Here is a 113743-nt window from a genome sequence, read left to right as displayed (position 1 = left end):
GGCATCGTGCTGCGCCGCCGTCCGAGGCGACCGGGCCCGGAGTCACCGTGGCTCGGCGCGTCGAAGGCGACGACCCGGTAGCCGGCGGCCCGGAGGGGCTCGACGAACGCGCCGAGCTGGCCGCGCCACCCGCCCCAGCCGTGGGCCAGGTAGACGACGCCGGCCTCGGCGGGCGAGCCGGTCGTCCTCGGGTCGCCGTCACCGCTCGTCCGCTCCGCGCCGCCGGTCCGGTCCGCCGCCCACGTCTCGACGACGACGCGGGACCCGGCGGCGGTCGTCACCGTGGTGAGCGTGCCGGGTGCGGAGCGGTCGTCGCGGCGTCGCCCCGCGCCGTCGGGCGGGGTGCACCACAGGTCGAGCGCGAGGCGCGCCGCCCGGCGCGGGGAGACCGCCTGGAGGACGGCGAGACGCGTCCGGACGAGCGAGAGCTGCAGCGCGGCCTTGCGCCGGCGCGCCGCGCGACGACGGTCGGCACGAACGGTCGTGCTTTTCTTCGAGCCTGAGACGCCCACGGGAGGTTCCTCTCGGTCGGTGGTGCCGGTTGCGATCAGCGGACGGGGACCGGCGCAGGTGTGCGCGCCGCGTCGAGCAGGGCCTCGAACGCGCGCCGTGCGCGCTCCTCGGCGAGCGGGTCGGCCATGAGGACGTGCGCGTGGTTCACCCCGAGCATGACGCCGTAGAGGTCGGAGGCGAACTGCTCCGGGTCGGCGTCCTCGCGGAAGCCGCCCTCCGCGACGCACGTGCGGAAGACCTGCGCGACGGCGTCGCACAGGTCGCGGTGGTCGCGCACGAGCTGGTCACGGACGGGACCCTGCTGCGCGGAGAGCTCGGTCGCCGCCTTGACGAACAGGCACCCACCGGGGTCCTGACGAAGGTCGCACGCGAGCCACCCCTCGAACAGCGCCCGCATCCGGGGCTCGCCGCGCGGGGTGCGCAGCGCAGGGGCGACCACGGTCTCGATGAACTCGGCCCGCGCCTGGTCGAGGACCGCGAGCTGGAGCGACTCCTTGGAGCGGAAGTGCGCGTACAGGCCGGACTTCGACATGCCCGTGGCCGACGCGAGCTCGCCGATGGTGAGCCCGGTCAGCCCGACGCGGTACGCGGCCTCCACGCCACGGTGCAGGATCGCCTGCCGCGTCTCGTCGCCCTTGGTCACCCGGCGAACGTAGCACGATCGTGCGAAAACCGGGAGACCCTGTCTCTGCGGACAGGTCGACGCCGACGAGGTCGCACCCGTCGCGCGGTCCCCGGCCCGGGCGTCAACCGATCCAGTCGAGGACCGGCCCCTCGACCAGCCCCGCGAGCACCGCGTAGCCCGCCGCACCAGGGTGCGCGCCGTCGCCCGCGCGCACCTCACGCCGCCACGTCGCGTCGCGCGCCGTCCGGTCGAGCACGGAGACACAGGGCACGCCGAGCGCCGAGGACTCGTCGCGGAGCGCGGCGTCCAGCTCGGCCGAGCGCGCGTTGTGGTCGTCGTCGTCCACGGCGACGGGGCCGACCAGGAGCAGCGGGACCGGACCGACGTCCGTCGCGATGCGGCGCAGGGCCGCGAGGGTGCCTGCGACGTCGACACGCGGCCGGGCGTCGACGTCGAGCGCGGTGTCGTTGACGCCGAAGGAGACGACCACGCGCGGCTCCGCAGCCGGGGCGAGACGCGGGGCGACCTCGCGCGCCAGGCGGTCCGCGACCTGCTCCGACGTGTCGCGACGCACCCCGAGGTTGTACGCGGTCAGGGGCAGCGCCCGGGTCGCCGACGCGGCCACGACCCGCCCGACCCAGCCCAGCGCCGACCCGTCCCCCACCCCGGCGACGAACGAGTCACCCACGAAGCACACCCGCACGTCACGGTCCGAACGTCGCACCGGCGCAGTCTACGGTCGCGGCGTCCGACGCCCGTCTGCGCGTCGCGCCGCGGAACGACGAACGGCCCCACCCGTGCGGGTGAGGCCGTTCAACATGAGGTGCGCCCGAAGGGATTCGAACCCCCAACCTTCTGATCCGTAGTCAGATGCTCTATCCGTTGAGCTACGGGCGCCGGTCCTGCTGACCGCTGATCGCTCACCGGCCGTCGAGAACACTACCGTGTCCCCGCCCCGAACCCAAACCGATCCGCCCCCGGACGGCCCGAGGTGACGGACGCCACGCCGTCCGACCCTCGCCGCACACGGCGCGCCGGGCGGTCCCCCCAGGGTCGGACCTCCGCGGGACGACGTCCCGCCCCCAGCCCGACGCGACGGCGCCCGGCGCCGCCGGACGATCGGTCCATGACGTTCACCGGCCCCTCCTCCGTCCCCGGCGGCTCGCCCCTCGTCGCGAGCGCGCTCACCAAGGTCTACGGCTCCGCCCAGACCGCGACGCACGCCCTCGCGGGCGTGAACCTCACGGTCCACCCGGGCGAGTCGCTCGCGATCATGGGCCCGTCCGGGTCCGGCAAGACGACGCTCCTGCACGTCCTCGCGGGCATCATCACGCCGACCTCCGGCTCGGTGTCGTGGCGGGGCGAGGACGTGACGACGCTCTCCGAGGCGCGCCGCACGGTCCTGCGACGCCAGGACTTCGGCTTCGTCTTCCAGTCGGGCCAGCTCCTGCCGGAGCTGCCGGCGGTCGAGAACGCCGCCCTGCCGCTCATGCTCGCGGGCACGGCGCGCACGGAGGCCACGGCCGTCGCCGCCCGGTGGCTCGCGCACCTCGGCCTCGCCGGGATGGAGCAGCGCCGACCGGGCGAGCTCTCGGGCGGCCAGGCCCAGCGCGTCGCGATCGCCCGCGCGCTCGTCGGGTCGCCCGGCGTCGTGTTCGCCGACGAGCCGACCGGGGCGCTCGACCAGTCGACCGGCGCCGAGGTCCTCGACGTCCTCACGCGCGCCACCCGCGACTCCGGTGCCGCGCTCGTCGTCGTCACGCACGACGCGGGCGTCGCGCGCCACTGCACCCGCACCGTGACGATGCGCGACGGCCGCATCTCCGGCGAGTTCTTCGCGCCCGGGGCCCAGCCCGCCCCCGGCGAGGCGCAGCAGCAGCCCGTGGCGAGCCCCGCCGTCGGGCAGCCTGCTCCCCTGCCGCCGGCGCCGCCTGCCGCCCCGTACGACGCCGCCACCCAGGCCGCGATGGCCGCTCACCCGGCCGCGGGGTACGCGCCCGGCGCCCCGGCCGCCCCGAGCCAGGAGAGCGCACGATGAGGACCGTCGACCTCTGGTGGCTCCTGCGCCGTCGTAGCGCCGACGAGCGCGACCCGCAGGGCCTGACGAACGTGCTCGCGATCATCGCCTTCGCCGTGACGACGGCGATCCTGCTCGTCGTCATGGGCGGCTTTCACGCCTTCCTGGGCCGCGCCGGCGGGATCGAGGGCGTCCGCGAGGGCATGGAGGGCGTGACGCCCTACGACGCGCAGTACCCGTTCCTCGCGGGGATCGCGTCGCTCCTGCTGCTCATCCCGCTCGTGACCCTCGGTGCCGCGGCCGCGCGCCTCGCCGTCGCGCGGCGTGACGCCCGCCTCGCGGCGCTGCGCCTCGCGGGCGCGACGACGGGCCAGGTCACCACCCTCACCGCCCTCGACGCCGCCGCGCAGGCCGTGATCGGCGCCCTCGTGGGCCTGTTCGGCTACGGCGCCCTGCTGCCGCTGGTCGCGCAGCTGCGCTTCCAGGGCCGCACGTTCGACCTCGCGGAGCTGTGGGTCGGCGTTCCGGCGCTGCTCGGTGCGGTCGTGCTCGTGGTGGCCGTGGCGCTGGTGTCCGCGCTCGTGAGCCTGCGCCGCGTCGCGATCACGCCGCTCGGCGTCGCGGCCCGGGTGACGCCGCCCGGGCTCAAGGCCGTCCGGCTGCTGTCGATGGGCGTCGCGTTCGTCGCGCTGATCGTCGCGACGAACCTGTCGTTCGGGTCCGTGGCGGTCGTCGTCACCGTCCTCACCGTCATCCTGCTGGTCGGCTTCGCCACGGTGAACGTCGTGGGGCCGTTCGTCATCTGGCTCGTCGGCAAGATGACCGCCGGCGGCGCTCGGCGCGTGCCGACGCTGCTTGCGGGCCGGCGGATCGTCGACAACCCGAAGACTGCGTGGCGCTCCGTCGGCGGCGTCGCGCTCGCGACGTTCATCGCCGGGCTGACGAGCATCTTCGCGCTCCTGGAGCCGGGCATGGGCGCGGACCCGGACGAGGTGCAGTACCTCACCGACATGAAGACCGGCGGGTTCCTCACCCTCGCCATCGCGGGCGTCCTCGCCGCGGTCTCGACCGGCGTCATGCAGGCAGGCCGCGTCATCGACCAGCGCAACGAGTACCGCACGCTCGTCCTGTCCGGGACGGACCTGCGCACGCTCGACCAGGCGCGGTTCCGCGAGACGCTCGTCCCGCTCGTCGTGAGCGTCGGCGTGGCGACGTTCGCGGCGCTGCTGTTCATGGTCCCCGTGATCGGGCTCAACGCGTTCGCGAACGTCGGGGTCGTCGTGCAGTTCCTGCTGTGCGTCGCGGCCGCGTCGGCCCTCGTGCTCGCCGGGGCCGGGGCGTCCCGGTTCGTGGTGCGGTCCGCGCTCGCGACGTCGGGCAGCGCGTAACCTGCCCGGCGTCGTCGCCGCCCACGGATCCTGGGACCCGTGGGCGGCGACGGCACGGTGCCGGGCAACAGAAAAGGCCCCGGGCTCTTCGCAGCCGGGACCTTCCTGAGCGGAGACGGAGGGATTTGAACCCTCGAACGGATTGCTCCGTTACCACCTTAGCAGGGTGGCGCACTAGACCTGACTATGCGACGTCTCCTCGCAGGCTCGGCGGAGAGCCTGCGTCGCCCAGGGTACAAGGGCGTCGCCGCGAGACCAAACCGCCGGGCCCGACGGCGTCGCACACCCTCGACGACCTGGCCCGTCAGGCGGCGAGGTCGCTGAGATCGTCCAGCGTGGCCCCGACGACCGCGCGGAGATCCTCCGACTGGCCGCCCGCGAGCCACCGCGCGCACGCCACCTTGAACGCCGCCATCGCGGCCTGCGCCGCGAGCTCCGCCCTCTCCGGCGTCTCGCCGCGCCCCACCAGCGCCTCGGCGAGCGAGTCGGCGAGGGCCGCGTGCTTCGTGAGCTCCCGCTCGCGGAGGTCCGCGTGGCTCGTCACGATCGCGTCGCGCACGCGAAACCTCGCCGGGTCGACCTGCAGCACCTGCGCCCCCGCGACGAGCGCGGCACGGATGGCGTCGTACGCCGTGGCGGGAGCCGGCGCCTCGTCGACCGCGGCCGACATCGTGCGTCCCAACGCCTCGCCCCCCTGGAACAGCACGTCCCGCTTGTCGGCGAAGTACCGGAAGAAGGTGCGTTCGGTCAGCCCTGCGCGCGCGGCGATCTGGGCCGCCGTCACACCGTCGTATCCCGCCTCGGCGAACAGCTCCATCGCGGCGGCCATCAGGCGCCCGCGCGTGTCCGGTTCCCAGCGTGCCACGGCCCCAGCCTAGTCGATGTCAGCCGCTGACATCGCAGGGTGTAGGCTCATGTCTGTCACTGACATCACGTGGAGGAACCACCATGAAGGTCTTCGTCACGGGCGCGTCCGGCTTCGTCGGGACCGCCCTCCTGCCCAGGCTGGTCGCCGCGGGCCACGAGGTCGTCGGGCTCGCCCGCTCGGACGCCTCCGCCGCCGCGGTCGAGGCCGCGGGTGCCGCTCCCCTGCGGGGCGACCTGGACGACCTCGACACGCTGCGGGACGGCGCCGCCGCGAGCGACGGCGTCGTGCACCTCGCCTATCGGCACGACTTCGCCGACGTCGATGCCGCCGTGCGGACGGACCGCGCCGCGATCGACGCGATCGGGTCGGCGCTGGCGGGCTCGGGCAGGACGTTCGTCATCGCGTCCGGGACACCGATCGTGCCGGGGCGGCCGTCGGTCGAGGCGGACGACCCGGAGGACGGTCTCCTGGCCGCGCGCCTCGAGACCGCCCGCAGGTTCCTCGCACTGAGCGAGCGCGGCGTGCGGACGACGAGCGTCCGCCTGCCCCGCACCGTCCACGACGACCTGGGCCGCGGGGGCTTCGCGGGGATGCTCGTCCAGATCGCCCAGCAGGCCGGGGTGTCCGGCTACGTCGGCGACGGTGCGGCGCGCTGGCCCGCGGTGCACGTCGCGGACGCAGCGCGTCTGTTCCAGGTCGCCCTCGAGAAGGGCCCCGCGCGCGGCGTCCTGCACGCGGTGGACGAGGAGGGGATCACGCTCCTGGACACCGCAACGGCGATCGGCCGCGCCCTCGACCTGCCCGTCCGCGAGGTCGCCGCCGACTCGCTCGGCTTCCTCGGCGCTCTCGCCGCCGTCGACCAGCCCGCGTCGAGCGCGTGGACCCGCGAACAGCTCGGCTGGGCTCCGTCCGGCCGCGGGCTCCTGGATGCTCTCGGCCAGGCCCGCTCCGCCGTCTGAGCACGGCCCGCGCGGCACGTCGGACCCCGCACGCACGGTACCTAGCGCTCGAAGGTCCACTCCCGGTCGGTGAGCATGCGGGCCACGGCCAGCCCGATCGCGAGCGCGACGATCACCAGCCCGGCCTCGACGGCGTAGGCGAGCGCCTGCGCCGTCGCGCCGGTGTTGAACTCGTACACCGCCCGGTACGCCGTGACGCCCGGGACCATGATGACGACCGCCGGCACGGACACCGTGATGCGCGGGACGCGCAGCGCCGGGGCGACCGTCGCGGCGAGCAGGCCCACGAGCAGCGCGGCCGCCGCCGCGGCCGCCTGCGGGACGACGCCGCCGTCCACGAGGAGCAGCCGCCCCACGTTCGCGACCATGCCGATCGACGCGGCACCGAGCGCCATCGCCCACGGGCTGTTGAACATCAGGGCGAACCCGAGCACGCCGAGGAAGCTCGCGACGCTCCGCAGGCCGAGGAACAGCGGCTCCGCCAGTCCGGGCGGCGGCACCGGGTCCGGGGCGAGCCCCGCCGCGGCCGACACGCCCCACACGGCCAGCGCGGCCGAGGCGAGGATCATGAGCGCGTACGTCACGCGCGCGACCCCCGCCGAGAAGTCGAGCTTGGCGAGGTCGAGCGCGCCGGTGACGAGCGCGAACCCGGGCACGAGGAAGAGCACCGCGGAGACGTACCCGGCCTCGTGCCCGCCGTCGACGCCCGCGAGCGCCGACAGCGCCAGGACGAGGACCAGGTAGGCGATGCTCGCGACCGCCGCCGCGAGCATCGTCACGCCGAACTGGTTGATCCCCCGGTGCAGCATCGCCCGGCGCACGCCCTGCCCGAGCGCAGCCGCGACGAGCACCGCGCCGCACTCGACGAGGCCGCCGTTGTTGAGGAACGCGAAGGCCGCGCACGCGATCCCCGCCCAGAGGGCGTTGAGCAGCGCGCCGTACAGCGGCGGCCGCCGCGCGATCCGGTCGAGCTCCGCCTCGACGGTGCCGAGGTCGGCGCCCGCCGGCAGGGCCGCGGAGAACCGCTCGAGCTGCGCCAGTCGGTCGGCGTTGATCCCGATGGACCGGACCTCGGTGAGCTCGGTGCGGAAGATCGGGCCCCGGTACGACGTCGCCGTGATCTCCGTGAGCGTCACGTGGGCGGCGATGTGGTCGAGCCCCAGCGCCCTCGCCGCACGGGTCATGTGCGACTTCACGCGGTAGCTGCCGGTGCCCGCGGAGAGGGCGAGGCGGCCGATCCGCAGCACGGTGCCCGACCGGCGGATGAGGTCGACGGGCTCGAGACCGGCTTCGTCGGCCGGGGAGGGCTCAGGCGTCACGAGGCCATGATCCCGTAGGTCCGTCCGCGCGGCACTCGCCGAAGGTCCCGGTCCCGCGTGCCCAGGGGCCGGGCGGCAGGGACACCCGGTCGCCCGGACGCGACGCTCGTCAGGAGCGTCGCACCCGGCGGACGACGAGGAGCCCGCCTCCCGCGAGCAGGAGCAGCGCCGCCGCACCGAGCAGCCAGCCCGTGTCCGCGCCCGTCGCCGGGAGCGGGCGTTCCGACACGGGCGGCACGCTCGGCCCGGGTGCCGGGGGGCCCGGCGGCTGCGGAGGCGCCGGCGGCTCCGGTGCGGGCGCGCACGCGGCCGCCTCGGACTCGGTCGCGCCGTCCTCGCCGACCACCCCGACCGTGTTGAGGAAGCCGCCCGCCGTCGTCCCGGCCGGGTCGCACAGCAGCGCGTCCGGGACGACGTCGGCCGGCACCTGGGCGACGACCGTCACCCGGTAGCGGTGCGTGGCGCCCGCAGCGAGCGTCGCGCCTGACGTCACCGTCGGCTGGTCCACGCCGTCCCAGTCGGCCGCGACCGGGAGCCCGTCCAGGGACTCCACCGACGCGTCCCGCACCACGATGCCGCTGCCGAACACGAGCCGGTCCACGAGGTCGTACGTCCGCTCCACGCCCGCTGTGCTGCTCACCACGACCTCGTAGGCGATGCGGAACACGCCGGGCTCGACCAGGTCCGGCCCCTCGACCACGCTCTTGGCGACGTCGAGCGCGGTCGGCCGCTCGTTGGTGAACGTGCACAGCACCGTCTCGCCGGGCAGGACGTCCACGGTCGCGGTGGCGCCGTCGACCGTCGTCGACCCGCTGGACCCCACGCACACGAGGTCCGCGAGGGTCCAGCCCGGGGTCGCCGTCTCCGTCACGGTGTACGTCCCAGGCGCGAGCGGACCTGGCGAGAACGGCTCGTCGCCGTCAGTGAGGGTGAACGGGGTCGGCTCGCCGCCCTCCGGCGCCCACTCGAGCCCGAACTCCTGCTCCGACCCGGCGGGCTCGGTGACCTTGTCGACCACGAGGGTGCCCCACGGCGTGTTCGTGTAGGTGCACACGACCGTCTCACCCGGGTCGAGGGCGATCGTCCCGACGCCGGCCGACGCCTCGGACCCCGTCCCGTCGGGGTCGCCGTCGACGCACGTGAGCGCAGTGTTCTCGAACCCGTCCTGCGGGACCTCGGTCACGACGTACGACCCGGGGGCCACGTCCTCGAAGGTCGCGGTCCCGACCCCGCCCTCGGTGCCGATCGAGAACTCCTCCGGCTCCTGCCAGTCCCCGGTGAAGTCGAACTCGCCGTCGGCGCCGTCGACGACCTTCGTGACCACGATCGTCCCGTGGCGCGCGTTCTCGGCCGTGCACGCGGCCACGTCGCCCGGCCCGACGGAGAAGTCGGAGAGGTCTGCCAGGGGGAACGGCTCCCCTCCGCCCGCAGGGGTGACGACGCACGTCAGCGCGCCCTCGACCCAGCCGGGCCCGTCCGACTCCACGAACGAGTACCGCACGCCGGGGACGATCTGCGGGAGTCCGAGCGTCACCGTGCCGTCCACCGTCGTCACCGGCACCGTGATCGGGTCGACGGCGCCGTCGAGGTCGGTGAGCACGAACTCGAACGTCCCGTCCCCGCCCAGGGAGGTCTTCGTCAGCGTGCCGCTCCCCTGCACCGCCGTGTTGGTGAGCGTGCACGCCAGGTCCAGCCCCACCGGGGCGACGAACTGGATCCCGGGCGTGCCGGGTTCGGTGTCCACGACACCGGTGCACGCGACCTCGACCGCGGTCCAGCCCGGGACCTGCGCCTCGGTGATCGAGTACGCGGTGCCCGGGACGAGCCCGGACCACGTGACGAGACCCGCCGCCTGGCCGGTGCCCGAGGCAGTCTGCGGCGACGTCTCCCCCGCGGGCACGGGGTCGATCGCGACGTCGAACGACCACGGCAGGTCGCCACCGATCCCGGTGGCCACCTTCGCCACGGAGATGCTCGACGGGGCGACGGTGTTCTCCACGGCGCAGGCGACCGCCTGCCCGGGGGTCGCCTCGAGCTGGAACCCGGGCGTCGCGGGGTCCGCGTCCGTGAGGCCGTCGCACGTGACCTCGCCCCGCGTCCAGCCCGGCGGGGGCTCCCCGGCCTCGCGCACCGTGTAGAGCACGCCAGGGACGAGCTCGCCCCACGCGACCGTCGGCGCCGCCGTCGTCGCCGTACGGCCGTCCGCCGTGCCGTCGGGAGCCACGAGCTCGACGTCGACCGCCCACGCGAACGCCGGATCGGCACCCGCGACCGTCTTGGTCAGGGTCAGCGACGCCGGTGCCGCCACGTTCGTGAAGAAGCAGACGATCACGCCGCCGTCCGGGAGATCCACCGTGACCCCGCGCCCGTCCGCGGTCGGGGACCAGAAGTCCGCGTTGCACTCCAAGGACCCGCCCTGGAGCGACCAGCCCGGCACGTCCGCGGGCTCGGTGATCGTGTACGCGCCCTGGTCCAGACCCTCGAAGGACCGCAGCGCGACGTTCGGCGGCGTGGAGCTGCCGCTCAGGACGAACGGTGTCGGTGCGCCGTCCGCCGGGGCGAAGACGAAGTCGAAGTCCTGCTCGTACTCGACCGGGACGGTGCGCTTCACGACCGCGATCGACCCGGGTGTGACGTTCGTGAAGAAGCAGCGCACCGTCTCGCCCGGGAGCACGGTCAGGTCGATCGTGCGACCCTCCGGGTCGGCGGAGTGGTCCTCGCCGCCGTACGTGCACGCGAGGTCGGCCAGCAGGGTCGCGGGCAGCTCGTCGTCCGTCAGCTCCTCGATCGTGTACGTCCCCGCGGGCACGCCCTCGATCGTGTGCTCGTAGAGCGTCCCGTCGCCCTGCTCGACCGTGATCGCGAAGTTCTCGTTCCCCGGCAGGTCGCTCGTGAAGTCGAACGTGCGCCCGTCGACCCCGTGCGCCTCCTTGGAGACGATCACCGTGCCGAGCTGCGTGTTCGTGAACGTGCACTCGATGTTCTGCCCGGCCACCGGGGTGACCGTCACCGCCTGCTCGGTCGGCGTCGACGGGACGGAGCACGCGATCCCCGGGGGGAGCCATCCCGGCGTCGCCTGCTCGGCGACCGTGAACGGCACGCCCGCGGGCACGGAGAAGGACACGCTCTCGCCGTCGTGGAGCGTGAAGCCCGCCTGCCCCGTCGCCTCGAAGGAGAACGCCTGCGGCGACCCGTCGGGGTCCGTCTGCTTGGTCACCGTGACGACGGCGGCCGCGTTGGTGATGACGCAGTCGGTCGTGCCCAGGGGCCGCACCGGGAACCGGTCCGCCGGATCGTCGAGCACGAACTGCTCGGGCGGCCCGCCGCCCGCCGGGACCGCGGTGCACACGACGGACTGCAGGTCCCACGGGGGCGGGACGTCGGTCTCCGTCAGGGAGAAGCCGGAGCCGAAGAGGACGTCGTCGAACCGGACGGTCTCCCCGCTCGCGAGCGTCCCCGAGACCGTGGGCACGGGCGGCGGCCCCGGCTGCACCGGGCCCGTGTCGCTCGCCACCGCGAAGCCGAACCGGGCGCCGGTGTCCGCGCTCTGCGGGACCGTCGCCTTGGACACGGTCAGCGCACCACAGTTGGCGATGCGCATCCGGTCCGGAGCGTGGTCGGCGAAGTCCTGGATGTTCGCGCTCGGCGAGTTGCCCGTGCGCGTGAGCATCTCCGAGACCTCGTAGGTCGCGCACTCGGAGGGCGCGAGGACGCCCGCCGTGTTCAGGTCGATGGCGAACTCCCCGAACGTCTCCTGCGGTTGGTTCGTCAGGGGCGGGCCCTCGGAGCGCACGCCGACGGCCCAGGCGAAGTCCACCGAGCCGGCGTCGGGCGCCCAGGTCCCGGGCCCGAGCGGGTTCGCGCACCCGTCGCCCGCCGTCGGCGCCCACCGATGGACGGCGGCCGTCGTGCCCGACGACGCGTAGTTGAACTCGAGCAGGATGTCGTCGCAGCGCCCCGGACCGGGTCCCTCGAGGTGCTGGAAGACGCTGACCTCGCCCGCGCCCGAGTAGCGGGTCCAGTACCCGTAGAGGATCGCGTGCCGCATCCCGTCGTCGTCGACGACGTACTCGAGCCCGTACGCGGTCGAGCACAGGTCGCCCTTCGCGTTGGGGTTCGCGGGCCCGGGCCGCCACGGGTTCGTGCTCGGGCTCTGGCTCGGCGGCGCGCCCGTCTGGTCGGGGTTCGCGTTGCACGACTCGGCGAGACTCCCGTTGTCCCAGGCGAAGCTGGCCTGCACGATCCCCGACGACTCGAACCCCTGCGGCGTCGTGTACGGCCCCGTCGGGGTGAACGTGAACGCGCCGTCGGGCTGCACGCCGGTGAGGAAGTCGTCCCAGTTGAACGTCTCGGGCGGGTTGCCGGAACCCGACGTCCCGTCGATCTCCATGCCGGTCTGCAGGCCCGACGGCTCGAGCGTGGCGGCGTCTGCCGTCGGCGGAGGGGTGAGCGGCACCAGCACGACCCCGAGCAGGAGCGTGGCGGCGAGCCCCGCGAGCAGGCGCCGCGCGCCCGGGCCCGGCGGAGGCCGACGGCGCCCGTGCGCCACACCGGTCGTGCTCGTCATGGGCCGCTCCCCCGGAGACCGCACCTCGCCCGCTGCTCACCCGGCGCTCGGACGCGCCAGGTCGCGTGCCCGGTCCGTCCCGGTCGCGCGTCCCCCCGCCCACCGAGCCGTCCGCCGTGGCGACGCGCGCACGGACGACCGACCGTCCACGCCCGAGGCCGACGATAGTACGACGGCATCCCGGTCGCGCGGGGACCGTCGGGACGCGCGTCGGGCCGGGTCCGGAGCGTGGCTCCCGGACCCGGCCCGACGTCCTGCGGAGGGCGAGGGATTCGAACCCCCGGTGCGTTGCCGCACAACGGTTTTCAAGACCGTCACATTAGGCCGCTCTGTCAGCCCTCCCGGCGAGCCATTGTGGCACGCCCGGCCCCTGCACGACGACGGCGGGCCGCCCCGTGAGGGGCGGCCCGCCGTCGTGCGTCCGTACCGGGAGCGAGGGCGGTCAGGCCGCCCCGCGGAGCTGGCGCATCGCGAGCTGGACCAGCGCGATGAGCGTCTGCTTGGTCGCGGCGCGCGACCGGGCGTCCGTGTAGAGCATCGGCACGTGCGCGGGGATCTGCAGCGCCTCACGCACGTCCTCGAGCTTGTGCTTGGCCACGCCGTCGAAGCAGTTCACGCCGACCACGAACGGGATGTTGCGCGACTCGAAGTAGTCGATCGCCGGGAAGCACTGCTCGAGCCGGTCGGTGTCCACGAGCACGACGGCCCCGATCGCGCCACGGACCAGGTCGTCCCACATGAAGAGGAAGCGGTCCTGGCCCGGCGTGCCGAACAGGTACAGCCACAGGTTGCCCGGGAGCGACACGCGGCCGAAGTCCATCGCGACGGTGGTCGTGGTCTTGCGGTCGGACACCCCGCCCGCGTCGTCGACGCCCACCGAGTGCTCCGTCATCGCAGCCTCGGTGTTGAGCGGCTCGACGTCGGAGATCGACCCGATGAACGTCGTCTTGCCGACCGCGAACCCGCCGGCGACGACGATCTTGACGACCGTGGGCGCCGTGCGTGCGGCCGCCGGGGCACCGGCGGGCTGAGCCGCGGCCGGGGTCTGCGTCGCCGCGGTGGGCTGCACCGGCGCGACGGAGGGGGCAGGCCGGGCCGGGGCCGCGGGCTGCGCCGCGGCGACGGGCTGCGGCGCCGTGCGCGGCTGTGCCGCCGCCTGAGCGACCGGTGCCGGCGCCGCGGCCGTGGGCGCCGGAGCAGGGACGGTCGGCGCCGTCGACGGCGCGGCGGGACGCGCCGGGACGGACGCCACCGGCGCCTGCGCCGGCACGCCGACGGGCGCGCTCACCGGAGCCCACGCGGTCTGTCGGACCGCCGCCTGGCCACCGGGCACACCTCCGATCACCCCGGACGGCTGCCCGGCCTGCGACGCGCTGCCCGAGCCGTCAGAGGGTGGAAATGCCATTGAGAACACTCTCCAAGACGCTCAGGGACAGGCCCGAGTGGTTGCTGCCGTGACCCGTGTGGACGTTGAGCGGGGTCGACGTGTGGACGGTGATGTAGTTGTCCTCCTGCAGGTCCGCGACGAGCACCTTCGTCACACCGAGCGGGAGGCGCAGGAGCGCGGAGAGCTCGGCGATCGAGACGTACGTGTGCGCGGCGTGCTGGAGGATCGAGCGCTTCTCGGGCGGGAGCCCGAAGCTGTTCACGGCGCCCGGCATGACCTCGACGAGCGCCTCGAGCGGGAGGTCGGACGTGGCGGAGCGCACACGACCACCCGTGACCGCGTACGGGCGGACCGTCGCCGCCTCGTACCCGTCGTGTGCTCCCATGCTGCCGAAAGGTACGTTCGTCATCGATCAGTCCTCATCCCACCGGGGCTCGCGTCGCGCCGTCGACGGGAAGGCTACCCCGCATCTCCGAGATGAGCTGCGGCGTCAGGGTCGCCTCGGTGCGGGAGACCAGGAGCGCCATCTCGTAGCCGATGAGGCCGATGTCGCAGTTCGCCTCCGCGACGACGCCCAGGACGGACCCGTTCGAGACGTTCATCAGGAACAGGAACCCGTTGTCCATCTCGATGATGGCCTGGCGGACGTTCCCTCCGTTGAGCTGGCGGGCCGCCCCACGGGTCAGGCTCGACATCCCGGAGACGATCGCCGCGAGCTGGTCACCGCTCGTGCGGTCGAGCTGGTCCGACATCGCCATGAGCAGGCCGTCCGCCGACACCACGAGCGTGTGCCGGCTGCCCGGGACCGTCCGCACGAAGTTGTCGAGCAGCCACCCGAAGTTGGTTGCCTCGGTGCTGAGCGCGTTCACTCTTCCTCCTCGTCAGTTGCCGCAGACGGCATGTCGTCACCGCGCCTGCGGCGCTGAATCAGGGACATAATCCATGCCCTGGGGGCTCCAGGTCGAACTCGTCTCGTCCTGGCCCTCGACGCGACCCCGGGCCGTGGCCGACTGGAACGCCGACAGACGGGCTCGGAGCTGCTCCGGGTCACGGTCGATGCGAGCCGTGAAGCGGTCGACGTAGCCCTCCCGCTCCTCGCCACGAGCGCGTCGGGTCAGGCCCGACGTCGTCGTGCCGTCGACCGTGAGGGGCTGGTAGATACCGTCGCTCGGGTCCGCCAAGGTCGCTTCCTGGAAGTCGGTGCTGCCCTGCAGCAGGGTGGACATCTCCTCGTACAGCACCGCGGACGCCATCCAGTCCGACCGCGCCTCGACCGAGTCGGCGATGTACCCGGGCTCCAGCGGCTCGATCGCCTCCCCCGCCTGCCTCCGGACGAGCGGGGTCGGCGGGCCGTACCCCGTCGCAGCCGGGCCGGGTGCCGGCTCCGGGGCCGCGAAGGACGTCTGCGGCACCGCGTAGCCGGTGCCCGCGGGAGGCGCGTCCTGCACCGGTGCGAGCGCGCGCGTCTCCTGCACCGGGGCCGCGAACGACTCCGGGGCGAACGGCGACGCGGTCGCACCGCCCGCAGGCTGCCCGGTCCGCGGCGCGAACGCCGACGACCGCGCGGGGGCCTGCTGCTCCTGCGGCAGGGCCACCGGAGCCGGGAGCGGGGACTCCGCGACGACGGGAGCCGGCGCGGGCGCCGGAGCCGGAGCCGCGAGGATCGGGGACGGGGCCGGTGCCACCGGTGATGAACCCGCGGGGCGCGAGGCCAGAGCCTCCGGGGACGGCCCGGCCGGGAGCGCCGGCGTCGCCGTCGTCCGGGGACGCCGACCGAAGAGCCCGCGCTTGCGCGCCTGGCTCTCGCGCAGCGAGCGGCGCGTCGGCAGGTCGGCCATCAGCTCCTCGAAGCGGGGAAGCGCCTCGAAGGTCAGTTCTGCGGGGATGTCCTCGCCCGCCTCGGCCTCGACGCCCGTCGCCACGACCGGGACGTCGGTCGGGACATCGGTCGGGGCCGCGGTCACGGCGTGGTTCACGGTCGGCACGGGAGTCCGGACCGGAGCCGCCGTCGGCTCGGGGACCGCACGCGACCGCTCGGCCAGCGGGACGCGCGCGACGGTCGCCTCGTCGACGGGCTCGGCCGAGACCGCGGGCACGACGCGGGTCGCGTCGAGCGGCGCGTCGGCCACCGACGACGGCGCCCAGGCGTCGGCGGTCGGCTCCGGCGCCCACGCCTGCTGGACGGGCTGTGCGGGCGCCCAGGCGTCGGCGGTCGGCTCCGGCGTCCACGCCTGCTCGGCGGGCTGCTCCGGCGCCCACGCCTGCTCGGGCTCCCAGGAGTCCGGGGCAGGTGCGGCGGCCTCCTGCGGCGCCCACACGTCCTGCGGGACCGGGGCGTCGGCGGGAGCCTCGGCGACCAGCGGGATGTCCGTCGCCGTGACGTCGGGGGCGACGGGCAGCTCCACCGGGTTCTCCGTGGCCGGGCGGTCACCGACCGGGCGGAAGCTCGAGAAGAGCGCGCTGCGCGTGCCCACGTCGAGGACGGGGATCTCGGCGGAGACCGGCTCGACGGGGCTCGCGGCCGGACGCGACCGGCTGGGGAGCGCGGCTCCGACGTCGGCGACCTCGGCGGGCGGGGTCCACGCCTCGTCCCCCGCGGGGAGCTGCTCCGGGAGCGCCGGCGTGGCGAGCGGGGGCAGGACGATCGCACCGGTCTGCGGACCCGACGCGAAGGAAGCGCTCGGCGCCGCGGCGGCGGGGTCGACCGTGCGCGAACGACGGCGGGGCATGCCGGTCTGCGTCGTGCCGTCCGTGAGCGCGTCGAGGTCGACGGGCACGGCGACGGGCGCCTCGGGCTCGACGGTCGGGAACGACGCCGTCGCCGCGGGTGCAGGGACCGACGGCGCGGCCGGGGCCGCGACGTTCGCGGCGGGGAGCGCCGGGAGGACACCCGTGCCGGCGAGCTGTTGGGCGGCGGCCTGCGTGCTCGTCTCCAGCGGGTCCGTCGGCAGCGGGAGCGGCACGTTCGAGTCGGGGACGAAGAGGACGGCCGGGAAGGACACGACGACCTCGGTCCCCTGGTCGTCGCTGCCCGTGCTGAACCGGACCTTCGCACCGAGGCGGTCGGAGAGTCGGCCGACGACGAAGAGGCCCAGGCGCTGGGCGCCGACGACGTCCGACGCCGCGTGCGTCGCGACCTTGCGGTTCGCCTCCGCGATCTCGTCCGGCGTCATCCCGAGACCGTGGTCGCGGACCGTCACGTGGACGAAGTGCTCGTCGCGGCCGGTCGTGACCTCGACGGGCGTGTGCGGCTCCGAGAACATCGTCGCGTTCTCGAGGAGCTCGGCGAGCAGGTGCGCGGCGTTGAGCGCGTTGTGCCCGAGCATGAGCGGGTCGACGACGAGGTTCAGGCGGACGCGGTCGTACAGCTCGATCTCGGAGGACGCCGTACGGATGACGTCCGAGGCCGGCATGGGCTGGCGCACGCGGCGGCCCGAGTCGATGCCCGCGAGGACGAGGAGGGACTCCGCGTTGCGGCGCATTCGCGTCGCGAGGTGGTCGAGGCGGAAGAGGTTGGACAGCGTGCCCGCGTCCTCCTCAGAGCGCTCGAGGTCGTCGAGGAACGCGAGCTGCCGGTTGAGGAGCACCTGGTCGCGGCGCGCGACGTTGACGAACATCTCCGCGATCGAGCCACGGAGCGCGGCCTGCTCGCGCGCGACCTTGATGGTCGTCTGGTTCACGTCGTTGAACGCGGTCGCGAGCTGGCCGACCTCGTCCGTGGACTCCACCGTGATCGGCGCCAGGTCGATGCCCGGGCCCTGGCCCGGGACGGCGACCTGCTCGACGAGCCGCGGGAGCTGGTCACGCACGTCCTCGGCCGCGTCCGTGAGGCGGCGCAGCGGGTTGACGATGGCGCGGGCGATGAGGCCCGCGACGAGGATCGAGGCGATGACGGCCGCGAGGGTCGCGAGGATCGTGACGACGGCGCGGGTCGTCGCCGCGCCCGCGAGGTCGGACGCCTTCTCCGCGGTCTCGGTGCGGACGCCGTCACGGACCGGGCTCGTCTGGTCACGGTCCGCCTGCGACAGGTCGGGCCACTGCACGGCCTGGCTCTTCGGTGTCGCACCCGGGCGCGAACCGGCGAGGTTCTGCCGGATCTGGTTGTAGGTCGCGCCCGGCGTCGCGAGCTGGAGGTCTCCCGGGAGCCGACGGACGGCCGTGCGGGTGCGCGCCGCGAGCTCGTCACCGGTGGTCACCAGGACCGCAGCCTGCTGGCTCGTCTCGGTGCTCTCCACGCCGATCTGGGCCGCGTTGAGCACGGCGCCGGCGAGCGGCTGCTCGAGCGCCTGCTGCGCGAGGAGCTCGTCGAGGAGGACGTAGGTGTCGAGGTACTGCGCGAGGCCGCGGTCCGGCGTGGTGTCGGCGAGCGTGCGGGGCACGTCGAGCGCCGAGTCGATGAGCGCGTTGTACTGCGAGTTGCGCGCGAGCTGGCCCAGGCCGGACCGGTCGATGGCCTGCCGGATCGCCTTCAGCTCGGCCCGGTCCGCGATCGTGTCCTCGACCGCGGCGCGCACGCGCGGGTCGAGGACGGACGTGTTGAGCCGCTCGTAGGCGCGGTCGCGCGCGTCGAGCGCCTTGTCCGTCTTCTCGCGCTGCGCCATCATCTGCGCCTCGCTGTCGTCCGACCCTGCGCTCGCGTCCAGGAAGGAGTACGTGCGCTCGGCCGCGATCTCGGTCCCCGCCGCGTCCTGCGCCGCGAGCGCCCCGACGAGCGCGCTCGTCTGGCTGGCGTCGCGCGCCGACCCGATGGCCTGCGCCGAGATGATCGCGGCGGCGGCGAAGAGGACGAGGACGGGCACCGCGAGGGCCGCAAGGATCTTCCCGCGAACGCTCAACCTGCGGAGCATACGAACCTGCCTCCATCACCCTGGTCCACCCGTTCGGCGGCGCGGTCGGCCCGCGTGGCAGCGGCGCCTCCCGGGCTCCGCTCCCCGGTCGTGCGTACTAACTATCGGTGCACATCCCCCGGACACCTAATCCGCGAGGAGCGTGAACTTTCGTCCCGCCCCCGCGACGCCCCGTCGGCGAACCGGCGCCTCCCGGGCCGTCCGCGTAGTCTCGGCGATGTGCGAGGCGTCACGATATCGGGCCCCGGTGGCCCTGAGAAACTAACGGTTTCTGCGCTCCCTGACCAGACCCCCGGCCCGGACGAGCTCGTGGTCCACGTCGCTTCCGCTGGCGTGAACCGCGCTGACCTGCTACAACGCGCCGGATCGTACCCGCCTCCCCCGGGCGCACCGGACTGGCCCGGCCTGGAGGTCTCGGGCACGGTCGCGGCCGTCGGCGAGTCCGTGACGGGGTGGTCCGTGGGTGACCGCGTGGTCGCGCTGCTCGACGGCGGCGGGTACGCGGAGCAGGTGCGCGTGCGGTCGACCCAGGTGCTGCCCGTCCCCGACGGCGTGGACCTCGTGGACGCCGCCGCGCTTCCCGAGGCGGTCTGCACGGTGTGGAGCAACGTCGTCGACGTCGGGCGCCTGGCCCCGGGCGAGTGGCTGCTCGTGCACGGCGGGTCGGGCGGCGTCGGGACGATCGCCGTGCAGGTCGGCGCCGCGCTCGGCGCCCGCGTGGCCGTCACGGCCGGCGGGCGCGACCGGGCCGACCGGTGCCTCGCGCTCGGGGCGAGCATCGCCGTCGACCACCGTGAGGAGGACTTCGTCGCCGCGGTGCGGGACGCCTCCGGCGGGCACGGTGCGGACGTCGTGCTCGACGTCGTCGGCGCCGCCTACCTGACGCGCAACCTCGAGGTGCTCGCCACGGGCGGGCGCCTGGTGGTCATCGGCATGCAGAAGGGACGACGCGCGGAGCTCGACCTGGGCGTCCTCCTCGCCCGGCGCGCCACGGTGGCCGGGACGACGCTGCGGGCGCGGCCCCCGGCCGAGAAGGCGCGGATCGTGCACGAGGTCCTCACGCACGTCTGGCCGATGGTGGAGGACGGGCGCGTGCGCCCGGTCGTGCACGCGCGCCTCCCGCTCGAGGAGGCCGCGCGGGCGCACGAGCTGCTCGACTCGGGCGAGGTCTTCGGCAAGGTGCTCCTCGTCCCCTGACCACGGCCGCCGACGACCGACGACCGCACAGGGGATCGCGCGCCGTCGGTGCGCGCGTGGGCGCCGCGCGCAAGACTGGACCCATGGCTGACGAACCGCGCGACCCTCGCCCCGACGAGCCCACCGCCCCCGAGCCCGAGACCGGCGCGGAGGACGCCGTCGACGACACCGACGAGCCCGCTCGTGCCACGGTCGTGATGCCGGACGGGACGGGGGTGAGCGTCGTCGAGAGCGACGACTCGACCGACCCCGACCGCAACCCGGCGACAGTCATCGAGGAGCCGGCCAAGGTGATGCGCATCGGCGGCATGATCAAGAAGCTCCTCGACGAGGTCCGGGACGCCCCGCTCGACGAGGCGGCGCGGTCGCGCCTCGCCGAGATCCACGAGCGCTCGCTCACCGAGCTCGAGGAGGGCCTGTCGCCCGACCTGGTGGCGGAGCTGCACCGCATCACGCTGCCGTTCTCGGACGACACCGTCCCCACGGACGCGGAGCTGCGCGTCGCCCAGGCCCAGCTCGTCGGCTGGCTGGAGGGCCTGTTCCACGGCATCCAGACGGCGCTCGTCGCCCAGCAGATGGCCGCGCAGGCGCAGCTCTCGCAGATCCGCCGCGCGCTGCCGCCCGGCTCGTTGCCGCCCATGGGTCCCGGGGGCCCCGGCGGCGTCCCGGGACAGCCCGGCGGGCGTCCCGACGAGCACGACGGGCGGCCGTCGCCGGGCCAGTACCTCTGACGGCCCCGTGCGGGCCCGCCGGTCCCGGGGACGACGTCCCTGGCGCGGCGCTCGTCAGGCCGGAGGTGGGTCGAGCGGGACGTCGTCCCCGGGCGGCGTCCCGTCGGCGCGGCCGCGCGGTCGCGCCGCGGTCATCGCGATGGCCCCGGACACGAGGAGGAGGCCGACCAGCTCGGGGACCGTGGGTACCTGATGCAGCACGACGGCGCCCACGACCGCGGCGGACGCCGGGAGCAGGGCGAGGAGCACGGAGAACGTCGCCGCGCTCACGCGACGCAGGATGACCTGCTCGAGCGCGTAGGGCACGACGGAGGAGAAGAGCGCGATCCCCGCGACGGCCGCGACGTGCCGCCAGTCGCCGAGGACCGGCAGGGCGTCACGCGCGAGGAAGGGCGCGAACACGACCGCGCCCACGGTCATCGCGACAGCGAGCGAGGTGACCCCCGACCCTGACACGGCCACGCGCCGGCCGAGCAGGATGTACGCCGCCCAGCACGCGGCCGCGACGCCGATCGCGGTCAGGCCGACCACGGCGTCCGCGCGCGGGAGGTCGGACTCGATCGTCACCCCGGCGAGCAGCACGACGCCCGCCGCCGCGACCGCGATCGCGCCCCGCTCGCGCCACCCCCTGCCCGTGATCGCGGCCACCGCGACGGGGCCGAGGAACTCGATCGCGACCGCCGTCCCGAGCGGCAGGTGGTCGATCGCGACGTAGAACGCGAGGTTCATCGCGGCGAGCGCGACACCGAAGACGGCCACCCACACGAGGTCGTGCCGGGTCCACCGGTGACGCCACGGGCGGCGCCACGCGAGGAGCAGCACCGCGGACGCCGCGATGCGCAGCCACCCGATCTCGATCGCGCCCGCCACGGCGAACAGCCCGACGGCGATCGCCGCGCCCAGGTACTGCGTCAGCCCCGAGACGACGAAGAGCGCCGGAACCGGAACCCGGTCGAGAAGGGCGGCAGGGCGACGGTTCACCCGACGACTCTAGGCGCCGGCACCCGTCGCGCATGCGGCTGCGGCCCGTCCGACGCGCGGGACGGGCCGCAGCCGCATGCTCGGCGGGACGGGTGTCAGCCCTTGACCGAACCCGCGAGGAGCCCGCGCACGAAGTACCGCTGGAGCGCGAGGAACACGGCCACGGGGACGATCATCGAGATGAACGCACCCGCCGGCAGCAGGTGCCAGCTCGCGCCGCGCGAGCCGGACAGCTCGGCGAGGCGCACCGTGATGGGCGCGGTGTCCTGGCCGGACGCGAACGTCAGGGCGACGAGCAGGTCGTTCCAGACCCAGAGGAACTGGAAGATCCCGAAGGCCGCGATCGCGGGCACCAGCAGCGGCATGAGCACCTGGAAGAAGATCTTCACGTGCCCGGCGCCGTCGACGCGGGCCGCCTCGACCAGCTCGCGCGGGATGTCCTTCATGAAGTTGTGCAGCAGGAAGATCGCCAGCGGCAGCGCGAAGATCGAGTGCGACAGCCACACGGGCCAGAACGACCCGTCGATCCCCCAGTCGACGTACTGCGTGAGCAGCGGGACGAGCGTGACCTGGATGGGCACGATCTGCAGCGCGAACACGGCGACGAACAGCAGGTTGCGGCCCTTGAAGTCCACCCACGCGAACGCGTAGGCCGCGAGCGACGCGAGCGTGATGGGGATGATCACGGCGGGCAGCGTGATGACGAGGGAGTTGACGAAGTACGTCGCGAAGCTCGTCGACCCGCCGAACAGCGCGTCGGTGTAGTTGTCGATCGTGAACTCGGGGTTAGCGAACGCCTCCCACCAGCCCGACCGCCGGATCTCGCGCGGCGGGCGGAACGAGGTGACGAGGAGCCCGAACGTCGGGATGGTCCAGAGGACCGCCAGGACGATCGCGATGATCGACGCCGGTCGCGACGAGACCTTGCGCCGCACCTTCCCCGCGCGGTCGTCGAGGCCCGCGACGATGCCCTTGCCGCTGCCCTCCTCGGCGGTCTCGTCGACGAGCGGGGCGTCCGGGACGGAGGCGGACAGTGGGGTGCTCATCGGATCTCCTCCGCCTGCTTCAGCTGCCGCACGTTGTACACGATGATCGGGATGACCAGGACGAACAGGATGACCGCGAGCGCGGCCCCGAGCCCCTGCTCGCCCTGCCGGAGCGCCTGCGTGTAGAACTCGTTGGCCACGACCGACGTCTCGAAGCGGCCGCCGGTCATGGTGCGGACGATGTCGAAGACCTTGAGCGTGCCGATCGCGATCGTCGTGAGGACGACCACGAGGGCGGGCCGGATGCTCGGCACCGTGATGTAGCGGAACATCCGCATGCCGCCGACGCCGTCGAGCCGGGCGGCCTCGACGATGTCGTCCGGGATGGCGCGGATCGCGGCGGCGAGGATCGTCATCGCGAACCCGGCCTGGATCCAGATCATGACGAGGATGAGGAAGAACGTGTTCGCCGGGGCGCTGAGCAGGAACTGCTGCGGCTCCAGGCCGAGCCAGACGAGCACCTGGTTGAACAGGCCGATCTGCGGCTGGCTCGCCGGCTTGTACTCGTACATGAACTTCCAGATGATCCCCGCGCCGACCATGGAGATCGCCATGGGCAGGAAGATCAGGGTCTTGGCGAACTTCTCGAACCGGGACCGGTCGACGACCACCGCGTAGACGAGACCGAGGAAGGTCGAGACGAGCGGGACGACGATCACCCAGATCGCGGTGTTGCGCAGGACGATCTGGAACTCGTCCCGCGTGAACGCCGTGACGTAGTTGTCGAGCCCGACGAACGCGGAGCCCGTGCGGTTGTAGAACGAGTCCCGGATCGTGCGCAGGCCCGGGTAGAGCAGGCCGAAAGCGAGCATGACGATCGCGGGCCCGGCGAAGGCGATCGCGACGACCCACCCCGGCACGCGCCGCGGTCGGTCGACGAGGAAGAGGATCAGGCCCATGACGACGACGAAGAGCAGGATCGCGACGACCATCACCGCGAGCTTGCCCCCCGTCCCGGCGGGTTCGAGCAACCAGTCCATGTGAGAGCTCCTGAGGTGGCCGGCGGCGGCCGGGTGACGACGTGGTGTGCGGCGGGGACGGCCCGAGGACGGGTCGTCCGGGGATCGGCCCCCCGGACGACCCGCCCCCGGGGTCGACGCGTCGACCCGGGGCCGGACGGCGCGGCGCGTGCCGCGCGGTCAGGCCCCGGGTCGCCCGCGGGTCAGGACGTCGGCCAGGACGCCTCGATGGCGTCGAGGACGGCCTCGTCGGACTTGTCGCTCGCGATCCACTCCGTCATCTCGGTCCAGAACGAGCCGGCGCCGACGGCGGCGGGCATCATGTCCGAGCCGTCGAAGCGGAACGTGTAGCTCTCGTCCGTGAGCAGCTCGTACGCCTGCTGGTCCATCGGCGACTGGAGCAGCTCCGGGTCGAGGCCGTTGTTCGCGCTGATCCAGCCCTGCGGGGTCACGCTCGCCTTGGCGTTGGACCACTCGGGGCTCGACAGGTAGGCGTGGAACGCCTGGACCTCGGGACGGTCGTTGAACGCGGCGACGAACTCGCCGCCACCGAGCAGCGGCTTGTCCTCCGCGGTCTCGCCCGGGAGGTAGAAGGCCCACACGTCACCGTCGGGCGCGACCACCAGGTCGGGGTCGAGGGTCGTCCAGTTGGCCTGGTAGAACGTCGCCTGGCGGTGCATGTAGCACAGGCCGTCGATGATCGGGTAGCCACCCTCGGTGAACTCGGTCGTCGCGATGGTGCTCACGTCGCCGAGGCCGCCGTTGACGAACTCCTCGTTCTTCAGCACGTCGCCGACCGTGGCGAGCGCCGTGGCGATCTGCGGGTCGTTGAACGGGATCTCGTGGTTGACCCACTGGTCGTAGACCTCGGGGCCCGCCGTGCGCAGGACGACGTCCTCCATCCAGTCGGTGGCCGGCCAGCCGGTCGCCTCGCCGGACGCGATGCCCGCGCACCACGGCTTGACGTCGCCACCGGGGTTGTCCGCGACGATCTGGTCCGAGAGCTCCATGAGCTCGTCCCACGTCGTGGGAACCTCGTAGCCCGCCTCCTCGAACATGGACGGCGAGTACCAGACGAACGACTTGACGTTGGCGCCGAGCGGCGTCGCGTACAGCGTCCCGTCGACGGTGCCGTAGTCCTTCCACGACTCGGTGTAGTACTGGTCGACGTTCGCGGACGCCGCCTCGCCGACCGGCTGGATCGCGTCGGGGAAGTCGGCGACGATCCGGCGCAGGAGGCCGGGCTGGGGCAGGTACGCGATGTCCGGCGCGCTGCCGGACTGGATGCGGACGGGGAGCTGGGCCTCGAACTCCTTGGAGCCCTCGTACTCGATCGTGGCGCCCGTGCACTCCTCGAACGGCTCGTACGACGCCTGCTGCTGCTCCGCCTCGGTGTCGACGATCGTCGCGTACACCGACACGGTCTTGCCGGACAGGTCCCCGTACTGCTCGTAGTCGGCGCAGTCCACCTCGGCGCTGGGCGACTCGTCGTCGCCCCCGCCGCCGCCACCGCCGCTGCACGCCGCGAGCACGAGCGCGAGGCTCGCGCCGCCGGCGGCGACCACCAGCGTGCGGCGGCGCGCCGCGCTGGTCCTCGTGGTCCTGGTCATGTCAGCCTCCACCTCGTCGTGGGTACGGACGCCGTCACCCCGGTCCGGTGAGGACCGGGCGCATCGCGACGTCGCGAGCGCGGGTGCGCTCTCGCCCTAGGCACCATGCAAGCGGTTGCATCGCGCTGCCGCAAGCACAGGGGAGGCGAGTTTGCGTAACGATTCCGTCACGCGCGCCGGGTGCGCGCTCTCTCGGCCCGTCTCCCCTGGCCACGCTCCCACGCGTGGCCCCGGAGCGCTCGACGAGTCGCCGCCCCGGCGACCTACGGGCGGACGCGCGGGGGTGCGGTCGAGCCGCGCCGCACCAGCTCCGTCGGGTAGGTGATGCTCTCCGGCACCGGGGCGCCGTTGATCATCTCGAGCAGGAGGAGCGCCGCGTCGAACCCCTGCTGGTACGCGTCCTGGGCGATCGTCGTCAGGCCGACGAGCTCCCCGAGGTCGTGGCCGTCCACCCCGACGACCGAGAGGTCCTCCGGGACGCGCAGCCCCAGGTCCCGCGCCGCGAGGATCGCCCCCATGGCCATCTCGTCCGACGCCGCGAAGACGGCGGTCACGTCCGGCCGGCGGCGCAGGAGATCTGCCGTGGACTCACGTCCTCCCGCGACGTCGAAGTCGCCGTTCACCTCGAGGCCGGGCTCGACGACGACGCCCGCCTCCTCCAGCGCACGCACGTAGCCCCGCGCGCGCTCGACCGGCGGCGACCACGACGACACGAGGTCGGGCACCCCGGTGACGTGGCCGATCACCCGGTGGCCCAGGTCGAGCAGGTGGCGCGTCGCGGCCCGGCCCGTCGCGACGTCGTCGAGCCGGACCGTGACCTGGTCCGCCGGGCCCGACCCGACGAACGCGAGCGGCCGGGCGAGCCCGACGAGCGAGCGCACCTCGTCGTCGTCGAGCGGCAGACCGACGACGAGCGTCCCGTCCACGCGGTGGCGCAGGACGCTCGGGTCGACCCGGCGGCGGGACGAGGTCCGGCGCACGTCGAACGTGTACAGCAGGACGTCGTAGCCGAGGTCCCGCAGCGCGCGCTCGGCGCCCTCGATGACGTTGGCGAAGAACCAGCGGTTGACCCACGGGGTGAGCACGCCGATCGTGCGGGTGCGCCCGGTGGCCAGCGACGACGCCGACGGCGTGGGCACGTACCCGAGCCGCGCCGCCTCCGCGAGCACCCGCACGCGCGTCGCCTCCGACACGTTGGGCAGGCCGCGCAGGGCGCGCGAGACGGTCGCCGTGGACACCCCGGCGGCCTGGGCGACGTCGTCGATACCTGCCACGACGGGTGATGCTGCCACGCCGGGAGGTCACGTGGCGAGGCGCCGTGCCGCATCGTGGGCAGATCGATGCAAGCGCTTGCCCTCCTCGTGCCGCGCCCGGGCCGCGCTGGTGGGACGGAGACCGATATCGTGGGGAGGCCCGCCCCCGCGGCACCGTTCGGCACGTCCATGCACCTCGCTGGACCCGGACGGGCCGGTCGCGCCACCCGCGGGCACCCCACCTGCGAACCGGAAGGACCACGATGATCGAGCTGAGGACCCCGCGGGAGATCGACCAGATGCGACCCGCAGGACGGTTCGTCGCCGACGTCCTCACCACGGTGCGCGCCGCCACGAAGGTCGGGACGAACCTGCTCGAGCTCGACGAGGTCGCGCACAAGATGATCCGCGACCGCGGGGCCGAGTCCTGCTACATCGACTACCACCCGTCGTTCGGCGCGAGCCCGTTCGGCAAGGTGATCTGCACGTCCGTCAACGACGCCGTGCTGCACGGCCTGCCGCACGACTACGCGCTGCGGGACGGCGACCTGCTGAGCATCGACTTCGCCGCGTCCGTCGACGGGTGGGTCGCGGACTCGGCGCTGTCGTTCGTCGTCGGGACTCCGCGCGCGGGCGCGCTCGGCGAGGCCGACGCGAAGCTCATCCAGACGACCGAGCGCGCGCTCGAGGCCGGGATCGCGGCCGCGCAGCCGGGCAAGAAGGTCGGCGACATCTCCGCCGCCATCGCGGACGTCGCGCACGCCGCGGGCTACTCGGTCAACACCGACTTCGGCGGCCACGGCGTCGGCCGCACGATGCACGGCGAGCCCCACATCCCCAACGACGGCCGTCGCAAGCGCGGGTTCCCGCTCAAGCCGGGCCTCGTCATCGCGATCGAGCCCTGGTTCCTCGAGACCACGGACGAGATCTACACCGACCCCGACGGCTGGACCCTGCGTTCGGCCGACGGCTCGCGCGGCGCCCACAGCGAGCACACGATCGCGATCACGCCCGACGGCCCGGTCGTGCTCACCGCGCGCGAGCCCCGCGACTGAGCACCCCTCGTGTCAAGCACGCTTGACAGCGTGCGTGGGTGATGGTTCGCTCGACGTGTCAAGCACGCTTTACGCATGAGGAGAGACACGTGAGCGACGCACCCGTCCCGGCCGACGACAGCCCGCTGCAGGGCCGCGAGCACGCGCTCGGCGACCGCACCGCTCCCTGGTGGGCCTGGGCGGGAGCCGCGCTGGTCGCGCTCGCCGTCGCGGCGTCGGTCGGCGTCGCCGCCGGCCTGTTCCGGCGCGACGACTTCTGGCTCGTCGCGGCCGTCTTCACGGCGTGCGTCCTGCCGCCCGCCGCCGTGCTCGGCTGGTTCCTCGTCGTCAGGCCCCGCACGAGCGCTCCCGAGCCGCACGCCGAGGAGAACGTCGAGCGGCGGTGGACGGAGCGGGCGGCGACCGGCGCGTTCTGGGACGTGCTCGTCGTCGCCGGGCTCACGCTCACCGCGGTCAGTCTCACCGGGCTGGAGCTGAGCGCCGCCTTCGTCCTCGCGGTGGTCGTGCTGGTCGCGATGGTCGACTTCTTCGTCCGGCACACCGTCGTCTCCCGGCGCGAGTCGTAGGGCGCCCGTGGACAACGACATGGCGGCCCGCCGCGCCGGGCTCGGCTGGTCGCAGGCCGAGCTCGCCACCCGCCTCGGCGTGTCGCGGCAGACCGTGATCTCGATCGAGCGCGGCCGGTTCGACCCGTCGCTGCCGCTCGCGTTCCGCATCGCCGAGGTGTTCGGCTGCCGCATCGAGGACGTCTTCCGCCCCTGAGCCCGGAGAGCCACCGGGCCGCCGTCGCGCACCGGGACGGAACCTGACAGCGGTTCTCGACACACTCCCGCACGAGATCCTCAGAGCCTCCCGAGGCGCTTGCGGAAGAATGTCGCCGACTCCTCGAACCCGAGCCTCGCGTAGAACCCGGCGGCCCGCCGGGTGGCCAGCGCGACGTACGCAGCACCCGCGTCCTCGGCCCACCGCTCGGCCGCGTCCATGAGCAGGCCGCCTACCCCGCGACGGCGGGCGTCGGCGTCGACCATGACCTCCTCGACCCACGCCACGGGCGCGTTGGCGAAGAGCGTCGCATGGCGGTGCGCCACGAGGTAGCCGACGACGTCCTCCCGCGCCTGCGCGACGAGCACCAGCGCGTGCGGGTCGGCGAGGAGCAGCGCGAACGACACGTCGAAGGCGTCACGCTCAGGGACGTACGACGTCGCGAAGTCGATGACGAGCGGCCAGACCGCCCCGGCGTCGTCCGCCCGGGCACGGCGGACACAGACGGTCTTGGCGTCGGACGTCATGTCAGCAGACGCTACCCATCCCGTCGAGGTAGAGCTGCAGGTCGCGAGGTAGAACCCCGCGAGCTCTATCTCGCGTCCTCCGGTTCTACCTCGCGGTCAGGGCAGGAGGCTATGGAGGACGCGCGCCGCGCCGTCGTCCTCGATGGGGGCGGTCACCTCGTCGGCCGCGGCCTGCACGACGGCGTCCGCGTGGCCCATCGCGACGCCGTGCGCCGCCCAGCGGAGCATCTCGACGTCGTTGCGGCCGTCGCCGACCGCGACGGTGCGGTGCGGCTGGACGTGCAGCGCGCGGCGCACGAGCTCGAGCCCGGTCGCCTTCGTCACGCCGAGCGGCGCGATGTCCATCCACGCCGTCCACCCGACGGCGTAGGTCACGTCGTCGAGGCCGAGGCGCTCGACGAGCTCGTGGAACTGCTCGCTCGTGGACCCCGGCGAGCGGACGATCACACGGGTGACCTCGCCCGACCACAGCTCGTCGAACTCGACGACGCGGTGCACGCCGTCGAGCTCGCCGTCGGGGAAGAGCTCGTTCATGCGGAACCCGACGCCCACGTCCTCGACGGCGTACCGCGCGTCGGGCAGGTGCTCGCGCAGGAGCCGCAGGGCAGGGCCCGGGTCGAACGTGACGACGTCCTCGAGGACGTACCCGTCGGGCTCGTCCGGGTCGAGCCGCGCCGTCACGGCGCCGTTCGACGCGACGACCCAGCCGCGGTCGATCCCCAGGATCTCCGCGACGGGCGTGATCGCGATGAGCGACCGCCCGGACGCGAGCACCACGTGGTGGCCGGCCGTGCGCAGGTCGGCGACGGCGTCGCGCACGTCGTCCGACAGCTCCTGGTCGTACGACATGAGCGTGCCGTCGATGTCGAGCGCCACGAGCATCGGCCCGGACGCGTCCTCCGGGACCAGGGGGTCCGTCACGCAACCACCGGCTCGAGCACCTCGAGGCCGCCGAGGTACGGGCGCAGGCCCTCGGGCACGCGGACCGAGCCGTCGGCCTGCTGGTGGTTCTCGAGGATCGCGACGATCCAGCGCGTCGTGCCGAGCGTGCCGTTGAGCGTCGCGACGGTGCGCGTCTCGTTCTTGCCGTCGACCTCGACGCGCTCGCGCACGTTGAGGCGGCGCGCCTGGAAGGTCGTGCAGTTCGACGTCGACGTGAGCTCGAGGTAGCGCTGCTGCGTGGGCAGCCACGCCTCGCAGTCGAACTTGCGCGCGGCGCTCGACCCCAGGTCGCCCGCCGCGGTGTCGATGACGCGGTACGGCAGGTCGACGAGGCGCAGCATCTGCTCCTCCCAGCCGAGCAGGCGCTGGTGCTCCGCCTCGGCGTCGGCCGGGTCGCAGTAGGAGAACATCTCGACCTTGTGGAACTGGTGCACGCGGATGATGCCGCGCACGTCCTTGCCGTGCGAGCCGGCCTCGCGGCGGTAGCACGCGCTCCACCCGGCGTACCGGAGCGGGCCGCCCGACAGGTCGACGATCTCGTTCGCGTGGTAGCCCGCGAGCGCGACCTCGCTCGTCCCGACGAGGTAGAGGTCGTCCTTCTCGAGGCGGTAGATCTCGTCCGCGTGCGCGCCGAGGAACCCGGTGCCCTGCATGACCTCGGGCCGCACGAGCGTCGGCGTGATGACGGGCGTGAACCCGGCCGCGACCGCGGTGTCCATCGCGGCGTTGAGCAGCGCGAGCTCGAGGCGCGCACCCACGCCCGTGAGGTAGTAGAACCGCGCGCCCGACACCTTGGCGCCGCGCTCGGTGTCGATCGCGCGCAGGCCCTCGCCGAGGTCGAGGTGGTCGCGCGGGGTGAAGCCCTCCGCGGCGAAGTCGCGGATCGTCCCCTCCTCGCGCAGCACGACGTAGTCGTCCTCGCCGCCCGCGGGCGCGCCCGCGACGACGTTCGAGATGCGGTACAGCAGCCCGCGCAGCTCCTCCGCCGCGGCGTCGGCGTCGGCCTGCCGCGCCTTGACGTCGGCCGCGAGCTGCTTGGTGCGCGCGAGCAGCTCCTGCTTCTCCTCCCCCTGCGCCTGGGCGACCTGCTTGCCGAGAGACTTCTGCTCGGCGCGCAGGCTCTCGAACTCGCTCAGCGCGGCGCGGTGGCGGGCGTCCGCGTCGAGGGCGGCGTCCACCAGCGCGGGGTCGTCACCACGGGTGACCTGGCTGGCACGGACGATGTCGGGGTTGTCGCGCAGGAGGCGGAGGTCGATCACGCCAGCAGCCTAACGAACCCCGGCGCTCCCCCGGCCGCGACGGGACCGTCCCGTGCCCTGGCGGCGCCTTCCCGCACTGGCCCCGCTACGGTGTCGCCATGTCCTGGACGCTCTGGCTCGCGATCGCGGCGCTCGCCGTCGCGGTCGTGGCACTCGTCGTCGCGCTGGGCCTGCGCGCGCAGCAGACCCGGCAGCGCCGCGCGCACGGCGACGAGGCGCTTCCCGTCGAGGAGCCCCCGGTCGAGGACGACCCGCGCGAGCTCGTCGCGTTCGTCGCCAACCCGTCGAAGCCCGACGTCGCGGGTCTGGAGGCGGTCGTGCGCGCTGCCTTCGCGGACGCCGCGCTGCCCGACCCGCTGTGGTTCGAGACGACGGTCGAGGACCCCGGCGTCGGGCAGACACGCGCGGCGCTCGCGCAGGGCGCGGACGTCGTCGTCGCCGTGGGCGGGGACGGCACGGTCCGCGCGGTCGCCGAGGGCATGGTGGGCAGCGGCCGCACCATGGGCCTGGTCCCGGTGGGCACCGGCAACCTCCTCGCGCGCAACCTCGACCTGCCGGTGGGCGACACGCGCGCCGCGCTGGCCGTCGTGATCGCGGGGTCCGACCGCCCGGTCGACGTCGGCTGGGTCAAGGTGCTGCGCTACGCCGAGGACGTCGGCCACGCCGAGGGGGCGGAGCCGGTGGCCGCGCCCGACCCCGCCCGGGACGCCGGCACGGAGCACATCTTCCTCGTCATCGCGGGCCTCGGGTTCGACGCCGCGATGGTCGCCGACACCGACGACGACCTCAAGGCGAAGGTGGGCTGGGTCGCCTACTTCGTCGCGGGCATCCGGCACCTGCACGGGCGCCGCATGCGCGCGCGCATCCAGCTCGACGACTCGCCGCCCGTGGACGCGCGGCTGCGCTCCCTCCTCATCGGCAACTGCGGCCGGCTCCCCGGGGGGCTCACGCTGCTGCCCGACGCGGTCATCGACGACGGCATCCTGGACATCGCCGCGATCGACACGCGTGGCGGGGTCGTGGGCTGGGCGCAGCTCTTCGGGGAGGTCGTGATGCAGGGTCTCGGCGTGCGCAACGACCTGCCCGCCAAGATCGGACGGATCGACCACGCGCGTGCCCGGCGCGTCCGCGTGCGCGTCGAGGACGGGGAGCAGGCCCAGGTCGACGGCGACGTGCTGGGCCTCGCCGTGGAGATCGAGTCGCGCGTCGACCCCGGTGCCCTCGTGGTGCGCACCGCCTGACGCGCGGCGCCGGAACCGGCCACGCCCGGCCCGCTCCCGCCACCCTGTGGCCACGCCGCGCGAGAGCCGTGGAGGCCGCGTGAGCGTCCCGGGCGGACCTGCGACGACGCCGCTCGTCGGCCCCGGCCGGGCCCGAGGCGCCCCCGTAGGCTGGTCCGGTGACGTTCCCGGCCGCCGCGCTCCCCCCTGCCCGCACCCTCCCCGCCCGCCGGGGGGCGGCCGGCACGCGGGTGACCGCGCTCGCGACGGCGGTCGCCCTGGGCCTGCTCACCCTCCTCGGGACCGTCGCCGCGCCGCCCGCGGCCGCGGCGCCGTCGGGCACGACGGCGGTCCGAGCCTCGACCGGCACGTCGACCGGCACCGAGGTGGGCACCGCGCCGACGCACGACCCCCGGCCCGTGGTGCTCGTCGCGGTGGCGGGCCTGTACTGGAGCGACGTCTCGCCCACCGCGACACCGACGCTGTGGTCGATGATCCGCACGGGGTCGGTCGCGTCGCTCGGCGTGGGGCGGACCTCCTGCGCGACGGACGCGTGGCTCACCCTGTCGGCCGGGCAGATGGTGTCGTCCTCCGACCCCGCGGCCGAGGAGCCGGTGGAGGCGCCGCCCGTCAGCACGGATCCGCCCACGACGGGCTGCCCGCCGCTGCCCGTCCCCACCCCGGCGACGTCGGGCGCGACCGCGCCCGAGGCGCTGCCCGCCGACGTGCCCGGGTGGGCGACGCTCACCGCGCCCTCCGAGGAGGAGGCCGCCGCCCCGACGACGCACCACGCGCCCGGGACGCTCGCGACGCGGCTCGCCGAGACCGGCGTCTGCACGACGGCGGTCGGGCCGGGCGCCGCCGTCATGCTCGCGGACCCGAGCGGCCACGTGGAGCGGTACGCGTCCGTGCTCGCCGCGCTGCCCGAGGGCGGGCTCGACGCGTGCGACGTGACGGTGGTCGACCAGGGCGAGATCGTCGACTCCTCGCCCGGGCGGGGACAGAGCCTCGACGCGCTCGACGAGGCGCTCGCACGCGTCATGGACGAGGTCGACCGCGGCACGCGCGTCCTCGTCGCGGGCGTGCCCTCGGGGCCGGTCGGCGAGCCGGGGCTGCCGGTCGTCGTCGACTGGCGCAAGGGCGAGCCCACGAGCCGCTGGCTGCACTCCCCGAGCACGCAGAAGGACGGGATCGTCCAGCTCGTCGACCTCACGGCGACCGTCGTCGACGAGGCGGGCGGGAGCATCGAGGGCCTCGACGGCGCACCGCTGTCGCTGGGCGAGGTCCGGCGCATGGACGTGGCGCGCACGGTCGAGAACCGGCAGTACCTCAACGTCCTCACGAGCACCATCCCGACGCTCTACCCCGTGCTCGTCGGGCTGCTCGTCGCGACGCTCGTCGTCGCGCTCGGCGGGGCGCTGTGGGTGCGGCGCGCGGCGGCGCGCCGCGGCCTGCCGTCGCGCCCTGGCCCGGCCGGCCTGCGCGTCCTGTCCGCGGTGCTCCTGGTCGCGGCCGCGGCACCCGTCGCGGCCTCCCTCGCGAGCCTGTCGCGGTGGTGGGTGTGGAGCGCGCCGGCGCCGGCGCTCACCCTCGCCCTCGCCGTCAGCGCCGTCGCCGTCGCCCTCGTCGCGTGGACCGCCTCACGCCTCCTCCCGCGCCGACCGTGGGCGCTGCCGACGGCGCTCGCGGGCGTCACGTGGCTCGTCCTCACGGTCGACGGCGCGACGGGCACGACGCTCCAGCAGGCGTCCCTGCTCGGCACGTCCGCCGTCGCGGGCTTCACGCGCTTCTACGGCTTCAACAACGTGACCTTCGCCGTGTACGCGGTCGCGGGCCTCGTGCTCGCCGGCGGCCTGGCGTCCACGGCGCTCGCCCGGGGGCGACGGCGGCTCGCCGCCTGGCTGGTCGTCGCGGTCGGGGCGGTGACGATCGTCATCGACGGCTGGCCCGCGTTCGGCGCCGACTTCGGCGGGATCCTCGCGCTCGTCCCCGCGTTCGCGGTGCTCGCGCTGCTCGTCGGCCGGGTACGGATCACGTGGCTGCGGGCGCTCGTCGTGGCGGGCCTCACCGTGCTCGTGGTCGCCGTCGTCGCGGTGGTGGACTGGCTGCTGCCCGGGGGCAGCTCGCACCTCGGCGGGTTCGTGCAGACCGTCCTCGACGGCGCGGCGCTCGAGGTCATCGGGCGCAAGGCTCTCGGGGCCTGGGAGACCGTCGCGCAGCCCGCGGGTGTCGTCGCGGCGGTGCTCGTCGTCCTCACCGCCCTCGCGGCGCTGCGTCCGGAGCGCTTCCGCCTGCCCGAGGTCGCGCGTGCCTACGAGCGCTGGCCGCTGCTGCGCGAGCTCGTGGTCGCGCTCGTGGTCGTGGCCGGGGTGGGATCCGTCCTCAACGACTCGGGCATCATCATCGCCGTCATGGTCGTCGTCGTCGCGACCGCGATGATCGTGCCCGGCTTCCTCGCGCGCACCGCGCCGCCGCGCCCGGCGGCCGCGCTCCCCGAGCCGGGGATCCGGCACATGCCCACGATGCTCCTCACGGTCGGTGGCGGGCTCCTGCTCGTCGTCCTCCTCGTCTCGACCGTGCTCGCCTCGGGCGGGCTGCGTCCCACGTCCAGCGCCGCGCCCGCGGGCGGTGAGGCGGCCGTGACCCGCGCGGACGCCATCGCCACCGACCGACCGCTGGTCGTCGTCGGGACCACGGGCGTGACGTGGAGCGACGTCACGGCGTCCACCACGCCGACCCTGCACGCCCTGCTCACCGACGGCGCCGGCGCCGGGGGCGTCGCCCAGCCGACGGGTGCGGCGAGCCGCTGCACCGTCGGGGGCTGGCTCGCGCTCTCGGCCGGGCAGCTCGCCGAGGTCGCGACCGAGCGCGCGCCCGACGGCACGTGGGAGTGCCCGACGGCGCAGCCCGTCACCGCCACCGACGGCACCGACGGCGCGCAGGTCGACGGCTGGGACGACCTCGTCGCGCTGCAGCAGGGCTCGGCCTACCAGGCGCGGCTGGGCGTGCTCGGCGACGCGCTCGCCGGCGGCGTCGCGGGCGCCTCGTCGGGCGCCTCGACGAGCACCGTGTGCGCGACGGCCGTCGGCCCCGGCGCGGCGGTCGCCCTCGCGGACTCCCGCGGGGACGTCGCGCGCTACCGGGACCTCGCGAGCGCGACCGCCCCCGGGGGCGACGCGTTCGCGTGCCCGGTGACCGTCGTCGACGCGGGCGACGCGACGGCCCCGGCGGTCGACCCCGACCTCCCGGCCGAGGAGCGCGCCGCGCTCCGCACCTCGCTGCGGGTCGACCGGCTCGCCGCCGTGGACGCCTCCGTCGGCGCGGTGCTGGACGCGGTCCCGACCGGGACGACGGTGCTCGTCGTCGACGTCGCGGGAACGCCCGGGACGCGCCCGGCGCTCGGCGCGACGCTCGTGCGGCCGTCCTTCGACGGCCCCGAGCAGGCGCGGTACCTGACCAGCGCGGCCACGCGGACCGACGGCGTCGCGCGCGTCCTCGACGTCCCGGCGACCGTGCTCGACGCCGCGGGTGCCACGACCCCGGCCCGCATCCAGGACACGCCGCTGGCCTGGGGCTCGCCGCGGCCGCCGGACGCGACCTCGACCGCGGACGCGCTCGCCGACCTCACGACGCGCGACCACGTGCGGCGCGCCGTCTACACCGCGTTCGTCGACGTGCCGCTCTACGCGGGCCTCGTGATCGCCGGGCTGTGCCTGCTGCTCGCGCCGCGGGCCGCGCGCGCGACCGGAGACCGCGCCCGGGCGCGCTGGGCCCGGGCCGCGCACTGGGCGCGCGGGGCCGCGCTCGTCGTAGCCGCCGTCCCGACCGCCGCCTTCCTCGTGTCGCTCACGGGCTGGTGGCGGTTCGGGAACCAGACCCTCGCGATCGTCGTGTCGACCGTGCTCGCGACGGCGGCGGTCGCCGCGCTCGGCGCGCTCGCCCCGCGGCGACCCGTGTGGCTCGGGCCCGGGATCGTCGCCGGGATCACCTTCGCGGTGCTCACGCTCGACGCGCTCGTCGGGACGCCGCTGAACCGCGCCAGCCCGCTCGGCTCCGCGCCGACGTTCGGCGCGCGGTTCTACGGGTTCGGCAACCCGACGTTCTCCGTGTACGCGGTCGCGGCGCTCGTCCTCGCTGCGGCGCTCGCCCAGTGGCTCGTGGCCCGCGGGCACCGGTACGTCGCCGCGACGGTCGTGGGCGTCATCGGCGTGGTGACGATGATCGTGGACGTGTGGCCGACCCTCGGGGCCGACCTCGGGGGCGGGCTCGTCGTCGTGCCGGCGTTCGCCGTGCTGGGGCTGGCGGCGTCCGGAGCCCGGGTCACGTGGCGACGCTTCCTGCTCGTCGCCGCCGCCGGCGTCGGGCTCGTCGCCGCCGTCGGCGTGCTCGACTGGCTGCGCCCGGCCGACGAGCGGTCGCACCTCGGCCGGTTCGTCGGCCAGGTCGTCGACGGCTCCGCCTGGGAGACCCTGCTCCGCAAGGCCGGGTACGCGGCCCGTTCCGTGCTGGGCGGCGTGCCCGTGTGGCTGACGATCCTCGTCCTCGTCGCGGCGGCGCTCGTGCTGTTCTGGCCGCGGCGGTTCACGCCGGGGTGGTTCGCCCGGACCGAGGCCGCGTGGCCGCTCGTGCGCCCGACCGTGCTCGCCCTGTGGATCGTGTGCGTCGCCGGGTCGCTCGTGAACGACTTCGGCGTGCGCATCGCGCTCATCGCGCTCATCCCGGCGGTCCCGCTGCTCACCGTCGCGGCGCTGCACGCGGTCGGCGACCGCGCCGGGACCGGCGTGGAGCCGGATCGGGAGGACGCGCCGAGCGCCGAGGCGGACGCGCAGGGGGCGGCGTCGGCGGGCAGCGCCTCGCGGGTGGAGAGCGCGACGTCCTGAGCCTCCCGGTCTAGGCGAGGACGAGCTCCGTACCGCCCGCGGCGAGGTCGGCCATCGCGACGCTCCGGATCGCCGGGTCCTCGTAGGTGTTCCAGTAGTAGGTCGACGTGCGCGAGGAGAACAGCCCCGTGTACACCGTGATCTCGGACTCGCCCGACCCCATCAGGGCGCTGCCCTCGACCATCGCGACCTGCTGCAGCGTGTGGAAGGCGCGGCTGACGTTCTGCTCCTCGCTCTCCTGGGTCGGGTAGTGGGCGTTGACGTAGGCGGCGCGGACGAAGCGCGACGGCGAGTAGTAGTCCCCCGGGAGGCCGCGCATGTGCGAGCCCGAGCCGAACGGGGTGAGGACCGCCCCGCCCAGCTCCGTGTCCCCGGGGAAGTCGGGCGAGGTGTTGAGGTAGTTGCGCAGGTTCTCGTGGTGCCAGTCGAACCCGGGCTGGTTCGTGAGCACGTCGACGTCGTCGTGGAACACGTGCATGCCGTCCGCCGTGTGCTCGACGACGACGGCGCGCGTCGCGTCGGCGACGATCCAGTGGAGCATCGAGCTCGGGTAGGTGTCGTTGACCGGCCGGTCGACGACCACGACGTCCTGGAGCGCGGCCTCCGCCTCGTCCACGGTCGCGAACTGCGAGCACACCCACAGCGGGAGCTCGTACGCGGCGACGTTGACCGCGCCGTCGACCGGGCCGGGCGCGTAGGCCGCGTACCCCGGGAAGTTGAGCCCCGCGACGGCGAGGCCCGCGTCGTTGCCGCAGTCGAAGTAGAGCGGCGTCCCCTCCGCCACGATGCCCATGCCGAGGGTCGCGTGCCGGATGCCGGGCACCGCGCCGAACGGTGACCTCGGCGCGTACCCGGTGGGCGTGAGCACCACCCGCTGCCCGTACCCGCTCGTCCAGTCGAGGTTCCGCGCGAGGTAGACGCTCCCCCGGCCGTCCGAGAACCTGATCCCCGTGCACATGCCGATGCCCCCGTCGTCGTCGGTGCGGCCTCGCGCGGACGCGGGCCGCGGGCACGGCACCGTGCCCGCCCACCCAGGGTGGGCTCCCGTGGAGGCGCTCGCCACCCACGGGAGGGGACGGCGCGCCGGGCCCAGGCCGGGCCCGGCGTCAGTGCTGGTCGGCGGCCCGCACGCGGTCGACGGCGGAGCGCACCTTGCGCGCGTTCACGGCCAGCAGGACGTCGCGGTACTGCGCGGCGCGGTGGAGCTGACCCTTGAGGTCGTTGGACGACGCGCGGTGGCGCAGGTCGCACGGCACCTCGACGGCGACGTACCCCTTGCGGAGCAGGTCGATCGTCATGCCGGTCTCCACGCCCCAGCCGCGGGCGAGCGGGGTCGCGGCCTCGAACGCCTCGCGCGTGAGGCAGCGCATGCCCGAGAGCGGCTGCGTCGGGGTCCATCCCGTGAGGGACTGGATCGCGCGGCGCGCCGCACCGACGACGATCCCGCGGCCGCCCGCGCCCGGCTGCGGGGGGAGCAGCGCGATCGAGAGGTCCGCGTACCCGTCGAGCACAGGGGCGACGAGCGGCGCGGTGTTCACGGCGGTCTCGCCGAGGTCGCCGTCGATGAAGAGCAGGAGGCGCGGGGGGCGGTCGGCGGCGTCGCGCATGGCGACGACGGCCGCGCCGGTCTCCATGGCCGCGGCCTTGCCGCGGTTGTGCGAGTGGCGCACGACGACGGCTCCCGCCTCGCGCGCGACGTGCTGCGTGTCGTCCTCGCTCCCGTCGTCCACGACGAGCACGAGGTCGACGTGCGGGATCGCCTTGGCCGCGCGGACCGTCGCGGCGATGCGCCGGGACTCGTCCTTCGCCGGGATGATCACGGCGACGCGCTGCCGCACCGCGCGGCCGGTCCGGCCGTCGCCGACCGTCGGCCGCGGCGTGCGTGCCCGCGTGCCGGACGCCGAGAGGTACGTCGGCGGCGGCGTGCTCGCCGCGCCCGCAGGGGCAGCACTGCCCGTGTTGTTCCCCGACTCAGTCGACCGATGGTCCGCGTTCACGCCGTCCAGCCTAGTAGTGCAAAGAGTTGGCCGCAGAAGTGTCGTCGTTCCACCAGCAGATCCGCTCGGGATCTTCGCAGGACGACCGGGCTGCGTTCCCAGGTCCCCCGGATCCTACTCGACGCGACAGCCCGCCGACAGGGGCGTCGGCGGGCTGCTCGGGGCCGCGGGTCGGGCCGCCGGCCGGCATCCGTCAGCGTCAGCGCAGGGTCACCTGGCGCGACACGATCCCCGCGCGCGCCCGGCGCTCGTTCGCGTCGAGCGGCTCCGTGACGGCGAGCGCCTCGGTGAGGAGCGCGTCGAGCTCCGCGACCGGCCCCTCGAGCTCGTCCGCCTCCGTCCCGCGCGGCAGCTCCCACACCGGGACGAGCACGCCGCTCGACCGGAAGGCGCCGACGAACTTGCCGCCCGCGAGCCCCGACTCGCGCCGCGCGTGGAGGCGCGAGATCGCGTCGATGAGCGCGTCCTCGGGCTCCGGGCGGGCCCAGCGCAGGAACTCGCGCGACATGCGGCACCAGTACGCCGAGGTGACGGCGTCGAGCTTGACCGTGGGCACCATCGACTCGGCCGCCTGGTCGAGCGACGCGCGCAGGTCCGGCGTGATCTCCTCCGCCGGGTCGAGCCAGAACGCGAAGTCCTCGTGGACGGTGACGTCGAACGGGACCGAGGGGTCGAGGACGTCCTGCAGGCGCGGGCCGGCGTCGGGCAGCGCGCTCATCTCGATGGACGTGCCGGGCTCGGCGGCGATCGCCTCGAGCAGCGCCGCCGCGAGGTCGCGGCTCGTGTCGCCCGAGCCGGCGAGCGTCTGGACCGCGAGGAGGATCGCGCCGTCCTGGCGGTGCAGCGCGGCCCAGCCCGCGGGCAGGACGGTCACGACGGTGACGTCGCGCGCGCCGTGCTCCGCGGTCGTGCGGGCGGTCGCGGTGGCCGAGGGAACGACCTCGCGCATCGCGACCCAGTCGGTCTCGCCGGGCAGCCCCTCGAACGGGCGCAGCACGAAGTCGGGCGTGGAGTTCTTGGCCATGCGCGGCAGTCTACTGGCGCGCCGCCGGGCGGGTGCGAGGCCGCAGACGGACGTCGGGGAGGGCCGGCGCGGGGAGCGGGCCGCCGTCGTACCCGGCGACCTCGCCGTAGCGGCCGTCGTGCGCGCCGTCGGCGTAGCGCGTGCCACCATGGTTCGGTCCCTCGCCGCCGGTGACCACGAGCTGTGCCTGCCAGTCCGCGCGGGCGCGCGCGACGTCGTCGTGCGACCGGCCGACGAAGTTCCACCACATGACGATGTCCTCGCCGAACGGCTCGCCGCCCACGAGCACGACGCGCGCCGGTCCGTCCGGCCCCGCCTCGACCGTGAGCGTCGCGCGGCCCGGCGCGACGTACCCGAGCGCCGACGGCGGGACCTCCTCGCCCTCCAGGCGCACCGCCCCGTCGTCCACGAGCAGGCCGTGCTCGAACGCCGGGTCGACGTCGAGCGTCACGCGCGCGCCGGCCTCCAGGTCGACCTGCGCCCCGACGAGCGGCGAGTACGTCGTCGCGGGCGAGCGCAGCTCCGCGCCCGCGACGCGCAGGCTCCCGAGGAAGACCTGGACCCGGGCACCGGCGAGGTCCGCGACCGGCAGGTCGGCGTGGTGCTCGAACGCCGGCGGGTCCGCGAGCCGGTCGCCCGGGAGCGCGACCCAGAGCTGGACGCCGTGCAGGACCGGCGGGCGGACACCGCGCGGCGACTCCTCCGAGTGGGAGATGCCGCGGCCCGCGGTCATGAGGTTGAGCTCGCCCGGCCGGACCGTCTGGAGCGAGCCGACCGCGTCCCGGTGCAGGATCTCGCCGGCGAACAGCCACGTGACGGTCTGCAGGCCGGTGTGCGGGTGCGGCGGGACCTGCATGCCGTCCGTGCCGTCGCCGATCGCGGGCAGCGGGTCCGGCCCGTAGTGGTCGAGGAAGCACCAGGCGCCCACGAGCGAGCGCGCGCGCTGCGGGATCGTGCGGCGCACCCGCATCGCGCGCGTGCCGCCGAGCGGGACGTCGCGGTGCTCGAGGATCTCCACCGTCGGGGCCGCACCGGCGCCCTCGCCGTGCGGGGTCCCTGCGGAGCACACGCGCTCCTCGGGCCGGGTCTCGAGGTTGCTCATGGCACGAGCGTAGGCGCGGCCGACGGACCCGGCCCACCGGCCCACGAACGGGTCTTCGCGTCACGGCACGCCGGCGGGAGAATGGCAGCGAGGCCCCTCGGAGCAGGATTCCGAGGGGCCTCGCCGTGTCCGCGCGACCCCGGGGCGGTCGGGCCGGTGGCCCGTCGGGGCGCCGCTCGCGACGTGGCGGCCCGGCGCCCCCGCGCCGGCCCGGATGCCCCGGGCAGGCGTGCTGACGCCGATCGCGGTCGGCCTTCCGGGTCCGGTCGGAACCTGCGCCGTCGCGCGCAGCCCGCAGCAGGGGGTCGCGGGTCGTCCACCGTTCTCCGGTCAGCCGTGCCCTGGCGTTCGCGCCGGGCCGTCGTGCGCTCCTGGCCGGGGCCGTCAGACCCCTGTGTGCCGGAACACCGTCGTCCGTGTGCGCCCGTCCGGGCCGTTAGGCACGTTTGTAGTCCTCACCCGGAGGGCCTGCAAGAGTTCCCACCGATGTCATTTGGCAGGTCGCGAAGGCCACAGGTTCGTCCACAGGCGGCCCCGCGCGATTCCCACGGAACCCACAGCCCTGTGGACGAAATCTGTGGACAGCTCACCCGGCCGACACGCCCGGTTCGACGACGGCGCGCGCCTCGTGCGCACGCCGTCGCTCAGACCCAGAACTGCGTCGTCGGCGTCGCCGCCGGCGTGAGCCGCTCGTCGAGGTCGAGGTGCCGCACGACGAAGCCGCCGTCGTCGACGAGCGTCCCCGCGAGGCGCCCCTGGAGCATCGCCGCGAGCCGTGCGACGAGCACCCGGGCCCGCGAGCGCGCGATGACGTGCAGCCCCGACGGGCGCTCGACCTCGAGCTCGTACGGGTCCTGCGGGACCCACGTGACGCGGTAGGCGTGCGGGCCGTGCTCGCGCCAGTCGAGCGCGCCGAGGGCGAGCGGCACCTGCGGCACGCGCTGCGCCGCCAGCCGGACCGCCCCGTCGTACGGCGTCTCCCCCGACAGCACGTACTCCGCGAGGCCGTCCGGGCGGGGGTGGACCGCGACGACGCGCGCGCTCGGGACCGTCGTGCGCAGGACGCCGAGCGCGTCGTCGGGTCCGAGGACCTGCGCGCTGTAGAGCGTGAGGTCGACCCCCGAGGCGGGGTCGGGCGTGAGCACCGTCCGCCCGTCCGCGACGACGGCGCCCCCGACGCGTCGGGCCGCTGCGACGGCCCAGCCCAGCACCTGGAGCTCGACGCCCTGGGGCAGCCCGGCGGCGAAGGCGCGGGCGAGACCGTCACGGTCCTCGGCGAACGGGATCGGGGCGCCGCGGGGCGCGGGGTCGTCGACGTGCAGCGCGAAGGCCTCGGCGCTCCCGCCCGCGAGGTCGAGCGCCTGGGTCTGCGGCGGCGTCAGCGGGAACGGTCCGACGACGCGTGCGCCCTCGGCGAGCCGGAGCTCGCCCGGCGCGACCACGCCGTCGGGCACCACGCCCCGGAACCGTGCGCCCACCATGGGGCGGGCCGCTCGCCCGCCTGCGGGCGGCGTCGTCCACGCCGCGTCGGCGAACCAGGCGCGCGCGAGGGCGTCCACGGGCGTGCGGGCCGCACCGCGCGAGCGCGGCATCGCGAGAAGGTGGGCACCGGCGTGCGCGTCTGGCACGAGACCGGCGACGGTGGCGTCCATGACCGGAACGTAGTTGGTCCGGAATGCCGGGACGTTACGGCCGTGTCACGGCCGCGGGTCAGGCGTCGACGTCGTGCAGGTGGTGCACGACGTCGTGCACGAAGTACTGGCCGAGCGTGCGGACCGTGAACACCGACCCGTTCGAGCGCCGCCCGGGGCGCTCCCACTGGTCGGGGACCAGGGCGTCGAAGCGGCCTGCGACCCGCTCGCCCGCGATCTCGAGCTCCCGCGCCACGACCGCCGGGTCCTGGTGCGCGTAGTCGTCCTCGACGGCCGTCGCGTCCTGGTCCCAGTTGGCGAACTGCGGGTCGTCGCCCTCGACCATCGACTGCACGCGCACGTCGAACACGGAGAAGACGTCGCGGACGTGCGCGGCGTACTCCAGCACGGACCAGGTCGTGGCGTCGGGGCGGACGCGCACGTCCTCGCGGCCCAGCGCGCCGACGTAGCGCGGGATCGCGTCGCGCACCGCGGCCCCCACCCGGTCGGGCGTCACCTCGGCCGCCACGAACCCGCACTCCGGGCACGGCCGCTCCATGACCCACGTCCAGTCCTTGGTGTCCGCGGGGACGGGCGGGAAGTCCGGGTCCGGCGTGGTCGCGGGGACGCCGTCGGGCGACGCGGTCGTGTCCATGGCGGCAGTGTGCCAGACGGCGGAGCGCGCCCGGGAGGCCCGGCCGCGGCCTGGCTGCGGCCCGGCTGCGGCCCGGAGGAGCCGATTAGCGTTCTGACACGACCTCCCTATGATGTCAGCATGCCCAAGATCATCGGAGGGTCCCTCCACGAGCACCGCGCCCAGACCCGGCAGAAGCTCTTCGCGGCGCTCTCGACCCTGATGATGGACCGCGGCTTCGACGCCATCTCCCTCGCCGACATCGCCTCGGCCGCCGGCGTCGGCCGCACCGCGGTGTACAACCACTTCCCCGACAAGGAGGCGCTGCTCCTCGGGTTCATCACCCACGAGACGGAGCAGTACGTCGGGACGCTCGAGCGGGCGCTGGAGGACGTGGACGACCCGGTCGAGCAGCTCCGCACGTACATCCGCCAGCAGGCCCAGCTCAAGCGCATCTTCCACCTGGCCCCCGGCCCGGACCTGCGCACCGTGCTGTCGCGCACCACGCGCCAGCGCCTGCGGGAGCACGCCGAGCTCGTCGAGGCGATCCTGCGCCGGATCGTCGCGTCGGGGATCGAGGTCGGGGAGTTCCCCGAGCAGGACATCGAGACGACCGTGCAGCTCGTCAACGCCTGCCTGTCGGGCCGGCTCGTCCCCGACGACCCGGACGCGCGCGAGCAGGCGATCGAGGCGACCGAGGCCTTCGTGCTGCGCGCCGTCGGGGCCGACGCGTCGTCGCCCGCGCTCGCGCGCTGACCCGACCGGCCCGCCACGCCCTCCCCTTCTCCCCCGAGCAGAAGCGGCCGAGAGCGCGTGATGCCTCCGGCAACCGTCACCTAGCCTCGGGGGGTGCCGACCCGCCGCCGCCGCAGCCTCCCCGACGCCCCTGCCCGGGTGCGCGCCGGGCTCGGCGCGCCGTTCCGGAACGTCTTCACGGCGAACCTCAGCTCCAGCCTGGGCGACGGGATCGCGCGCGTCGCGTCGCCGCTGCTCGCCGCCCGGCTCACCGACGACCCGTTCCTCGTGTCCGGCATCGCCGCCGTCTCGCTCCTGCCGTGGCTGTTCTTCGCGATCCCCGCCGGGGTCCTCCTCGACCGCGTCGACCGCCGGCACGCGCTCGCGCTCGCGAACGGCGCGCGCACCCTCCTCGCCCTCGGGCTCGTCGCCCTGGCCGCGACGGGCACGCTGACCATCTGGTGGCTGTACGCCGTCGTCTTCCTCTACGGCGCGCTGGAGACCGTGTACGACGGCGCGATCCGCGCGGTGCTGCCGTCGATCGTGCGGCCCGCCGACCTCCCGCGCGCGAACTCGCGCATCGAGGCGGGCGAGATCACCGTCCAGAACTTCCTCTCGGCGCCGCTCACGTCGGCGCTCTTCGCGGTCGCCGTCGTCGTGCCGCTTGGGACCGGTGCGGCCGCCTACGCCGTCGCCGGGGCGCTCGCGCTGTTCCTCCCCGCCGTCGCCGCGGGCGAGCACCGGACCGTGGCCGTCGAGGGAGCGGAGCCCGCGCCGCCCTGGTTCCGTCAGCTCGGGGACGGGTTCCGCTACCTGTGGGCGCACCCGACCCTGCGCCCGCTGTGGCTGCTCTCGATCGTCGTCGGGCTGTGCTTCTCCGCCGCGACCGCGACGATCGTGCTCTACGTCCTCGACGTGCTGGGCGTCCCCGAGGCCTGGTACGGCACGTTCCTGCTCGTCGGGGCGGCCGGGTCGCTCGTCGCGGCGGCCGTGGCGAACCCCGCCAAGGAGCGCTTCGGGACCGGCCCGACGATGGCCGTCGCGAACCTCGTCTCGACGGTCGTCCTCGTGCTCCTCGGGCTCGCCCCGCTCCTCCCGGACGCCGGCGCCGCGGTGGTCGTCGGCGCCGTCCTGTTCGCGGTGAGCTCCGGGGCGGTCACGGTGTGGAACGTCCTCGTCATGTCGCTGCGCCAGGCGATGATCCCCGGCCGCCTGCTCGGCCGGGTGCACGGCACGTGGCGGACGCTCCTGTGGGGCGTCATGCCGCTCGGGGCGTTCCTCGGCGGGCTCCTGGCCCGCACGGACCTGGCGACGCCGCTCGTCGTCGGCGGCGGGTTGGGCACGCTGGTCGCGCTGCTGGGCTTCCGGTTCCTCGCCGGGCTCCCCGACCCGGAGGACGTGGCCCAGATCTCGGACAGAGGATAGGCAACCCTCACCTGGTTGGGTTACAGTTCCTGACGCATCGTCATGACACTGCGTCAGGACGAGCACCCCGACCCGACGCTACCCGCAGGAGCCATCCGTGACTGCTCTCACCCAGGACCTCGACCGCACCGACGAGTCCGTGCCGCTGTCCCAGCGCCTGCGCGAGGGCACGCGTCCCGAGCACGAGCGGGCCGAGAGCTCCGGGTTCGTCGAGCGCCTCATGTCCGGGCAGCTCGACGTCGCTGCGTACGCCGACCTCGCCGCGCAGCAGTGGGCCATCTACGGCGCGCTCGAGGACGCCGGCGCCGCGATGCGCGCCGACGCCCAGGGCTCGACGCTCGTCTTCGACGAGCTCACGCGCACCCCCGAGATCGAGAATGACCTCACGTTCCTCGTCGGCCACGACTGGGCCGAGCGCATCACCATCCACCCCGCGACCGAGCGCTACGTCGCGCGCCTGCGCACGGTCGGCGCGTCGCTGCCCGCCTACGCCGCGCACGCGTACACCCGCTACCTCGGCGACCTCTCCGGCGGGCAGATCATCAAGCGCATGCTCGAGCGTCACTACGGCCTCTCGGGCGACGGCCTCGCGTTCTACACGTTCGTCGAGATCCCCAAGTCCAAGCCGTTCAAGGACGTCTACCGCGAGCGCCTCGACGGCCTCGTCCTCACCCCCGAGCAGCTCGACGAGACCGTCGCCGAGGCCAAGCACGCCTTCCGCCTCAACAGCGACCTCTTCGCCGACCTGGGCACCGCCCACCCCTGACGCCGAGTCTCTTCCGCGGGTGACCAGGGCTCTTCCTCGAGTGGCCGAGCTCTCGCTCGGTCGACCGGGGATCGGTTCGGTGCAATTTCACGTGAGGCGCGTAACTCGCGAGACGGTCGAGACGGCCTCCAAGTCAGGTTAGGCTCGTCTTATCTGGGGTGGACGACCACGTCGGGTCGTGTCCTCCCCGCGCACCGCTCCCTGGAGAACTCCCCATGCCTCACGCTGCCCGTTCCGCGCTGCACCTCGGCTCGTCGGCTAGCCGCTCGACGTCGCCAGCGGGTTCGTCCGACGTCGCGCCCGGGCGGGCACGCCGGGTGGCGACGGCGCTGACCGGGGCGGGGGCCGTCGTCGTGCTGGGGCTCGTGGCGGCGTGCTCGCCGCTCCCCTACGAGCCGCCCGCGACGCCGTCGGCGGGAGCGAGCCAGGACGCCGCGCCCGTCGAGGCGGCGCCCGCGGAGGACGCCGACCAGACGACGGGCGCGCCGGCCTGCACGACGCTCGCGGAGTCGCGGGCCGCGGGCGGCGGCACCGACGTCGACCCGGCGTCGTTCCCCACCGGGCCGACGACGGCCACGTTCGCCGACGACGCGATCCACCCGGTCGCGGACGCCCCGACGCCGCAGCTCCCCGTCACGGTCGCGTCGGCCGACGGCCGCCAGGTCGAGATCACCGACGTGAGCCGCATCATCCCGGTCGACCTGTACGGGACGCTCGGCGAGATCGTGTACAGCCTGGGCCTGGGCGACAACGTCGTCGGGCGCGACCTGCCGACCGGGTTCCCCGAGGCCGCGGACGTCCCCGTCGTCACGGGCGCGGGCCACGCGCTCGACGTCGAGGCGATCCTCGGGCTCGACCCGTCCGTGATCCTCACCGACGCGACGATCCTCACCGACGACGTGCGTGGCCAGCTCGAGAGCTCGGGCATCCCCGTCGTGTACTTCGACGAGGCCCGCACGCTCGACGGCGTGGACGACCGGATCCGCGCCGTCGCGACCGCGCTCGGCGTGCCCGAGCAGGGCGAGGCGCTCGTCGAGCGCACGGACCGGCAGATCTGCGCGGCGCTCGACGCCGTCCCGCACGACACCGGGACCCCGCGCGTCGCGTTCCTCTACCTGCGCGGGTCCAACATCAAGATGCTGTTCGGGCCCGGCTCGGGCGCGGACGACCTGGTCCGCGAGATCGGCGGCGAGGACGCCGGGACCGCGATCGGTCTCACGCAGCAGTACGCGCCCGTCACGAGCGAGGCGATCATCAGCGCCGCGCCCGCCGCGTACCTCGTCATGACCGACGGCCTGGAGTCCATGGGCGGCCTCGACGCGATGATGGCGATCCCCGGGCTGGCGCAGACGCCCGCGGGCGAGGCGCGCCGCGTCGTCGACATGGACGGCTCGCGCCTCCTCACGTTCGGCCCCCGCACCGGGTACACCGTCGCGTCGCTCGTCGAGGCGTTCTACGGCGTGCCCGCGCCCGAGCTCCCCGCGTCGTGAGCGCGGTGACGCGCCCGCCGGGCGCCACGGAGGACGCCCCCGCGCCCGACGACGCCCCGCGCCCGGGCGGTCGACCCGCCCGGGTGGGGCCCGCCGTCGGGCGGCAGCGCCGCCGGGCCGCGCGCTGGCTCATGGTCGGGCTGGGCGTCGCGCTCGCGGTGCTCACGGTCGTGTCCGGCATGACCGGCCAGGTGCCGGTGTCGCCCGCGGAGGTGCTGGGCTCGCTCGCGCACCACGTCGGGCTCGACTGGGGCCCGATGCCGTCGCACCCGCAGGGCGAGAACGCGCTGTGGGTCGTGCGGTTCCCGCGCGTCGTGATGGCGATCGTCGTGGGCGCCGCGCTCGCGTGCTCGGGCGCGCTCATGCAGGGCGTGTTCGGCAACCCGCTCGCGGAGCCGGGCGTCATCGGGGTGTCGTCGGGCGCGGCCGTGGGCGCGTGCGCGGTCATCGTCACCGCGGGCGCGCTCGTGCCGGGCACGTGGGTCGCCGGGGCGGCGTTCCTCGGCGGTCTGGTCACCACGTTCGTCGTCTACGCGCTCGCGCGCGCCGGCGGGCGCACGGAGGTCGTGACGCTCGTGCTCACGGGCATAGCGGTCAACGCGTTCGCGGGCGGGATGCTCGCGTTCTTCACGTTCGTCGCCGACCCGGCCGCGCGCGAGCAGATCGTCTTCTGGCAGCTCGGGTCGCTCGGCGGCGCGACGTGGCAGTCGGTCGCGGTCGTGCTGCCGATCGCCGTCGTCGGGGTCACGGGCGCGATGCTCGTGCGCCGCAAGATGGACCTCCTCGCGCTCGGCGAGCGCGCCGCGCAGCACCTCGGGGTCGACGTCGAGCGCCTGCGCCAGCTCGTCATCGTGCTCGTCGCGCTGCTCGTCTCCGCGGGGGTCGCGTTCACGGGGATCATCGCGTTCGTCGGGCTCGTCGTGCCGCACCTCGTGCGCATGGTCTGCGGACCGAGCCACCGCACGCTCATCCCCGCGTCCGTGCTGGGCGGCGCCGTCGTCCTGCTCGCCGCGGACCTCCTCGCGCGCAGCGCCGTCGCGAACGTCGAGCTGCCGCTCGGCATGATCACGTCGCTCGTCGGCGGGCCGTTCTTCTTCTACCTGCTGCGCCGCACGCGCTCGCGCCAGGGAGGCTGGGCATGAGCGACCTGCGCCACGAGGGCTCCTCGTTCCTCGGCTCGCTGCGCACCGCGGTCACCGGTGCCCGACGGCGGCCCCGCCTCCCCGAGCGCGTCGCGCCCGGCGACGTGGTCACCGCCGCGCACGACGTCTCGCTCACGCTCGGCGAGGCACCGATCCTGCGCGACGTGTCCGTCGACGTCCGCGCGGGCGAGGTCCGCGCGCTGCTCGGACCGAACGGCGCGGGCAAGTCGTCACTGCTCGCCGTGCTCACGGGCGACCTGGTCCCCGAGGCAGGGGACGTCGTCGTCGACGGCCGACCGCTGCGCGCGTGGACGCCGACCGAGCTCGCCCTGCGCCGGTCCGTCATGCTCCAGCAGGTCGCGCTGAGCTTCCCGTTCACGGCCGTGGACGTCGTGTGCATGGGCCGCTCGCCGTGGCGCGGCACGCCGTTCGAGGACGAGGACGACGCCGCGGTCGCCGAGGCTCTGGCCGCGACCGACGTCGAGCACCTCGCCGACCGGCACTTCACGTCGCTGTCCGGCGGGGAGAAGGCGCGCGTCGCGCTGTCCCGCGTGCTCGCGCAGCGAACGTCGCTCCTCATGCTCGACGAGCCGACCGCCGCGCTCGACCTCAAGCACCAGGAGCTCGTGCTCCAGCTCGCCCGGGCGCACGCCGCCGCCGGCGGTGCCGTGGTCGTCGTCGTGCACGACCTCTCCCTCGCCGCCGCCTACGCCGACCAGGTCACCGTCCTCGCGGGCGGGCGCGTCGTCGCCGACGGCAGCCCGCGCGACGTCCTCACCGCCGAGCTGCTGAGCGGCGTCTACGACTACCCCGTCGAGGTCCTCGACCACCCCGGCGGCGGCGCGCCGATCGTCGTGCCGCGCCGCTGACACCGTCGGGTGCGAGGACCGATCGAACGTGGAACGCGCTTCTGCCGCGCACCTCTGCGCTCGTCGACTATGATCGACGAGCATTGACTATCATCGACAGTTGTCGACGATCATCAGTAACAGCAGAGGTTCCCATGGACACCGCCCGGCCGTTCGCCGTCGTCACCCCCACGCTGGACGGCGATGCCCTCGCGCGCCTTGCCCTCGCCGATGCGTCGTTCACGGCCGGCGAGCTGAGAAGACTGATCCCGCACGCTTCCGTGGACGGGATCCGCAAGGCGCTCAACCGTCTCTCGGAACAGGGCATCGTCGAAGCCCGTCGCGCGGGACCGGCCATCACCTACCGGATGAACCGCGACCACGTCTCCGCCGACGCGGTCGTCGAGCTCGCGCGCTGGCGTGAGCGCACCCTGGAACGTTTCGCGCACGCGGTGGACGGATGGACACCCTCCCCCGTCTACGGCGCGCTGTTCGGGTCGTGGGTGCGAGGCGACGCGACCCCGAGCTCGGACCTGGACGTGTTCCTCGTACGGCCCACCGCCGCGGATCCGGACCGCTGGGACGAGCTCGTCTCCGAGCTCGAGCGTGAGGGCACCCGGTGGACGGGGAACGACACGCGGGCTCTGGTCCTCGCCGAGGATCACGTGCGCGCCGAACCGGACGATCCCGTCCTGCGTTCCGTCGTCGAGGAGGGTGTGCGGTTCGCGGGCTCGTCGTCCTGGCTGCGGCGGCACGTTCGCGCAGGGCCCCGCTCGTGAGGACGGCGAACGGCGACCTCCCCGCACGACGTGGACGGATGTCCAAGGCCACGCAGTTCGCGGCGGCCGCGCACGACGTGCTCGACCTCGCCGACGAGGCCGCTGACGTCGCCGACGCGTTCGTCACGCTCGCCGTCCACGCCGGCATCGCCGCGGCCGACGTCGTGTGTTGCGTGCGCCTCGGCCGCTACTCCCGATCCGAGAACCACCAGGATGCCGTCGCGCTCCTGACGGCCGCCGACGGCGACGCGGCTCGACATCTGAGCAGCCTCCTGCGGCTCAAGACACGCGCCGGATACTCGCCCTCCTCGGTGAGCTCGCAGGACGCCGTGCGCGCGGAACGAGCGATGGACGCTCTGGTAGAGCTCGCACGAGGGCTCAGCGCCGCGCCGTGAACGCAGCACGGTCCACGTCTCTGCGGAACGGCGACCTGGCGACGCCCTGCGAAGACCAGGGTCCTCCGTCGACAGACCAGGGTCCTACCTCGGCGCACCACGGTTCTATCTCGCCGGGGCGGGGACGCCTCCCGGAAGGACCTCGTAGCGGTCGGGGACGGCGGTGAACGACCCACGCCCGCCGGTGAGGGAGCGCAGGTCGAGGACGTAGCGGGTGAGCTCGGCCTCGGGGACGAGCGCGTCGACGCGGACGCGGCCGTCGGGCAGGGAGTCGGTCGCGGTGATGTGGCCGCGGCGGGCGGAGAGGTCGCCCATGACGTCGCCCTGCGCGTCGGGCGGGACGGTCACGGACACGGCGGAGACGGGTTCCAGGACGACGGTGCCCGCCGCGGCGAGCGCCTCGCGCAACCCGACCCCGCCCGCGGTGCGGAACGCCATGTCGGACGAGTCGACGGAGTGGGCCTTGCCGTCGAGGACCTCGACGCGCAGGTCGACGACCGGGTAGCCGTGCGGCCCGCCGCCCTCCATCGCCTCGCGCGCGCCGCGCTCGACGGCCGGGAGGTACTGGCGCGGCACCGACCCGCCGACGACGGAGCTGACGAACGCGAACCCCTCGCCGCGCGGGAGCGGCGACACCCGGAGCTGCACGACGGCGAACTGCCCGTGCCCGCCCGACTGCTTCTTCACCTTGCCCTCGACCTCGACGGCGCGCGTGATGGTCTCGCAGTAGGCGACCTGGACGGGCTCGGTCGTGACGCGCACGCCGAACGAGCGCTCGAGCCGCTCGACGGCGACGGCGAGGTGCGTGTCGCCGAGGCCCCCGAGCACGGCCTGGGAGCCGGTGAGGTCGACGTGCAGCGTCGGGTCCTCGGCGCGCAGGCGGGTCAGCGCGGAGGAGAGCTTGTCGTCGTCGGACTGGGACACGGGCCGCAGCGCGACGGCGTAGACCGGGGGCCGCTCGGGGAGCTCGCGCGCGGACACGGGCGCGCGCCGCGCCGCCAGCAGCGTCCCCGTCGTGGCGGCCGAGAGCTTCGCGACGGCGGCCACGTCGCCCGCGACCACCCGGTCGACCGCGACGTGCTCGCGACCGCGCAGCCGGAACAGACCGTGCACGCGGTCCTCGGCACCGGTCGCGGTGCTCACGAGGCGGTCGCCCGTCGCGACGGACCCGGAGAGGACCTTGAACACCGAGACCTGCCCGACGAACGGGTCGACGACCGTCCGGAACACTTGCACGAGCGCGTCGCCCGCGGGGTCCGCCGCCACCTCGGACGTCGCCGCGGCACCCGACCCCGCGCCGTCGGGCAGCGCGACGACGGACGCGCGGTCGACGGGCGAGGGGCCGAGCTCGCACACGAGGTCGAGCACGCGGTCGACGCCGACGCCCGTGACGGCGGACGCGAGCAGCACGGGCACGGCCTCCCCCGTGAGCACCTCGTGCGCGAGCGTGCGCTCGAGGTCCGCGGCCCCGGGCTCGTCACCCGCGAGGTACGCCTCGAGCTGCTCGTCGTCGTGCGTGACGATCTCCTCGACGACCTCGTCGTGCAGGGCGTGCTCCTCGTCCCGCACGTCCGCGGGGACGTCCTCCTCGTGGGTGCGCCCGTCGCCGTCGTACTCGCGGGCGCGCTCGGTGAGGACGTCGGCCACGCCGTGCAGCGACTGCTCCTCGCCGAGCGGGAGCTCGAGCGGCACGAACGGCGCGTCGAGCGCGCCGCGCAGCGCGGCGAGCACGGTGCGGAAGCTCGCCCGCGCGCGGTCCTCCTGGGAGACGACGACGAGGCGGGGGATCCCCGCCTCGTCGCAGCGTCGCCAGACCTCCTCCGTGCCCGACTGGACCCCGTCGACGGCGCTCACCACCACGACCGCGAGGTCGGCCACCGCGAGCGCCGCGTCCACGGAGCCCGCGAAGTCCGGGGATCCCGGGGTGTCGAGCAGGGTGACCTGGTGCGTGACGCCGTCGGGCGCCCGCCAGTCGAGGTGCGCGACGCCGAGGCTCACCGAGATGCCGCGGGCGACCTCCTCGGGCTCGTGGTCGCAGACGGTCGTGCCCTCGGCGACGGAGCCGGCCCGCGGGATCGCGCCCGCGCGATGGAGGAACGCCTCCGCGAGCGTGGTCTTGCCGGACCCGCTGTGCCCCACGAGGGCGACGTTGCGGGTCGTGGCCGGGCCGGTGGACGTCGACGTCGTGGCCATGGCTGCCTCCTGGCGGCGGCGGGGCGCCGTGTCCCGCCAGGCTTCCAGGCTAGTGACGTCCCGGTGATCCCGCCCGGGCCGATGGTCCCGGGCGGGATCACGTCCGCGGGCGCACCGTCAGAGGTTGCGCTCGACGTAGACGCGCAGCGCGTCGCGGACGAACGTCGCGCCCTCGACGCCGCCGTAGTTGAGCGCGAACCGCGGGTCCTCGACGTACATCTCGCCGAGGCCCAGCAGGTACCCCCGCAGCGGCCCGGGCTCGTGCGCGGGGTTCGCGGGCACGGTCTGGAGCCAGTCGACGTGGCGCCGCGCGAGCGCCTGCGCCTCGTCCGACGCCGGGTCGACGCCGGCCTCCGCCGCCGCTGTCCAGTCGCCGTTGAGCCGCTCGACGCGGTCCTTGAACGCCGCCTTCTCCGCCTCGCTCAGGCCGCTCCACCAGGAGTGCCCGCGCGCGTACGCGTCCTTGCCCCAGCGGTCCTCGACCTCGGCCTGGTACCGCGTGTGGTCGAACCCGTCGAACATGTCGTCCGCCATGAGCTCGCCACCTCCTTCCATCGTGGTGATCGTCCGTTCGACCGACGCGATCTGTCGCGCCAGCCGCTGCCGCTCCGCCTGCAGCCACTCGAGGTGGCCGCGCAGCGCCCGCACCTGGGCGTCGCGCTCGGCGCTGCCCGACGCCGACCCATCACCCCGGACGTCCGCGGCTCCGTCGAGCGCGTCCTGGATCGCGGGGAGCCCGAGGCCGAGGTCGCGCAGGAGGAGGATCCGCTGGAGCCGCACGAGCGCGTCCGCGTCGTAGTGGCGGTAGCCGTTGGACGCGACCCGGCTCGGGCGCAGCAGCCCCACCGCGTCGTAGTGACGCAAGGTCCGGCTCGTCGTGCCGGCGAGGCGCGCGACCTCCTGGATGGACCAGTCGGCCGTGCGCCCGGTGCCCGCGGTGTACATCTCCGGTCTCCTCCCGTGCCTCTCGGTCAGGTTCGTACGGCAACGAGGACCACGCTAGAAGTTGACGCTACGTCAAGGTCAACCCGTCGCTCGGACGACGCGCAACGGTGCGGCGAGACGGACCCGACGGGCGTACCGTCGAGAGAGAGCGCCCGCGAGTGGGCGCGCGAACGAGCACGGAGGCCGCCATGGCCACGACGGAGCAGGTACGGCAGCACTACGCCGGGAAGGACCTCGCGGCCCGCCTCCTCGCCGCAGCAGGAGCCGACGACGGGCCCGTGACGGTCGACGCCCTCGCCCCGTACGACGAGCTGCACGCCGGGGGCGTGACGACGACCGTCGCCCTCCTCGACCTCCTCGGGCTCGCGCCGGGCACCACGCTGCTCGACGTCGGCAGCGGGCTCGGCGGGCCGGCGCGCCTCGCCGCGCACCGGCACGGCTGCCAGGTCACCGGGGTGGACCTCAGCCCGGACTTCGTCGACGCGGCGCGCGAGCTCACCGCGCGGACGGGGCTCACCGACCTCGTGACGTTCGCGCTGGGCGACGGCGAGCGGCTGCCCTGCGACGACGCGTCGCACGACCGCGCGATGCTCTTCCACGTCGGCATGAACGTGCCGGACAAGGCGGCGCTCTTCGCGGAGGTCCACCGCGTGGTCCGCCCCGGGAGCCCCTTCGGGCTCTTCGAGCAGATGCGGGTCGGGGCCGGCGACCTGCCCTTCCCGATGCCGTGGGCGGTCGACCCCGGCGCGTCGTTCGTCGAGACCCCCGACGACTACCGCCGCGCGCTGACGGCGGCCGGGTTCGACGTCCTGCGCGTCGAGGACCGGCGCGCGGCGCTCGCCGCAGGGGGAGTCCCCGAGCAGGACGGGCGTGTCGTCGTGTTCGGCCAGGAGTTCGTCACCCGGATCGGCAACAACGTCGCGGCGACCCGCGCCGGGCTCCTCGCGCCCGTCGTCGTGCTCGCACGCGCCTGAGCGTCGCGCGCCGTCCGCACCGGCCCGGCCGTCCGCGCCCGCCCCGCGACCGCGGTCGACGGAGATCAGCCCGCGAGCGGCGCCCGGTGGAGCAGGACGGTCGCGAGCTCGGCGGGCGTCCCGACGACCGCCGTCGCCCCCGCCGCGGCCAGCTCGCCCGGGCGGGCGTAGCCCCACGCGACCCCGACGCACGGGACCCCATGAGCGGCGGCGCCGAGGACGTCGTGCTCGCGGTCGCCGACCATGACCACGCGCCGGGCCGCGTCGAGCGACGCGAGCGCGTGCGCGACGACGTCGGCCTTGGTGCTGCGCGAGCCGTCGAGCGTCGCGCCGAACACGTCGTCGAGGCCGCGGTCGAGGTACGCGTCGAGCCCGAAGTGGGCGACGATCCGCCGCGCCATCGGCTCCGGCTTCGAGGTCGCCACGGCGAGGCGCAGCCCGGCCCCGCGCAGCGCCGTCAGGCACTCGGGGATGCCGGGGTAGACCGCGTTGTCGAGGAGGTTCCCCGCCGTGTACACGTCGCGGTAGGCGGCGACGGCGTCGGCCACGAGGTCGCGCGGGACGCCGTGCGCCGCGAACGACTCCCCGAGCGGCGGACCGACGAAGCCGCGGAGCACCGGGTCGGCTGGGACGGGGAGCCGCAGCACGCCGTACGCGTGCCGCACCGACGCGAGGATCCCGGGGGCCGAGTCCGTGAGCGTGCCGTCGAGGTCGAGGAGGACGAGGTCGTCGCGCACGCTCATCCCGCGGGCGCCTCGTCGACGCCGGGTCCCGAGGTCCCGCCCGGGCCCTCGGCACTGCCAGGGCCTGAGATGACGCCGGGGCCCGAGGTGCCGGGGCCGGTCGTCCCGGAGCCCACCACCGCGGCCGGGCCGCTGCGGCGGCCCACGACGAACCCGACTGCGCCCCCGACGAGCAGCGCGCCCGCGCCGGCGAGGAGCGCCGCGGTCCCCAGCGGGTACGCCCCGCGGGGGACGAACGTGGTGCCGGACAGCGGCGCGTACGCGAACCATCCGGACGACGTCGGGCGGCTCGCGACCCAGGCCGCGACGGCCAGGAGCGCGACGCCGACCAGGACGAGCGCCGCGAGGACCACGGTCGCGACGCTCGGACGGCGCGAGGGAGGCACGGACGAGGGCTGCTCAGGAGCGGTCACGTCGGCCATGGTCCCGGGCGACGCCGCTCGCGGCAACCGTCACCCGCACGGCGCCGGGCGCACCGAGACGGTCGCGTCCGGACGAGGCGACCGCGACTGTTTCCTGCCCTCGACGCCGGCCGTCGCCGGGCGCTACTCGCCGACGGTGCCGTCGATCGCCTCGCGGAGCAGGTCGGCGTGCCCGTTGTGCCGGGCGTACTCCTCGATCATGTGGACGAGGATCCAGCGCAGGTTCCAGCGCTCGCCCGTGTGCCGGTCGGGCCGTGCGCTCAGCCGGTCCAGGCCGCCGTCGGTGAGCGCGTCGTCCAGGATCGCGTCGGACGCCGCGACGGCGCGGTCGAAGAGCATGCGCAGCTCCGCCGGGGAGTCGCCCGCCGCCGTCGTCCAGTCCCAGTCGCGGTCCTCAGCCCAGTCGGCGGTGTCGAACGGCGCCATGAGCGGCTCCCCGAGCAGCACCTCGGAGAACCAGTTCGACTCGACGAACGCGAGGTGCTTGAGCAGCCCGCCGAGCGTCATCGACGACGGCCGGAGCCGGTGGGCGAGCTCGGCCGCGTCGAGGCCCGACGTCTTCCAGCGCAACGTGTCGCGGTGGAAGTCGAGGAAGCCGCGCAGCGTGTCGACCTCGTCGGCGCTGACGGGCGGGTCGGTGCGGTGGTCGGTCACCGCGCCACCCTAGCGGCGCCGGTGCGGCGCGGCCGCGTGCCGCCCGGGCCATGCCGGCGGGTCACGCAGCTCCGCCTCCCACGCGAGCCACTTGCGCCGCACGGCCGCGTCCACGTCGACGCCCTGGGAGCGCGCGAGCAGCAGCAGGTGCGCCAGGACGTCGGCGACCTCGTCCGCGAGAGGCGATGCCCCGCCGTCGGGCACGACGGCCCCGCCGCCGACCACCGCCCCGCCAGACGTCGCCGGCCCGGCCCGCGACACCTCCCCGCGCGGACGGGTGCGCCCCGTCGCCACGAGGAACGCCTGCGTGAGCTCCCCGACCTCCTCGGCGAGCTTGAGCATGAACCAGTCCGGGTCGCGCTCCACGCCGAACTTGCGCGCGTAGAGCGCGGAGATCGCCTCGACGCGCTCGCCGAGGCCGGAGACGGTGAGGGGCGCGTCGTCGTCCATCGGGCCAGTGAACCACCGCATGCCTCCGATCGTTCGGCACCCTGGGTCCGCGGTCGGCAGGACGAGGTTCCGATCCGTGCCTGACGTGCCGACCCGCGGCCCTACCGCACGACGAGCGCGACGGCGAGCAGCAGCACCGTCGCGACCATCTCGCCGATCCCGACGGCCTTCGGGCTCAGCGGCTGGCCCGGCAGCACGGCCGCGCGCGCCGTCGCCGCGACGAGGAACGCCGTCGCCCACCACCACGTGGGGTCGTGCACGACGACGAGCACTCCCGCCGCGACGGTGACCACCGCGTGGTACGCGACCGAGGCGACGACGTACGACCGCACGCCGCGCTCGCGGATCATCGTCTTGACGTAGAGCACCGTGCCGAAGAGGTAGGCGAGCAGGAGCGCCGCGACGAGCCAGACCTCCGCGGGGACCGCCAGCACGGGGGCGCCCGGGGGCCGGCACGCGGCGTACGCGAAGACCGTCATGAGCGAGGCCGCGACGGTCATCGCGCCGCCCGCGGCGACGGACCGCTCGGTGCGCTGCGCCGAGGCCCACAGGCCGAGCGCGAGGAACGGGACGAACGCGGGTGCCCAGAGCGCGAGCGCCGGGTCGAGCACGAGCACGAGCAGCCCGAACGCCGCGGCGGTTGCGCCGTACGTGAGCATCGGGCGGCGGTAGCGTTCCCGGCGCCTGGACTTCAACCAGAGCCCGGCGGCGAAGTAGGCGAGGTAGCCGACGAGCCACAGCGCAGCGAGCGCGACGGTCACCGGCCGGAAGCCGGCGTCCTGGATCCCCCGGACCGTCCCCACGACGAACGGCAGGAGCAGCATCGGCCACGCGCCGTGCTGGTTCGGCACCCAGCCGGGGGGACGTCGGGACACGCCCCGAGGCTAGCGCCGCGACGCACGGTCCCGACCGCGAGAAATCCCCGTCGCGCCGGGCCTCAGGGCCCGCCCCGACGGGACCAAGGTCCCGACCTGTCCCGCTCTCCCCGCCACGCCGGGGATCCGCGTCGCACGCGGCCGTCAGACTAGATATGGTGGCGCAGCCGTGATCCAGACCCCACATGTTGGGGTGCGGTCCGTCTCGCAACCCCTGCGGGACGGAGACGAGAACTCGGTGGGCAGAGGGGAACGGGACCGATGAGCACCATCGAGCTCGACCAGGCAGCACCGACCGAGAGCACCACCACGCTGGAGGTCCTCAAGCGCGACGGCCGGCGGCGGCCGTTCGACGACGGCCGCATCCGCGCCGCCGTGACGAAGGCCTTCGCGGAGGTGCACGGCGACCTCACGGCCGCGCACCGGAGCCGCGTCGACGAGGTCGTGGACCGCGTCGACGCGGAGATCGCCGCGCGGTTCGTCGGCGCGGTGAAGATCTACGAGATCCAGGGCGTCGTCGAGCACGTGCTGCTCGGGTCGCACGAGTACGACGTCGCCCGCGCCTACATCGACTACCGCGTACAGCGGGACTTCGCGCGCAGCCGGGCGACGGACCTCAACCACTCGATCGTGCGGCTGCTGGACAAGGACTCCACGGTCGTCAACGAGAACGCGAACAAGGACAGCGAGGTCTTCAACACCCAGCGCGACCTCACGGCCGGGACCGTGGGCAAGGCGATCGGGCTGCGGATGCTGCCGCCGCACGTCGCGAACGCCCACCAGAAGGGCGACCTCCACTACCACGACCTCGACTACCACCCGTATGCGCCCATGACGAACTGCTGCCTCATCGACTTCCGGTCGATGCTGTCGAGCGGCTTCCGCATCGGGAACGCGCAGGTGGAGCCGCCGCGCTCGATCCAGACCGCGACGGCGCAGATCAGCCAGATCATCGCGAACGTGTCCTCCAGCCAGTACGGCGGCTGCTCGGTCAACCGCATCGACGAGCTCCTCGCTCCCTACGCCGAGCGCAACCTGGAGAAGCACCTCGCGGACGCGCGCCGCTGGATCGCCGACGAGACCGCGCACGAGGACTACGCGCGCGAGAAGACGCGCAAGGACATCTACGACGCGATGCAGTCGCTGGAGTACGAGATCAACACCCTGTTCACGTCGAACGGGCAGACCCCGTTCACGTCGGTCGGGTTCGGGCTCGGCACGGGCTGGCTCGAGCGCGAGATCCAGCGCGCGATCCTCCAGATCCGCCTCCGCGGGCTCGGCAGCGAGGGCCGCACCGCGATCTTCCCCAAGCTCATCTTCACGCTGCGCCGCGGGGTGAACCTCGACCCCGGCGACCCCAACCACGACCTCAAGCAGCTCGCGGTCGAGTGCGCGACGAAGCGGATGTACCCGGACGTGCTGTCGTACGACAAGATCGTCGATCTCACGGGGTCGTTCAAGGTGCCGATGGGCTGCCGGTCGTTCCTCCAGGGCTGGCAGGACGAGGACGGCCAGGACGTCTCCGAGGGGCGCATGAACCTGGGCGTCGTGACGCTCAACCTGCCGCGTATCGCGCTCGAGGCGGACGGCGACCTCGACACGTTCTGGCGCCTGCTGGACGAGCGCCTGGAGACCGTGCACGACGCGCTCGTCTTCCGCATCGAGCGCTGCAAGGAGGCGACGCCGGGCAACGCGCCGATCCTCTACGTGCACGGCGCGTTCGGGCAGCGCCTCGCACCGGGTGACGACGTCGACCGGCTCTTCCGCGACGGCCGCGCCACGGTCTCGCTCGGGTACATCGGGCTCTACGAGGTGGCCGCCGCGTTCTACGGCGGCGCGTGGGAGCACGACCCGGAGGCCAAGGAGCTCACGCTCGACGTGCTGCGCACGCTGCACGCCCACGCCGCGGGGTGGACGGCGCGGACCGGGTACCGGATCAGCGTCTACGCGACGCCGAGCGAGAGCCTCACCGACCGGTTCTGCCGCCTGGACCGCGAGCGGTTCGGCTCGGTGCCGGACATCACGGACAAGGACTACTACACGAACAGCTTCCACTACGACGTCCGCAAGAACCCGACGCCGTTCGAGAAGCTCGACTTCGAGCAGGAGTACGCGCGCTACACGTCGGGCGGGTTCATCCACTACTGCGAGTACCCCGTGCTCCAGCAGAACCCGAGGGCGCTGGAGGCCGTGTGGGACTACGCGTACGACCGCGTGGGCTACCTCGGCACCAACACGCCCATCGACCGCTGCTACGCGTGCGGGTTCACGGGCGACTTCGACCCGACGGCGCGCGGGTTCGCGTGCCCGTCGTGCGGCAACGCCGACCCGCGCACGTGCGACGTCGTCAAGCGCACGTGCGGGTACCTGGGCAACCCGCAGCAGCGCCCCATGGTGCACGGCCGCCACGCGGAGATCTCGGCGCGGGTCAAGCACCTGGCGGGACCGACGTCGTCCCCCACGGACGACGGCGGGCCGACCGCACCGGGCCGGGCTGCGCCGTCGGGCCGCGCGTAGGAGGGACGGTGGCACGCACCCCGGACCCCGGCTGGCGCTCGGACCGCGTCAGCCGGGGGTACGTCGCGGACTACAAGCCGTTCGTCATGGTCGACGGCGAGGGCGTGCGCTGCTCGCTGTACGTGAGCGGCTGCCTGTTCGCGTGCGAGGGCTGCTTCAACGAGGCGGCGTGGAGCTTCCGCTACGGACGCCCCTACGACGACGCGCTGGAGGCGCGGATCCTCGCCGACCTCGCGCACCCCGCCGTGCAGGGCCTGTCCCTGCTCGGCGGGGAGCCGTTCCTCAACACGGAGGTGTGCCTGCGGCTCGTGCGCCGCCTCCGCGCGGAGCACGGCGACCGCAAGGACGTGTGGTGCTGGACGGGCTACACCTTCGAGGAGCTGCACACCGGCTCCCCCGGCAAGCGCGCGCTGCTCGCCGAGGTCGACGTGCTGGTCGACGGCCGGTTCGAGCTCGCGCGCCGCGACCTCACCCTCGCGTTCCGCGGCAGCACCAACCAGCGCGTGCTCGACGCCCGCGCGTCGCTCGCGGCGGGTGGCGCCGTCCCGTGGCCGCGCGTGCCCGACGCCGGACCCGCCGCGGGTGCGGACCTCGCCTCGTAGCGACCGACGAGACGGGAGAAGTGGCCCCTCCGGCCGGTGTCGGAGGGGCCACGTCTCCCGTCTCGTCGGGGTTCGGGCGCCGTCGGGGCTCCGAGGGTCAGGGGGCGGCGACGACGCGCACCGGGACGGTGCGGAAGCCCGCGACGGGCGCGGTCTCGCGCTCGGCCGGCCGCGCGTCGTCGTGCACGACGGTGCCCGCGCGCAGGAGTCGGCGGACGAGGACGCGCAGCTCGAGCGTCGCGAGCGGGCGGCCCGGGCACACGTGCGGTCCCGTCCCGTAGACGAGGTTGCGGTCGGCGTGGCCCTCCGGGTCGTACGCGGCGGGGTCGTCGAACGCCTCCGGGTCGCGGTTGGCCTCGCGCCAGTCGAGCACGACCTGCTCGCCCGCGGCGACGGGGCACCCGGCCACGACGGTGTCGCGCGTCGCGACGCGCCGGTTGGAGACGAACGGGTCGTCGATCCGCAGGATCTCGTCGACCGCCGCGTCGAGCGCGGGGTCCGGGGCGTCGCGCAGGTGGTGCTGGTGACCGGGGTGCTCGGCCAGCCAGTGCACGACGACGCCCGCGCACAGGGCGAGCGAGGACAGGTCTCCCCCGGTCCAGTTGCGCAGGATCGAGACGAGCTCCTCGTCCGTCCAGGCCGGACGGCCGTCGTCGCGCTGGGCGAGCAGCCGGGCGGTGACGTCGGGTCCGGCGGCGGGCTCGGGCTCCGGGCCGGCCGTCGCGCCGGCGCGGCGCGCGGCGAGCAGGCCGCGGACGATGCGGTCGAAGCGCGCGGCGACGCGGCCCGTCCAGGCACGGTCGCCGGAGCGGGTCGCGGCGCGGTTCTCGGCGACCCAGTCGAGCAGCTCGGGCTCGAGCTCGGCGGGCCAGCCGAGCCACGCCGACTGGGCGCGCACGGCGTACCGCGCGCCGAGCTCGACGGCGTCGAACGGGCCGCCCGCGACGTCGTCGACCAGCCCGGCGGCGAGGTCGTCGAGCACCGGGGCGAGCCACGCGAGCTCGTCCGGGGCGAAGAACGGGTCGAGGAGCCGGCGCGCCCGCGCGTGCTCGGCGCCGTCGAGGCCGTTGGGCACCTGCAGGTGGGCCGACGCCGCGCTGGAGAAGAGGACGGGGTCCTGCGCCGCCGCGACGGCCTCGGCGTGCCGCCGCACGACGACCCTCCCTGCCCGGTCCCGCGCCCCCCGTACCGTCCCGGTCTCGCTCACCCTCGCCCCTCCCGTCCCGTCGTCCGCCCGGCTCACCGGGCCGATGCGAGCGTACGACCGCCCCCGGCGCGCTCCGGGACGAACGCCGCCGAAACGGGCACGACGTCCGCCCGACCCGGGACGAACGTCCCGCCCGCGCTGTGGGCATGAATTGGGCCCGGTTCTGCGGTGAGAACCGGGCCCAATTCATGCCCACAGCGGGGCCGGGGGTTCAGGTCAGACGGTCTTGCGGGTGCGGCGGATGCCGACCCACAGGCCGACGACGCACGTCACCGCGGCGGCGACGAAGCCCCACAGGACGTCGGTGCTCGCGAACGACCCGGAGAGCAGCGCGCGCTCCGCGTCGACGATGTACGTCAGCGGGTTGAACAGCGCCGCCGTCCGCATCCACGCCGGGCCGGCCTCGAGCGGCAGCATCATCCCGGACAGGATGAGGAGCGGGAACAGCAGCGACTGCTGCACGCCCCAGAACAGCCACTCGCGGTTCTTCGCGGCGAGCGCGAGCGCGATGGACAGCGCGCCCACGCCGATGCCGAACAGGCCGAGCAGCAGCAGCCCGACGAGCAGGTGCAGCGGGTAGAGCGTGAACCCGAACGGGACGCAGACGAGCGCGATGAGCAGGCCCTGCACGACGAGCGGGGCGAACTCCTTGAGCGAGCGGCCCACGAGGATCGCGGACCGGTCGAGCGGGGTCGCGAGGACGCGCTCGTAGGAGCCGGTCATCATCTCGTAGAGCAGGTTCGACCCGCTCATCGAGGTGCCGAACAGCGAGATCATGACGATCACGCCGGGCACGAACCACTGCAGCGTCTCCGCGGTCGACCCGCCGCCGCCGGACGCGCCGCCCCCGAACCCGCCGACCGCGCCCGTGAGCAGCGGGCCGAACAGCCCGAGGAAGATCAGCGGCTGCAGCAGCGAGAAGATCAGGGTGAACGGGTCGCGCAGGACGAGCAGGATCTCGCGCGTGAAGACGGCCCAGGTGTCGGCGAAGAACTTCGCGACCCCGGTCCGCAGGAACGCGTCGGTGCCCGGCGTCGTCCGGCTGGCCGGGGACGAGAGGTCGGTGCGCGTGCTCATGCGGCCTCCTCTCGCAGGCTGCGACCGGTGAGGTTGAGGAACACGTCGTCGAGGCTCGCCTGCTTGAGCTCGGCCGAGCGCACGGCCAGGCCGCCGACGCGCAGCGCCTCGATGGCCTCGGGCAGCCGGTCGGCACCGTGGGTCGTGGAGATCCGGACGGTCACGACCCCGTCGGCGCCGCTCGTGGTCTCGACCTGGCCCCCGTCCTCGGCGAGCGACGCGCGGACGCGGCCGACGACGTCGGGCACCGCGCCCGGCCCTTCGCCGGGGACGCTGCTCCCGCCCGCCGTGGGGACCACCGCGAGCGTGATGACGTCGTCGGCGTGGCTGTGCTTGAGCGCGTCCGGCGTGGCGTCGGCGATGATCTCGCCGTGGTCGATGACGACGACGCGCTCGGCCATGCTGTCGGCCTCGTCGAGGTAGTGCGTGGTGAGCACGATCGTCATGCCGTACCGCTCGCGCATCGCCGCGATGTGCTCCCACAGGTTGGCGCGCGCGTGGGGGTCGAGGCCCGTCGTCGGCTCGTCGAGGAACAGCAGCGGCGGGTGGTTCATGAGCCCGAGCGCGACGTCGAGCCGTCGCCGCTGGCCGCCCGAGAGCGACTGGACCGTGCGCTTCTCGAGCCCGCCGAGGTCGAGGGCCGCGAGCAGGTCGGTGGCGCGCCGCGCGTACTCGGCGGGCGGGAGGCCGTAGAAGCGGCCCTGGTTGTGCAGCTCGTCGAGCACCCGGTAGGAGTACCCGCCCCCGTTGCCCTGGCCGATGAAGCCGATGCGGGAGCGGACCCGGGCCGGGTCGCGGGAGACGTCGTAGCCGGCGACCTCGGCGGTCCCGGCGGTCGGTTCGAGGAGGCTCGTCAGCATCCTCAGGGTCGTGGACTTGCCGGCCCCGTTGGGGCCGAGGAAAGCGACGAGCTCGCCCTCCCGGACGTCGACGTCGATGCCCTTGACGGCCTCGACGGTCTCTTTCTTGCGGTGGAAGGTCTTGGTCAGGCCACGGGCTCGGATCACCGGAGCCACCCTTTCGTACGCCGTACCGAAATTGACGATCCACGTTAGCATACGGTGTACGGAAAGAGGCAAGCCCCCTGTTCCGCCAGGCTCGTCCGGGCGGGGCGCGACCGAAGTCGGGGAGGATACGCACGTGACGACCGACCGCACCGACGAACGCGACGGCGACCTCGCGCCGTCGGGCACCCCGCAGCCCTCGCCCGCCGCCCCGGAACCGGAGGAGCCCGAGCGCCCGCTCGGCGTCGTCGCGGCCGCGGACGCCGGGGTCGCCTCCGCCGTGCAGGCCGCCGAGCACGCCCGGGCCCAGTTCACCGAGGTCGTGCGGACGCCCGAGATCACGCGCCGCCTCGCGCTCCTGTGGGACCCGCCGGCCCCCGCGACGCGCGGTCGCAAGCCGCGCCTCACGCTCGACGACGTCGTGCGGGCCGGGACCGCCGTCGCGCAGGAGGGTGGGCTCGACGCCCTGTCCATGCGCCGCGTCGCGACCGAGCTCGGCGTCGGCGCGATGTCGCTCTACACCTACGTGCCCGGGCGCACCGAGCTCGTCGACCTCATGATCGACCGCGCGTACGCCGAGCTCGACCTGCCCGCTGCGGGCGCGCCGTGGCGGACCGCGCTCGCGCAGTACGCGCACGAGCTGTGGAACCTCTACCTGCGCCACCCGTGGATCCTCCAGACCAACATGTGGCGCGCCCCGCTCGCGCCCCACGTGCTCGACGCCCAGGAGGCGGGGCTGCGCACGATCGTCGACACCGGCCTCTCCGAGCTCCAGGTCGTCGACACGCTCGGCCTCGTCGACAACTACGTCCAAGGCCTCGCGCGCGCGACGGTCGCCGAGCGGACCGAGCGCGACGCGACCGGCGTCGGCAACGACGAGTACTGGACGACGCTCGGCAGCTTCTGGGAGGACTGGTTCGACGTCGCGCGCTACCCCGTCATGACGCGCGTCTACGTCGCGGGCGGTTTCGACGCCCCGCAGGGCCCGTTCGACGCGAGCCTCGACCGCCTCCTCGACGCCGTCGAGATGGCGATCGACCGCGCGAACTCCGGACCTGCCGGGTAGAACCCGACCGGACGGCGGTACCGGCTGACGCGCAGACGTCACCCCTGGCAGGATCGACCCATGGATCCCCGCGCCGGCACGCCCGCCCAGCCCAGCGACCTCATCGACGTCGACGCCGTGGTCGGCGCCTACTACGACCTCGCCCCCGACGTGGACGACCCGGCGCAGAAGGTCGTGTTCGGCACGTCGGGCCACCGCGGGTCGAGCCTCGACCACGCGTTCAACGAGGCGCACATCATCGCGATCACCGCGGCGATCGTCGAGTACCGCCGCTCCCAGGGCACCGACGGCCCGCTGTTCATCGGCCGCGACACGCACGCCTTGTCGCTGCCCGCGTGGCAGACCGCGCTCGAGGTCCTCGTCGCCGCGGGCGTGCAGACGTACGTCGACGCGCGCGACTCGTTCACCCCGACGCCCGCCGTCTCGCAGTCGATCCTCCTGCACAACGAGGCGACGACGGTCGACGGCGTCCGCACCACGGGCCCCGGCCTCGCGGACGGCATCGTCGTGACGCCGTCGCACAACCCCCCGCGCGACGGCGGCTTCAAGTACAACCCGCCGCACGGCGGCCCCGCCGGGTCCGAGGCGACCGGCTGGATCGCGGACCGCGCCAACGAGATCCTGCGCGACGGCGTCGCGAGCGTGCGCCGCGTGCCCCTCACCCAGGCGCTCACCTCCGAGCACGTGCACAAGCACGACTTCCTCACCACGTACGTCGACGACCTCGTGAACGTCCTCGACCTCGAGGCGATCCGCGAGTCGGGCGTGCGCATCGGCGCCGACCCGCTGGGCGGCGCGTCGGTCGAGTACTGGGGCGAGATCGGCGAGCGGTACGGGCTCGACCTCACGGTCGTCAACCCGCAGGTCGACCCGCGGTGGGCGTTCATGACGCTCGACTGGGACGGCAAGATCCGCATGGACTGCTCGTCGCCGCACGCCATGGCGTCGCTCGTCGCGGGGATGACGGGAGACTCCGGCGACGCCGAGGGCGGCGCGCCGTTCGACGTCGCGACCGGGAACGACGCCGACTCCGACCGCCACGGGATCGTCACGCCCGACGCCGGGCTCATGAACCCCAACCACTACCTCGCCGTCGCGATCCAGTACCTCTACGGCGGCGCGCGCGAGGGCTGGCGCGACGACGCGGCGATCGGCAAGACGCTCGTCTCGTCCGCGCTCATCGACCGGGTCGCCGGCGGCCTCGGGCGGCGCCTCGTCGAGGTGCCCGTCGGGTTCAAGTGGTTCGTGCCCGGCCTGCTCGACGGGACCGTCGGGTTCGGCGGCGAGGAGTCCGCCGGGGCGTCGTTCCTGCGTAAGGACGGCCGCGTCTGGTCGACCGACAAGGACGGCCTGCTCCTCGCGCTCCTCGCCTCCGAGATCATCGCGACCACGGGCCGCACGCCGTCCGAGCACCACCGCGACCTCGTCGAGCGCTACGGCGAGTCCTGGTACGCGCGCGTCGACGCGCCCGCCACGCTCGAGGAGAAGGCGACGCTCGGCAAGCTCTCGCCCGAGCAGGTCACCGCGACCGAGCTCGCGGGCGAGCCGATCACCGCGAAGCTCACGAACGCGCCCGGCAACGACGCCCCGATCGGAGGGCTCAAGGTCACGACCGAGAACGCATGGTTCGCAGCCCGGCCGTCGGGCACGGAGAACGTCTACAAGATCTACGCCGAGTCGTTCGTCTCCGCCGAGCACCTGAGCCAGGTCCAGACCGAGGCGAAGGACGTCGTCTCCGCGGCCCTCGCCAGCTGACGACCCCGCCGAGGTAGAGGCGTGGTCACGACCACGCCTCTACCTCGCGGGACCAGGGCTCTACCTCGGGTACTGGGGCTCTACCTCGCGGGACTGGGGCTCTACCTCGCGAGGGGGCTAGGACGTCCGACGGCGCTCGCGCGCGTCCCACGTGTCCGTCGCGACGCGCTGGGCGTCACGGAGCGCGCGGGCGGGGTCGACGCCCTTGGGGCAGACCTGCGTGCACGCGCCGACCTGGATGCAGGGCCAGGCGCCGAACTCGGTGTCGAGGACGTCGGCACGGTCGAGCTCGCCCGCGTCGCGCGAGTCGTCGTCCCAGCGGCGGGCCGTCGCGACGACGGCCGGGCCGAGGAAGTCGGGCGCGACGTCGAGCTGCGGGCACGCGGCGTAGCAGAGCATGCAGTCGATGCACTCGGCGAAGCCCTTGAAGGCGGCGAGCTCGCCCGGCGTCTGCCGGTGGCCCGACGTCGGTCCGTGCGCCCGCAGCGCGTCGGTGCCGTCCGGCGTCGGCAGGTCCGCGGCGTCCTCGTCGCCCGGCCCCGCCACGGGCGACGGCGCGTCGACGAGCGGGAGGCGCGTGGCGCCGTCGGGCACGAGCCAGGGCTGCACGGCGGCGAGCTTGCCGAGGAAGGTGTCGGTGTCGACGACGAGGTCGCGGAGCACCTCGGCGTGCGCGAGCGGCTCGATGACGAGGCCGGACGTGCGGTAGCCGCGCACGAACGTCTCGCACCCGAGCACCGGGCGGCCGTTGACCATGACGCCGCAGCTCCCGCAGACCGCCATCTTGCACGACCACCGGAACGTCAGCGTGGCGTCGGCGTGGTCCTTGACCCACTGCAGCGCGTCGAGCACGGACGTGCGGTCGTCGTAGGGCACGTCGAACACGTCGCGCCGCCCGGCGTCCGCGCCGTCGGGTGACGTGCGCGCGACCTCCAGCCGCACCGTCCGCCCCTCCGCGCTCGGCGTCACGTCGCTCACGCGTCCCCACCCCTCGTCGCCGAGAACGACGTTCCTGTCGTTCTCGAGCTCTTTCCGACAGCAACATCGTGCTCGGCGCCCACCGGGACGTGCTCTACCTCTAGCGTGCCGTCCGGGGCGAGCCGGGCCTCCGAGTGGTGTGCCACCGACTCGCACTCCGGGAAGTCGAGGCGCTGGTGGGCGCCGCGCGACTCCTCGCGCGCGAGCGCGGCGGCGACGGTCGCGTGCGCGACGAGCAGGGTCGCGCCGAGCTCGACGGTCGTCGCCCAGTCGGTGTTGAGCACGGCGCTCGTGTCGGCGACGCGCACGTCGGCGTACCGCACGCGCAGGTCCTCGACCGTCGCGAGCGCCCGCCGCAGTCCGTCGGCGTCGCGGTAGATCCCGGCGTCCGCGTCGAGCACGCGCCCGAGCTCGGCCCGGATCGCGGCGGGCGGCTCGGTGCCGCGGCCGCGCATCGCGAGGTAGCCGTCCGCGATCTCGGCGGCGCGGTCGACGACCGCGCCCTCCGCCGAGGCGGGACCGACGCCGGCCCCGGCGCCCGCCGCGCCGCCGTCGGCCCCGTGGTGCCCGGCCGCGCGCGCCCACGCGAGCGCGGCCTCTCCTGCCGCGCGCCCGACGACGAGGGTCTCGACGAGCGAGTTGGACCCGAGCCGGTTGGCGCCGTGCAGGCCGGTGGACGCGCACTCCCCCGCGGCGAACAGCCCCGCGACACCGGTCGCGCCGCGCGCGTCGGTGCGGATGCCGCCCATCGTGTAGTGCGCCGTCGGGCGGACGGGCACGGGCTCCGCGGCCGGGTCGACGCCCGCGAACTGCTTGGCGAGACCGGTCACGAGGGGAAGCCGCTCGGCGAGCCGCTCCTTGCCCAGGTGGCGCAGGTCGAGCAGGACGACGCCCCCGTCGGGCGTCGGGATCGTGCGCCCGTCGCGCTCGGCGTGCCAGAACGCCTGCGACAGCCGGTCGCGCGGCCCGAGCTCCATCGTGCGCGGCACGGGCGACCCGACGGGCGTCTCCGGACCCAGGCCGTAGTCGGCGAGGTAGCGGCGTCCCTCGGCGTCGAGCAGCACGCCGCCCTCGCCGCGGGCGGCCTCCGTGAGCAGGATGCCGCTGCCCGGCAGGCCGGTCGGGTGGAACTGGAGGAACTCCAGGTCCCGCAGCGGCACGCCCGAGCGCAACGCCATCGCGGTCCCGTCGCCCGTGCAGATCCCGGCGTTGGTGCTCGTCCCCCACGCGCGCGCCGAGCCACCCGTCGCGAGGACCACCGCCGGCGCCTCGAGGAGCAGCGGCTCGCCGCGGTGCTGGTCGTGCACGACGACGCCGCGCACCCGAGCGTCCGGCCCGCCCGGGTCGTCGACCACCAGGTCGAGCACGTGGTGCTCGTCGTACCGGCGGACGGGGCCGTCCGCGCCCGAGTACCGCAACGACGTCTGGAACAGCGTGTGGAGCAGGTGGAAGCCGGTCTTGTCCGCGGCGAACCAGGTGCGCGCGCGGCTCATGCCGCCGAACCGCCGCACGGCCACGTCGCCCTCGTCCGTGCGCGACCACGGCAGCCCCCACCGCTCGAGCCGGTACAGCTCGCCCGCCGCGCGCTCGACCACGAACCGGACGGCGTCCTCCTCGCACAGCCCCGCGCCACCGGCGAGGGTGTCGGCGACGTGCTGCTCCAGCGAGTCGTCGTCGCCCACCACGCCCGCGGCCCCGCCCTCCGCGGCGACGGTGTGCGACCGCATCGGGTACACCTTCGAGACGAGCGCGACGACGGGCGCGCGGCGGTCGTCCCGGGCCGCGGCCTCCGCGACCGCGAGCGCCGCACTGAGACCCGCGCCACCGCCGCCCACGACGACGACGTCGGCGCGCTCGACGCGCAGGGCGGTCACGCGCGCCCCCACGGTGCGGGCGTCGCGGGGCGAACGCGCAGGTCCGCGCACGCGAGCGGGGTCGGGGAGACGTGGCGCCGAGGCATAGGGGAAGGGTCCTCGTGGTCCGGCGGCGGCGCAACAGGCGAAGGTCCCGGACGTCCGCGCCGTCTCATGGGCACCGCTCCCCATCGAGGCGGAGGCCGGACAGTGGGTATGGTCCGTGCGGCACCTCTCCCCGAAACACCCGGAGCTCACCATGCGTCCCGTCCGTTCCGCCGCTCGCCTGACCGTCGCCGCCGCGCTCGCGCTCGGTCTCACCGCGTGCACCATCAACGTCGGCGGCGACACGCCCGAGACGCCGACGCCCGAGGAGACCACCTCGGAGGAGACGGCACCGGTCGACGACGCGGAGGAGGTCGACGACGCCGCGGCGGAGGAGACCGGCGCGAGCGGCGAGCAGCCCGACTGGGCGAACCCCGTCACGAACCCGGGCGAGCAGATCTCGACCTTCACCATCGGCGACGTCCGCGTCGACGTCTACCAGGTGGGCGTCACGCAGGCGACGAAGGACGGCCTGTTCGTCGACCCGGAGAACAACCTGCCGATCATCGCCGAGGGCGACGACATCGTCTTCGTCAACTACGTCATCACGAACGAGGGCGCGCCGATCGACCTCGGCTCCAGCCTCGTGAGCATCGACGAGCGCTACGACGACTGGCCCTACATGCAGGGCATGGACACCATCGTCGACGACTCGCTGTACGAGGCGCAGGGCGTGAACGACGACGGCATGGCGCCGGGCGCGTACCGCGAGCCGACGGTCTACACGTTCGGCACCGGCCAGTCCTACTCCTACGCGACGAACTTCCGCTACCAGTCGGGCTCGCCCATCACGTTCGACGGCACGATCGTCCCGGTCGACGCCGAGGGCGAGCTGCTGCACGACGAGCGCATGGAGGGCGAGGGCACGGGCACCATCTCCTGATCCCTCGCGAACCCTCGCGGTTCGCTCACGCACGCGAGCGCCCTGGTCCCTCGGGACCAGGGCGCTCCGTCGTCTCACCGCCGGGTGAGGTCCTCGTACTCGGGGTGGCGCTGGATGTAGGCGCGGATGAACGGGCACAGCGGCACGACGCGCTCCCCGGACGCCCGGACCTGGTCGAGCGCGCCGACGGCGAGCGCGGACCCGACGCCCTGGCCCTCGAACGCGGGGTCGACCTCCGTGTGGGTGAAGATCACCGTCCCGGGCTCGCGGACGTACGCGGCGAACCCGGCGACGACGCCGTCGTCGGTGCGGGCCTCGAAGCGGTCGCCCTCGTCGGTGACGGAGACGGTCGGGGTGCGGGGTGCGGGGCTGTCGGTCATGGCGCCATCGTCGCCGTCGCACGGCCGTCGGACAACCGGCGGGAGACGGTCGTCACGTCTCGCCCCGGGACACGAATTCACTACCGGGCGGACGGCTTCCGGGTGCGACACTGGGACGGTGGTCCAGGATTCCCCGTCGCGCGCTGACGACCCCGAGAACCCCGAGCACCGGCGGGACGACCTGACGACCGACGAGACGACGTCGGACACCTCCGCGGGGGCGGGCAGGACGTCCCGGAACCCCTACCGCGCCGTGCTCACGCTGCCCGGGGCGTGGCGGTTCTCCGCCGCGGCGCTCGTGGCGCGCCTGCCGATGTCGATGGTCGGCATCGGCACGATCCTCATGATCCAGGGCATCTACGGCGAGTACGCCCTCGCCGGGCGCGTGGCGGCGGCGCTCATCATCGCGCAGGCGGTCGTGTCGCCGCAGATCGCGCGGCTCGTGGACCGGACCGGGCAGCGCGTCGTCATGCTGCCGATGCTGGCCGCGTCCGCCATCGGTCTCAGCGGGCTCATCCTGTGCGCGGTGCTACGGGCTCCGGAGTGGACGCTGTACGTGTTCGCGGCGGTCGCAGGGGCGACGCAGGGCTCGTACGGGTCGATGGTCCGCGCCCGGTGGACGCACACCGTGCCCGACGCGCGGCGCCTGCACACCGCCTACTCGCTCGAGTCGGCGCTCGACGAGCTCGTGTTCGTCGTCGGGCCGGTGCTCGCGACGATCCTCGCCACGAGCGTCTCGCCCTCCGCGGGGTTGCTCGTCCCGCTCGTCGCGGCGGTCGTCGGCGGGCTGTGGTTCCTGTCCCAGCGCGCGACGGAACCGCCCGTCGTGGTGCCCGAGCCGGGGGTGAAGCAGCGCTCGGCCATGCGGTCCACCGGCATGATCGTGCTCGCCGTGATCTTCGTGGCGATGGGCATCGTGTTCGGCGCGACCGACGTGTCGACCATCGCGTTCGCCGAGGAGCACGGGCAGAAGGGTGCCGCGGGCATGATCCTCGCGGTGTTCGCGCTGGGCTCGCTCATCTCCGGCCTCGTGTACGGCGCGCGGCACTGGGTGTCACCGCTGTGGCGCCGGTTCGTCATCGGCATCGTCGCGCTCGCCGCGGGCGTCTCGCTGTTCTTCTTCGTCACCTCGCTGCCCGTGCTCGCGGCGGTGATGTTCGTGACCGGCTTCGCCATCGCGCCGACGCTCATCAACGGCAACAACCTCGTCCAGAACCTCGTCGCACCGAACCAGCTCACCGAGGGCCTCGCGTGGGTCGGGACGTCGCTCGGCGTCGGGGTGTCGATCGGGTCGTCCGTCGCCGGGTCGCGCATCGACGCGGCCGGCGCGCACGCCGGGTTCGAGGTCGTCGTCGCGGCGGCCGCGCTCGCCGTCGTGCTCGTGCTCGCTGCCCTCCGGTCGCTGCGCCGCAGCGCCGACCGCGAGGACGTCGCCCCGGCCCACTGACGCAGGCCGGGCTACCGGGGCGCGCCGTCCCGGAGCGGTCGGGTGCCGCCGAACCCGGGGTTCCGCGGCACCCGACCGCTCCGGTGACACGCGATTCCGGGTTCGACGGCGTCAGGTCGGGTCGGTGCCCGAGAGGTGGGCGCGCTCGCCATCCTGGTCGAAGATCGTGAGGATCTCGACCGGGCCGTCGTGCGCGCCGAACGAGTGCGGCACCATCGTCGAGAACTCGGCGGCCTGGCCCTCCTGCACGAGGATCCGCCGGTCGGCGAGGTAGACGACGGCCGTCCCCGACAGGACGGTGAACCACTCGTGCCCCGGGTGGACGCGCTGGTGCTCGGGGCCCACGGCGCGCTCGGGCGTCAGGCGCATCTTCGCCACCATCGTCCCCGCGCGGTCGCGGGACAGCAGCCACGTCGTCTCCCCCGGTCGGCGCTGCGGCTCGGGCCGGATGACGACGTCCTCGTCGTCGACCGGCTCGACGAGCTGGTCGAGCGTCGTCCCGAGCGCGCGGGCGATCGGCACGAGCTGGTCGAGCGCGATGCGCCGGTGCCCGGTCTCGAGACGGCTGAGCGTCGACGGGCTGAGGAAGCACCGCGCCGCGAGCGCGTCGAGCGTCCAGCCGCGCGCGAGGCGCAGCCCCCGGATGCGCTGGCGGACGACGGCGTCGAGGTCGACTTCTTGCGTCATGAGCAAGATCCTATGCCTCACACGCAGAACCGTCCTACCGTGGAGGCATGGACTCCCCCGCACACCACCACGACCACGACCGTCGCCACGCCGCGGGGCACGGCCACGCCGCGGGGCACGGCCACGCCGCCGGGCACGGGCATGCCGCCAGGCACGGGCACGACGCCGACGGGATGGCCGAGCTGCTCGAGCTCGACGCGTCCGTGTTCGGCGGGCTCCTCGACCAGGCCGTCGCGGTCGCGGCCGAGCACGCACCGACCCCGACGCGGGTCGTCGTCGACCTCGGCGCCGGGACCGGCACCGGGACGCGCGCCCTCGCCCGCGCGTTCCCCGACGCGGAGGTCGTCTCCGTGGACGCGGACCCCGCGATGCTCGGACGGCTGCGCGACGGGCTCGCCGGCACCGGGCTCGAGGCACGCGTGCGCACCGTCGAGGCCGACCTCGACGCCGGGTGGCCCGATGTCGGCGGCACCGCCGACGTCGTCTGGGCGTCCGCGTCGCTGCACCACGTCGCCGACCCGGCCCGGGTCCTGCGCGACGCCCACGACGCGCTCGTGCCCGGGGGTCTGCTCGTCGTCGTCGAGATGACGGCGACGTCGCCCGTCCTGCCCGACGACGCGGCGCACGCCGACCTCGCCGCGCACCTCGACAGCGCCGTGGCGCAGGCCGGCTGGAACCGCTACCCCGACTGGACGCCCTACCTCACCGACGCCGGGCTGGAGGTCGTCGACCGGCGCGAGCCGACCGCCGTCGTACCGCCGGGACCGGACGCGTCCCGCTGGGCGCGCGCGACCGCCGCGCGCCAGCGCGAGCACCTCGCCGACCACCTCGACCCCGCCGACCTCGCCGCGCTCGACGCGGTGCTCGTCGCCACCGACGACCCGTCGGCGCACACCGTCGGCGCCCGCGGTGGCCGCATCGTCTGGGCGGCCCGCCGCCCCCACCACCCTCGCTGAGTGCAGGAAGGAGTCGCCACCCACGCCCCTCTTCGCGACTCTTTCCTGCACCCAGCACACCGGACCGTCCCCTGCTGAGGAGAGTCATGACCACGACCGCCACCAGCCACACCTCCCACGACGTCGCGATCGTCGGCGGCGGACCCGCCGGGCTGAGCGCCGCGGTGACGCTCGCGCGGTCGCTGCGCTCCGTCGTCGTGCTCGACGCCGGCGAGCCGCGCAACGCGCCCGCGGAGGGCGCGCACAACCTGCTCGGGCGCGAGGGCGTCCCCCCGCACGAGCTGCTCGCCGCAGGGCGCGCCGAGGCCGAGGGCTACGGCGCCGAGGTCCGCGACGCGCGCGTCGTGCACGCCGCCGGCGACGCCGAGTCCGGCTTCACGCTGACGCTCGACGACGGCGGAGGCGTCCGCGCGCGACGCGTCCTGCTCGCCACCGGTCTCGTCGACGAGCTCCCCGACGTCCCGGGCGTGCGGGAGGGCTGGGGGTCGAGCGTGCTGCACTGCCCGTTCTGCCACGGCTGGGAGGTGCGCGGGCAGCGGATCGCGGTCCTCGCGACCGGCCCCGCCGCGGCGCACCAGGTGCTGCTGTTCCGCCAGCTCACCCCGCACGTCACCCTCTTCCAGCACACCGCGCCCGAGCCCGACGACGCCACGTGGGAGCAGCTCTCGGCGCTCGGCGTGCGCGTGGTCGAGGGCGAGGTCGCACGCCTCGACGTCGACGGCCGGTCGGTGCGGTCGGTCGTCCTCGCGGACGGGACGTCGTTCGCGGTGGACGCGGTCGTCGTCGGGCCGCGGTTCGTCGCGCGCGGCGAGCTGTTCGAACAGCTCGGCGGGGCGCTCGAGGACCACCCCGCCGGCCGGTTCGTGCCCGCCGACCCACGGGGCATGACCGCCGTCCCCGGCGTGTGGGCGGCCGGAAACTCGAGCGACCTCATGGCGCAGGTCGGCGCGTCGGCGGCGGGGGGGGTCATGGCCGGCGCGGGGATCCACGGCGAGCTCGCCGTCGCCGACGCCGCGTCGGCCGTCGCGCGCCGCCGCACCCCGTCGGTGGCGGCCCGCCCCTGACACCGAACCCGGGCTCTCCGTTCACCTCAGCACGCCGAACCCGGGGTTGCGCGTCACCTGGCGCCGCCGGTGACGCGCAACCCCGGGTTCGGCACCGGGCAGGCGCGCGGCGAGGGTGACGCACGAGACGTCGGCTCGCGCTGCGGCCCGCGCGCGCCCGGCGCACGATGGGAGACGACCCCAGCCCAGCCGTGGAGGTACGTCATGCCGTTCGGAATCGGTCGCTCCCCCGTCGACAAGCGCAACCGGACCGTCGCCGACCTGCTCGTCGCGCAGCTCATCGAGGCGGGGGTGCGGCGGATCTACGGCATCGTCGGCGACAGCCTCAACCCCGTGGTCGACGCCGTGCACCGGTCCAACACGGGCGAGAACGCGGGCAAGGGCATCGAGTGGATCCACGTGCGCCACGAGGAGGCGGCGGCGTTCGCGGCGGCCGCCGAGGCCGAGGTCACGGGCAGCCTCGCGGTCTGCGCGGGGTCGTGCGGGCCGGGCAACCTGCACCTCATCAACGGCCTGTACGACGCCAACCGGTCGCGCGTGCCCGTGCTCGCCATCGCGAGCCACATCCCGAGCAAGCAGATCGGCACCGGGTTCTTCCAGGAGACCCACCCGGACCGCCTGTTCACCGAGTGCTCGGTCTACTCGGAGATGATCTCGAGCGCCGACCAGGCGCCGCGGGTCATCAACTCCGCGATCCACCACGCCTACGGCGCGCGCGGCGTCTCGGTCCTCACGCTCCCCGGCGACGTCGCGGACCTCGACGCCCCGGCCGCCGTGCCCGACGTCGCGTGCCGGCCCGCGCCCCCGCGCGTCGTCCCCGACGCGGGCGCCGTCCAGCAGCTCGCCGACGCGATCGGCGCCGCGAAGAAGGTGACGATCTTCGCCGGCGCGGGCGTGCGCGGCGCGCACGACGACGTGATCGCGCTCGCGGACAAGATCGCCGCGCCCGTGGGCCACTCGTTGCGCGGCAAGGAGTTCATCCAGTACGACAACCCGTTCGACGTCGGCATGTCCGGCCTGCTCGGCTACGGCGCCGCGTTCGACGCGATGCACGACTGCGACCTGCTGATCCTGCTCGGCACGGACTTCCCGTACGACCAGTTCCTGCCCGAGTCGGTCCGCACGGCCCAGGTCGACGTCGACCCGACGCACCTCGGCCGCCGCACCCGCCTGGACCTCGCGGTCGTGGGCGACGTCGGCGAGACCGTGCGCGCGCTCCTGCCGCTCGTGAAGAAGGCGCGGTCGCGCAAGTTCCTGGACTCGATGGTGTCCAAGCACGAGAAGGCGATGACGGGCGTCGTCGGCGCGTACACCAAGAAGGTCGAGCGCACGACGCCCATCCACCCCGAGTTCGTCGCCGACACGCTCGACCAGGTCGCCTCCGACGACGCCGTGTTCACCGTCGACACGGGCATGTGCAACGTGTGGGCGGCGCGGTACATCACGCCCAACGGGAGGCGGCGCGTCATCGGGTCGTTCATCCACGGGTCGATGGCGAACGCGCTGCCGCACGCGATCGGCGTCGCGGCCTCGCAGCCGGACCGCCAGGTCGTCGCGATGGCCGGGGACGGCGGGCTCTCGATGCTGCTCGGCGAGCTCGTGACGCTCAAGCACTACGACCTGCCGGTCAAGGTCGTCCTCTTCGACAACGCGAGCCTCGGCATGGTGCGCCTCGAGATGCTCGTCGACGGCCTGCCGATGTTCGGCACCGAGTCGCCGCACGTCGACTACGCCGCGGTCGCGAACGCGATCGGCATCCCGGCGGTGCGGGTCGAGAAGCCGAAGGACCTGCGCCGCGCGCTCCAGGACGCCCTGCACCGCCCCGGGCCCGCGCTCGTGGACGTCGTCACGGACCCCCGCGCGCTCTCGATCCCGCCGAACATCACCGCGGGCCAGGTCCGCGGGTTCGCGGTCGCGATGAGCAAGGAGGTCCTCGGCGGCGGCATGGGCGAGGTCGTGTCGATGGCGCGCGCGAACCTGCGCAACGTCCCGCGCCCGTAGCGGGGAACGTCTCGGAAGGGCGCGGGCCGGAGGGCCCTCGCCCTGCCCGACGGCGCGCGGCTAGGCTCGCGCGGTGCTCACCAAGACGTCGGTCACCCACGACCAGCTCGCCGCGATCGTGGCCCCGCTCGGCGAGGCCGTGCGGGCCGAGGCCCTGAGCGGCGGGATGTTCGCCAGCGTGTTCGCGGTGGACCTGGCCCCGCGCCCGGACGGGGGCGGGCCCGACGGCGTCCCGGCGCGCGTCGTCGTCAAGGTCACCGGGGCGGACACGACGCGCCTGCTGCGCTACGAGCACGGGATCCTCACCACGGAGGACGCCGCCTACCGGGCCGCGCACGCGGCCGGGCTGCCCGTCCCGCGCGTGCTGCACACCGACCTCACGCGCGCGCACGTGGACGGCGACGCGCTCGTCGTCACGTTCCTCGACGGCGCCCTGTGGAGCGGGCGTGAGCTCGACGCCGCGGCGACCGCCGTCGTGCGCCGGGGGCTCGGGTCGTTCATGGCCAGTCTGCACGGGATCACGGGCGACCGGTTCGGGTACCCCGCAAGCGCGTCGGACCTCACCGCGGCGACCTGGCCCGACGCGTTCGCGCGCATGGTCGGGGCCGTGCTCGACGACGCGCGCCGCTGGGGCGTGGAGCTCCCCGAGACCCGCGTGCTCGACGCCGTCGCGCGCCACCGCGACCTGCTCGCCCGGGTGACGGTCCCCCGGCTCGTGCACGCGGACCTCTGGCCCGGGAACGTGCTGCTCGGGCGCGCCGACGACGGTCCGGGGAGCGCCGAGCACGCCGACGACCTCACGATCGTCGGGGTGCTCGACGCGGAGCGGTCGCTGTGGGGCGACCCGCTCTTCGAGCTCGCGGGCGCGGACCAGCTCGGCGTCGGGGCCGTCGACCCCGACCTCCTCGCGGGCTACGCCGCGGCCGGCAGAGCTCCCGGCCTGGAGCCTGGCCCGGAGCTGGGCCTGGGCGACGGGACGCCCGGGGCGGGCGACGCGGACGCCTGGGCGCGACTGAGCCTGTACCGGGCGTATCTCGCGTGCCTGCTCGTGGTCGAGGTCGTGCCGCGCGCCTACGAGGGCGAGTGGGTCGAGGGCTACGCCGCGACCGCGCGGGCGAACCTCGGCCGGATGCTCGACGCGCTGGGAGCCTGAGCCGCGCCCGGCGTGCTCGCCGCCGTCGGAGGACGACGGCGAGCACTCGGGGCACCCCGGTCACGGCGTCGCGAGCGCCTCGGTGGGAGCGAGCCGCGCCGCACGGACGGCCGGGTAGAGGCCCGCCGCGGCACCGATCGCGACCGTCGCGCCCACGCCCCCGAGCGCGACGACGAGCGGCACCGCGACGGGCCAGCCCTGCGAGCCCGCATACCCGGCGGTGATGACGTAGCCGATCGCGACGCCCGCCGCACCGCCGAGCGCCGAGAGCACGAGCGACTCGACGAGGAACTGGCCCCGGACCTGCCCCCGGGTGGCACCCAGGGCGCGCCGCAGACCGATCTCCGCCCGGCGCTCCAGCACCGAGATCACCATCGTGTTCGCGACGCCGATCCCGCCGACCAGCAGCGCGACGGCCCCGAGCCCGAGCAGCAGGCCCGTGAACGTGCGGTCCGTCGCCTCCTGGGCGGCGAGCGCGTCGGACGGGCGCGAGACGTCCACCTCGTTCGGCGCCGCCGGGTTGGCGGTCTGCCCGAGCACGGCCCGCACCTGCTCGACCGCGGCCTCGTGGGTCCGGGTGTAGATGCGCGTCGGCCTCCCGTCCCAGTCGAGGTACGTGGCGGCCGCGTCGCGCCCGACGAGGACGGCGAGGTCCATCTCGGGGGCGAGCGGCACGGGGTCGAGGATCCCGACGACCGTGAACCACCGGTCGCCGACCCACACCGGGACGTCGGAGCGCGGCTCGGTGATGCCCAGCCGCTCCGCGGTCTTGTGGCCCAGGACGACGGCGGGGAACCGTCCCGTGGCCTCGGTCAGCCAGGAGCCGTCGCGCACCCGGCCGCCGACGGTGTCGAGGAGGTCGAGGTCCGCGGCGTACACGCCGATGCCCCCGGACTCCCCCTCGGGCACGAGGTCGCTCCGGTACGCGTGGGCGTCGAGCCGCCCCACCGAGGTCGCGGAGAGCACCGGCCCGATGCGGCGCACCATGTCGACCGACTCCTCGGGCAGGGTCGCGTCCTCGCCGAACAGGGTCTGACCGGGAGCGACGGTGAGCAGGTTCGTGCCCAGCGCCTCCAGGGTCCGGTCCAGCTCGGCGCGCGACGACGTGGAGATGCCGACGACCGCGACCATCGCGGCGATCCCGATCGCGATGCCCAGCGCCGACAGCACCGCGCGCAGAGGCCGTGTGCGCAGACCCGTGGCGCCGACGCGCAGCAGGTCCGCGGGCCGCAGCCGCGCCGGCCTCAGCACGCCGCCTCCCCGCCCGCCGAGGCGGCGGCGAGCGGCACGGGACCGCCGGGGCCGGCGTCGTCCACCACGCCGCCGTCGCGCATGACCACCTGCCGGGGCAGCGACGCGGCGAGCTCCCGGTCGTGCGTGATGACGAGGACCGTCGTGCCGTCGCGGTGCAGGCCGCGCAGCACGTCCATCACGCCCCGTCCCGACGCCGTGTCGAGCGCGCCGGTCGGCTCGTCCGCGAGCAGCAGCGGGGGCTCCCCGACGACCGCCCGCGCGATGGCGACGCGCTGCTTCTCCCCGCCCGACAGCTCGTGGGGGCGGTGGTCGAGCCGGTGCGCGAGGCCGACCCGCTCCAGCGCCTCGCCCGCGCGACGGCGGCGCTCGCGCCGCGCGACCCCGCGGTACAGGAGCCCGTCGGCGACGTTGTCGAGCGCCGAGACGCCCGCCGCGAGGTGGAACTGCTGGAACACGAAGCCGATCCGGCTCGCGCGCAGCGCCGACAGCTCGCGGTCGGTGAGGTCGGCGACGAGGAAGCCGTCGACCAGCACGCGGCCGGAGGTCGGGCGGTCGAGCGTGCCGATGACGTTGAGCATCGTCGACTTGCCCGACCCCGACGGGCCCACGATGGCCGCGAGCTCGCCGCGGGCGACGTCGAGGTGCACGTCGTGGAGCGCGGTGACCCCGCCGGGATAGGTCCGGGACACGTCGTGGAGCGTGACGACGGGCGAGTCGTCCCTCATGACGGCACCACGACGACGTCGCCCTCGGCGAGGTCACCCGTGACCTCGACGCGACCGTCCGCGAACATGCCCGTCTCGACGGCGACGACCCGGCCGGGCCCCGCCGCCCCCTCGTCCACGACCTCGACGCCGTACCCGCCCTCGGCGAGCGCGAGGAGGGCCGCCACCGGGACGGTCAGCACGTCGGCGCGCTCCGCCGACACGAGCTCGACCTTCACCGGGCCGTCCTCGGCGGCCTCGGCGCCGTCGGCCAGCACCACGGTGACCGGGACCGTCGTCGTCTCGGCGCCGGGTCCGCCGTTCGGGTCGTCGCTGGTCTCCGGCGGGCCGACGGCGGTGATCGTCCCGTCCGTCGTCGTCCCGTCGGGCAGGCGCACCGAGACCGCGGCGCCCTCGACCGCGAGCCGCCGCCGGTCGAGGTCCAGGTCCACGACGACGGACCGCTCCGTCCCGGTCGTGGCCACGAGCTCGGGCCCGGCGGGCGCACCGAGCGGCACCTCGTGCTCCGCGACCCGGAGCGGGCCGGGCTGGACGAGGACGAGGTCCGGGCCGACCCGGCCCGTCCGCTCGACCCCCAGGTCCTTCTGCCACTGCCGTACGGCGGCGCTCGTCCGGTCCGTGAAGCGGTCGTCCTCGGTGAACCCGCCGTAGCCGAGGGCGGCGAGGTTCGCCTCGAGCTGGCGCACGTCCTCGCCCCGCGACCCCAGCCCGAGGTCGCGGTACATCGGCAGGTCGCCCACGAGCAGGACGACGGGCCGCTCGTCGACGCGGAAGAGCGGCTCGCCCCGCCCGACGACGGCGCCCACCTCGGGGAGCCACGTGACCGTCCCGCCGCCCTGGGTGCCGTGCACGGCGGTCTCGCCGTAGCCGAGCGTGCCCTTCTCGCTCGTCCGCTCGACGAGGGTCTCGCGCGTGACGGTCGCGGTCTCGCGCGCGGCCGTCGCGCCGGGGTCGTCCGGCTCGGTGCCACGGCCCGGCCCCCAGAGCGCGAACGCCGACGCCGCGAGCAGCGCCACGGCGGTGGCGCTCCCGGCCACGACGGTCCGCCGCGCCCGGCCGCCCGGCCGCCTCACTCGTCGGTCCCGAGCATCGGCGCCGCCTCGTCGCACGCCTCGATCGCGGCCTGGAACTCCTCGTCGCCCGCGGGCATCGCCGGCATCGCGACGGCGCCGCCGTCGGGGTCGGGGTCGGGCATGTCGATGCCGTGCTCGCGCATGCACTGGGCGTACGCGCGCATCGCCTCGAGGTCCTCGGGGCTCATCTCCACCGGCTCGCCGCCGTTCGGCAGGAACTCCTTGCACGCCTCGAACGCGGCGTCGATGTCGGCGGGGTCGGTGCCGTCGCCGCCGAGCGTGACGGCCATCCCGCCGCCCTCGGTGTCCGGGTCGGGCATGTCGACGCCGTTGTCCCGCATGCACGCGGCGAACTCGAGCGCGAGCTCGTCGTCGTCGAGGTCCGCCGCCGCGTCGTCGCCGCCCCCCGGGGCGCCGGTCGTCTCCTCGTCCTGGGCGGCGCCCGCGCCGTCGGCGCTCGCGACGCCGGGGCCGTCGTCGGCGGTGCCGCACGCCGCGAGGGCGAGCAGGGGGACCAGAGCGAGCAGGGTGCGTGCCGCTCCGGCCGGTCGGGTGCGTGCAGTCATGGTGACTCCTGTCCTGGGAGGTGCGGGGGACGCGTCCCAGGACATCCGGAGCGCCGTGAGGCAGCCGTGAGCGCGGGACCTCACAGAGACCTCACAGGGGTGCGGCCCACCATCGTCGCCATGCGGGTACTGGTGGTGGAGGACGAGGAGCTCATCGCGGACGCCGTCGCGACGGGCCTGCGCCGCGAGGCGATCGCCGTCGACGTCGCGCTCGACGGGCGCGCCGCGATGGACCGCGTGGGCGTGCACGACTACGACGTCGTCGTGCTCGACCGCGACCTGCCCGGCGTCCACGGCGACGACGTCTGCCGGGCGATCGTGACCTCGGGCCTCGACGCGCGGGTCCTCATGCTCACCGCGGCCGCCGACGTCCGCGACCGCGTCGACGGGCTCGACCTGGGCGCCGACGACTACCTCGCGAAGCCCTTCGCGTTCGTCGAGCTGCTCGCGCGGGTCCGCGCGCTCGGGCGGCGCGCCCGCCCGGCCGTGCCTCCGGTCCTGGAGCGGGCCGGGGTGCGGCTCGACCCGTCGCGGCGCGAGGTCTACCGGGACGGGCGGTACGTACCGCTCGCGCGCAAGGAGTTCGGCGTCCTCGAGGAGCTCCTGCGCGCCGACGGCGGGGTCGTGTCCGCCGAGCAGCTCCTGGAGAAGGTGTGGGACGAGAACATCGACCCGTTCACCGGCGTCGTGCGGTTCACGATGATGCAGCTGCGCAAGAAGCTGGGCGATCCCGGGCTCGTCGAGACCGTGACCGGCGTCGGGTACCGGGTCCCGTGAGGGCGCGCCTCACGCTCCGCGCCCGGCTCACCCTCGTCTACGGCGGCGCGTTCGCGCTCGCCGGGGCCGTCCTGGTGACGGTCATGTACGTCCTCGTCGCCGCCGCGGTCGACCGCCAGCCGCTCGACACGGTCGGTATCGCCGCGTACGAGGTCACGTACGGGACGACGGCGCCGCTCACCGCGGCCGTGCCGCTGGACGGCGTCCCGGCGTCGGTCGCCACCGCCGCGCCGACCGCGACGATCCTCGACTCGCCGATCGACTCGTGGGCCGCCGTGCGGACGACCGACGCCGCGACGCTCCAGGACGTCCGCGACCTCGTCCTCACCCAGAACCGCGAGGCCCGGGACGAGACCCTCGGCTCGGTGCTCCTGTGGTCGGTCGTCGCGCTCGCGGTGCTCGGCGTGCTCGCGGTGGGCTTCGGGTGGGTCATGGCCACGCGCGTCCTGTCACCCCTGCACCGGGTGACCGCTACTGCCCGCCGCGTCGCCGAGAACAACCTGCACGAGCGCATCGCGCTCGACGGCCCCCCGGACGAGATGAAGGACCTCGCGGACACCTTCGACGCGATGCTCGAGCGGCTGGACCGCTCGTTCGACGGGCAGCGGCGCTTCGTCGCGAACGCGTCGCACGAGCTCCGCACGCCCCTGACCATCAACCGGACCGTGCTCGAGGTCGCGCTGCAGGACCCGGACGTCCCGCCGCCGACGCGCCACCTGGGGAACACCCTGCTCGCCGTGAACGCGCGGCACGAGCGGCTCATCGAGGGACTGCTCACGCTCGCCGCCGCGGACCAGGCGCCGGGCGAGCGCTCGCCCGTCGACCTCGCCGAGGTCGTGGACCAGGTCCGGCGCGCCTCGGCCGCGGCGGCGCGTGACGCCGGCGTCGAGCTGCGGGTCGTCCCGGACGGCGGCGACGGGCCCGGCGCCGGGACGGTGCCCGACGACGGCGGCGCCACGACGTCCGGCGACCCGGTCCTGCTCGAGCGTCTCGTGCAGAACCTGGTCGACAACGCCGTCCGCTACAACGATCCCGGCGGGTTCGTCGAGGTGTCCGCGCGCCACGTCGGCGGGGCGGTCGAGGTGCGGGTCGAGAACTCCGGGCCGGTGGTCCCGTCCTCCGCGGTCGAGTCGCTGTTCGAGCCCTTCCGGCGGCTCGGCCGCGACGGCGCCGCGGCGGACCGCAGCGCGGGCTTCGTCCGGGGAGGCGTCGGGCTCGGGCTCTCCATCGTCCGGTCGGTCGCGTCGGCTCACGACGGCACCGTGCGCGCCGTGCCGCGCGACGGGGGCGGGCTCGTGGTGCGTGCCCGGTTCGCCGCGGCCTGACGGGCGCCGCGCGAGACGCCGGAGCACGGGGAGTGCTCCCCATGTGACGAAGGCCCGGATCGCCCCACGGCATGGTCGGGTCACGGTAAGGTGTGCGTACGTTCACGACAACTCCACACGCCACGTCGGGAACGACAAGTCCACACGACAACCGCACGCACGGCCGCCCGCCGCAGCAAGGGGACCTCGCATGATCGCGTTCATCGTCATCGGCATCGCCGGACTCGCCCTCCTGCTCCTCTCGCTGCTCGTCGGCGAGATCGTCGACCTCGGTGACGGTGCCGTTTCTGGCACGACGCTCGGTGTGGGTGGCGTGGTCTTCGGCGCCGTCGGCGTGATCGTGGCCTCCAACGACCTGCCGACGTGGCTCGCGTACGTGGGGTCGCTCGTCGTGGCGCTGGTCGTCATGGTGCTCGTCCAGGCCCTGGTCAAGCACCTGCGGGAGTCGGAGGACGGTGTGCCCACGTCCCTCGTCGGCGTGCAGGGCACCGCGACGACGGCGATCGACCCCGCCCGCGGCGAGGTCTCGCTCGACGCCGCGCACGAGCTCGAGCGCCGCCTCGCCTGGGCGGACGAGCCCATCCCGGAGGGCGCGCGCGTCGTCGTGCTCGAGCAGTCCGGGAGCCGGGTGCGCGTCCAGCGCCACTACCCCAACGACTGACCGCACGGCCGACCCCGACCGGCGACGCCGCCCCGCGTCGTCGGCGGGTGCCGCGCACCGCACCACCGGCCGGACCGGCCGGGCTCGACCCTGACCGGCCCGTCCCGCACCGCCGCACGCCCTGACCTGCACGCACCCACGGAAGGAGTCGCGCCCCGGCGCGGACCATGTTCGACGACACGAACCTCATCACGACCCTGGCGATCGTCGCCCTGGTCATCGCGTTCTTCGCGGTGGTCATCTTCATCAGCAAGCGCATCCGCCGCGTCCCGCCGAACGAGGCCCTGGTCATCGTCGGCCGCGGCGCGGGCCGCAGGGAGGCCGCGGGCAGCGGGCAGAAGGTCGTCGTCGGCGGCCGCACGTTCGTCTGGCCGATCCTCCAGCAGGGCTTCTCCATCTCGCTCGAGCAGCGCCAGATCGGCATCACGGTCGAGGGCGTGGACAAGAACCGCATCAAGATCGCCATCAAGGCGTCGATCAACTTCAAGGTCCGCGGTGACGAGGAGGGCGTGCGCCGCGCGGCCCAGCGCTTCCTCTCCCAGCAGGGCACGCTGACGGAGATCATCAAGGAGTCCCTCGAGGGCTCGCTGCGCTCCATCGTCGGCGACATGACGATCGAGCAGATCATCTCCGACCGCAAGGGCCTGTCCGACCGCGTCGTCGAGTCCACCAAGGCCGACCTCTCGGAGCAGGGCCTCCAGGTCGACCTGCTCAACATCTCCGACATCTCGACGCCGGGCTCGGACTACCTCTCGAACCTCGGTCGTGCCGAGTCGGCCCGTGCCCGCCAGGTCGCCGAGGTCTCCGAGGCCGAGGCGCAGCGCGCGTCGGAGTTCGCCGTCATCGACGCGGCCGAGCAGATCGCCGAGCGCCAGAAGGCGCTCGACCTCAAGCGCGCCGCGATCAAGGCGGACACCGACCGCGCGAACGCCGAGGCCGAGGCCGCGGGCCAGCTCGCGCGCGCCGAGCAGGACCGCCTCGTCGCGCAGCAGGAGCGCGAGGCGCTCGCCGAGCAGGCCCGGGTGACGCAGGAGCGCCTCGACATCGAGATCCGCAAGCCTGCCGAGGCCAAGGCGTACGCCGAGGTCCAGGAGGCGAACGCGCGTCGTGACGCCGCGAACGCGGCGACCGAGGCGGACGCGTACAAGCGCACCGTCATCGCCGAGGCCAACAAGACGGCCGCGATCCAGGACGCCGAGGCGTCCGCGCAGGCCGTGCGCCGCGCCGGTGAGGCCGAGCGCGACCGCCAGGTCGCCCTCGCCGCCGGTATCAAGGCCGAGGGTGAGGCCCGCGCCGCCGCGATCGAGGCCGAGGGTCGCGCCGAGGCCGTGGCGACCGACGCCAAGGCCGACGCGCTCCAGAAGTACGGCGAGGCGGCCCTGGTGCAGGAGCTCATCGAGCGCCTGCCCGAGATCGTGCGTGCCGCTGCCGAGCCGATCGGCAACATCCAGGGCATGACCGTCGTCTCGACCGACGGCGCGTCCGCAGTCACCAAGAACGTCGCGTCGGTCCTCGGCGAGGGCCAGGGCGTCATCAAGCAGCTCACCGGCGTCGACATCAACCAGCTCATCGCGAACCTCGCGGGCACGCAGCTCACGGGCTCGGGCGAGAAGGCGTCGAACGGCACCTCGCACTGACCCTGACCGGCTCCCGCCGGTGCACGACGACGGCCCGTCCGGACCTCCGGGCGGGCCGCCGTCGTGCGGGGTGCGGCACGGCTGGGGCCCGCTCAGGTCCAGCCGAGGCGGCCGAACGCGTTCAGCGCGAGCAGGACGCCGAGGATCCCCAGCACCCAGCCGGTCATGTCGGTCGCGTTCCTCGTCAGCCATGCGTCGAGCCGGCGCAGCAGCGGGTCGACCGCGCGCGCCGCGACGAGCCGACCGAGGAGCAGCAGGAGCGCGGGCGCGATCATCACGACGCAGTAGGCGGCGAGGATGCCGCCGGTCGCGGGCCAGCCGACGTCCGACGTCGTGAGCAGCCCGATCGCGGCGAGGTACGGCAGCATCGTCCCGACCTCCAGGGCGACGGCGCCGAGCGCGAGCCCCATGAGCGGCAGCAGGGAGGGACGGGTCCGCACCGCACCGGCACCGGCCGCGTCCGCCTCGATCCCCAGCGCGCGCTCGCGCCAGCGGGACAGCCGTCCCGGACGCGGGGCCGACGTCGTCCCTCGCCCCCCGCCGGGCGCGTCGCCCGTTCCGTCGGCGCCCGGGACGGAGGGCCGTGCGCCGACGGTCGCCGGTGCGGCGGCGGCCGCGCGCGCGTCCCGCCGGGCCGCGCGCTTGCTGTCGAACCGGAAGGACAGCGCGAACAGGCCGATCCCGAGGAGGAGCTGCACGATCGCGGCGGCCCGCGTGTCCAGGGCGTCACCGAACCGGTCGAGGAACGCTCCCGCGCCCAGCAGCACGACGATCCCGACGGCCAGGTAGAACGCCGCGACCGTGCCGAGGTAGACGAGCACGCGCCCGGCACGCAGGCGGCCCGGAGCGAGCAGCAACCAGACCGGGATGAGGAGCGTGCCGAAGCTCGTGGAGTCGATGAGCGCCAGCACGACGAGCACGCCCGCCGTCGCGGCGAGGCCGAGACCCGGCCCGCCGACGGCGTCGAGGTCGAGAGGGATGTCCATGCCGTCGAGCCTCGCCTCCGGGGCGCGTCCCGTCGTCGGGCGAACGACCGACCCGGGACCCTCGGCGGACCCCGCGCGGGGCGACGGCGCGGCCGTCGTACACCGTTCGGCCGATCCGGGGGACGCCGCGCTGTGCTGGGATGGGTGCGTGAGGGTGGAGGACGGCGACGCGGGCGGGGCGCGCCCCGTCGCGCCCGGACGCCCCGGCCGGTGGCGGGCCGCCGCCCGGTCGCTCCCCCAGGTCTGGCGCATCGAGGACCGCCGGAACGACCTGTTCTCCGCCGTCACGACGTTCGTCCTCGGGTGGGTCCTCCTCGAGGTGGGCCTCGTCGGGCTCGTGCGGGCGCCGTTCGTCGTCGAGCCGGCGGAGCCGTGGTGGCGCGTCGCGCTGCTCGGGGTGGGCTGCCTCCTCATCCTGGTCAAGCGCGCGCACCCGATCCTCGCGCTGCTCGGCGGCGTGGCCGTCATGGTCGTCGACCTGCGGTGGGGCGGCAGCCTCGCGGTCACGCTCGTCCTGTGGGACCTGCTCTACGCCGCGGCCCTGTGGTCCGGGCCGCGGGCGCGCGCGTGGCTCTGGGGTGTCGCGGTGACGGTCGCGGTCGGCGGGTCGGTCGCGGCGGGCGAGGCGGCCCGCGACGTGCGCGAGTTCGTCTACATGGGGCTGCAGCTCGGCGCCGTCCTCCTCGTGCCGATGTGGTGGGCGACCAACGTGCGCACCAAGAGCGAGCTCGCCGAGCTGGCGGGCGAGCGTGCCGACCTCGCAGCGCGAGAGGCCGAGGCCGCGGCCCGCACGGCCGACCTGGAGCGGCAGCGCGCGAGCGACCTCGAACGCATCGCGGAGCTCGACCGGCACGAGGCCGTCCGGGCCGAGCGCGCCGCGATGGCGCGCGACCTGCACGACGTCATCGCGTCGCACCTGTCGACGATCGCGATCCACTCCGGTGCCGCGCTCGCGCTCCCGCCCGACGCCGCCAAGGACCGGGCCGCGCTCGAGCAGGTGCGGACCAGCGCCGTCGCGTCCCTCGACGAGATGCGGTCGATGATCCTGCTGCTCCGGTCGGAAGGGCGCCGCGACGACGGCGCGGGCGCCGCCCTCGACGCCGTCGCCGCGCCCGGTCGGCTCGCGGGGCTCGACGCGCTCCTCGCCGCCGCGCGCGCGACCACGACGGTCGTGCTCGAGGACCCGGACGGCGTCGCGACCGGCCCGCTGCCGGCGGCCGCGGACCAGGCGCTGTTCCGGATCGCGCAGGAGGCCGTGACGAACGCGGTCAAGCACGCACCGGGCTCGCCCGTCACGGTGCGGCTCTCCCGGGACGGGGCCACCGTGGCGCTCGAGGTGCGCGACGACGGCGCACCGGGAGCCGCGCCGCCGGTCGACGGCCCGCTCAGCGCGGGCACCGGCCTGCTGACCATGCGGGAGCGCGCCGACGGCCTCGGCGGGACCTTCGCGGCCGGGCCGACGGCGGCCGGCGGGTGGGTCGTGCGGGCGTCCGTCCCGGTCGCGGCCCGTCCGAGCGAGAGGGAGAGCGCGTGACACGCCGCCCGGTCCGGGTGCTGCTGGCCGACGACCACGCGGCGATCCGCGCGGGCCTGCGTCTCCTGCTCGACGCCGCGGACGACGTCGAGGTCGTCGGCGAGGCGTCCGACGGGACGGCCGCGATCACCAACGCCCGGGCGCTGCGCCCTGACGTCGTGCTCATGGACCTGCGCATGCCCGGGGTCGACGGCATCGAGGCCACCCGCGCCATCACCGCGGAGGGCCTCGCCGAGGTGCTCGTGCTCACGACCTTCGACCTCGACGAGTACGTCGACGGCGCGCTCCGCGCCGGTGCCGCGGGGTTCCTCCTCAAGACCGCGGAGCCTGCCGCCCTGATCGACGCGGTCCGCCGCGTCGCCGACGGCGACGGCGTCCTCGCGCCCGAGGTCACCCGCCGCCTCCTCGCCGCGTTCGCCCGCGGCCCGGTGCCCGACGGCGCCCCGCGCCCGGGCTCGTCCGCCCGCCCGGGCCAGCCGGGCCCCTCGGCCGCAGGGCCGACGTCGGGCACGGCCGGTGGCCCCCCGGCACCCGCCGCCGGGCCGCACGCCGAGGCGCACGGCTCGGCACAGGACCCACGGCTCGCCGACCTCACGCCCCGCGAGGTCGACGTGCTCGCGGCGCTCGGCCGCGGCCTCTCCAACCAGGGCATCGCGACCGACCTCTACATCACCGAGGCCACGGCCAAGACGCACGTCTCGCGCGTCCTCGCCAAGCTCGGCGTCGCGACCCGCATGCAGGCGGCCATCGTCGCCCGCGACACCGGCCTCGCCTGACGGCCGACCCCGCGGCACGACCCCGGCCCGCAGCGACGACCCGGCCCGAGAATCGCCGCGCCCACGAGGGAGAACCTCGGTCGCGCGACGGAGACCCCAGGTCGGCCGGGCGGAGTCAGCGCGGGAGGTGGCCGGTCGTGCGGTCGAGATAGGCGTCGGGGTCGAAGTCGCCCATCAGCGCGCTCTGGACGATGAAGCCTTGGCACGCGGCGACGAACAGCGGCGCCTGCTCGGCGCCGAGCTCGGCCGCGCGTGCGGGGTCGAGGCCGTGGGTGCGCTCGTGCCAGGCGGCGACGTAGTCGGCGAAGACCGAGCGCAGGCGGGCGAGGACGGCCGAGGCGAACTCGAGGATGCGCGGGTCGGTCACGGCCTCGCCCCAGACCTGGAGCAGGATCGCGGTGCTGCCGATCTCGCGGACCACCCCGTGCATGAGGACGCCGACCAGGTCGGACGGCGGAGGGAGCGGGTCGCGCTCGGCGAGCCGTTCGACGTCGGCGATGCGCCCGCCGACGATCCGGCCCGCGACGTCGTGCACGATCGCCATCTTGGAGTCGTAGTAGCCGTAGATCGCCCCGGCGGACAGTCCGGACTCGGCGATGATCTCCGCCATCGAGGTGGCGGCGAAGCCCTTGCGGCGGAACACGCGCAGGGCGGCGGCGGCGATGTCGTCGCGCCGCTGCGCTCGGTACTCGTCACTCACCCGGGGCATCCGCCCACCCTAAACCGAACGATCGTTCTTGACAGGAGGCGACGGGCAGGTCGACCCTATAGAGAACGAACATTCGTTTTACGAGAGGTCTCCCCATGAGCTCCGCCGCCCCGCACACGCACTGGCCGCGCGTCGTGACGACCGCCGTCGGGCTCGTCGCCCTCGTCGCGGTCGTCGTCCTCGCATTCCTCTGGCCCTCCGTCACCGCCGAGCCGAAGGACCTCCCGGTCGCGGCCGCGGGCGACCCCGCCGTCGTCGCCCAGGTGCAGGCCGGGCTGGACCAGAACGCCGAGGGCGCGATCGAGCTCGTCGCCGTCGCCGACCGCGACGCGGCCGTCGACCTCGTCGAGTCCCGCGACGCGTACGGCGCGCTCGTCCTCGGCCAGCAGCCGGAGGTCCTCGCCGCCTCGGCGGCGAGCCCCGCCGTCGCGCAGCTCCTCGCCGGGCTCCAGCCCGCGCTCCAGGCGCAGGTCGACGCCGCCGCGGCGGCGCAGGGTGCGCCCGCCGAGGCGGTCCCGACCGTGGCGGTGACCGACGTCGTCCCGCTCTCGGTCGACGACCCGCGCGGGTCCACCCTCGCCGCGGCGTCGTTCCCGCTCGTGCTCGGCGGGATGGTCGGCGGCATCGCGATCTCGCTCGCGGTCGTCGGGGTATGGCGGCGCGTCGCGGCGCTCGGGGTCTACTCGGTGGTCGGCGGGCTCGCGATCGCGGGGATCCTGCACGGGCTCGGCGGCCTGCACGGCGCGTACCTCGCCGACTCGCTCGCCGTGGGGCTGACGCTGCTCGGCATCGGGGGCACGATCGTCGGAGCCGTCGCGGTGCTCGGCCGCCCCGGCATCGCGGTCGGGCCGGTCCTGTTCCTGCTCGTCGCGAACCCGCTCTCCGCGGCCGCGATGCCGGTCGAGTTCCTGCTCAGCCCGTGGGGCGCCGTCGGGCAGTGGTTCCCGCCGGGCGCGTCCGCGACGCTGCTGCGCGACCTGTCGTACTTCCCCGCCGCGGACACGACGTTCCCCTGGCTCGTGCTCACCGGATGGGCCGTGCTCGGGCTGCTGCTGTCGCTCGTCGGCCACTTCCGCGACCGCGGCGCGGCGACCGTCGCCGCCCTGCGCGAGGCGGACGACGTCGCGCCCGTGGCCGAGCAGGTCGGCGCCGTGCGCTGACCGGCACCCGCCGGCCGGCACGCGGTCGCCGTGCGTCGCGGGTCAGGCCGGGACGAGGTCCGGGCTCTGCACGACGCGCGCCGCGTGCCGGGCGCCCGCCGTCATCGCCTCCTCGACGCCCGCCCCGCGCAGGTGGGCGTCGAGGAAGCCCGCGAAGAAGCCGTCGCCCGCACCGTTCGTGTCGACGACGTGCGGCACGTGCTCCGCGGGCACCTCGACGAACCCTCCCTCGGGCGTGAGCGCGACGGCGCCGCGCGACCCGTGCGTGCACACCACGAGCCGCGCGCCCGCGTCGACCCGCGCGGACATGAAGCCGCGCCAGTCCTCCAGCCGGTCCCCGCTGAGGAACACGTGCGTCCCTGCCTCGACCCACGGCCGGTGGAACGCGGACTCGCCGTCGTAGTCGTGGAGGTCGACCCAGACGTCGCGCCCGCGGGACACCGCGAGGTCGAGCACGGGCAGCGCCGGGACCGCGAGGTCCACGACGACGGCCGCCGCCGCGTCGAGCGCCGCGACCGCGGCGTCCCACGACGCGCCCTGCGCGGGCACCTCGCCCGGCGCACGCAGGTAGACCGAGACGCGCCCGCCGTCGTCGTCCATGAGGTTGAGGTGGCTCTCGGTGCGCCCGTCGGGCGAGGGCTCCGCGAGCACCGAGACGCCCGCGCCCTCGAGCACGGAACGGACCCGCGCGGCGTCGTCGTCCGCCCCGAGGACGGTGCGCAGCAGCACCGACCGGCCCAGGCGGGCGAGGTTGAGCGCCTTGCCCGCCGACGTCCCGCCCACGGTGGCGCGGTGCGACCGGGCGAAGACGGTGTGGGGCGTGGGCGCGGGCAGCTCGTCGAGCTGGACGAGGAGGTTCCACGACGCCGGCCCGGCGACGAGGACCTCGGCCGCGGCGGGCGCCATCAGTCCGTCACCGTGATGCCGAGGCTGTGCGCGAACGTCGCGGCGAGGCGCGCGAGCTGCATGGAGTCGATCGTCGAGCCGCGCAGGGACTCGATCCCGCTCAGCTCGTCGATCTCCGCGCCGCGCAGGTCGACGTGCGCCAGCGTGGAGGCCTGCACGTCGAGCCGGCGGACGCGCGTGCCCTCGAACGCCACGCGCAGCGCGTCCGCCGCGACGAGGTCGAGCTCGTCGATCGTGCAGTCGGTGAACACCACGTCCCGCAGGGTCGCGCCGCGCAGGTTGACGAACCCGAGCTTGCAGCCCACGAACCGGACCCCCGCCCACGACGACTCGTAGAGCTCGGCCGAGCCGAGGCGCGCACCGTGCACCTCGACCTCGCGCCACCGGCCGCGCGTCCCGCGCAGCACGGGCACGTCGAGGCGGTCGAGCACCACCTCCGTGAGCGTCACCGCCCCGAGGTCCGCCTCGTCGGCGCGCACCTGGTCGAGCCGCGTGGAGAACACGCTCGCGCCGTGCAGGTCGAGCCGGTCGAGGCGGAGGTCGACGAGCTCGAACCCCTCGAGGTCGGCCTCCGCCTCGAGGTCGTAGGCGTCGCCGCGCTGGAGGTCGTCCAGCACGACGGGGTCGATCACGGGCGGCTCGGTCGTCGGCTTCTTGGGTGGCACGGCCCGAGCCTAGGCCGCGCCACCGACGCTCTGCGCCGCGACCGGCTGCGCCTTGATCACCTCGAAGATCGCCGTCCAGCCGTCCCGCCCGTGACCGGCCGCGAGCGCGCGCTCGTAGTGCGACAGGACCGCGCGCGGCAGCGCGTCGTCGACGCCGAGCTCCTCGCTCGCCCCGAGGACGTGCGCCGCGGTCGCGCCCATCATCGTCGCGGTGCTCAGGTGCCCGGGGTGCACGCCGGTCTCGAACTCCGCGCCCGCCGCGCCGTCGGCCCCGAGCATGGCAGGCGTGTCGACGAGGGTCTGCAGCGCCTCCGGGACGAACTGCGTGGGCGGGACCCCGGCGGCCTGCGCGAGCGCTGCCGCGTGCGCGACGCCCGACAGCGCGGTGAGGAACACGTCGAGCTGCGCCTGGTACAGGAGCTGCGCGAGCCCCGGGTCGGCACCGAGGTAGCGGGGCGCGCCGAGCAGCGCGAGCATGCTCTCGTGGGCGTGGAACGCCGCCTCCGGACCGGAGTAGTAGACGTACGACTCCGCGGTCCCGACCATCGGCGGCGGCGCCATGACGCCCCCGGTCACGAGGGTCGCGCCCTGGTCGGCGGCCCACCGCGCGGCGACGCGCGTCGCCTCCGGGGTGTCGGAGCTGAGGTTGACGACGGTCCGGCCGCGCAGAGTCTCGGTCGCCGCGCCCAGGACGTCGTACATCGCCGCGTAGTCGGTCAGGCTCAGCACGACGACGTCGCTCGCCGCCACCGCCTCGGCCGGCGACGCGGCGAGGACCGCGCCCTCGGTGACGAGCGCGTCGGCACGCGACGGCGTGCGGTTCCACACGGTGACGGGGTGGCCCGCGGCGAGCAGCGTGCGGGCCATGGCCCGGCCCATCGGGCCGAGACCGATCAGGGTGACGGGTGCGGGCGTGCTCATCGGGCTCCTCCTGCGGTGGCGTCGCTGACGGGGGTGCGGACGGGACTCCGGATGCTCTCGACGGCGCGCGCGAACCCGTCGGCTCCGTGGCCGGCGTCGATCTGGCGGTGCACGAGCGCCTGGACGGCCGCGACGACGTCGGTCGCGAGCCCGGCCTCCTCGCTCGCGCGGATGATGTCCGACGGGTCCGAGAACGCGAGGCTCTGCTGCCCGGGCCCCCCGTAGTCGCGGCGGTCGACGACGTCCGCGTACTCCGCGAGCCCCGACGTCATCGCGACGAGCCAGGGTGCCGCTCGGCGCGCGAAGTCCGTCGCGCTCACGCCGGCCGTCCCGACCATCGCGACGCCGTGGAAGAAGCCCGCGAACATCGCGTACATGCTCGCGAGCAGCGCGAGGTCGTAGAGCGGCGCGAGGCCGGGGTCCTCGCCGAGCCACGTGCTCTCGCCCCACGTGTCGAGCACGGGCCGGGCGTCGTCGAACGCGGCGCGCGACCCGCTGTACAGGACCTCGGCCCCCGGCCCGCCGATCATCCCCGGGACGGCCATGATCCCGCCGTCGAGGTAGTCGATGCCGTGGGCCGCGGCCCAGGCGGCGAGCTCGCGCGACTCCTCGGGCGTCGTCGTCACGAGGTTGACGAGCGCCCGGCCCGCGAGCGCGTCCGCGACGGGGTCCAGCGTCTGGTGCACCGACGCGTGGTCGAGGACGACCGCGACGACGAGCGGCGAGGCGGTGACGGCGTCGCGCACCGTCGCCGCCTCACGGGCGCCGGACTCGACGAGCGCGCCCGCCCGTCCCGGCGTGCGGTTCCACACAGTCGTCCGGTGACCGGCGGCGACGGTCGCGGCCGCGAGGGCGCTGCCCATCGCGCCGAGGCCGAGGACGGTGACGGCGCGTTCCGAGGGTCGTGCAGGCTGGTCAGACATCGTTCCTCCGGGTCGGGTGGTGGTGCCCGGGCCGCCGACGGCGCGGCGTGCCCTCGCCGTCCACGCTCGCCGACGTACGGTCGCCCGGGAAGAACGCACTTCGAGGTGGGGTTCTCACCTCAGGGTGAGCGTGCAGGTCAGGGCGCCGCCCGGCACGGAACCGGTCTGCGACGAAGGAGCGAACGATGACGACGACGGCGGTCCGCACCTCCCCCGGCGCGGCGACGCCCGGCGGCACCTCCGCGGGCACCTCCGCGAGCACCTCCACGAGCACCGCGCGACGCGGCCCCTACGTGTGCGGGCTGGACGCCGCGATGGACGTCGTGAGCGGCAAGTGGAAGTCGCTCGTCCTCTGGGAGCTCGAGGACCACGGCGTGCGTCGGTACGCCGAGCTCAAGCGCGGGCTGCCCGGGGTGAGCGACAAGGTGCTCGCCCAGCAGCTCCGCGAGATGGAGGCCGACGGCCTGCTCGTGCGCGAGGTGTTCCCCGAGGTGCCACCGCGCGTCGAGTACTCCCTCACCGAGCACGGCAGCGCGCTCAACGCGGCGCTCGAGTCGCTCGGCGACTGGGGGCGCGACCGCATCGAGCGGATCGGCGCCACGCGCATCGGCTGAGCGCCCGCCTCAGGGCTCGGGGTGGAGGGCGTCGTAGCGCCAGAACTTCCGTTGCGACCGCACGACGACCCACAGCACGACGACGCACGCCACGCCCCCGGCGACGGCGGCCCAGGCCTCGCCCACCCACGTCGCCTGGGCGCCGAGCACGAGCTCGCCGAGCCGTGGCCCGCCCGCGACGACGACGATGAACACGCCCTGGAGCCGGCCGCGCATGTCGTCGGGCGTCGCGGTCTGCAGGATGGTCTGCCGGAAGACGGAGCTCACGGCGTCGGACGCGCCCGCGAGCGCCAGCGCGACGCTCGCCGCGACGACCCCGCCCACGAGGACGGTCGTGGGGCTGGTCGCCCCGACCCCCACCAGGACGAGGCCGAACAGCACGATCGAGAGCCCGTAGCCCGTGATGGCCCACACGATGACGCGACCCTGCCAGCGCACGCGCGACAGCCCGCCGGAGAACACCCCCGCGAGCACCGCCCCGACGGCGAACGCCGCGGCGAGCACGCCCGTCGTCGCCTCGCCCCCGCCGAGGAACACGACGCCCGCGGCGGGCAGGAGGACGCGCGGGGACGCGAGCACCATCGCGGCGAGGTCGGCGAGGAAGGTGGTGCGGACGTTGGGCTGCGTCGCGAGGTACCGCAGCCCGTCGACGACGGACCGCCACCCCGCGACCCGGCGCCGCCGCCCCGCCTGCGCGGGCTGCGGGGCGTCGTCGCCGGTGAGGGGCGGGATGTCCGGGAGCCGCCACACCGCCCACAGCGCCGCGGTGAAGAGCACGGCGTCGATCGTGTAGGCGACCTGGTAGCCCCAGAGCGCGACGAGGAACGCGCCGCCCAGCGGGCCGACCGTGAGCGCGACGTTCCACGCGATCGTCTGGAGCGCGTTCGCGGCGGGCAGGAGCCGTGGCTCGACGAGGCGCGGGATGATCGCCGACCGCGCCGGGTTGTTGATGGCGAAGGCCGCCGACTGCGCGGCGACGAGACCGTAGAGCACGCCCACCGAGTTCAGGTGCAGCCACGCCTGGACCGCGATGAGCGCCGTGATGACCCACAGGGCGGTCGACGCCGCGAGGGCGACCTTGCGGCGGTCGTACGCGTCGACGAGCGCGCCGCCGTAGAGGCCCAGCACGACGAGGGGCACCAGGGCGCAGATGCCGAGCACCCCGACCGCGAGCGACGAGCCCGTGAGCGCGTAGACCTGGAGGCCGACGGCGACGACCGTGAGCTGTGAACCGAGGTTGGAGATGCCGAGGCCCCACCACAGCCGTCGGAACGGCGGCGAGATGCGCAACGGCGTCGTGTCGGCGAGGAGACCGTTGACGCGAGCCACGATCGCCGAGCCTACGTCAGCGGGCGCGTCAGGCCGTCCCGGCCGCCTTCGCGACGTCGTCGTCCGTGCCCGCGTCCTCCGCGCCGTCCCGCGCGTCCTCCTCGCCCCAGGCGTCGGCGTGGCGGTGCGGGTGGCCGGGCGGTGGCTCGTAGCCCGGGTGCGGCCCGGGCGTGAGGTAGGTGCGCGCGAAGAACAGGGACGCCGCGAGGTCCTCGCGACGCTCGGCCGCGGTCCGGGCGCGGCGCGTCGAGATCTCGACGACCACGTCGCCGGACCAGCCGCGCCGCACGAGCTCCGCGAGGACCCGGTCGCACGGCTGGTCGCCGCGACCGGGGACGAGGTGCTCGTCCGTGATCGACGACGACCCGTCGGCCAGGTGGACGTGCGCGAGACGGCCGTCGAACACGTCGAGCAGCGCGAGCGCGTCCTGCTGCGCGACGGCGGCGTGCGACAGGTCGAGCGTCACGTGCTCGTAGCCGTGCTCGGACGGGTCCCAGCCCGGCAGGTAGGCCTGCATCTCGCGCTTGCGGCTGCGCCAGGGGTACATGTTCTCCACCGCGATGGTCACGCCCTCGGTCTCGTCGAGCTCGCCGACGAGGTCCTCGAACTCGCGCGCGTACCGGTACTGCCACCGGAACGGCGGGTGCACGACGACGGTGCTCGCCCCGACCTCCTGCGCGAGCCGGACGCTGCGCCGGAGCTTGGGGCCGGGCGAGCGCCCCCACACGCGCTGGCTCACGAGCAGCGTCGGCGCGTGGATGCTGCGGATCGGGACGTCGTGCTCGGCGGCGAGCCGCCGGAGCGTCGCGGCGTCCTGGGTCGTCTCGTCGGACCACACCATGACCTCGACGCCGTCGTACCCGAGGTCGGCCGCCGCCTCGAAGGCGTACGGGGCCTTGCGCGGGTAGACGCTGGCCGTCGAGAGCGTGACGTGGATGCGCTGCGCCTCCCCGGGGACCGGGGACGCCTCGGGGGACGCCGCGCTCGGCGTCGTCGCGTCGGACATGCCGGTCACCCTAGACCCGTCGGCTGTGCCCCACACCCAGCGTGGTCGCGCCGACGGGCCGTCAGCCGATCCGGACCTCGTCGGAGCACGCGTCGACGACGTGGCGGGAGTGGGTGGCGACGAGCACGGCAGCACCGTCGTCAGCCAGGCCGCGCAGGGACTCGAGCACCATCTCGGCGTTGTCCCGGTCCAGCGCACCGGTCGGCTCGTCCGCGAGGACGACCGTCGGCGCCTTGACGAGCAGCCGCGCGAGCGCGACCCGCTGCTGCTCGCCACCGGAGAGCTGGAAGACGGGGATCTCTTCCATGCCGTCGAGCCCGACGCGCTTGAGCGCCTCGTCGATCCCGAGCCCCGGGCCGCCCCGGTGACCGGGGGCACGGGCGATCTGGAGATTGGCACGCACCGAGGCGTTGTCCACGAGCGCGTAGTTCTGGAACAGGTAGCCGAGCGTGTCGCGACGGAATCGGCGCGCCCCGGAGGGGCGGAGCCGAGTGATGTCGCGACCGTCGACGGTGATCGACCCGGCAGTCAGCGTCTCGAGCAGACCGACGCAGTTGAGCAGGGTCGACTTCCCCGAGCCCGACGGCCCGGTCAGGGCGGTCATCTGACCCGGCTCGACCGCGAAGGAGCGGTCCTCGAACAGCACGCGGCTGCCGAACGACTTGGCGACGCCCTCGACGACGACGGACGACATGGCAGGTTCCTCTTCTCGTTGGCGTTCGCGGCGCCGGGAGGCCGGTGCCGTCGGACGGGTCGTGTCAGGAGTCGGCGGACCGGGTGGCGATCAACCGGGCAGTCGCCCAGCGAAGGCCGAGGAGCACCGAGCAGACGGCCAGGACAGCGACCGCGACCGCGATGCCGAGACGCCACTGCGCCGCCTGCCCGGCGAAGACCGCCGCCTGGAACCTCGCCCCCTGCTGCCCCAGCACCGCGCCGGCACCGATCACCAGAGCGGCCAGGAAGAGCTCGAGCACCAGCACGAGACGGTGGGAGTACCAGGCGGGCCATCCGGTGATGTGCCGGACGTAGACGAGCTGGGCCGACCGGCGGACATGGACCGCGCTCACGCTGACGGCCGTCACGATCATCACGACGACGGCCACCGCCAGGCTCAGCAGCGAGATCCGCAGGTTCGACACCACCTCGGCGTACTGCGCGGCGGAGTGCTGTCTCGCGGACCAGATCCCGTTGACGATGGAACCGACGTCGTACTCTTCGACGTACCGCTCGGCGCTCGCGGCGTCGTCGAACACGATGTTGCCCGTGGTGAGGTAGCCACCCCAGAAGGGCTCGGGCACCACGTCCAGCCCTGACGGGAGGACGACCAGCACGGCGTCGCGCAGCAGCGCCGCGCCGCGCACGTCGTCCAGCGTGCCGTAGACGAACTGGTCCTGGCCCGCGGCGACCTCCTGGGTGACGACGGGGGTCGAGTCCGGGTCACCGCCCATGGCCACGTACGCGGCCCCCTCGCGGGCGGACTCCTGGCAGCCCGGCGGAGCGAGGACGGTCACGGCGTCGTCGGCGACCGCGGAGACGCGAGCTCCCGACCGGTCCAGGACCTGCTGCCGGTCGAGGTAGGTGTCGCTGACGAGCAGCACCGGGCACGGCAGCGAGCGCGTCTGGCGCGGCGAGCCACGACCCGGGTCTCCGGCCGTGGAGAGGTCGGCCGTGACGTCGTCGACCAGGACTGCGTCGTCGCGGTCCACGGCATCGTGCGCCATCGCCCCGTACCGGCTCTCCAGCTCGGGGTCGTCACCACCCATCTGCCCGGACAGCCGGACGTACACCGCGTCGGCCGCCGTCGCCCACCGTTCCTGCTCGGCCGACCTGTCGGCCACCTGCATCGCCGTCTGCACGGTCGTGAACGCGACGCCCGCGGCGAGCAGGACGCCGACGACCCGGACCCCGAGGATGCCGGCCAGGGCCCAGCCCGCGGAGAACTGGCCCTTGACCGCGGCCAGGATCGGCACCCGGAAGGCGAGCCCTGCCGCGCCGAGGTGCGTGACGACGATGACCCCGAGGAACACCACGACGGCGGCCAGGACCACGACGAGGAGCTCCCCCGCCCGCGCTCCCCGGTTGTAGAACCACAGCACCCCACCGCCGAGGAGTGCCACCACCCCCGCCGTCAGCGCGAGCAGCCTGCTCGCCTCGGCCAGGTCGCGCCGCAGCGCGACGCCGAAGGACCTCCCCTGGAGCCGCTGCACGCCGTACGACTGGGCGCTCATCACGACCCCGCCGCCGATCATGACCACCAGGGCGAGGAGGGACACGGCCGCCGCGGTCCCGGTGACGGGACCCAGGAAGGCCGCGCCGTCGGTCGCCAGGTCGCCGACGCGGCCCGGGTAGGGCGCGACCTCCCCCGTGATCCCCAGACGTCCCATCGCCGCGAGGAAGGTGTCCGCGTCGGCACGGTCGCCCCAGACGAGGTAGTACCCCCGCGGATCCACGTCGCCGACGTCGGCGAACGGGCGGTAGTCCTCCTCGATCTGCGGCGAGAAGTGGCGATAGCCGCCGGCCAGCCGCTCGGCCACCTCGCCGTCGTCCCGGCCCGCGATCGCGAACACGTGCTTGCGGTGCGTCGGGTCGGTCATGTCGAACGCGACCATGCCGATGTCGGCGCCGGACTCCACGGCCGTCTCCTGGAGCACCGGAGCCAGGTCGGTCGCCGACAGCCGCCCGTCGGCGGTGATCTGCTGGGCCACGACCTGGAACTCGGCGCCCGCGCCCTCGGCCTCGTCGAAGGCGAGGAAGAGCTGGAGCGCGAGGAGCACGGGAAGGACGACGCCGAGCACATAGGCGGAACGGACGAGTCGAGGCAGCATGGGGACTCACTCTGGACGGGCTGACGGCGGCGGCGGAGCAGCGCGGGGCGGGGTCGTCGGACCCCGCCCCGCAGGTCGATCAGGTCAGCACGAGGTGTCGTACCAGGCCTTGTCGACCACGAAGGCCCTGCTGGGCGCGTCGGCCATCGACCACCGGCCCGCCGAGGCGTACCGCTTCTCGTAGTACGTCCCCTGCACGGACGAGCCGTGGCACTTGGAGCCGTGGTAGTAGTCGGACCAGACGGTCCCTCCACCCACGCCGTGGTCCCACGTGCCGCCGCCGACGTACGAGATCGTCGCGTAGGCGGTACCCGCGCCGCCGGCCACGGCCGCGACGGCCAGTGCGACCGCGACCACAGGCTTCCGGAGCTTTCCGAACATCGTGTCTCTCCCCCTTGCTGGACAGTGCTGGACAGGTGTCACGGCGCCGCGACGTCGTCCAGCGTGCCCGTGATGTCGCGTTCGCCCAACCCGTACGGCACGGGCTCGGCACGGCCGGACTACCAGGGAGCGCGGGCACCCGGCGCCGGGACGTAGGGGTGCAGGAGGGCGAACTCGACGAGCGCCTCCTGGATCCAACCCGCCCGCCGGTGTCCCGGGTCGGGCACCCCGAGCTGTTCGGCGAGCTGGACCAGGTGCTCCTGGACCGTGCGGTGGGAGATCCCCAACCGCACGCCGATCTCCCGAGCCGTGGGCAGCGGAGCGGAGCTGTCGCCGCGCATCCGGTCCGCGACGAGCGCGGTCATGACCGCGTGGCGGCGGCTCCCGGGGTCCAGGCCCCAGGACTCCCGGACCTGGCCGACGCACCGGGCGTCGGACACGCCGCCCTGCTCGGGCCCGAAGACCGTGAGCACGTGACCGCTCGCTCCCGCGATCCCCGCGAGGTCGAACGGCGGCGCCGTCGCGCACCCGGGCAGCAGGCGCAGCCGGTCCCGGGGGTCGTCGAGGTTCCAGACACGCAGCGGCATCACCGTGCTCAGGTTGGCGAGGCGCCACCCGTCGCGGTCCGCCACGACCGACCCCGCGACGCCCCTGACGTGGAGGTCGGGAGGCGGGCAGCAGCCGTCGGTACAGCCGTGGAACTGGAGCGCCCTGCCCGCGGGCGCGTCGGCCGACCCGTGGCCGCGCCGCGCGCCACCCCGTTCGGCCCTGATGGTGATCACCGTCTCCGGCATGCTCGTCCCCCCTGCTGTCGGACGCACGTCGTCCGCCCGGCGTCCACCGTAGTGAGGTCGTCCCACGGCGGCACCGCGCGTCCGCCCGGCACCTCCGGGTACGCCGGGAGCCTCTCGGATGCAGCACGACCCGGGGCCCGCCTAGCCTGGGGGCATGACGGCGACGGCGCGCGTCATCGACATCCACGTGGTCGCGGACTCGACGGGAGACACCGGGACCCGCGTCGCGCGCGCCACGCAGGCGCAGTTCCCCGGGCAGCAGGTCCGGGTCGTGCGGCACCCGCGGCTGCACACCGCGCAGGGCGTGGACGACGTCGTGGCCCAGCTCCGCGCCGACCCTGCCGCGGCCGTGGTGTTCTGCACCGTCGTCGACGACGCGCTGCGCACGCGCGTGCTCGATGCGTGCGCGGCGCTCGACGTCCCGTGCGCCGACCTGCTGGCCCCCGCGCTCGACGCGTTCACGGCGCGCACGGGCGCGCAGCCGGCGCGCGTCGTGCAGCCGGTCGGGCTCGCCGCGGACTACTTCGACCGCATCCACGCGATGGAGTTCGCGGTCGCGAACGACGACGGCCACCTCACCGACGGGCTCGACGAGGCGCAGGTCGTGCTCGTCGGGGCGTCGCGCACGGGCAAGACCCCGCTGTCGATGTACCTCGGCTATCTCGGCTACCCCACCGCGAACATCCCCCTCGTCCCGGGCGTCGCACCGCCGCGCGAGCTGTTCGAGGCGGAGCGCTGGAAGGTCGTGGGCCTGACGATCGACCCCGAGCGCCTGCTCGAGATCCGGCAGCGCCGCGTGCACGCGATGGGCGTCGCCGGCCTCGGGAGCCACCGGGGCCACGGCGGCACGGCCCTCGGCGGGTACGCCGACCTCGCGCGCATCCACGACGAGCTCGACGAGGTCTCCCGGCTCCAGCGGCGGCTCGGCTGCCCGGTCCTCGACACGACGACGCTCGCGCTCGAGGAGGCCGCGGGGCGCGTCGTCGAGCTCGTCACCGCGCGCCGTCGGGCCCTCGCGCCCGACGACGCACCGCAGCCCCCGGGCGACGACCTCGCCCGGGCGACCCCGCAGACCCGGGCGGCGGACCGCCGTCGGGCAGGAGACGGCGCGGCCACCGCCGCCGACCACGAGGAGCAGCCATGAGCGACCGGTACGTCTACGACCTCGCGGAGGGCCGCGCCGACATGCGGGCCCTGCTGGGCGGCAAGGGCGCGGGGGTCGCAGAGATGCGCCGCATCGGCGTGCCCGTCCCGGACGGCTTCACCGTGACGACGGCGGCGTGCGTCGCGGCCATGGAGCGCGGCGGGTCGTGGCCGGACGGCCTGTGGGACGAGGTCGTCACGCACCTCGACGCGCTCGAGGATCGCACGGGGCGTCGGCTCGGCGCGCGCGAGCGCCCGCTGCTCGTGTCGGTGCGCTCGGGCGCCGTGTTCTCCATGCCCGGGATGATGGACACGATCCTCAACCTCGGGATCTCGGACGACTCGGTCGAGGGGCTCGCGGCCGAGTCCGGCAACGCGCGCTTCGCCTGGGACTCGTACCGACGGTTCGTGCAGATGTACGGCGAGGTGGTCGAGGGCGTGCCCGCCCACGCGTTCGCGGACGAGCTCGACGCGCTCAAGGCGCGCCGCGGCGTCGCGCAGGACACGGACCTGGACGCGGACGACCTGCGCGGGCTCGTCGCGACGTTCCGCGCGGTCGCGCGGCAGCACACGAGCGAGGACCTGCCGACGGACCCGCGCGAGCAGCTCCGGCGGTCGGTCGACGCGGTGTTCGCGTCGTGGGGCAACCCGCGCGCCGCGGTGTACCGGAAGGCGAACGGGATCCCCGACGACCTGGGCACCGCCGTCAACGTGATGCGGATGGTGTTCGGCAACAAGGGCGCGACGTCGGCGACGGGAGTGTGCTTCACGCGCAACCCGTCGACGGGCGCCAAGGAGCTCTACGGCGAGTTCCTCGTGGACGCGCAGGGTGAGGACGTCGTCGCCGGCATCCGCACGCCCCGGCCCCTCGCGGAGATGGAGACCGTGCTGCCCGACGCGTTCCGCGAGCTGCGCACGACCATGACCCGGCTCGAGCAGCACTACGGCGACATGCAGGACATCGAGTTCACGGTGGACGACGGCGCGCTCTACCTCCTGCAGACCCGCACCGGGAAGCGCACCGCGCAGGCGGCTCTCCGGGTCGCGCGCGAGCTCGTCGACGAGGGCGTGATCGACCGGGACACCGCCCTGCGGCGCCTGGACCCGGCGCAGCTCGACCAGCTGCTGCACCCGGCGCTCGACCCCGGCCACGGCGCGACCCCGCTCACGCGCGGGCTCAACGCGTCGCCGGGGGCCGCCGTCGGGCGCGTGGTGCTCGACGCCGAGACCGCGGCCGAGCGCGGGAAGGCCGGCGAGGCGGTCGTGCTCGTGCGGTGGGAGACGAACCCCGACGACATCGCGGGCGTCATCGCCGCGCAGGGGGTGCTCACCGCGCACGGCGGCATGACGTCGCACGCGGCGGTCGTCGCACGCGGCATGGGCAAGCCGTGCGTCGCGGGCGCCGGCGCGCTGCGGATCGACGTCGAGGGGCGTCGCGTCCACGTCGGGGACCACGTGCTCACCGAGGACGACACGATCACGCTCGACGGCACGACCGGCGACGTCTACGCGGGCGCGCTGCCGCTCGTGCCGCCCCAGGTCACCGACGACTTCCGGGCCGTGCTCGGCTGGGCCGACGACGTGCGGCGCCTCGGCGTCCGGGCCAACGCCGACACGGGCGAGGACGCGGCCAAGGCGCGCGAGCTCGGTGCCGAGGGCATCGGGCTGTGCCGCACCGAGCACATGTTCATGGCGCCCGACCGGCTCCCCGTCGTGCGCGAGATGATCCTCGCCGAGACCGACGCCGCGCGCGCGGCGGCGCTCGACCGCCTGCTGCCCATGCAGCAGGCGGACTTCGAGGAGATCTTCGCCGCGATGTCGGGGCTGCCCGTGACGATCCGCCTCCTCGACCCGCCGCTGCACGAGTTCCTGCCCGACCTCGTCGAGCAGTCGCTCGTCGTGCAGCGGCTCGAGGACGAGGTCGGGGACCCCGGCGCACCGCTGCACGGGACGGACGCCGTCTTCGAGGGCTGGGCCGCCGCGGCCGGCGGCGGGGAGACGACGGCGCGGCTCGCCCGCGCGCGCCACCTCCTCGCGCAGGTGCGGCGGCTGAGCGAGATGAACCCCATGCTCGGCACGCGCGGCGTGCGGCTCGCGCTGCTGCACCCGCAGATCGCCGCGATGCAGGTGCGGGCGATCGCCCGCGCGGCGCTCGCGGTGCGCGCGGCCGGGCACGACCCGCGCGTGGAGATCATGGTGCCGCTCGTCGGGTTCTCGGAGGAGCTGCGGCGGATGCGCGAGGTCGTCGACGCGACGATGGCGGAAGAGCTCGAGGGCGCTGACGCCCCGCTGCCGTACGCCGTCGGGACGATGATCGAGCTTCCCCGCGCGGCGCTCGTCGCGGACCGCATCGCCGAGCACGCGGAGTTCTTCTCGTTCGGCACGAACGACCTCACGCAGACGACGCTCGGCATCTCCCGCGACGACGCCGAGGGGTCGTTCCTCACCGCCTACTTGGAGGCGGGCGTCGTCGGCACGAACCCGTTCGCGACGATCGACCGGGACGGGGTCGGGGAGCTCGTGCACGTCGGGCTCGAGCGCGGGCGCCGTGCCCGACCGGGTCTCCATGCCGGGGTGTGCGGCGAGCACGGCGGCGACCCGGCGTCCGTCGCGCTGTTCGACGAGATCGGCCTGGACTACGTGTCGTGCTCGCCGTACCGCGTCCCGATCGCGCGGCTCGCGGCGGCGCGCTCGACGCTCGAGCGGCGGGACGGTGCGCGCGCGGCACGCGACGTGTGATCCGGGCGGAAGCGCCCGCGACGGCGTTCGGACGGGAGGCCCTTGGGCCCTCGCCTTGTGGGCGGCGATCCCCTAGGATGCACTGGTCCAGACCACTTGTCTGCCCGGAGGAACCAACCATGGACCGTGCCGTCGTCGTCGCGATCACCGAGGGCCTTCACGCCCGCCCCGCCGCCCTGTTCGTCAAGGCCGCCGCCGCCCAGCCCACGCCCGTGCGCATCTCCAAGCAGGGCGGCGACCCCGTGGAGGCCGCGAGCATCCTCAGCGTCATGACGCTCGGCGTGACCGCCGGGGACGAGGTCGTGCTGTCGACCGACGCCGACGGCGACGACGCGAGCGCCTCGATCGACGCCCTCGCGTCGTTCCTGGAGCAGACCGAGGTCGCCTGACCGCGCCGGACGGCCCGCCCCGCGCAGCGTCCCCGACGAGCCCACGACGGGGTCTGCCGTCGACAGGTCAGTGCCAGTCGCTGATCTGCACGTCGCGCGGGGCGGGCGCGCCCGCACCTGTCTCTGCGAGCGCCTTGAGGCTCAGGAGGTACGACGCCCACTTGGTGCTGCAGTGGTGCATGAACTCGACGGGCTCGGCCCAGCCTCGGTGGCCGAACAGCACGATCGTCCAGTCGCCGTCCTGCCGCAGGTCCCACTCGACCGTCGTGCCGACCCACTCCTCCGGCCCGTCGACGACGCGCCACACCACCCGTTCCGACGGCCGCAGCTCGACGACCTCCATGTCGAACCCCCCGACCGGCGGGAACCGGAACGCGAGGACTCCCCCGACGCCCTCGCTGCCCGTCGTGTCCTCGGTCCACCAGCCGGCGAGCCCGTCGACCGTCGTCAGCGCCCGGTACACCGCCTCCGGCGTCGACCCCTCGACCCCGACCCTGTGCAGGATGTCCACCATCGCCGCTCTCCCGTCCATCCGATAGTGCAACTACTTGGTTGCACACCAAGGTAGACCGGGTGACCGTCGGACGCAACCCTACGGTTGCATATTCACACGTCGGAACCGTGGACGGTTCTCGAAGCGTGGGTGCCTCAGCGCCCTGCCGCCGTCCGCCTCCGGCACGTTCGAGGTCACCTGGGACACCGGGGAGAAGAGCACGGTCACCGGGACGTCGACCAGCCAGGACGTCGCCGGGCAGACCGTCCTCACGCTCACCGGCGTCGTCGTCTCCGGGCCGTTCGTCGGGGCGTCGTTCACCGAGGTCGTCGTCCAGTCCAACCTCGACCTGCTCGGCTGCCTCGCACCTCCGGGCGTGCAGCCCCAGTCCGGGCTCGGCACCCTCGCGGTGCTGTAGCCGGCGAGCCTCCGCCCCGACCGGGGTCCAGCACGCACCGTCCGCTGCCGAACCCGGGGTAGCGGGTCACCGAATCGTCTCGGTGACCCGCGACCCCGGGTTCGGCAGCGGTCCTGCTACAGACCCAGCTCGTCCAGGATCGGGAGGCGGGACCGCACGGCCGCGCGGGCGGCGTCGGGCGTGGGCTGCTGGAGCGCGAGGAACGCGAGCTCCTCGCACTGCTCTGCCGTCGTGGCTTCGAGCACCGCCGCGACGTCGGCGAGCGCGCGCGGCGTCATGGACAGCGACGTCACGCCGAGCCCCACCAGCACCGGAGCGAGCACCGGGTCGGCCGCGGCCTCGCCGCAGACGCCGAGCGGACGCCCGTTGAGCGCCGCCCCCGAGCCGGTCGCCCCGACGAGCGCGAGGACGGTCGGCTGCCAGGCCGTCGACAGGCGGGCGAGGTCGGAGACCTCGCGGTCGGCGGCCATCGTGTACTGCGTGAGGTCGTTCGTGCCGATGCTCGCGAACGACGCCTTGGCGAGCACCCAGCGCGCCCCGAGGGCCGCGGCGGGCACCTCGATCATCACGCCCGCCGTGCCGAGGCCGTGCTCCGCGCACAGCGCGACGAAGGACTCCGCCTCGTCGGGCGTCGCGATCATCGGCGCCATGACCCACACCTCGGCCGCCTCTTCCGCCGCGGCGCGCGCGATCGCCGTGAGCTGGCGGTCGAGCACCTCGGGGTGGCGGCGCGCGGTCCGCAGGCCACGCACCCCGAGCGCCGGGTTGGGCTCGGCCTCGGGCGTGACGAACGGGAGCGGCTTGTCCGCGCCCGCGTCGAGCGTGCGCACGACGACCTTGCGGCCGCCGAACGCCGCGAGCACCTCGCGGTAGGCCGCGACCTGCTCGTCGATCGTCGGCTCGACCGTGCGGCCCAGGAAGCACACCTCGGTGCGGAAGAGCCCCACACCCTCCGCGCCCGCCTCCGCGGCCGCCCGGGCGTCCTCCCCGTTGGCGACGTTGGCGAGGAGCTCCACGCGGCGGCCGTCCGCCGTCCTGCCCTCTCCGGCGAACCGGCGGCGCTCGCCGCGCGCCCCGCGCGCAGCGACGACGGCGGCCACGTCCGCGTCGGACGGGTCGCGCTCGACCGTGCCGAGCCCGCCGTCCACGAGCACCGTCGCACCGTCGTGCAGCGTCAGCGCGTCCTCGACCGCCACCACGGCCGGGATGCCGAGGGCGCGGGCCAGGATCGCGGTGTGCGACGTCGGGCCCCCGCCCCGCGTGACGACGGCGAGGACACGCTCCGGGTCGAGCTGCGCGGTGTCCGCGGGGGCGAGGTCGTCCGCGACGAGCACGAACGCGAACCCCGGGTCGGGCACCCCCGGGGCGGGCAGGCCGAGCAGCGTCGCGACGATCCGGTCGCGCACGTCGCGCACGTCGCGAGCCCGCTCCGCCATGAGCCCGCCCAGCGCCTCGAGCTGCCCGACGACGACGCCCGCCGCGTCCCACACGGCGCGCGCCGGGGTGGAGCCCTGCTCCCGCACGCGCCCCACGGCGTCGCGCGCCAGGGCAGGGTCCGCCGCCATCGCGGCGGTCACGCCCAGCACCTCCGCCGCGGTGCCCTCGGCCCGCGCGGCGCGGGCCGTGAGGTCCTCCTGGACGGTCGTCACCGCCGCGAGGACCTGCGTCACCGCGAGGTCCACGTCGGCGTCCGTGCTGCCTGCGGCGAGCGGGGCCGCATCGGGCTCGGGGACCGGGTCGGGCATCCGCACGACCGTCCCCGCCCCCCGCCCGGGGCTGACCGGCACGCCGGTCAGCCCCGGGTCAGAGACCCGCGCAGGTGCGCGCGTCGCGTCGTCGGCGACGGTCACGCCGTGCCTCCGGCGTCGGCCGACCCGGCGGGCGCTCCGGTCGAGCCGCTCCCCGCTGCACGCTCCGCCCTGCTGACGGTCGCCGTGTCGTCCGCGGCCGTGACGGCTGCGGCGGACGTCGCCGGCTCGACGGCCGGGGCGTCCTCCGCACCGGACTCGTCGTCCTCACGACCCGGGGTCTTGAGGTTCCACCGCGTGATGACGAATCGGAAGAGGAAGTAGTAGATGACCCCGTAGCCCAGGCCGATGACGATGAGCAGCAGGGGCATCTCGGCGATGCGGAAGTTCAGCAGGTAGTCGATCGCCCCCGCCGAGAACCCGAAGCCGTCACGGATGCCGATCGCGTTGACGAGCGCGAGCGACGTCCCCGTGAGGACGGCGTGGATGGCGTACAGCGGGTAGGCCACGTAGACGAACGCGAACTCGAGCGGTTCCGTGACGCCCGTGACGAACGCGACGAGCGCGGCGGATCCCATGATGCCCGCGACGACCTTGCGGTTCTTCGCCTTGGACGTGTGGACGATGGCGAGCGCCGCGGCCGGCAGCGCGAACATGAAGATCGGGAAGAAGCCGGTCATGAACGTCCCGGCCGTCGGGTCGCCGTGCAGGAAGCGAGCGATGTCGCCGTGCCAGACCTCGCCGCTCGCGTCGGTGTAGTCGCCGAACTGGAACCAGGGCAGCGAGTTGAGCAGGTGGTGCAGGCCGATCGGCACGAGCAGACGGTTCACCGTGCCGTAGACGAAGGCACCCAGGACGGTCGAGCCGGTGACCCAGTTGCCCACCGCGGTGAACCCGCTGTCGAACGCCGGGTAGATGAGCGCGCCGATCACGGCGATGACGACGGCGGCACCGGCCGTGACGATCGGGACGAAGCGACGACCGCCGAAGAAGGCGAGGTACTGCGGGAGCTTGATCCGGTAGTACTTCTGGAAGAGCAGCGCGGCCGTGAGGCCGATGACGATGCCCCCGAGGACGCCGTAGTTGATCAGCTCCTGCTTCGGGGCGTCGACGCCCATGCCGATCGCGTGCGTCAGGAGCTGCGAGAAGTCGCCGCCCTCGGCGGCCGTCACTGCTGCCGGGTCGGCGCTGTCGAGCACCCCGTCCGGGGTGACCCCGCCGGGCTTGCCGAGCACCGCCGGAGACAGCGCGTCGCTCACGCCCTTGAACACCAGGTACCCGATGACGGCGGCCAGACCCGTGGAGCCGTCGGCCTTCCTCGCGTAGCCCACCGCGACGCCGACCGCGAAGAGCAGCGGGAGGTTCGCGAAGAGCGCGTTGCCGGCGGACGCGAAGACGTCGGCGACGTACTGCATCCAGGGCCACGTGCCCGCGACCCCGTCGGCGCCGAGCATGTCGGCCTGGCCCAGCCGCAGCAGCAGCGCGGCGGCGGGCAGGGACGCGATGGGCAACATGAGGGAGCGCCCGACGCGCTGGAGCTGCGCGAAGCCGGGCACCCCCTTCTTCGTCCTCGTCGGTTCGGCGACGGTGGTCATGTGTCGTTCTCCTCCTGGGTGGGCCTGGGGCGCAGGCCGAGGTGCGTCGTGCGGCGGCTGTGGCGCGACGTCGTACGGGCGTCGTTGCCGGTCTCCGGGCACGCCGAGGACGACTGGGGTCGTTCCTGGGCTCGCGTGCCGGACACCCGGTCCAGGTTGTCTGGACCACTTGCACGAAGAGTGGTCTAGACCTCATGATGTGTCAACCCCCGGAGGTGACCCGGGACACACGGACAGGTCCACGACCCGCGTCGCCGCAGGTCGCAGGACGGACAATGCACCCGTGGAGATCGAGGCACCGACGCAGGGTCGTCCGCCCGGGCAGGGCACGGGCGCCGACGAAGGACCAGAACCAGGACGAGGACGAGGACGCGGCACGACGATGAGCAGGTCACGATCGCAGGCGAGCGAGCACAAGTACCTCACGGTGCGCGCCTACCTCGCCGACCTCGTGGCGAGCGAGCTCTCCGTCGGCGACGCGGTGCCCTCTGAGCGCAGCCTCACCGAGAAGTTCGGGGTCTCGCGCATGACCGTGCGCCAGGCGATCGACGCGCTCGTCACCGAGGGGGTGCTCGAGCGCGCGCAGGGCCGTGGGACGTTCGTCGCCCCGCCGCGCGCGGACTTCGAGATGCGCCTCACGACGTTCGGCGAGGAGGCGCGGCGCCGCGGCATGGAGCCGGGGACGGACGTGCTCGAGGTCGGCACGGCGCCCGCGCCGGCGTCCGTCGCCGAGTCGCTCGGTCGCGCGACGGGCGACCCCATGCACCACGTGGTGCGCCTGCGCTCCGCGGACGGGTCCCCCATGAGCGTCGAGGAGGCGTGGATCCCCGTCGACCTCGCGCCCGACCTGCTCGACGACGGCGTCCCCGAGAGCCTCTACGGCGCCCTGCGCGAGCGCGGCCTGGCCCCGACGTGGGGCGAGGACACGATCACCGCCTCCGACGCGACGGTCCAGGAGCAGAAGCTCCTCGGGCTGCGCGCCTCGCGCGCCGTCATGCGCACCGTCCGCCGCACGTTCGCGGGAGACGCACCGCTCATGTACTCCCGGTCGAGCTATCGCGGCGACCGGTACAGCGTGTTCGTCCCGCTGCGCGAGGCGCGTCCGACGCTCGTGCCGCGCGCCGGCGCGGCGGACGCACCTGCCGACCCGGCCGCCGCGACGGCCGCCCCCGACACCACGCCGACCGACCACCTCGACCCCGTGCCAGTGCCGGCCCGGGCGACCGAAGGGAACGACCGATGACACAGTCCGACGCGGAGCGCGCCGCGACGATCCTCGCCGGGCTCGGCGGGGTGGCGAACATCGACGAGATCGACCCGTGCACCACCCGGCTGAGATCGCTCGTCAAGGACCCCGCGCTCGTCGACGCCGCGCTCCTGCGGCGCGCCGGTGCGTTCGGCGTCATGGTCAACGGCCGGGTCGTCCAGGTCGTCGTCGGCCCCCAGGTCGACACGATCGCGTCCGACCTCGCCGACCTCATGTGAGGGTCCCGTCACCACCGCAGCACCACCGCCGCCGCACCACCCCGACGACGGCCTCCCGACCCCGCGCGCCCCGCGCACCCCGACCGGCACGGCTGCCGGCCGGGACACCTGACCCGGCCCTGGCCGGAACACGACCACGAGGAGCACCCGTGAGCAAGGCAGAGCAGATTCTCCGAGGCCTCGGCGGCGACGCGAACGTCCTCGACCTGGAGGCGTGCATCACGCGCCTGCGCGTCGAGGTCGAGGACCCGGCGCTCGTCGACGACGCCACGCTGACCGCCGCCGGGGCGATCGCCGTCGTGCGGTCGGGCGCCGCGATCCAGGTCATCGTCGGCCCGGACGCCGACAACATCGCCTCCGACATCGAGGACCTGCGCTGATGGCCGCGCCGCTCACGGTGCTCGTTCCCGTCACGGGCACAGTCATCGACGTCACTGACGTCGATGACCCCGTCTTCTCGGCCGGCCTCGTCGGGCCGGGGCTGGCCGTCGAGCCCGACGACGCGCAGGGCGGCGAGGCCGTCGCGCCGATCACGGGCACGGTCGTCAAGCTGCACCCGCACGCGTTCGTCGTCCAGCACGACGACGGCCGCGCCGTCCTCGTCCACCTCGGCATCAACACCGTCCAGCTCGGCGGCGAGGGCTTCACCACGCACGTCGCGCAGGGCGACCACGTCGAGCGCGGCACCGTGCTCGTCTCGTGGGACCCGAAGGCCGTCCGCGCCGGTGGCCGGTCCGCCGTGTGCCCGGTCGTCGCGCTCGAGGCGGCTCCCGACGACGTGACCTCGCTCGCCGAGGTCGGTGCGTGGGCCGCCCACGGCGAGGAGCTCCTCACCTGGGGCTGACCGTCCTCCCACGGGATCAGAGACAAGACCGCCAGGTCTATTGTGCGGGCCCCTTCCATATGCCAGGCTTCCCCTGGCACCACGCCCACAGGGGGCGAGCCTGGTGCCACGATGCCCCGGGCATCACCACCCAATGGAGGGGGAACGATGAAGTTCAAGAGGCTCGTCGCCGTCGTCGCCACCGCTGCGGCGCTGGCCGTCGCTGCGCCCACCGTCGCGAACGCGGCCGAGACCCGGACGTACACCAACACGTTCGGGAGCTGCAGGGTCCTCGTGGTGTCCTACGCCAACGGCGGAGGGGCGAAGGCCACCGCCTCCTACCGGCTCCTGGCCGGCCAGTCCAAGGTCTTCAGCACCGCGGGCCACATCCTCGGCCACTCCTGGACCGTCTGCTGACGACACCCGCCCCCAGGGCCAGGCTTCCTCGAAGCCTGGCCCTGGGCATGTCCGGCACCAGCCCGGGCCGGGCCC

At 74.6% G+C, this 113743-nt stretch carries 103 protein-coding genes and 3 tRNA genes (1 of these 106 only partly in view); 46 read left to right on the top strand and 60 right to left on the bottom strand.

Annotation, left to right across the window (positions count from 1 at the left end):
* From JOE63_RS20850 to JOE63_RS04225, 4 genes are all read right to left on the bottom strand, one after another.
* Window positions 1–512: the 5' end (the start) of an alpha/beta fold hydrolase gene (locus JOE63_RS20850; RefSeq protein WP_204539404.1), read on the bottom strand. It extends 520 nt beyond the left edge of the window; the window shows 512 of its 1032 coding nt (coding positions 1–512); its start codon is at window positions 510–512; its stop codon lies beyond the left edge, outside the window.
* A gap of 35 nt (window positions 513–547) precedes the next feature.
* On the bottom strand, window positions 548–1156 hold the full coding sequence (locus tag JOE63_RS04235) for a TetR/AcrR family transcriptional regulator (RefSeq protein WP_204539401.1): 609 nt from the start codon (window positions 1154–1156) through the stop codon (window positions 548–550).
* Between the two features lie 103 nt (window positions 1157–1259).
* Entirely contained in the window at window positions 1260–1862 is a 603-nt protein-coding gene (locus JOE63_RS04230) for a GDSL-type esterase/lipase family protein (protein ID WP_204539399.1), read from the bottom strand.
* Between the two features lie 100 nt (window positions 1863–1962).
* Window positions 1963–2035 (bottom strand) — tRNA-Arg (locus tag JOE63_RS04225).
* A 229-nt stretch (window positions 2036–2264) separates the two neighbouring features.
* On the opposite strand from JOE63_RS04225, the gene JOE63_RS04220 reads away from it, so the two are divergent.
* Both JOE63_RS04220 and JOE63_RS04215 read left to right on the top strand, forming a co-directional pair.
* Entirely contained in the window at window positions 2265–3176 is a 912-nt protein-coding gene (locus tag JOE63_RS04220; RefSeq protein WP_204539396.1) for an ABC transporter ATP-binding protein, read from the top strand.
* Window positions 3173–4543 carry a hypothetical protein gene (locus tag JOE63_RS04215; RefSeq protein WP_087470879.1) on the top strand — a complete coding sequence of 457 codons (1371 nt, stop codon included), beginning with the start codon at window positions 3173–3175 and terminating at the stop codon, window positions 4541–4543. Before JOE63_RS04220 ends, JOE63_RS04215 begins: the two co-directional genes overlap by 4 nt.
* Window positions 4544–4653: 110 nt before the next feature.
* Here the strand turns inward: JOE63_RS04215 and JOE63_RS04210 are convergent.
* Both JOE63_RS04210 and JOE63_RS04205 read right to left on the bottom strand, forming a co-directional pair.
* Window positions 4654–4742: transfer RNA gene (locus tag JOE63_RS04210), tRNA-Ser, on the bottom strand.
* Between the two features lie 105 nt (window positions 4743–4847).
* Window positions 4848–5408 carry a TetR family transcriptional regulator gene (locus JOE63_RS04205; RefSeq protein ID WP_087470878.1) on the bottom strand — a complete coding sequence of 187 codons (561 nt, stop codon included), beginning with the start codon at window positions 5406–5408 and terminating at the stop codon, window positions 4848–4850.
* A gap of 83 nt (window positions 5409–5491) precedes the next feature.
* Between JOE63_RS04205 and JOE63_RS04200 the strand changes: the two genes are divergently transcribed.
* Entirely contained in the window at window positions 5492–6370 is an 879-nt protein-coding gene (locus tag JOE63_RS04200; RefSeq protein ID WP_087470877.1) for an NAD-dependent epimerase/dehydratase family protein, read from the top strand.
* Between the two features lie 41 nt (window positions 6371–6411).
* Here the strand turns inward: JOE63_RS04200 and JOE63_RS04195 are convergent, their stop codons facing one another.
* The 7 genes from JOE63_RS04195 to JOE63_RS04165 all read right to left on the bottom strand — a co-directional run bounded on the left by JOE63_RS04195 (window position 6412) and on the right by JOE63_RS04165 (window position 18478).
* Entirely contained in the window at window positions 6412–7689 is a 1278-nt protein-coding gene (locus JOE63_RS04195) for a threonine/serine exporter family protein (RefSeq protein ID WP_087470876.1), read from the bottom strand.
* A gap of 109 nt (window positions 7690–7798) precedes the next feature.
* Window positions 7799–12256 carry an MSCRAMM family protein gene (locus JOE63_RS04190; RefSeq protein ID WP_204539393.1) on the bottom strand — a complete coding sequence of 1486 codons (4458 nt, stop codon included), beginning with the start codon at window positions 12254–12256 and terminating at the stop codon, window positions 7799–7801.
* Window positions 12257–12513: 257 nt separating this feature from the next.
* A tRNA-Ser gene (locus JOE63_RS04185) sits at window positions 12514–12598 on the bottom strand.
* Between the two features lie 100 nt (window positions 12599–12698).
* Window positions 12699–13235, bottom strand: a complete 537-nt coding sequence (locus JOE63_RS04180; RefSeq protein ID WP_082141054.1) for a GTP-binding protein — start codon at window positions 13233–13235, stop codon at window positions 12699–12701.
* Window positions 13236–13641: 406 nt separating this feature from the next.
* Window positions 13642–14028: a DUF742 domain-containing protein gene (locus tag JOE63_RS04175; protein WP_031317001.1), complete on the bottom strand. Its 387-nt coding sequence runs from the start codon at window positions 14026–14028 to the stop codon at window positions 13642–13644.
* Window positions 14029–14062: 34 nt separating this feature from the next.
* Complete coding sequence (locus tag JOE63_RS04170) at window positions 14063–14512, bottom strand: roadblock/LC7 domain-containing protein (protein ID WP_024839165.1); 450 nt, start codon at window positions 14510–14512, stop codon at window positions 14063–14065.
* A 36-nt stretch (window positions 14513–14548) separates the two neighbouring features.
* Window positions 14549–18478 (bottom strand): sensor histidine kinase, encoded by a 3930-nt coding sequence (locus JOE63_RS04165; protein WP_204539391.1) that lies wholly within the window; start codon window positions 18476–18478, stop codon window positions 14549–14551.
* A gap of 231 nt (window positions 18479–18709) precedes the next feature.
* On the opposite strand from JOE63_RS04165, the gene JOE63_RS04160 reads away from it, so the two are divergent.
* Complete coding sequence (locus JOE63_RS04160) at window positions 18710–19687, top strand: NAD(P)H-quinone oxidoreductase (RefSeq protein ID WP_087470873.1); 978 nt, start codon at window positions 18710–18712, stop codon at window positions 19685–19687.
* An 83-nt stretch (window positions 19688–19770) separates the two neighbouring features.
* A complete protein-coding gene (locus JOE63_RS04155) occupies window positions 19771–20418 on the top strand; it encodes a bacterial proteasome activator family protein (protein WP_275582759.1) in 648 nt (215 codons plus the stop codon).
* Between the two features lie 54 nt (window positions 20419–20472).
* On the opposite strand, the gene JOE63_RS04150 is transcribed toward JOE63_RS04155, so the two are convergent.
* The 5 genes from JOE63_RS04150 to JOE63_RS04130 form a co-directional block, all read right to left on the bottom strand.
* Window positions 20473–21399 (bottom strand): EamA family transporter, encoded by a 927-nt coding sequence (locus JOE63_RS04150; protein ID WP_204539388.1) that lies wholly within the window; start codon window positions 21397–21399, stop codon window positions 20473–20475.
* Between the two features lie 95 nt (window positions 21400–21494).
* Entirely contained in the window at window positions 21495–22445 is a 951-nt protein-coding gene (locus JOE63_RS04145) for a carbohydrate ABC transporter permease (RefSeq protein WP_087470871.1), read from the bottom strand.
* Entirely contained in the window at window positions 22442–23425 is a 984-nt protein-coding gene (locus tag JOE63_RS04140; RefSeq protein ID WP_087470870.1) for a carbohydrate ABC transporter permease, read from the bottom strand. The genes JOE63_RS04145 and JOE63_RS04140 overlap by 4 nt, the downstream gene beginning before the upstream one ends.
* A 182-nt stretch (window positions 23426–23607) precedes the next feature.
* A complete protein-coding gene (locus JOE63_RS04135; protein ID WP_087470869.1) occupies window positions 23608–25014 on the bottom strand; it encodes an ABC transporter substrate-binding protein in 1407 nt (468 codons plus the stop codon).
* Between the two features lie 263 nt (window positions 25015–25277).
* Window positions 25278–26306 carry a LacI family DNA-binding transcriptional regulator gene (locus tag JOE63_RS04130; RefSeq protein WP_307839924.1) on the bottom strand — a complete coding sequence of 343 codons (1029 nt, stop codon included), beginning with the start codon at window positions 26304–26306 and terminating at the stop codon, window positions 25278–25280.
* 224 nt (window positions 26307–26530) lie between these two features.
* On the opposite strand from JOE63_RS04130, the gene map reads away from it, so the two are divergent.
* The 3 genes from map to JOE63_RS04115 all read left to right on the top strand — a co-directional run bounded on the left by map (window position 26531) and on the right by JOE63_RS04115 (window position 28084).
* The gene (map, locus tag JOE63_RS04125) at window positions 26531–27322 is read left to right on the top strand and encodes a type I methionyl aminopeptidase (RefSeq protein WP_087470867.1); all 792 of its coding nucleotides are present in this window, start codon (window positions 26531–26533) and stop codon (window positions 27320–27322) included.
* Window positions 27323–27411: 89 nt separating this feature from the next.
* Window positions 27412–27888, top strand: coding sequence for a hypothetical protein (locus JOE63_RS04120; RefSeq protein ID WP_204539384.1), 477 nt, complete (start codon window positions 27412–27414; stop codon window positions 27886–27888).
* Between the two features lie 19 nt (window positions 27889–27907).
* Window positions 27908–28084, top strand: a complete 177-nt coding sequence (locus tag JOE63_RS04115; protein WP_087472707.1) for a helix-turn-helix transcriptional regulator — start codon at window positions 27908–27910, stop codon at window positions 28082–28084.
* A gap of 80 nt (window positions 28085–28164) precedes the next feature.
* On the opposite strand, the gene JOE63_RS04110 is transcribed toward JOE63_RS04115, so the two are convergent.
* From JOE63_RS04110 to serS, 3 genes are all read right to left on the bottom strand, one after another.
* Window positions 28165–28611: a GNAT family N-acetyltransferase gene (locus tag JOE63_RS04110; protein ID WP_204539382.1), complete on the bottom strand. Its 447-nt coding sequence runs from the start codon at window positions 28609–28611 to the stop codon at window positions 28165–28167.
* A 96-nt stretch (window positions 28612–28707) separates the two neighbouring features.
* A complete protein-coding gene (locus tag JOE63_RS04105; RefSeq protein WP_204543434.1) occupies window positions 28708–29493 on the bottom strand; it encodes an HAD family hydrolase in 786 nt (261 codons plus the stop codon).
* A gap of 35 nt (window positions 29494–29528) precedes the next feature.
* Window positions 29529–30812, bottom strand: a complete 1284-nt coding sequence (serS, locus tag JOE63_RS04100; RefSeq protein ID WP_087470864.1) for a serine--tRNA ligase — start codon at window positions 30810–30812, stop codon at window positions 29529–29531.
* A gap of 98 nt (window positions 30813–30910) precedes the next feature.
* Here serS and JOE63_RS04095 point away from each other — a divergent pair, with 98 nt between their 5' ends.
* The gene (locus JOE63_RS04095; protein WP_204539379.1) at window positions 30911–32053 is read left to right on the top strand and encodes a diacylglycerol/lipid kinase family protein; all 1143 of its coding nucleotides are present in this window, start codon (window positions 30911–30913) and stop codon (window positions 32051–32053) included.
* Window positions 32054–32211: 158 nt separating this feature from the next.
* Window positions 32212–36912, top strand: coding sequence for a hypothetical protein (locus JOE63_RS04090; RefSeq protein ID WP_204539376.1), 4701 nt, complete (start codon window positions 32212–32214; stop codon window positions 36910–36912).
* Between the two features lie 10 nt (window positions 36913–36922).
* On the opposite strand, the gene bsh is transcribed toward JOE63_RS04090, so the two are convergent.
* The 6 genes from bsh to JOE63_RS04060 form a co-directional block, all read right to left on the bottom strand.
* On the bottom strand, window positions 36923–37870 hold the full coding sequence (gene bsh, locus JOE63_RS04085; RefSeq protein WP_204539374.1) for a choloylglycine hydrolase: 948 nt from the start codon (window positions 37868–37870) through the stop codon (window positions 36923–36925).
* A 148-nt stretch (window positions 37871–38018) separates the two neighbouring features.
* The gene (locus tag JOE63_RS04080) at window positions 38019–38909 is read right to left on the bottom strand and encodes a glycosyltransferase family 2 protein (RefSeq protein ID WP_374058990.1); all 891 of its coding nucleotides are present in this window, start codon (window positions 38907–38909) and stop codon (window positions 38019–38021) included.
* 199 nt (window positions 38910–39108) lie between these two features.
* Entirely contained in the window at window positions 39109–39933 is an 825-nt protein-coding gene (locus JOE63_RS04075) for a DUF5926 family protein (protein WP_087470861.1), read from the bottom strand.
* Between the two features lie 10 nt (window positions 39934–39943).
* Window positions 39944–41035 carry a pirin family protein gene (locus JOE63_RS04070; RefSeq protein WP_204539371.1) on the bottom strand — a complete coding sequence of 364 codons (1092 nt, stop codon included), beginning with the start codon at window positions 41033–41035 and terminating at the stop codon, window positions 39944–39946.
* A gap of 644 nt (window positions 41036–41679) precedes the next feature.
* Window positions 41680–42687 (bottom strand): hypothetical protein, encoded by a 1008-nt coding sequence (locus tag JOE63_RS04065; protein ID WP_204539369.1) that lies wholly within the window; start codon window positions 42685–42687, stop codon window positions 41680–41682.
* Window positions 42688–42745: 58 nt separating this feature from the next.
* Window positions 42746–43321: a DinB family protein gene (locus JOE63_RS04060; RefSeq protein WP_204539366.1), complete on the bottom strand. Its 576-nt coding sequence runs from the start codon at window positions 43319–43321 to the stop codon at window positions 42746–42748.
* 120 nt (window positions 43322–43441) lie between these two features.
* On the opposite strand from JOE63_RS04060, the gene JOE63_RS04055 reads away from it, so the two are divergent.
* The 8 genes from JOE63_RS04055 (at window position 43442) to JOE63_RS04020 (ending at window position 50880) form a co-directional block, all read left to right on the top strand.
* A complete protein-coding gene (locus JOE63_RS04055) occupies window positions 43442–44056 on the top strand; it encodes a TetR/AcrR family transcriptional regulator (protein WP_087470856.1) in 615 nt (204 codons plus the stop codon).
* A 93-nt stretch (window positions 44057–44149) separates the two neighbouring features.
* Window positions 44150–45460 (top strand): MFS transporter, encoded by a 1311-nt coding sequence (locus JOE63_RS04050; protein WP_087470855.1) that lies wholly within the window; start codon window positions 44150–44152, stop codon window positions 45458–45460.
* A gap of 97 nt (window positions 45461–45557) precedes the next feature.
* A complete protein-coding gene (locus JOE63_RS04045; RefSeq protein ID WP_204539363.1) occupies window positions 45558–46226 on the top strand; it encodes a biliverdin-producing heme oxygenase in 669 nt (222 codons plus the stop codon).
* Between the two features lie 215 nt (window positions 46227–46441).
* Window positions 46442–47716 carry a heme/hemin ABC transporter substrate-binding protein gene (locus tag JOE63_RS04040; RefSeq protein WP_204539360.1) on the top strand — a complete coding sequence of 425 codons (1275 nt, stop codon included), beginning with the start codon at window positions 46442–46444 and terminating at the stop codon, window positions 47714–47716.
* 131 nt (window positions 47717–47847) lie between these two features.
* Window positions 47848–48858, top strand: coding sequence for a FecCD family ABC transporter permease (locus JOE63_RS04035; RefSeq protein WP_082918938.1), 1011 nt, complete (start codon window positions 47848–47850; stop codon window positions 48856–48858).
* Window positions 48855–49727, top strand: a complete 873-nt coding sequence (locus tag JOE63_RS04030) for a heme ABC transporter ATP-binding protein (RefSeq protein ID WP_204539358.1) — start codon at window positions 48855–48857, stop codon at window positions 49725–49727. Before JOE63_RS04035 ends, JOE63_RS04030 begins: the two co-directional genes overlap by 4 nt.
* A gap of 134 nt (window positions 49728–49861) precedes the next feature.
* Window positions 49862–50485 (top strand): nucleotidyltransferase domain-containing protein, encoded by a 624-nt coding sequence (locus JOE63_RS04025; RefSeq protein ID WP_087470851.1) that lies wholly within the window; start codon window positions 49862–49864, stop codon window positions 50483–50485.
* Window positions 50486–50523: 38 nt separating this feature from the next.
* Window positions 50524–50880: a hypothetical protein gene (locus tag JOE63_RS04020; protein ID WP_087470850.1), complete on the top strand. Its 357-nt coding sequence runs from the start codon at window positions 50524–50526 to the stop codon at window positions 50878–50880.
* 105 nt (window positions 50881–50985) lie between these two features.
* Here JOE63_RS04020 and JOE63_RS04015 read toward each other — a convergent pair whose 3' ends face one another.
* Complete coding sequence (locus tag JOE63_RS04015; protein WP_204539355.1) at window positions 50986–53073, bottom strand: elongation factor G; 2088 nt, start codon at window positions 53071–53073, stop codon at window positions 50986–50988.
* Window positions 53074–53190: 117 nt separating this feature from the next.
* Window positions 53191–54018 carry a MerR family transcriptional regulator gene (locus JOE63_RS04010; RefSeq protein ID WP_087470849.1) on the bottom strand — a complete coding sequence of 276 codons (828 nt, stop codon included), beginning with the start codon at window positions 54016–54018 and terminating at the stop codon, window positions 53191–53193.
* A gap of 188 nt (window positions 54019–54206) precedes the next feature.
* Between JOE63_RS04010 and JOE63_RS04005 the strand changes: the two genes are divergently transcribed.
* Window positions 54207–54992, top strand: coding sequence for an SAM-dependent methyltransferase (locus JOE63_RS04005; RefSeq protein ID WP_204539351.1), 786 nt, complete (start codon window positions 54207–54209; stop codon window positions 54990–54992).
* A 65-nt stretch (window positions 54993–55057) separates the two neighbouring features.
* Here JOE63_RS04005 and JOE63_RS04000 read toward each other — a convergent pair whose 3' ends face one another.
* From JOE63_RS04000 to JOE63_RS03980, 5 genes are all read right to left on the bottom strand, one after another.
* Window positions 55058–55735 carry an HAD hydrolase-like protein gene (locus tag JOE63_RS04000; protein WP_087470847.1) on the bottom strand — a complete coding sequence of 226 codons (678 nt, stop codon included), beginning with the start codon at window positions 55733–55735 and terminating at the stop codon, window positions 55058–55060.
* A complete protein-coding gene (locus JOE63_RS03995; RefSeq protein ID WP_157759559.1) occupies window positions 55732–56148 on the bottom strand; it encodes a hypothetical protein in 417 nt (138 codons plus the stop codon). The genes JOE63_RS04000 and JOE63_RS03995 overlap by 4 nt, the downstream gene beginning before the upstream one ends.
* Before the next feature lie 132 nt (window positions 56149–56280).
* Window positions 56281–56811 (bottom strand): DinB family protein, encoded by a 531-nt coding sequence (locus JOE63_RS03990; RefSeq protein ID WP_087470845.1) that lies wholly within the window; start codon window positions 56809–56811, stop codon window positions 56281–56283.
* A 9-nt stretch (window positions 56812–56820) separates the two neighbouring features.
* Window positions 56821–57282 (bottom strand): pyrophosphatase, encoded by a 462-nt coding sequence (locus tag JOE63_RS03985; protein ID WP_204539348.1) that lies wholly within the window; start codon window positions 57280–57282, stop codon window positions 56821–56823.
* 80 nt (window positions 57283–57362) lie between these two features.
* A complete protein-coding gene (locus tag JOE63_RS03980) occupies window positions 57363–58136 on the bottom strand; it encodes a YwiC-like family protein (RefSeq protein WP_204539345.1) in 774 nt (257 codons plus the stop codon).
* A gap of 261 nt (window positions 58137–58397) precedes the next feature.
* On the opposite strand from JOE63_RS03980, the gene nrdD reads away from it, so the two are divergent.
* Window positions 58398–60653, top strand: a complete 2256-nt coding sequence (nrdD, locus tag JOE63_RS03975; RefSeq protein ID WP_204539342.1) for an anaerobic ribonucleoside-triphosphate reductase — start codon at window positions 58398–58400, stop codon at window positions 60651–60653.
* A gap of 8 nt (window positions 60654–60661) precedes the next feature.
* Entirely contained in the window at window positions 60662–61255 is a 594-nt protein-coding gene (gene nrdG, locus JOE63_RS03970) for an anaerobic ribonucleoside-triphosphate reductase activating protein (protein ID WP_204539339.1), read from the top strand.
* A 97-nt stretch (window positions 61256–61352) separates the two neighbouring features.
* Here nrdG and JOE63_RS21620 read toward each other — a convergent pair whose 3' ends face one another.
* The 3 genes from JOE63_RS21620 to JOE63_RS03955 form a co-directional block, all read right to left on the bottom strand.
* Entirely contained in the window at window positions 61353–62462 is a 1110-nt protein-coding gene (locus JOE63_RS21620) for a cytochrome P450 (protein ID WP_307839923.1), read from the bottom strand.
* 216 nt (window positions 62463–62678) lie between these two features.
* The gene (locus JOE63_RS03960) at window positions 62679–63539 is read right to left on the bottom strand and encodes an ABC transporter permease (RefSeq protein ID WP_204539336.1); all 861 of its coding nucleotides are present in this window, start codon (window positions 63537–63539) and stop codon (window positions 62679–62681) included.
* On the bottom strand, window positions 63536–64546 hold the full coding sequence (locus tag JOE63_RS03955) for an ABC transporter ATP-binding protein (protein WP_307839922.1): 1011 nt from the start codon (window positions 64544–64546) through the stop codon (window positions 63536–63538). Before JOE63_RS03955 ends, JOE63_RS03960 begins: the two co-directional genes overlap by 4 nt.
* Window positions 64547–64679: 133 nt before the next feature.
* Between JOE63_RS03955 and JOE63_RS21340 the strand changes: the two genes are divergently transcribed.
* The gene (locus JOE63_RS21340; protein WP_204539327.1) at window positions 64680–65609 is read left to right on the top strand and encodes a TetR/AcrR family transcriptional regulator; all 930 of its coding nucleotides are present in this window, start codon (window positions 64680–64682) and stop codon (window positions 65607–65609) included.
* 60 nt (window positions 65610–65669) lie between these two features.
* The gene (pgm, locus tag JOE63_RS03945) at window positions 65670–67364 is read left to right on the top strand and encodes a phosphoglucomutase (alpha-D-glucose-1,6-bisphosphate-dependent) (protein ID WP_204539324.1); all 1695 of its coding nucleotides are present in this window, start codon (window positions 65670–65672) and stop codon (window positions 67362–67364) included.
* A gap of 117 nt (window positions 67365–67481) precedes the next feature.
* Here pgm and JOE63_RS03940 read toward each other — a convergent pair whose 3' ends face one another.
* Window positions 67482–68342, bottom strand: a complete 861-nt coding sequence (locus JOE63_RS03940; protein ID WP_204539321.1) for a 2Fe-2S iron-sulfur cluster-binding protein — start codon at window positions 68340–68342, stop codon at window positions 67482–67484.
* Window positions 68339–70216, bottom strand: coding sequence for an FAD-binding protein (locus tag JOE63_RS03935; RefSeq protein WP_204539318.1), 1878 nt, complete (start codon window positions 70214–70216; stop codon window positions 68339–68341). The genes JOE63_RS03940 and JOE63_RS03935 overlap by 4 nt, the downstream gene beginning before the upstream one ends.
* Before the next feature lie 238 nt (window positions 70217–70454).
* Here JOE63_RS03935 and JOE63_RS03930 point away from each other — a divergent pair, with 238 nt between their 5' ends.
* Entirely contained in the window at window positions 70455–71183 is a 729-nt protein-coding gene (locus JOE63_RS03930) for a hypothetical protein (RefSeq protein WP_087470834.1), read from the top strand.
* 74 nt (window positions 71184–71257) lie between these two features.
* On the opposite strand, the gene JOE63_RS03925 is transcribed toward JOE63_RS03930, so the two are convergent.
* Window positions 71258–71563, bottom strand: a complete 306-nt coding sequence (locus tag JOE63_RS03925) for a GNAT family N-acetyltransferase (RefSeq protein WP_087470833.1) — start codon at window positions 71561–71563, stop codon at window positions 71258–71260.
* A 181-nt stretch (window positions 71564–71744) separates the two neighbouring features.
* On the opposite strand from JOE63_RS03925, the gene JOE63_RS03920 reads away from it, so the two are divergent.
* The gene (locus JOE63_RS03920; protein ID WP_239577121.1) at window positions 71745–73010 is read left to right on the top strand and encodes an MFS transporter; all 1266 of its coding nucleotides are present in this window, start codon (window positions 71745–71747) and stop codon (window positions 73008–73010) included.
* A gap of 111 nt (window positions 73011–73121) precedes the next feature.
* On the opposite strand, the gene JOE63_RS03915 is transcribed toward JOE63_RS03920, so the two are convergent.
* A complete protein-coding gene (locus JOE63_RS03915) occupies window positions 73122–73697 on the bottom strand; it encodes a helix-turn-helix domain-containing protein (protein WP_204539315.1) in 576 nt (191 codons plus the stop codon).
* Window positions 73698–73744: 47 nt separating this feature from the next.
* On the opposite strand from JOE63_RS03915, the gene JOE63_RS03910 reads away from it, so the two are divergent.
* From JOE63_RS03910 to JOE63_RS03895, 4 genes are all read left to right on the top strand, one after another.
* A complete protein-coding gene (locus JOE63_RS03910) occupies window positions 73745–74653 on the top strand; it encodes a class I SAM-dependent methyltransferase (RefSeq protein ID WP_239576613.1) in 909 nt (302 codons plus the stop codon).
* Between the two features lie 86 nt (window positions 74654–74739).
* Window positions 74740–75717 (top strand): NAD(P)/FAD-dependent oxidoreductase, encoded by a 978-nt coding sequence (locus JOE63_RS03905; protein WP_204539312.1) that lies wholly within the window; start codon window positions 74740–74742, stop codon window positions 75715–75717.
* Window positions 75718–75921: 204 nt separating this feature from the next.
* Window positions 75922–77718, top strand: coding sequence for a pyruvate dehydrogenase (locus JOE63_RS03900; protein WP_204539309.1), 1797 nt, complete (start codon window positions 75922–75924; stop codon window positions 77716–77718).
* 73 nt (window positions 77719–77791) lie between these two features.
* Window positions 77792–78871 carry a phosphotransferase family protein gene (locus tag JOE63_RS03895; protein WP_204539305.1) on the top strand — a complete coding sequence of 360 codons (1080 nt, stop codon included), beginning with the start codon at window positions 77792–77794 and terminating at the stop codon, window positions 78869–78871.
* A 60-nt stretch (window positions 78872–78931) separates the two neighbouring features.
* On the opposite strand, the gene JOE63_RS03890 is transcribed toward JOE63_RS03895, so the two are convergent.
* The 4 genes from JOE63_RS03890 to JOE63_RS03875 are packed head-to-tail and all read right to left on the bottom strand — an operon-like array spanning window position 78932 to window position 82489.
* The gene (locus JOE63_RS03890) at window positions 78932–80122 is read right to left on the bottom strand and encodes an ABC transporter permease (protein WP_204539302.1); all 1191 of its coding nucleotides are present in this window, start codon (window positions 80120–80122) and stop codon (window positions 78932–78934) included.
* Complete coding sequence (locus tag JOE63_RS03885; protein WP_204539299.1) at window positions 80116–80850, bottom strand: ABC transporter ATP-binding protein; 735 nt, start codon at window positions 80848–80850, stop codon at window positions 80116–80118. Before JOE63_RS03885 ends, JOE63_RS03890 begins: the two co-directional genes overlap by 7 nt.
* On the bottom strand, window positions 80847–81887 hold the full coding sequence (locus tag JOE63_RS03880; RefSeq protein ID WP_204539296.1) for a peptidoglycan-binding protein: 1041 nt from the start codon (window positions 81885–81887) through the stop codon (window positions 80847–80849). The genes JOE63_RS03885 and JOE63_RS03880 overlap by 4 nt, the downstream gene beginning before the upstream one ends.
* A gap of 32 nt (window positions 81888–81919) precedes the next feature.
* Window positions 81920–82489, bottom strand: coding sequence for a hypothetical protein (locus JOE63_RS03875; RefSeq protein ID WP_204539293.1), 570 nt, complete (start codon window positions 82487–82489; stop codon window positions 81920–81922).
* Between the two features lie 120 nt (window positions 82490–82609).
* On the opposite strand from JOE63_RS03875, the gene JOE63_RS03870 reads away from it, so the two are divergent.
* From JOE63_RS03870 to JOE63_RS03855, 4 genes are all read left to right on the top strand, one after another.
* Complete coding sequence (locus JOE63_RS03870) at window positions 82610–83266, top strand: response regulator transcription factor (protein ID WP_087472702.1); 657 nt, start codon at window positions 82610–82612, stop codon at window positions 83264–83266.
* Entirely contained in the window at window positions 83263–84591 is a 1329-nt protein-coding gene (locus tag JOE63_RS03865; protein ID WP_204539290.1) for a sensor histidine kinase, read from the top strand. Before JOE63_RS03870 ends, JOE63_RS03865 begins: the two co-directional genes overlap by 4 nt.
* Window positions 84592–84781: 190 nt before the next feature.
* Window positions 84782–85252: an NfeD family protein gene (locus JOE63_RS03860; RefSeq protein WP_087470823.1), complete on the top strand. Its 471-nt coding sequence runs from the start codon at window positions 84782–84784 to the stop codon at window positions 85250–85252.
* A gap of 167 nt (window positions 85253–85419) precedes the next feature.
* Window positions 85420–86889, top strand: coding sequence for a flotillin family protein (locus JOE63_RS03855; RefSeq protein WP_087470822.1), 1470 nt, complete (start codon window positions 85420–85422; stop codon window positions 86887–86889).
* Window positions 86890–86981: 92 nt separating this feature from the next.
* Here JOE63_RS03855 and JOE63_RS03850 read toward each other — a convergent pair whose 3' ends face one another.
* Window positions 86982–87875 carry a GAP family protein gene (locus JOE63_RS03850; RefSeq protein WP_204539287.1) on the bottom strand — a complete coding sequence of 298 codons (894 nt, stop codon included), beginning with the start codon at window positions 87873–87875 and terminating at the stop codon, window positions 86982–86984.
* 148 nt (window positions 87876–88023) lie between these two features.
* Here JOE63_RS03850 and JOE63_RS21615 point away from each other — a divergent pair, with 148 nt between their 5' ends.
* Window positions 88024–89409, top strand: a complete 1386-nt coding sequence (locus JOE63_RS21615; RefSeq protein WP_204539284.1) for a sensor histidine kinase — start codon at window positions 88024–88026, stop codon at window positions 89407–89409.
* Window positions 89406–90185 carry a response regulator gene (locus JOE63_RS03840; RefSeq protein WP_087472700.1) on the top strand — a complete coding sequence of 260 codons (780 nt, stop codon included), beginning with the start codon at window positions 89406–89408 and terminating at the stop codon, window positions 90183–90185. The genes JOE63_RS21615 and JOE63_RS03840 overlap by 4 nt, the downstream gene beginning before the upstream one ends.
* A 115-nt stretch (window positions 90186–90300) precedes the next feature.
* On the opposite strand, the gene JOE63_RS03835 is transcribed toward JOE63_RS03840, so the two are convergent.
* On the bottom strand, window positions 90301–90894 hold the full coding sequence (locus JOE63_RS03835; RefSeq protein ID WP_087470819.1) for a TetR/AcrR family transcriptional regulator: 594 nt from the start codon (window positions 90892–90894) through the stop codon (window positions 90301–90303).
* 95 nt (window positions 90895–90989) lie between these two features.
* Here JOE63_RS03835 and JOE63_RS03830 point away from each other — a divergent pair, with 95 nt between their 5' ends.
* Entirely contained in the window at window positions 90990–92054 is a 1065-nt protein-coding gene (locus JOE63_RS03830; RefSeq protein ID WP_204539281.1) for an ABC transporter permease, read from the top strand.
* 42 nt (window positions 92055–92096) lie between these two features.
* Here the strand turns inward: JOE63_RS03830 and JOE63_RS03825 are convergent, their stop codons facing one another.
* From JOE63_RS03825 to JOE63_RS03810, 4 genes are read right to left on the bottom strand one after another with little or no spacing between them, the layout of a single operon-like run.
* The gene (locus JOE63_RS03825; protein WP_204539278.1) at window positions 92097–92960 is read right to left on the bottom strand and encodes a carbohydrate kinase family protein; all 864 of its coding nucleotides are present in this window, start codon (window positions 92958–92960) and stop codon (window positions 92097–92099) included.
* On the bottom strand, window positions 92960–93625 hold the full coding sequence (locus tag JOE63_RS21610; protein WP_204539275.1) for a pentapeptide repeat-containing protein: 666 nt from the start codon (window positions 93623–93625) through the stop codon (window positions 92960–92962). The genes JOE63_RS03825 and JOE63_RS21610 overlap by 1 nt, the downstream gene beginning before the upstream one ends.
* 9 nt (window positions 93626–93634) lie before the next feature.
* On the bottom strand, window positions 93635–94546 hold the full coding sequence (locus JOE63_RS03815; RefSeq protein ID WP_204539272.1) for an NAD(P)-dependent oxidoreductase: 912 nt from the start codon (window positions 94544–94546) through the stop codon (window positions 93635–93637).
* Window positions 94543–95469, bottom strand: coding sequence for an NAD(P)-dependent oxidoreductase (locus JOE63_RS03810; RefSeq protein WP_087470814.1), 927 nt, complete (start codon window positions 95467–95469; stop codon window positions 94543–94545). The genes JOE63_RS03815 and JOE63_RS03810 overlap by 4 nt, the downstream gene beginning before the upstream one ends.
* Window positions 95470–95654: 185 nt before the next feature.
* On the opposite strand from JOE63_RS03810, the gene JOE63_RS03805 reads away from it, so the two are divergent.
* Complete coding sequence (locus JOE63_RS03805) at window positions 95655–96083, top strand: winged helix-turn-helix transcriptional regulator (RefSeq protein WP_204539269.1); 429 nt, start codon at window positions 95655–95657, stop codon at window positions 96081–96083.
* 9 nt (window positions 96084–96092) lie between these two features.
* Here the strand turns inward: JOE63_RS03805 and JOE63_RS03800 are convergent, their stop codons facing one another.
* The 6 genes from JOE63_RS03800 to JOE63_RS03775 form a co-directional block, all read right to left on the bottom strand.
* Window positions 96093–97412: an MFS transporter gene (locus tag JOE63_RS03800; protein ID WP_087470812.1), complete on the bottom strand. Its 1320-nt coding sequence runs from the start codon at window positions 97410–97412 to the stop codon at window positions 96093–96095.
* 28 nt (window positions 97413–97440) lie between these two features.
* Window positions 97441–98418, bottom strand: a complete 978-nt coding sequence (locus JOE63_RS03795) for a sugar phosphate isomerase/epimerase family protein (RefSeq protein ID WP_087472699.1) — start codon at window positions 98416–98418, stop codon at window positions 97441–97443.
* 61 nt (window positions 98419–98479) lie between these two features.
* Window positions 98480–99112: an ABC transporter ATP-binding protein gene (locus JOE63_RS03790; protein ID WP_204539266.1), complete on the bottom strand. Its 633-nt coding sequence runs from the start codon at window positions 99110–99112 to the stop codon at window positions 98480–98482.
* Window positions 99113–99176: 64 nt separating this feature from the next.
* Window positions 99177–101243 (bottom strand): bacteriocin-associated integral membrane family protein, encoded by a 2067-nt coding sequence (locus JOE63_RS03785; RefSeq protein WP_204539262.1) that lies wholly within the window; start codon window positions 101241–101243, stop codon window positions 99177–99179.
* Window positions 101244–101327: 84 nt separating this feature from the next.
* Window positions 101328–101624: a lactococcin 972 family bacteriocin gene (locus tag JOE63_RS03780; RefSeq protein WP_087470809.1), complete on the bottom strand. Its 297-nt coding sequence runs from the start codon at window positions 101622–101624 to the stop codon at window positions 101328–101330.
* A 119-nt stretch (window positions 101625–101743) separates the two neighbouring features.
* The gene (locus tag JOE63_RS03775; RefSeq protein WP_087470808.1) at window positions 101744–102418 is read right to left on the bottom strand and encodes a hypothetical protein; all 675 of its coding nucleotides are present in this window, start codon (window positions 102416–102418) and stop codon (window positions 101744–101746) included.
* 154 nt (window positions 102419–102572) lie between these two features.
* Here JOE63_RS03775 and JOE63_RS03770 point away from each other — a divergent pair, with 154 nt between their 5' ends.
* The 3 genes from JOE63_RS03770 (at window position 102573) to JOE63_RS03760 (ending at window position 106689) form a co-directional block, all read left to right on the top strand.
* Window positions 102573–103562 (top strand): pyruvate, water dikinase regulatory protein, encoded by a 990-nt coding sequence (locus JOE63_RS03770; RefSeq protein ID WP_204539258.1) that lies wholly within the window; start codon window positions 102573–102575, stop codon window positions 103560–103562.
* Window positions 103559–106300 (top strand): pyruvate, phosphate dikinase, encoded by a 2742-nt coding sequence (gene ppdK, locus JOE63_RS03765; protein ID WP_204539255.1) that lies wholly within the window; start codon window positions 103559–103561, stop codon window positions 106298–106300. Before JOE63_RS03770 ends, ppdK begins: the two co-directional genes overlap by 4 nt.
* A gap of 119 nt (window positions 106301–106419) precedes the next feature.
* A complete protein-coding gene (locus JOE63_RS03760; RefSeq protein ID WP_087470805.1) occupies window positions 106420–106689 on the top strand; it encodes an HPr family phosphocarrier protein in 270 nt (89 codons plus the stop codon).
* Between the two features lie 67 nt (window positions 106690–106756).
* Here JOE63_RS03760 and JOE63_RS03755 read toward each other — a convergent pair whose 3' ends face one another.
* Entirely contained in the window at window positions 106757–107221 is a 465-nt protein-coding gene (locus tag JOE63_RS03755; protein ID WP_239576611.1) for an SRPBCC family protein, read from the bottom strand.
* A 16-nt stretch (window positions 107222–107237) separates the two neighbouring features.
* Between JOE63_RS03755 and JOE63_RS03750 the strand changes: the two genes are divergently transcribed.
* The gene (locus JOE63_RS03750) at window positions 107238–107600 is read left to right on the top strand and encodes a hypothetical protein (RefSeq protein ID WP_087470803.1); all 363 of its coding nucleotides are present in this window, start codon (window positions 107238–107240) and stop codon (window positions 107598–107600) included.
* A 116-nt stretch (window positions 107601–107716) separates the two neighbouring features.
* On the opposite strand, the gene ptsP is transcribed toward JOE63_RS03750, so the two are convergent.
* On the bottom strand, window positions 107717–109396 hold the full coding sequence (gene ptsP / locus JOE63_RS03745; protein WP_087472698.1) for a phosphoenolpyruvate--protein phosphotransferase: 1680 nt from the start codon (window positions 109394–109396) through the stop codon (window positions 107717–107719).
* Window positions 109397–109446: 50 nt separating this feature from the next.
* A complete protein-coding gene (locus JOE63_RS03740) occupies window positions 109447–110943 on the bottom strand; it encodes a PTS transporter subunit EIIC (RefSeq protein WP_087470802.1) in 1497 nt (498 codons plus the stop codon).
* 382 nt (window positions 110944–111325) lie between these two features.
* Between JOE63_RS03740 and JOE63_RS03735 the strand changes: the two genes are divergently transcribed.
* The 5 genes from JOE63_RS03735 to JOE63_RS03715 all read left to right on the top strand — a co-directional run bounded on the left by JOE63_RS03735 (window position 111326) and on the right by JOE63_RS03715 (window position 113668).
* Window positions 111326–112186 (top strand): GntR family transcriptional regulator, encoded by an 861-nt coding sequence (locus tag JOE63_RS03735; RefSeq protein ID WP_087470801.1) that lies wholly within the window; start codon window positions 111326–111328, stop codon window positions 112184–112186.
* Window positions 112183–112428 (top strand): PTS transporter subunit EIIB, encoded by a 246-nt coding sequence (locus tag JOE63_RS03730; protein ID WP_024839826.1) that lies wholly within the window; start codon window positions 112183–112185, stop codon window positions 112426–112428. Before JOE63_RS03735 ends, JOE63_RS03730 begins: the two co-directional genes overlap by 4 nt.
* 149 nt (window positions 112429–112577) lie before the next feature.
* Window positions 112578–112808 (top strand): PTS transporter subunit EIIB, encoded by a 231-nt coding sequence (locus JOE63_RS03725; RefSeq protein WP_087470800.1) that lies wholly within the window; start codon window positions 112578–112580, stop codon window positions 112806–112808.
* The gene (locus JOE63_RS03720; RefSeq protein ID WP_087470799.1) at window positions 112808–113272 is read left to right on the top strand and encodes a PTS sugar transporter subunit IIA; all 465 of its coding nucleotides are present in this window, start codon (window positions 112808–112810) and stop codon (window positions 113270–113272) included. The genes JOE63_RS03725 and JOE63_RS03720 overlap by 1 nt, the downstream gene beginning before the upstream one ends.
* Window positions 113273–113419: 147 nt before the next feature.
* A complete protein-coding gene (locus JOE63_RS03715) occupies window positions 113420–113668 on the top strand; it encodes a hypothetical protein (protein WP_087470798.1) in 249 nt (82 codons plus the stop codon).
* Window positions 113669–113743: the final 75 nt, after the last annotated feature.

The sequence above is a fragment of the Cellulosimicrobium cellulans genome (assembly GCF_016907755.1).
Classification (GTDB): domain Bacteria; phylum Actinomycetota; class Actinomycetes; order Actinomycetales; family Cellulomonadaceae; genus Cellulosimicrobium; species Cellulosimicrobium cellulans_D.
The sequence above is the reverse complement of the archived record's forward strand: the minus strand, read 5'-3'. Positions and strand labels throughout refer to the sequence as shown.

What these genes read in the sequence shown, in the direction of transcription:
- JOE63_RS04220 (WP_204539396.1), top strand. Translation starts at nt 2,265, where the DNA reads ATGACGTTCACCGGCCCCTCCTCCGTCCCCGGCGGCTCGCCCCTCGTC.
- JOE63_RS04215 (WP_087470879.1), top strand. Translation starts at nt 3,173, where the DNA reads ATGAGGACCGTCGACCTCTGGTGGCTCCTGCGCCGTCGTAGCGCCGAC.
- JOE63_RS04200 (WP_087470877.1), top strand. Translation starts at nt 5,492, where the DNA reads ATGAAGGTCTTCGTCACGGGCGCGTCCGGCTTCGTCGGGACCGCCCTC.
- JOE63_RS04190 (WP_204539393.1), bottom strand. Translation starts at nt 12,256, where the DNA reads ATGACGAGCACGACCGGTGTGGCGCACGGGCGCCGTCGGCCTCCGCCG.
- JOE63_RS04175 (WP_031317001.1), bottom strand. Translation starts at nt 14,028, where the DNA reads ATGGGAGCACACGACGGGTACGAGGCGGCGACGGTCCGCCCGTACGCG.
- JOE63_RS04155 (WP_275582759.1), top strand. Translation starts at nt 19,771, where the DNA reads ATGGCTGACGAACCGCGCGACCCTCGCCCCGACGAGCCCACCGCCCCC.
- JOE63_RS04145 (WP_087470871.1), bottom strand. Translation starts at nt 22,445, where the DNA reads ATGAGCACCCCACTGTCCGCCTCCGTCCCGGACGCCCCGCTCGTCGAC.
- JOE63_RS04140 (WP_087470870.1), bottom strand. Translation starts at nt 23,425, where the DNA reads ATGGACTGGTTGCTCGAACCCGCCGGGACGGGGGGCAAGCTCGCGGTG.
- JOE63_RS04135 (WP_087470869.1), bottom strand. Translation starts at nt 25,014, where the DNA reads ATGACCAGGACCACGAGGACCAGCGCGGCGCGCCGCCGCACGCTGGTG.
- map (WP_087470867.1), top strand. Translation starts at nt 26,531, where the DNA reads ATGATCGAGCTGAGGACCCCGCGGGAGATCGACCAGATGCGACCCGCA.
- JOE63_RS04115 (WP_087472707.1), top strand. Translation starts at nt 27,908, where the DNA reads ATGGCGGCCCGCCGCGCCGGGCTCGGCTGGTCGCAGGCCGAGCTCGCC.
- JOE63_RS04110 (WP_204539382.1), bottom strand. Translation starts at nt 28,611, where the DNA reads ATGACGTCCGACGCCAAGACCGTCTGTGTCCGCCGTGCCCGGGCGGAC.
- JOE63_RS04105 (WP_204543434.1), bottom strand. Translation starts at nt 29,493, where the DNA reads ATGCTCGTGGCGCTCGACATCGACGGCACGCTCATGTCGTACGACCAG.
- JOE63_RS04095 (WP_204539379.1), top strand. Translation starts at nt 30,911, where the DNA reads ATGTCCTGGACGCTCTGGCTCGCGATCGCGGCGCTCGCCGTCGCGGTC.
- bsh (WP_204539374.1), bottom strand. Translation starts at nt 37,870, where the DNA reads ATGTGCACGGGGATCAGGTTCTCGGACGGCCGGGGGAGCGTCTACCTC.
- JOE63_RS04075 (WP_087470861.1), bottom strand. Translation starts at nt 39,933, where the DNA reads ATGGCCAAGAACTCCACGCCCGACTTCGTGCTGCGCCCGTTCGAGGGG.
- JOE63_RS04070 (WP_204539371.1), bottom strand. Translation starts at nt 41,035, where the DNA reads ATGAGCAACCTCGAGACCCGGCCCGAGGAGCGCGTGTGCTCCGCAGGG.
- JOE63_RS04065 (WP_204539369.1), bottom strand. Translation starts at nt 42,687, where the DNA reads ATGGACGCCACCGTCGCCGGTCTCGTGCCAGACGCGCACGCCGGTGCC.
- JOE63_RS04060 (WP_204539366.1), bottom strand. Translation starts at nt 43,321, where the DNA reads ATGGACACGACCGCGTCGCCCGACGGCGTCCCCGCGACCACGCCGGAC.
- JOE63_RS04055 (WP_087470856.1), top strand. Translation starts at nt 43,442, where the DNA reads ATGCCCAAGATCATCGGAGGGTCCCTCCACGAGCACCGCGCCCAGACC.
- JOE63_RS04040 (WP_204539360.1), top strand. Translation starts at nt 46,442, where the DNA reads ATGCCTCACGCTGCCCGTTCCGCGCTGCACCTCGGCTCGTCGGCTAGC.
- JOE63_RS04035 (WP_082918938.1), top strand. Translation starts at nt 47,848, where the DNA reads ATGGTCGGGCTGGGCGTCGCGCTCGCGGTGCTCACGGTCGTGTCCGGC.
- JOE63_RS04030 (WP_204539358.1), top strand. Translation starts at nt 48,855, where the DNA reads ATGAGCGACCTGCGCCACGAGGGCTCCTCGTTCCTCGGCTCGCTGCGC.
- JOE63_RS04025 (WP_087470851.1), top strand. Translation starts at nt 49,862, where the DNA reads ATGGACACCGCCCGGCCGTTCGCCGTCGTCACCCCCACGCTGGACGGC.
- JOE63_RS04020 (WP_087470850.1), top strand. Translation starts at nt 50,524, where the DNA reads ATGTCCAAGGCCACGCAGTTCGCGGCGGCCGCGCACGACGTGCTCGAC.
- JOE63_RS04015 (WP_204539355.1), bottom strand. Translation starts at nt 53,073, where the DNA reads ATGGCCACGACGTCGACGTCCACCGGCCCGGCCACGACCCGCAACGTC.
- JOE63_RS04010 (WP_087470849.1), bottom strand. Translation starts at nt 54,018, where the DNA reads ATGTACACCGCGGGCACCGGGCGCACGGCCGACTGGTCCATCCAGGAG.
- JOE63_RS04005 (WP_204539351.1), top strand. Translation starts at nt 54,207, where the DNA reads ATGGCCACGACGGAGCAGGTACGGCAGCACTACGCCGGGAAGGACCTC.
- JOE63_RS04000 (WP_087470847.1), bottom strand. Translation starts at nt 55,735, where the DNA reads ATGAGCGTGCGCGACGACCTCGTCCTCCTCGACCTCGACGGCACGCTC.
- JOE63_RS03985 (WP_204539348.1), bottom strand. Translation starts at nt 57,282, where the DNA reads ATGCGGTGGTTCACTGGCCCGATGGACGACGACGCGCCCCTCACCGTC.
- nrdD (WP_204539342.1), top strand. Translation starts at nt 58,398, where the DNA reads ATGAGCACCATCGAGCTCGACCAGGCAGCACCGACCGAGAGCACCACC.
- JOE63_RS03960 (WP_204539336.1), bottom strand. Translation starts at nt 63,539, where the DNA reads ATGAGCACGCGCACCGACCTCTCGTCCCCGGCCAGCCGGACGACGCCG.
- pgm (WP_204539324.1), top strand. Translation starts at nt 65,670, where the DNA reads ATGGATCCCCGCGCCGGCACGCCCGCCCAGCCCAGCGACCTCATCGAC.
- JOE63_RS03930 (WP_087470834.1), top strand. Translation starts at nt 70,455, where the DNA reads ATGCGTCCCGTCCGTTCCGCCGCTCGCCTGACCGTCGCCGCCGCGCTC.
- JOE63_RS03925 (WP_087470833.1), bottom strand. Translation starts at nt 71,563, where the DNA reads ATGACCGACAGCCCCGCACCCCGCACCCCGACCGTCTCCGTCACCGAC.
- JOE63_RS03915 (WP_204539315.1), bottom strand. Translation starts at nt 73,697, where the DNA reads ATGACGCAAGAAGTCGACCTCGACGCCGTCGTCCGCCAGCGCATCCGG.
- JOE63_RS03910 (WP_239576613.1), top strand. Translation starts at nt 73,745, where the DNA reads ATGGACTCCCCCGCACACCACCACGACCACGACCGTCGCCACGCCGCG.
- JOE63_RS03905 (WP_204539312.1), top strand. Translation starts at nt 74,740, where the DNA reads ATGACCACGACCGCCACCAGCCACACCTCCCACGACGTCGCGATCGTC.
- JOE63_RS03900 (WP_204539309.1), top strand. Translation starts at nt 75,922, where the DNA reads ATGCCGTTCGGAATCGGTCGCTCCCCCGTCGACAAGCGCAACCGGACC.
- JOE63_RS03885 (WP_204539299.1), bottom strand. Translation starts at nt 80,850, where the DNA reads ATGAGGGACGACTCGCCCGTCGTCACGCTCCACGACGTGTCCCGGACC.
- JOE63_RS03875 (WP_204539293.1), bottom strand. Translation starts at nt 82,489, where the DNA reads ATGACTGCACGCACCCGACCGGCCGGAGCGGCACGCACCCTGCTCGCT.
- JOE63_RS03870 (WP_087472702.1), top strand. Translation starts at nt 82,610, where the DNA reads ATGCGGGTACTGGTGGTGGAGGACGAGGAGCTCATCGCGGACGCCGTC.
- JOE63_RS03860 (WP_087470823.1), top strand. Translation starts at nt 84,782, where the DNA reads ATGATCGCGTTCATCGTCATCGGCATCGCCGGACTCGCCCTCCTGCTC.
- JOE63_RS03855 (WP_087470822.1), top strand. Translation starts at nt 85,420, where the DNA reads ATGTTCGACGACACGAACCTCATCACGACCCTGGCGATCGTCGCCCTG.
- JOE63_RS03850 (WP_204539287.1), bottom strand. Translation starts at nt 87,875, where the DNA reads ATGGACATCCCTCTCGACCTCGACGCCGTCGGCGGGCCGGGTCTCGGC.
- JOE63_RS03835 (WP_087470819.1), bottom strand. Translation starts at nt 90,894, where the DNA reads ATGCCCCGGGTGAGTGACGAGTACCGAGCGCAGCGGCGCGACGACATC.
- JOE63_RS03830 (WP_204539281.1), top strand. Translation starts at nt 90,990, where the DNA reads ATGAGCTCCGCCGCCCCGCACACGCACTGGCCGCGCGTCGTGACGACC.
- JOE63_RS03825 (WP_204539278.1), bottom strand. Translation starts at nt 92,960, where the DNA reads ATGGCGCCCGCCGCGGCCGAGGTCCTCGTCGCCGGGCCGGCGTCGTGG.
- JOE63_RS03815 (WP_204539272.1), bottom strand. Translation starts at nt 94,546, where the DNA reads ATGAGCACGCCCGCACCCGTCACCCTGATCGGTCTCGGCCCGATGGGC.
- JOE63_RS03810 (WP_087470814.1), bottom strand. Translation starts at nt 95,469, where the DNA reads ATGTCTGACCAGCCTGCACGACCCTCGGAACGCGCCGTCACCGTCCTC.
- JOE63_RS03805 (WP_204539269.1), top strand. Translation starts at nt 95,655, where the DNA reads ATGACGACGACGGCGGTCCGCACCTCCCCCGGCGCGGCGACGCCCGGC.
- JOE63_RS03795 (WP_087472699.1), bottom strand. Translation starts at nt 98,418, where the DNA reads ATGTCCGACGCGACGACGCCGAGCGCGGCGTCCCCCGAGGCGTCCCCG.
- JOE63_RS03790 (WP_204539266.1), bottom strand. Translation starts at nt 99,112, where the DNA reads ATGTCGTCCGTCGTCGTCGAGGGCGTCGCCAAGTCGTTCGGCAGCCGC.
- JOE63_RS03785 (WP_204539262.1), bottom strand. Translation starts at nt 101,243, where the DNA reads ATGCTGCCTCGACTCGTCCGTTCCGCCTATGTGCTCGGCGTCGTCCTT.
- JOE63_RS03780 (WP_087470809.1), bottom strand. Translation starts at nt 101,624, where the DNA reads ATGTTCGGAAAGCTCCGGAAGCCTGTGGTCGCGGTCGCACTGGCCGTC.
- JOE63_RS03775 (WP_087470808.1), bottom strand. Translation starts at nt 102,418, where the DNA reads ATGCCGGAGACGGTGATCACCATCAGGGCCGAACGGGGTGGCGCGCGG.
- JOE63_RS03770 (WP_204539258.1), top strand. Translation starts at nt 102,573, where the DNA reads ATGACGGCGACGGCGCGCGTCATCGACATCCACGTGGTCGCGGACTCG.
- ppdK (WP_204539255.1), top strand. Translation starts at nt 103,559, where the DNA reads ATGAGCGACCGGTACGTCTACGACCTCGCGGAGGGCCGCGCCGACATG.
- JOE63_RS03760 (WP_087470805.1), top strand. Translation starts at nt 106,420, where the DNA reads ATGGACCGTGCCGTCGTCGTCGCGATCACCGAGGGCCTTCACGCCCGC.
- JOE63_RS03755 (WP_239576611.1), bottom strand. Translation starts at nt 107,221, where the DNA reads ATGGACGGGAGAGCGGCGATGGTGGACATCCTGCACAGGGTCGGGGTC.
- JOE63_RS03740 (WP_087470802.1), bottom strand. Translation starts at nt 110,943, where the DNA reads ATGACCACCGTCGCCGAACCGACGAGGACGAAGAAGGGGGTGCCCGGC.
- JOE63_RS03735 (WP_087470801.1), top strand. Translation starts at nt 111,326, where the DNA reads ATGAGCAGGTCACGATCGCAGGCGAGCGAGCACAAGTACCTCACGGTG.
- JOE63_RS03730 (WP_024839826.1), top strand. Translation starts at nt 112,183, where the DNA reads ATGACACAGTCCGACGCGGAGCGCGCCGCGACGATCCTCGCCGGGCTC.
- JOE63_RS03720 (WP_087470799.1), top strand. Translation starts at nt 112,808, where the DNA reads ATGGCCGCGCCGCTCACGGTGCTCGTTCCCGTCACGGGCACAGTCATC.
- JOE63_RS03715 (WP_087470798.1), top strand. Translation starts at nt 113,420, where the DNA reads ATGAAGTTCAAGAGGCTCGTCGCCGTCGTCGCCACCGCTGCGGCGCTG.